The organism is Pseudoscardovia radai (genome assembly GCF_002259605.1).
Classification (GTDB): Bacteria; Actinomycetota; Actinomycetes; order Actinomycetales; family Bifidobacteriaceae; genus Pseudoscardovia; species Pseudoscardovia radai.
The window spans coordinates 57,672-173,014 of record NZ_MWWR01000004.1 but is presented as its reverse complement, the minus strand read 5'-3'; the positions used below and the strand labels follow the sequence as shown (position 1 = coordinate 173,014).

Here is a 115,343-nt window from a genome sequence, read left to right as displayed (position 1 = left end):
ACATAATCCGGCACGGATCCGGCCTTGAACTCGATCGGTCCGCGGATGAGGTCGTTGAACACGATGTCCTCGTCGGGCATGCGCACGCGCAGCGCGGGCTTGCGTCCCTCCGCGCGGAACGCGGCCTTCTGCTCCTCGGTGAGGTTGCGGTCGTAGCCATCGTAGCCGAAGGCCGTGGGACGGCCGGCGGCCACATTGCGGGCCTCGATCTCCTCCGGCGTGGAGAACGATTCGTAGGCGTAGCCGGCGTCAAGCAGCTTGCGCGCGACGTCCTTGTAGATGTCGGTGCGCTCGGACTGGCGGTACGGGCCGTGCGGACCGCCGACGTTGATGCCCTCGTCCCAGTCGAGGCCGAGCCAGTTGAGCGCGTCGAGGATCTGGTTGTAGCTTTCCTCGGAATCGCGCGCGGCATCGGTGTCTTCGATGCGGAACACGAAGGTGCCGTGCGTATGACGCGCCTCGGCCCAGTTGAACAGTGCGGTGCGGACCATGCCGACATGCGGCGTTCCGGTCGGCGACGGGCAGAAACGGACTCGAACGTTCTCCGGAAGCTCCGGACGATTGTTATCTTCAGACATATCGCCCATTTTGCCGCGAGAGTACGACTTACCACGATGTCTCCCGCGCCCACGCCATCGTATGCCATCGCACCGTTCCGCCAATTCATAACAGTGTGATGCCTTGCGGACGCAAATACACGATTCCGGGGCCAAAATCGTCGGAAAATGTCCGCAAGCCATCACATTGTTAAAAGGAACCACCGCGTCCACGCAACCCCAACCCCAACCCCAACCCCCAACCCACGAAAAGGAACCCACATGCAGCCACGGAAGAAGCGCTCGTGGATCGCCCGCACCTGGCCGGCGGTCGTCACATTCCTCGTACTCGTCGTCATCTGGCAGATCGTGGTCGACCGCGGTCTCGTCTCGCCGCGTCAGCTGAGCTCCCCCACGCAGATCGTGCGCGCGGCGGCCCAGTCGTGGAACACGCTGAGCTACGCGACGTGGGTCACCTTCGTCGAAGGCGCGCTGGGATTCGCCATCGCCATCGCGGTCGGCATTCTGCTTGGCGTGGGCCTGCACTGCTCGCGCGCCTTCCACGCGGCAATCTATCCGCTGCTCGTCGGCGCCCAGACGCTGCCAATCATCGCCATCGCGCCGCTATTCCTCCTGTGGTTCGGCTTCGAGCCGCTCGGCAAGCTCGTGCTCGTGGCCGTGTTCGCCACATTCCCGATTGCCGTGCAGACCTGCCGCGGCCTTGATTCGGTGCCGCGCTTCTACCGCGACGTGGCACTGACCTGCGGCGCCACAAGCATCTGGACGCTGTGGCATGTGGAGCTGCGCGTCGCGGCGCGCCAGATGTTCGGCGGCATCCGCATCAGCGCGGCGTACGTCTTCGGCACCGCGGCGACGGCGGAGTACATGGGCGCGCGCGCCGGCCTCGGCATCTGGCTGCAGGCGGCGTATAACTCGTTCCGCACGCCGCTTATCTTCGCCGCGTCGCTTGTTATCGTGCTCATGACGGTGGCGCTGATGCTGCTGGTGAGCCTTGTGGAAAGGCTGCTGCTGGGCCCCGACGACGACGCGATCGAGTGACGCGGCGCGGAACCTCAGCGGAACCTCACTGGAACTTCTTCGCCAGCTCCTCGCGGTTGCGCTTGCGGTCCTCCTCCTCGGAGTCGGCCTTCGCCTTGTCGGGGTCCCAGAGCACGTCCGCCCGGTGCTTCGCCCACTCGCGCGACGCCTCCGCGGCAAGCGCGCGCACGAACGGAACCGGCTCGGTGGGCGCGTCGAGCTCCATAAGGCGGTCCGCCGTCAGGAACAGGCGCGGAACGCCGTAGCGCTCGCCCAGCTCGTTGACGTACAGCATGGCGGCGATGGCGCCGGCGGTCAGGTTGCCGTCGGATGACTCGGCGGCCGCGCGCCCTGCGGTCAGCGCGCCGTAGAAGGCAAGCGCCACGGCGCTGAATACGATGGCCACACGCCCGACCGGATCGCCTTCGGACTGCGCATCCTGCGCCACCTGCCCCACGAAGGCGTCGCCGTCGTCAAGGGCCTGGGTGAAGAAGCGCGCGGCGTCGTCATGCGCCCCGACGCGCTGCGCCGCGTCGACGATATGCGCGGCGTCGCCATCGTCGGAATAATCGGCGGCGGCATCGTAGGCCTCGTTCGCGCGAATCAGCGCATCCACCACCGGCTGCGGGCGGCCGGGGATCGACTCGGCGCCCTCGTACACGAAGTCGGCGTCGGCGAGGGTCACCGATGTGGCGAGCTCGGGGTCGCCGATCAGCAGCATGGCGAACTGCCGCGTCAGCCGCACCTGCAGCTCCTCGGCGTATTTGACATCGTTGTCCATATGCAGCGACTGGGTCAGCGGCCACAGCGCCATCAGCGCCTGGCCCTCCTCCGCGGCCTCGCGAACCGACGCCTCGTCGGACACGCGCGCAACCAGCTGCGGATCGTTCCAATTCGTCTCGTTCATAGTCCTCCCATTCACAAGCCTCGGTACAAGCCTCGGCTTCACAAGCCTCAGCGCACGCGCGAGGCGGGGTCGGCGTAGGCGATGCCGACGAGCCGGTGCGTCGCGTTGTCGAAGGTGAACGACGTAACGGACGCCAGCGCCACGGTGCGCTTGAACATATTATGCTCCGGCCTGCCCGTCTCCATCAGGCAGCGGAACGTCCAGATCGGCGATTCGTGGCTCACCACGATGACGTCGCCGTCCGGGAACACGTCGACCGCGGATTGCACGAAGTCGTTCATGCGCCGCGCGATATGCCGGTACGTCTCGCCCCAGGACGGGCGGTACAGGTTCGTGACGAGGCGCCAGTTGCCGTGCCGCCACAGCGCGCCCTCGCCGCGCCCGACGGTGGTGCCGCGGAATTCGTTGCCGGCCTCGATCAGGCGGCCGTCGCTGCGAACGGCGAGCGGTTCCTCGCCGCGGGCGGCGCGCTGCGGGTTGATGGCGTCGACGATGGCGCCGGCGGTTTCCTGCGCGCGTTCGAGAGGTGAGGAGAACACGGCGGCGGCGTGGGCGGTGCTGTGGTTCGCGGCGAGGTAGAGCGCCGTGCGCTCGGCCATACGATGCCCCCGGTCCGACAGATGATAGCCGGGCAGGCGCTCGTACAGCACATGGTCGGGGTTATGCACCTCGCCGTGGCGCACCAGGTGAATCGTCGTGTATGTCATATCCCTCCTCGCATGCGCGACGCCGTGGCACCCTCGCGCCACGGCGTCGTCATCGTATATGCCGCGCAAACCGCGCCGCGGATCAGAAGCCCTCGCGCGCCTTCCACGAGGAGATGCGGTGCAGGGCCTCGCGCAGGTTCTCCTGGCTCGTGGCGTAGCTGCAGCGCACATAGCGCGAGTTCTTCTCGAACGCGTCGCCCGGCACCACAGCCACCTTCGCCTTCTCCACCATCTGCTTGCAGAAGGTCATGGAGTCCTCGAAGGAATCGGGGATGCGCACATACAGGTAGAACGCGCCCGTCGGCGGCACGCAGTCGAACTCCTGCGCCTTGAGGCCGTAATACAGGAGATTCGCACGCGTCTTGTACTCCTTGACCATCGCGTCGATGTCGGCGTCGCACTCGCGGTAGCCCACGGCCGCGGCGTCCATGGCGGGACGCGGCGCGGTGGCCACCGTATGCTGGTGCACCTTCACCACTTCGTCGACGAAGTCCTTCGGGCCGGCCAGGTAGCCGATGCGCCAGCCGGTCATGGCAAGCGTCTTCGAGGTCGAGTCCACGATGACGGTGCGCTCGGGCAGGAACTCGGCGATGGAGGTGCTGGGCTCGCCGTAGGAGATCTGCGCATAGACCTCGTCGCTGACGACGGCGACCTTGTGGCGCGCGATGACGTCGGCAAGGGTCTTGACTTCGGCGCGCGTGAGGTTCACGCCGGTCGGATTATTCGGGTAGTTAAGAATCAGCACGGTGTTGACGTCCTCGAGGGCCGTCAGCGTGCGGTTCAGCGTCTCGGGGCTGAGCTTGAAGCCGGAGCGAGATGTGTCGATGTACACCGGCAGGGCGCCGAGCTGCTCGGCGATGGTGCCGTAGAAACCGAAGGCCGGGGTCGGGACGATCACCACGTCGCCCGGGGAGATCAGTGTTTCGAGCGTGGCGCGCAGGGCCTCGCTCGCCGCCACCGTGGCGACGATCTGGTCGGGCGCGTACTCGAGGCCGCGGCGGCGCTTGAGGAACTCGCAGACGGCCTCGCGGAAGTCCTGGGTGCCCGGGGTCGGCGGGTAATGCGTGTGGTTGGCCTTGAGGGAGGCCGTGGCCGCGTCCTTGATCTTCTGCGGCGTGTTGAAATCCGGTTCGCCCAGCGTCAGGCGAATCACCCCGTCGAACTGCTTGGCATAGGCATCGAATTCTCGGATCAGAGACGGTTTCGAATTCTTGATCTTGGTGGGAACCATGTCCATAAGGCTGAATTCCGCGGCTTTACCCGAACTCATGCGATGTCCTTTCTTCGGCGTTTCCGGGCGCCCGTCTGGGTCCTGAATCGTTCCAGGCCTTCCCAAGGCGCCCTTGCGATCGGTGTTCTGGTGCCGACGCTGGTGTCGGCGACGCGTGCGCTTATTCCTAAGCCTACTCAATTCACGTGGCGAAAACACGCAACCGACGCGCGAATGAGAAGGGCACACGAAAAACGGGAGGCGGTTGCCGCCTCCCGTTCGTCGATGCCTCCTGCCGGGCGGGGATATCGTATACCTTCCCCGTATGCCTTCCCGCGCAGCGCCAGCCGGCGTCAGCGCCTGTCGTCGTAGCCGTTCGGATGCGTGGAATGCCACGCCCATGCGGAGGCGATGATCTTGTCGATGTTGTCGAACTGCGGCTTCCAGCCAAGCACCGTGCGCGCCTTGTCGGACGCGGCGATCAGCGTATCGGGGTCGCCGGGGCGGCGCGGCGCCATCTCGGCCGGGATCTCCTTGCCCGTCACGCGTCGCGCGGCCTCGAGGATCTGCAGGTTCGAGAAGCCCGTGGACGAGCCGAGGTTGAACGCGTTCGACGGGTTGCCCTCGCGCAGGTACTTCACGGCGAGGATATGCGCGTCGGCGAGGTCGAAGGGGTGCACGTAGTCGCGCACGTTCGTGCCGTCGGGGGTGTTGTAATCGTTGCCGAAGATCTTCAGCTTGTCGCGCTTGCCCTGCGCCACCTGCAGCACGATAGGCAGCAGATGCGTCTCGGGGTTGTGGTCCTCGCCGATCGAGCCGTCCGGCTTCGCGCCGGCCACGTTGAAGTAGCGCAGCGCCACGAACTTGATGCCGTAGGCGAGGTCGGACCAGTGCATGATCTTCTCCATCATGAGCTTGCTCTCGCCGTACGGGTTGATGGGCTTCTGCGGGTCGTCCTCGTGGATGGGCATGGTTTCGGGAATGCCGTAGGTGGCGGCCGTGGAGGAGAACACGATGCGCTTGACGCCCACCTCGTTCATAACCTCGAGCAGGGCGATCATGCCGGCCGTATTGTTGTCGAAGTACTTGAGCGGGTTGCCCATGGACTCGGCCACGAGAGAGAACGCGGCGAAGTGGATGACCGCGTCGATGTCCGGGTTCTCGCGGAAGACGCGGCGCATGAAGTCGCGGTCCGAAAGGTCCCCCTGGTAGAACGTGGCCGCCGGGTTCACAGCGGCGCGGTGGCCCGTCACGAGGCTGTCGACCACCACGACCTTCTCCTCGCCGCGTTCGACGAGCCTGTCGACCATATGCGAGCCGATGTAGCCGGCCCCTCCAAGAACCAAAACCGTCATGCTGCCCCTCTCGGTATGCGAGCGTTCAATTCGTGTCCCATGATACGACGCGCGGGGTGATATGAGGTGATATGGGGGCGGGCAGGCGGCATACAGAACGATGTTTACTAAACAATTGCAATATCCGACATGTTTGGAGACTCCATACGGCCACGATTCGGGAATCGTTCGGAATCGAGACCGTCCCGCACGGGACGCACTGGCGCGGCCGCCCGAATGGCGGGCTCCGGAGATTGTGGCCGCACTCCAATCGTTTCGGATGGAACGACGCATACGAGGCCGCCGGCATCTTGGTAGAATTCAGTAAACTGCGCTGCGGATGAAGCAGCAACGAGCCGAATAGCGACGAAGCGGCACAGCGACAGAAGGGCAGCAGACATTCCGGGAGGATCGATGGACGAACGCGCGGACCAGAACGACGGCACAGGACTCGGCGGCGAAGGAATCGGCGCGCCCGACGGCGCAACCGACTCGACCCCCGGCCAACGCACACCGAACGCCGCCGCCCCGCCCGCATCCACGCCGCGCGCACAATCGTCTCGCCGCGGCCCCACGATCCGCGACGTCGCCCGCGCCGCCGATGTCTCCGCCGCCACCGTCTCCCGCGTCCTCAACAACGACGAAACCCTATCCGTCACGCCCGCCACCCGCGCCAAGATCCTCGCCGCCGCCGAACGCCTCGGCTACCACAAGAACCATCAGACGCGCGAGCGGCGCTCGCACCGTGCCAAGCGCATCGCCATCGTGGAAAAACTCACCGAGGTCTACGAATCCGAGGAGATGTTCTCCTACTACATCCGCTCGTCGCTGAGCACCGAGCTGACGCGCATGGGGTACGACGTGCTGCGCATCCAGGGCGACGCGGACAACGCCACGCGCAAAACAGTCGGCACCGAGGTCGACGGCATCGCCGTGATCGGGCTGTTCACCGCGAACGAAATCGAGCGCATGAAGCGTGGCAGCCGCCCGATCATCGCCATCTACAGCGACACCCTGCTGCAGCAATGCACCTGCGTCACGCCCGATTTCGAATCGGCGGCGATCCAGGCGCTCGACCATTTCCTCACGCATGGCCTCAAGCGCATCGGCCTGCTGTGCACCGACGTACAGTTCGCGCGCCGCAACATGTTGTTCGACGACCCCTTCCTACGCACCTTCCGCGACTATCTTTCGCAGCTGGGCCTGTACGTACCCGGCTACGTGTACCGCGGCGGCCTGAGCACCGAGCTCGGCTTCGGGATGATGCGCACCGCCATCCGCGAGCATCCCGACGACCTGCCGCAGGCCTTCCTGTGCTGCGCGGACGTGCTCGCCGTGGGCGCGCTGCAGGCGCTGCACGAGGCGGGCCTGCGCGTGCCGGAGGACGTGAGCCTGATCTCGTTCCAAGGCACGCCGGTGGTGCGGCAGACCTTCCCGCAGCTGACGTCGCTGACCGTGGACACAACCGCGATGGGCGTGGCCGCGGCACGCCTGCTCGACGCAGTGGTGCGCAGGGAGCCCACCACGGAGGTGCCGTGCAAGGTGGCGTTCAAAACGAAGCTCGAGCTGCGCGGCACGACGCTGAACGACGAGGAGAGCGCGACGGGCCCGGTTGACAACGGCTTCCGCGTGATGCGCCCCTACCGTCTGGTGAACGGGATCCATCCCAGGGGAATCTAGGCGCGCAGGCTTCGGGGGCGCGAGGCTTCGGAAACACGATTCCCCCGCCTCCTATCCGGCCTGTGCGCCAGATCGAAGAGCGGGGGAATCGTATTTCTGCCGTTTCGGCCGACCATTGCGGCCGCCGAACAGCATGGCTTAGAAATTACCGCCGTTCCAGCCCCAGTCGGTGGTGGCCGTGTAGCGGATGTACATGCGGTCGGCGGGGATGCCGAGCTCGTCGCCGAGCGCCGCCGTGATGGACTTGGTGAGGCTTTCCCACGCGGACTTCGGCACGCTGCTGCCGAACACGTTCACCTCGACGTAAGCCGCGGGGCGCGAATCGTCGCCGCCGAAGTAGATTGGCATGTCGCTTTCGAAGGGGCACATGAGCCAGCCTTCGGACTTGCCGGGCACCGCCTGGATGGCCTTGCCGTACGCGGCCTTGAGGTGCTCGCGGTTCTCCTTGGTGAGCGGGGTGCTGACGTGGGTGTGGATAACAGGCATGTGTCCTCCTTGGAATGCGCCGGATGCGCGGGGGCGCGCAGTGCGGGCGCGGTTTGTGTATCCACGTCCACGATACCGCGTGCGTGGGGCGGATGCGGGATTCGCTTAGTTCTTGGCGGAATCGGCGTTCTCGGTATCGGAAGCGGCGGCATCGGCAGCGTCGGAGGCAGCAAGGCGCGCCTTGGCGCCCGGGCCGTGGCTCAGCGACCATGTGCCGATGCGGTGCGCGACCGACTTCTCGTTGACCGGCTTGCCCGGATCCGGCGCGTCGAGCAGCCATTTCCTGATGACGAAATTCCACACCGATACGATGACGGTGGCGACGAGCTTGCCGATATTCGCGTACAGCGCGTAGCGACCGTGGTCGGTGAACTGCGTGTCGGGGTTGATGATGACGGAGGTGGAGAACCAGATGATGGCGTCGTTGATGCCCAGGCCGATGGCGGAGCTCACGAAGAAGATGAGGACTTCCATCCAGCGAGCCATGTCGTCGCGGTGGACGAAAACGAATTTCATGCTCGCCAGATAGTTGAAGCACAGCGAGATGAGGAAGGAGATGGTGGCCGCGAGGGTGGCGTTCATGTGCACGCCGATCACGAGGAGATTGAGGATGCCCCAATCGATGATGAAGGCGATGATGCCGACGATTCCGAACTTAAGAACCTGCTCGATGAGTTTTTTCACGCGTGCCATGTTACGCGACAGTTCCGATAAGAGACATGCGGGCGGGGCCCCGCCCCAATATCAATGTGATGGATTCCGGACCGAAATCGTGCTCCGAACCCCAAAATCGTCTGAAAAATGTCCGCAAGCCATCACATTGTTGCAGAAACGAGTTCATATGCAAAAGGCGGCCGGACTGAATCCGGCCGCCTGAAGCGGGAATCGTAGACCATGCCTCGCGGCACGGCCTGACGTAAACGCCGACCTTACTCGGCCACCACCTTGACGGTGAACTTGGCGGAGATCTCCGGGTGCAGCTGCACCTCGGCCGGGAACTCGCCCGTGGTCTTGATGACGTCCATCGTGATGGCGGACGCCTCGACCGCGTTGCCGGCCTTGGTGAGGGCCTGGGCCACGGCGGCGGCGCTGATGCCGCCGAAGAGCTTGCCGGACTCGGACACCTTGGCGGTGAGCGTCACGGTGGAGCCTTCGATGGCGGACTTGGCGGCCACGGCGTCCTCACGGGAGGCGAGGGCCTTGGCACGACGGGCGCGCTGCAGCTGCTCGATCTGCTTGCCGGCACCCTTGCTCCACTCGAAGGCGAGGCCCTGCGGGAAGAGGAAGTTGCGGGCGTAGCCGGCCTTCACGTGCACGGTATCGCCGGACTGACCGAGGTTCTGGACGTTGCTGGTGAGAATAACCTGGACGTTCTTGGACATGCTATCTATCCTTTCCGAATTCCAGCTCAGCGACCGTTGGACGCGTACGGAAGGAGGGCCATCTCGCGGGCGTTCTTGATCGCCTTCGAGATCTCGCGCTGCTCCTGGACGGTCACGCCGGTGATGCGACGGGAACGGATCTTGCCGCGGTCGGAGATGAACTTGCGCAGCAGGGCGACGTCCTTGTAGTCGATTTCCTTGACGTGCGCGGCCTTCAGCGGGTTCGGCTTCTTCTTGAACGGCTTGACAGGCGGCTGCGGCCTCTTGCGTGACATTGTGATGTACTCCTTAATGAACTTTATGCGTTATGCGCGGATTTCTCCGCATTTGTGGAGGGGCGGCCCGTGGCGGGCCAAGGCCCCGGAAGCGTTCCGGACGTGCGGGCGCGGATCGGCGACATCGTCAGATCGACGACATCGTCGGATCAGAAAACGCCGTCTCCGAACTCGTCCGCGTCGGAGGAATCGGCGGAATCGGAATGGCCGAAGGTGCCGAAGCTATTCGCACCATTGCCCGATTCAACCGCCCAGACATCCTGCTGCGGCGCGCCCTGCGAGGGGTTGTTCGCGGCGGCCGGCGCGGCATTCCCGCCGCGGTTGTAGCCACCGGAGTAGCCACCGCGACCGGCGTTGCCACCACCGTACCCGGCGCCACCGGCGTAGCCATTGCCACCGCCGTTATAACCGCCGCCGTTGTATCCGCCTGCGCCACCCTGACGGTTGACGGTTGCGGATGCGCGGCTCAGCGCGGGCCCGGCCTCGAGCACGCGCAGCTCGAACACGGTGCGCTGGCTGCCGTCCTGGGCTGTGTAGCTGCGCTGCGTCAGGTTGCCCTGGACGATGACGCGCATGCCCTTGGACAGGCTGCTGGCGATATTGGACGCGAGCTTGTTGTACTGGGAATCCCAGGCGGAGCAGCTGAGGAAAAGCGCCTGGCCGTCGGTCCACTGCTGCGTCTGCCTGTTATAGGTGCGCGGCGTGGATGCGATGCGGAAATCGCACACAGTGCTTCCGCTGCCCACGGTTCGCAGTTCCGGATCGGCAACGAGATTGCCGATGACGGTGATGGTGGTTTCTCCAGCCATTGTTTCTCCTCACATTCCGCACGCGGGTGCGATGGTCGTCTTGTCTCGAAGGGTTCCGAAGATCCGGAACCGATGTTTCCGGTCAGTGTCTCCAGAAGGTCAGTGTCTCCAGAATATTCCGTTCACGGTAGCGATGCCGGACGCCACGCGGTGGGCGAAGGAATTCGCCGGCGGGCGCTGGCACAGCGTTGGCGCTGATGGTTGACGCTGAGGGGAGTTGGAAGGACGAGACGATGGCGACGACGTGCCGCGGCGTGTCTGGAACGCGACGTGTCGCGGTATCGCTTACTTGTCCTTGCGCAGGATCTTGGTACGGATAATCGCTTCGTTGAGGTTGAGCAGACGGTCGAGCTCATCGGACGTCGCCGGCTCGGACGAGTAGTTCACCACCACGTAGTTGCCTTCGGTCTTGCCATTGATCTCATAGGCAAGCTTGCGACGGCCCCACACGTTGACCTCGTCAACCGTACCCTTCTCATTGGTGACGGTTTCGAGATACTGATCGACGAGCTTACGCAGCGCGCGCTCATCAAGTTCAGGATTAGCGATGAGCATCAGTTCATACTTGTGCGCAGACATCACCCACCTCCTTCGGGCTAGTGGCCGCAGGACGTTCCTGCAGCAGGAGTGTGTACGCGCGTGTTCCGATCCGGGGCGGCGATGCCGCATCCGGCCTCAGAGCAACTTGTCCAGTATACACCGCGGCTGCGACCGGCGCGTCGGGTTTCTCCGGCTGGTTTTTCGCATTTCCCCAGGTCACCGTCTTCTTCGTTGTCGGAATCGTCGTCGTTGTCTCTGGTCATTCGTTGTCGTTGTCTCTGGTCACCGTCTTCGTCGCCGTCTCCCGGCTTCGCTCCCCCGTTCTCCTTCCTTTCTCCTTTTTCTCCTTTCTGTTTCTCTCCATTTTCTCTCTCATATCTCTGTTTTCTTTCTCTCCGTCGCGTTGCTCCCTGTCGCACTCTTCATCGCCGCCCCATCGTCTCTCCTACATCGTCCCTTCCCCGCCAGCCTCCGGCAGCCCCATCTGCCGCTGCGAACACAGGCGAACACGACCGCACACAAACGCCGACATTTCAACGAATAGTGTCAGTTTTGTCGCCTAATTTTCACACGATTTGTAGGCGACACGCCGAGAGGGTTATGATGCGCAATGGTAAAATAAAAACCGATAGAGGAAACAAGGGACTGGCAGATAAGGCCGTCGAGACAACGAACCGTTTCGTCGGTACAAAGCGAACCCACAAGGCTGCTTGACATCTCGTCGATCCCGAAGATCGTGCTCACGGTTCGATGATGACGAAAGGAGCTTACAATGACCGCCGCAGGATTCACTTCCCATTTTCATCTTTTCGGACGCGAAGAGAAAGCAGCCGAAACGCCGAAGACTTCAGCACAGCAGCTCCATCTCCGCGTCATCCCCGTCGAGGGCGCCCCGTACGTTCTCCAGATGCGAGTCGAGGATGAGAACATCCTCGATGACCAGACGATTGAGATCCAAAAGTTCCTGAAGTACGTCTCCGATACGTTCTCTCCGAAGTCGGCGACGTCGTTGCTTTCGCGTTATAACGGTGGCGACGACAGCGGCCTGACCGAAAATAATGACTTCCTTCAGGTCGTGTCTAAGTGCGTCGAGGCACATCGTGTGACCGAGGGTTACTTCCAGCCGTTCCGCGGCGGGAAGCTCGACCCGTTCGGAATGCTCCGCGGCTGGGCCATCAACGAAGCCTTCAACCGCTATGTCCGTCCGCTCGTCGCGGATGGTACGGCGCAGTCCGCTTCGCTCGGTTCCCGCAACGACACGATTTACGCCACGGCAGACGACTTCGATCTGAACTGGAACGTTCCGATCAAGAACTCCCTGGATTCCAGCGCCCCGCTTCAGCAGATCGTGCTTCGCAACGGCGCGATTTCCACGTCGTTCGCGAACATGGAGGCCAGCACCTTCGAGTATCTCGGCCCCCGCGACTGCGAGCAGACGACGATTGTGTCCCCCGACTTGGCACTTGCCGATGTCTGGGCAACGGCTGCACTGGCCGCCGGCACCAACAACTTCATGGACCTGGCTCAGCGTAACAGGCTGAACGCCATCATCCTCACGGAGGGTGAGATCCTGTTCAACGTCAAGGACGGACAGGTCTCCTCGGTCCCTGGAGTCACCGCTGGTGTTGAACGCCCGGACTTCCTGGTGCTCAACGCCTAACTCACCTTCCTCTCTCGATTGGGGGCGGAGGAGCCGAAAGGTTCCTCCGCCCCCTTTCTTCGTGTGCTTCGCGCCCCTCTTTGTTTCCTTCGCTCCCTCTTTGTGCCCTTCGCCTCTTCTTTGTGTTCTCAGCCCCTTTCTTTATTTTCTCTCTCCCCTTCTCTTTCCTCTGTCCCCTTCTTTGCGTGTGCGGGGCGCGCAGGCGGGTGTTGGTGGCGAAGAATCCTCGCCACGAACACCGGAAAACCACCGCAGAACGGGCCACGCCCCGAAAATCGTGCCCCATGGCGAAGAATCCTCGCCACGAACACCGGAAACCCGCCACGGAACGAGCCGGGATCCAACAATCGTGCTTCAAGGCGAAGAATCCTCGCCACGAACCACGATTCCCAATCCACACGGTCCAAACCCACGGGAAAACACCCTCCATGGCGAAGAATCCTCGCCATGAACACCGGAAAACCACCGCAGAACGGGCCACGCCCCGAAAATCGTGCCCCATGGCGAAGAATCCTCGCCACGAACACCGGAAAACCACCGCAGAACAGGCCACGCCCCGAAAATCGTGCCCCATGGCGAAGAATCCTCGCCACGAGCCCCGGAAACCCGCCACGGAACGAGCCGGGATCCAACAATCGTGCTTCAAGGCGAAGAATCCTCGCCGCGAACCACGAAGCGCCCAGCCAAGCAGGGCGATGACGCCAAACCGGCCTTCAGTGTGAGCGAGTGTGCACACTGAACGGCCCCGACCCCCGCCAACCCCCTCCGACACGGGGTCAACCGCATTCAACGTGAGCGAACGCTCACACCGAACGGCCTCTCCCCACCTCCCCCACCAACCCCAACAAAAACGGGGCCTCGAACCCATCGGTTCGAAGCCCCGCAACAACGAAGAGAGCGAAACCCTACTTCTCTTCCTTCGCCTCGTGGTACGCCTTATCGGTGTTCACGGACCAGACGTTGGACTTATCGTCGCGGCCGGTCTTGATGTTCTCCACGGCCTCCATCGCGGTCACCATGGAGTGATCCATGTTGTTGTAGCGATGCTGGCCGTTGCGGCCGACGCAGTAGAGGTTACCGAAGCCGTCGAGCCACGGGGTGAGCTTGTCCATGTCGTACCAGGTGTCGAAGTACGCCGGGTAGGCCTTCTTCACGCGCTCGCGGTGCGCGTCGAGCACATCCTTCTTGGAGCTGATGATATGCATCTTCACCAGCTCGCGGATGGCCTGGTCGATGCCCTCCTTGTCGGACTGGTTCCAGAAGTCGTCGCCCTCGTTGCAGAAGTACTCGAGGCCGATCCACACCTTGTTGTCCACGTCCTCGACGAGGTACGGGCTCCAGTTGTTGAAGATCTGGATGCGGCCGACCTTGACGGAGGTGTCCTGCACGTAGATCCAGCAATCCGGCACGATCGGCGGGTTGCCGAGCGTCGGGATATTCGTCTGGTTCTTCAGGTTGAGCTTGTCGACGAGCAGGCCGACGGTCACGAAGTCGCGGTACGGCAGGCCGTTGGCGATCTTGAGCTGCTCCTTGGCCACCGGCTCGGTGGTCTCGCCCGCGTCGATGGCGTTGACGAGGTCCTTGATCGGCATGGAGGAGATGAAGATATCGCCGTCCAGCGTCGTTTCCTTGCCGTTCGCATCCACGTACACCACGGACGCGATCTTGCCGTCCTTCTCGTTGACCTTGGTCACGGTGGCGTTCTTGATGATGGTGCAGCCGTTGCCCATGTCGATCTTGGCGACGGTCTCCCACAGCTGGCCCGGGCCGTACTTCGGGTACCAGAATTCCTCGATCAGCGAGGTCTCGCCCTCGCCGGCCTTCTTCTGCTTGCCGATGAGCTTGCCCCACGCGTCCTTGAGGACGGCGGAGATGGAGATGCCCTTGACGCGCTGCGAACCCCAGTCGGCGGAGATCACGGACGGGTGACGGCCCCACAGCTTCTCGGTGTAGCCCTCAAAGAACATGCCGTACAGGGCGCGGCCGAAGCGGTTGATGTAGAAGTTCTCGAGATTCGTCTCGGGCAGCTTGTGCACCAGGGACTTCAGGTACGAGAAGCCGACCTTCATGGCCTGCGCGAAGCCCATGTTCTTGAGCGTGTCCATCGACAGGCTCACCGGGTAGTCGAAGAAGTGGCCGTGCCAGTAGATGCGCGACACGCGATGGCGCTTGAGCATGACCTTGTCGACCTTCTCCGGGTCGGGGCCGCCGGGCTCGAGGTCGTGCTTGCGACCGAGCTTCTTGTCATCGTAGGACGGGGCGCCCTGGAGCGGAAGGATGTTCTTCCACCAGTCCATCACGCGGTCGTCCTTGGAGAAGAAACGATGTCCGCCGATGTCCATACGGTTCCCGTTGTGCTTGACGGTGCGCGAAATGCCGCCGAATGTGTCGCTCGCTTCGAGCAGGGTGACGTCGTAGTTTTCAGCGCCGTTATCCTTGAGAAGCTCGTATGCGGCGGTGAGGCCCGCGGGGCCGCCACCGATGATGACAACAGACTTCTTCTCGGTCATAGGTTCTAGACTTTCTGTTCTGTTTTCAACGTTTTCCCAACAGAGAATACTAACTTACTATATTGACCGTCCCGGCATTGACACCGGATTGGAACATGCTCTTCACTTTTGCGGCGAGGCGCGGGCGTGGGGTGCGCACGGCGGGCGCAGCGCGAACGGCGCGGCATCGCTCATACAAGGCGGCGCATACGATAGGCTGTGCAGACGAACAGACAGGATGGCTATGAACGCAGACGATGCGGTGAATGAACACGATGGCGCCGGCGTGGTGAATGACGCAACGACGATGGCAGACGGCGCGTCACGAGACGTCGTGGCGTCGGACGATACGATGACGGACGATACGACGGCAGACGACACGACGACAGACGACACGACGGCGGGTGCCACTCTGGATAGCGACTCCACCACAACGGCGGATGAATCGTCGACCGGCGCAACCACCGGCGAGACCGCCACCGCAACCCCGGCCGCAGCCGCCACCGCAACCCCGGCCGCACCCTCCTCCCCCGCGGCAAAAACCGGACGGACCGCATCGTGGAGCCGCTCCACATGGATCTCCACCATCGCCCTCGCCATCGTGGCGGCTCTGGTCGTCGTGGCGCTGGTGGCCACGGCCGTCATCGCGCAGCGCCGCGCAACCGAAATCAGCGCCTACCTGAGCGACCAGGCCACGATGGCGCGGCAGTACGGCTTCAACCCCGGGCTTATTATCTCGGACGACGAGATGTTCGACTCCACCTCCATGACCACTGACGAGATCCAGGACTTCCTCGGCACACGCGGCGTGCGCTGCAGCAGTTCGGAATGCCTCGCCACGAAAACCTTCGAAACCAAAGACGAGGAATCGGACTCGCTGTGCTCGGGCTACACAGCGTCGAGCGACGAAAGCGCGGCGGATATCATCAGTGGCGTGGCGCAGAGCTGCCGCATCAATCCGCGCGTGCTCATCGTGATGCTGCAGAAAGAGCAGGGACTTGTGACGGCCGCGGAGCCGGAGGAGTCGAACTACACGATTGCGATGGGACTCTCCTGCCCTGACGACGGCGATTGCGATACGGCATATTACGGATTCTTCAACCAAGTGTATGGCGCGGCGCACCGACTGCGCTACTACCAGGCGCATTTCACCGATTACTCGTATCGCCCGCGCACCACCGACTACATCCAGTACAACCCCAATGAATCGTGCGGCGGCAGCAAGGTCTATATCGAGAACGACGCCACCGCCATGCTGTACATCTACACGCCGTACCAGCCGAACGAGGCCGCGCTGGCCGGGCTGGCGAACGGCACCGGCGGCGAGGGCGACGCGTGCTCGACCTACGGCAACCGCAACTTCACGCTGTTCTACAACGCGTGGTTCGGCGATCCGACCCGCGGCGAAGGCGCGCAGGCCTCGGAGCCGTCCGATTCCGCACGTGTGACCACGGCCACGGCGACTTCGACGGAATCCTCCCCGGAGGACCGCCCCTCTTCCACCACCTCAGGCGAGTAGTCCCCTTCCCGCACACCCGCCCGGCACCCCGCGAACCCAACGGTGCCTCTCGCTGGCACGCAAGCGACCAGCGAAGCCCACCGTTGGAGACCCAATCGTTGGAAACAAGCCAATCCTTCCCCAACAGTGCCCCTCACTAGCACGCCAGCAACCAGCGAAGCCCACCGTTCGAGAAAAAGCCCAGCATTCCCAACAACCACCCCACCAACGGTGCCCCTCACTGGCAGCGCAACGACCAGCGAAGCCCACCGTTGAAGACACAATCGTTGGAAACAAGCCGATTCTTCCCCAACAGTGCCCCTCACTGGCACGCAAGCGACCAGCAAGAGGCACCCTTGACGATAGACGGGTCATGAGCGAGACCATCGTCGCTCCCCACGAACAATGTGATGGCTTACGGACAGAAATCCCCGATTCCGAGGCCGAAAGACCCCAAATATGTCCGTAACCCATCACACTGTTACGGAATTCATAACAATGTGATGGGTTACGAACAATTCGACTCACTGAGGGATTCAATCCCAGGCACTACGCAGCGTCCGTGGCGCCAGACTCCGCATCCGTACCAGGCTCCGACTCCGCGTCCATGTCTTCGTAGTGCTGGTGGAGGTCGAACCAGGTCTGCTTGATGAGGCCGTCGTGGGTTTTCTCGCCGTCATTGCGGACGGTGAACATGAGGGAGTTCTCGTTATTCGTGAACGCGATGCGCTGCGTCTCCTCCGGGTTCTCCGGATCGGGCTCCGACAGCGACGCCACGATCTTGAAGTCGGTGGACGTGAACGCGCGCATAGGCAGCGTGAAGCTCACCTTCTGGTGCCCCGTGCGGGTCATCGGCAGCATGCCGGGCTCGTACGTGGTGCCGCCGCGGGTCATGTCCTGCAGCGCGAAGGTGAGGAAGAACGGCGTCTTCTCGTCGAAGCGGTACTCCACGTCGAAGGTGAACTCATCGTCGGAACTCACCACGGGGGAGCTCACGGCGTTGACGCGCAGCAGCGGCACACGCGCGTTGAGGCCGAGCGGATATTGCTCGGGCGCAGGCTGCGCGGCGGCGGCAGCAGCGGCATCACCCGAAGCCTCGGCCTCGCCGGAGCCCTCGCCTGCCCCTTCGCCTTCCGCGGGCGCGGGCGCAGGAGCCGGCGCGGGCGTCGACAGCGGCTCGAGGTTCTCAAGCGAATAGCGATCCGCCACATCGTCCTTGTTCCCGGACTCCACGATCCGCCCGTCCTTGATGAGGATGGCGCGGTTGCAGTACTTCTTCACGGCGCCCATGTCATGCGTCACGAGAATGACGGTTTTCGTGGGATCCTTCTTGATGCTGGCAAAGAAGTTATTGCACTTGCGCTGGAACGCCTCGTCGCCCACGGCGAGCACCTCGTCGAGCACGAGGATGTCGCCCTGCGCCTTGATGGCGACGGAGAAGGCGAGCCTGACCTGCATGCCGGACGAGTAGTTCTTGAGCTTCTGGTCCATGAAGTCCTCGAGCTCGGCGAACTGCACGATGTCGTCGTACATGGCGTCGATCTCGGTGCGGCTGAAGCCCAGGAGCGCGCCGTTGAGATACACGTTCTCGCGGCCGGTCAGCTCCGGGTTGAAGCCGACGCCCAGCTCGATGAAGGGCACGAGCTTGCCGCGGCGCATGATCTGCCCGGACTCGGGCACGTAGATGCCGGAGATGAGCTTGAGCAGCGTGGACTTGCCCGATCCGTTGCGCCCCACGATTCCGAAGAAGTCGCCGCGGTGCACGTCGAAGGAGATGTCACGCAGAACCTGCTGCTCACGGTAGCCCTTGATGCCGCGCGTCCAGTTGATGAACGCCTGCTTGAGGCCGCTCGCGCGCTCGGTGGGGAGGCGGAACACCTTCGACACGTGGTTGACGCGCAGCACGACATCCTCGGGAAGGTCATCGGTGGTGTCGGGGCTTTCGAGCGCCTCCTCGGTGGTCTCATGGCGTTCGCCCGCCGCGGTGATGATGGTTTCCTCGTCGAGCGAGGAAGGCACTGACGGAGAGGACGGCGCGGAGGCCGCGGCGTCGCGAGACGATTTTTCAGACGATTTCGAAGTCATTCCCGGCCCCTTACATGATTTCCGCGAACTTGCGGCTGTTGCGGTTGAAGACGTAGATGCCGAGCGCGAGCACGGCGGCCACGAGCAGCAGCGGGATGGCGGCGACCCACGGATCGTGGATGTAGTTCCACGTGGTCGGCGTGGTCTCGGGCGCGATAAGCCAGTAGCGGATGTCCTGGATGGTCTGCGCCACCGGGTTGAGCAGGATGAGTTCGGCGAAGCGCGGCGAGACGTTCACGGCCATCGACAGCGGGTAGATGATAGGCATGGCGTAGAACAGCGCCTGGAGGAAAACTTCCCACAGATGCTGGATGTCGCGGTAGTACACGTTGAAGGTGGCGAGCATCAGGGCCACGCCCACGGTGATGGCGTACAGCTCGAGGATGCCGACCGGCACGAGCGCCACGCGCCATGTGAAATGCACGCCGTTGATGATGCTGAACACGATGACCACGCCGAGGTTGATGGCCAGGGAGATCATGGAGTTCAGCGTGGCGGCGATGACGATGATGTAGTTCGGGAAATGCACCTTGCGCATGAGGTCGCCGCGCGACACGATGGATTGCATTCCCATGTTCGTGGCTTCGGCGAAGAAGTTCCACAGCACGATGCCGAGCAACAGCACCATGGCGAAATGCGGCGTGCCGTCGGTGAACTTCAGGAAGCGCACGAACACGAAGTACATGACGACGAACAGCATGAGCGGCTTGAGCACCGTCCACGCCACGCCGAGCAGCGAGCCCTGGTAGCGCATCTTGAAGTCGGTTTTGACGAGTTCCTTGAGAACGACAAGCGAGTAGTTGCTCTTGCCGGTCTCGACAGGCTTGGCCGGCTTCGGGGCGGCCGCCGCGGCGGATGCCGCGCCGGCGGCGTCACGATTCGGCTCTGTGACACTGTTATTCATGGAATACGAATCCTATCACTGGGACAAGGAAAGGGAGGGAAAGATGCACGCCACATACGGCGTGCGGGGTTGCCAAGACGGGCGCCGGTCGGAACCGGCGCCCGAAAGCGAAACTAGCGCTGGCGGAAGGCGCGCAGGCGGTTGAGCATGGCGTGCGCGAGGCGGCGCAGACCGATGTCGACCTTCGCGCGGCCGCGGCCAAGGGGCTGCGAGATGCGCGCGGGGAGCTTGTCGACGCTGTGCTGCCACACCCAGTTCACGCCGCGCGTGGCCACCTCGGCGCCCTCGTACACGTATCGATGCGCGGGGCTCTGCTTTTGCAGCGTCTTGTACGGTGTGATGCCGCGCAGGCTCGGCGGCAGGGAGCCGACGAAGTTATCGAGCAGCGTGTTGAGCGTGCTGGCCTCGATGCGGGCGTATTCGTCGGTCATGACCCACGCCGGGTAGTAGCCCTGCGACTGCGCCACATAGCCGTTCGCACGCTCGATGGCGTGGGAGATGGTGCCGTCGGGGCCCATCTCGCCTTCGGGCAGGAAGTCCGTGTAGTCGAGGGCGAGGTCGAACAGCGGGCGCAGTGCGTCCACGCGGAACCAGTAGCACGATCCGATGGCGCTCACGGTGTTCGCGAAGCTCGAGATCGGCACGTTGATGTTCATGCGGTGCAGCAGGTTGATGGTGGCATCGTAGTTCGGGCCCCAGTCCAGCGGCTTGGTGACCGGGAAGTACACGGCGTGGTACGGCGGCGGCGGGCAGACCTGGCCGAGGCGCTCGTTGTCGGAGAACAGCGTGAGCACGTTCTCCGCGTATTCGCGGCTGCCGAGCGTGTTCTCCATGAGCTTCTGGCCGAAGGCGAGCGCCTCCGTGCCCTGGCGGCCGAGCTCGGCCGTGTTCTGCGTGGATTTCTTGTCATGTGCGAAGCCGATCACATCGTATTTGCCCGACAGCACCACGTCGCGCGAGGCCACGAACAGCGCGGAGACATCACGGCCGCGGTTCTCCACCGGGATGAACGTGACGGGGCGCGTGATGCCGTGCTCCTTGAGCGCCTCGCGGATCTGGTCGACCTTGTCGGGGTTCGTGGTGATGTAGGCGTCGGTTTCCTCGGGGATGTTCGCGAAATAGTGCAGGGTGTCGTCGAGCAGGTCGAGGAAGAAGATGTGGTAGATGAAGGCGCTGCGCACACGATGCGGGGCGGGCTTGCCCTGCTGCGGGCGGCTCGGGTTGAGCGTGTGGCTCGGCAGGATGTACTCGAGGTGCATGATCTGGCGCAGGTCGGAGACGTTGTGCCCGCGCAGGAGGTCCTGCCAGATGAGGTCGGTGTCGTAGTCCGTGTGCTCGAAGACGAAATCGTAGACCTGCTTGACGGTCTGCACGGCGGTGTGCTCGAGGCCCACGATGGGCGGAATGGCGAAGATCTTGCGCTTGATGAACGGGCAGCGCGAGTCACGCACGGTTTCCATCGGCATGTCGAGCAGCGAGTACGGCGTGTAGCCCTCGTACTTGCGCCAGTCCACGTAGGCGTCCCACGTGAAGCCGAGGTCGGCGAAGTGCTGGGTGAAGGGGATCTCGTGCTGGCGCGTGTTGAACGCGTAGTCGTTCGACGGCTTCATGGACTCCCAATACTCATGGAAGGCGTCGGAGCTGACAAGCGAACGGCGGTAGACGTGCCAGTAGGCCTGCAGATGCAGCGGAAGCACCTCGTCGTTCGTCATGGTGTTGCCGGCGTAGGCCGTCATGCCCCAGAAATCCACCGGGCGGGTGTTCATCTCGTCGAAGACCTCGGAGAACGGGTAGACCGGGCCGTAGCAGGTGTCGTTGCAACAGATGACCTCGTCGAACTGCTCGAGCTGGTCCCAGCCCACCTGGAGCAGCACCTGCTTGTAGGCGGCGGTGTCGAGGCCCTTGTTCTCGCGCTCAATGACATGCGGCGTGAAGCTCTTGAACATGTGGCGCGTGGCGTCGTCAAGGTCACCGTTCGACACGATGACGAGACGGCGCACATGCGGCATCAGCGCCCTGAGGAACACGCTCACGTAGTCGCCGGCGTGGCCGTCTTTGTCGTAGAAGCAGAAAATCGCAAGACGGTTCGTCGTTCCCGGCGTCAGCGTCTTGTCTTCGTTCTGAGCCATGTGTTGATCTACCTCGTATTCTTCTGTGGTCTGTGACGTGTGGTGATGCGCGTGTGGGGGGGGCACGGCGCGGGACGCGGGGCGCCGGCCGCGGGCTTTAGCCCTAATCGTTCGGCTTGGAGATGACGCGATTGGCGGCCACCTGCTTGAGGTGCTTGCCGTAGTTCGACTTGCCGTACGCGTGCGCGGCGGCGACGAGCTGGTCGCGGTCGATCCAGCCGTTCTCGAAGGCGATTTCCTCGAGCACGGAAATCGGCAGGCCCTGCGCGCGCTCCACCGTGCGCACGAATTCGCCTGCCTCGTACAGCGAGTCCATCGTGCCCGTATCGAGCCAGGCATAGCCGCGGCCGAGCGTCACGACGTTCAGCGACCCATCGGCCAGATACATCTTGTTGAGGTCGGTGATCTCGAGCTCGCCGCGGGCGGAGGGCTTGACGCGCTTGGCGAAATCGACGACGCGGTTATCGTAGAAGTACAGGCCGGTGACCGCGTAGTTGGACGCGGGATGCTCCGGCTTCTCCTCGATGGAGACGACCTTCTTGTTCTCGTCGAACTCCACCACGCCGTAGCGCTCGGGATCGTCGACGTAGTAGCCGAAGACGGTGGCGCCGTGCTCGACGTGCGTGGCGCGCGTGAGCAGGTTGCTCAGGCCGTTGCCGTAGAAGATGTTGTCGCCGAGCACGAGGGCACATGAGTCGCCGGCGATGAAGTCCTCGCCGAGCAGGAACGCCTGCGCGAGGCCGTCGGGGCTGGGCTGCACCTTATAGCTCAGGGAGATGCCGTACTGGGAGCCGTCGCCGAGAAGCCGCTCGAAGTTCGGCAGGTCCTTCGGCGTGGAGATGACGAGCACGTCGCGGATGCCGGCCATCATGAGCACGCTCAGCGGATAGTAGATCATCGGCTTGTCGTACACCGGAAGAAGCTGCTTCGACGTCACCGTCGTCAGAGGATAGAGACGGGTGCCGGATCCACCGGCGAGGATGATCCCCTTCATGGTTCCCTTTCGCTTGGACTTCGCTTGGGCATTGCACCGGGGCGCCTTCGGGGCGCGGGGGCTTGTGCGGGTGCGGTTCGCCGGGGCGGCGAATCGCCAATCTTCAATAATGTTACAGTTACGCCGGGTCCATGCGAAATCCCGCGTCTCTTCATACAAATTCCACGAGCGGGGGCGGGGCGCGGCGGGGGGCGCGGGCGGGCGGACGGGCGAGCGCGCGGGCGGGCGCCCTTCCAAGAACAATGTGATGGCTTTCGGACCAAAATCCACGATTTTGACCCCAAAATCGTCGAAAAATGTCCGCAGGCCATCACACTGTTCAGGAATTCACAACAATGTGATGGCTTGCGGAATCGTGTGGGAGGGACTCAGGCGCCCGCACCCGCGCCAGCGCCCGCACCGGCAGCGTCCGCGCCAGCAGCCGCACCCGCACCGACACTCACAGCACCCACATGGCGGCCGGGGTCGCGCAGGAACAACGGACGCATCAGGCGCAGAATCGCGCTCAGGAGCTGGTAGACGGCATACGCCACCACGCCGCACGCGAAGGTGAGGAGCGCCCACTCGAACCACTTGAGCACGAACGCCTTCGGCGAGGCGGCGAGCAGGTCGATCCAATGCACGCGGCCCCAGATGCTGTAGAAGAACGAGTTGCTGTGAATCAGATACACCATGAACGTGGCGCTCGCCAGGTAGTTGATGACGCGCGAGGTGGGGATGCGCAGGCGGAGGAACAGCTCGAACATGGCGACGCCGAGGATGATGATCCACAGCGAATAATTCGGGTAGATGTCGATCTGATGCTGGAACGGCTGGCCGGTGGGGTTCTGGGTCCAGTCCTTGATATGCGTCTGCGTGGAGTTGTAGCACGAGACGACCACCAGCGCGTTCACCATGATGATGACGGCCCACCACACCCAGGCACGGATGCGGCGGAACGTGTCGAACCTGCGCATGTATCCGCCGATTGCATACAGCAGCACTCCCCCCGCCGAAGGTGCGCAGCCCGAACGCAAGCGCCTCGAAAAGCGCGCCGCTCCACTGGAACGAGACCACGCCGAGCAGCGCCAGGAGAAACACCAGGTACTGGCGCTCGGTGAAGCGGTCGAGCATCTCGTTGAGGAAAAGGAATCCGACGAGCACCACGAGGAAGTAATACCCGATGAACCATGCGATGTTGTTGAAGTCGAGCATGGTCACCATCGCCGCGAACGAGCCGCGGCCGTCCGGCGCGCGGAACACGGCGAACGACGCGACCACCAGCACGACGGTGGCGAACAGCAGCTGCAGCAGCAGCTTCGAGGCGCTTTTGCCGATATTGACCTTCCGCCCCTTGCCAACGAGGAAGTATCCGGAGATCAGGATGAACACGGCGTTGCCGACCGGCCCCCAGGTGCTCGCGATGTGGAAGATCAGCAGCCGCTTGTAGAAATGCGGTTCGGTGAATCCACCGACGACGACGCCGATATTCGACTGCGACATCGCCCCGTCCATGATGATGTGGTGGAGCACGATCATGAGCATCGCGACGATGCGCAGCAGCTCCACGTTCGACTGCCGCGGGCGCTTGTGCGCGGTGGTGGGGGCGGTGGAGGTGGCGGGTGGCGCGGGCGCGGCGGAGGTGGCTGGCGCGGGCGCGGCGGGCTGCGCGGGCTGCGGCCAGGTCATGTCGGGCGTGCGGTGCTGGGTGGCGTGCTGCGCGCGGGGTTCATACGATTGCGATGCCGCCCGGCGCGGCTGAGGCGTCTGGCTTGGGTGGTCTGGCGCGCGGCGTCGGCGACGCCGTGCGCCTTGGGTTCCAATGATTCGGATGTCAACGGTCCGTCCTTCTTCTCCGGTGTCCGGATTCGCACGATTGCGCGCGAACACCCCCCAAGCTAGCACCCGCCCCGCGAACGATCCGCCGGAGCGCACGCCATCGTCCCGGCTCCATCCCGACTTCGCCCCTCCACTCTGTCCCGGCATCGTCTCGACTCCGTCCTCAGAACAGCGGTACGGAATTCATAACAATGTGATGGCTTTCGGACCAAAATCCACGATTCCGACCCCAAAATCGTCGAAAAATGTCCGCAAGCCATCACACTGTTACGGAAACGAAAACGATGTGATAGGTTGCGGACCGATACTCACCCGCCCGGCATCCTACAAGCCCAACAGTGCCCCTCACTGGCAGCACATCAACCACTAAGAGGCACCGTTGGAGAAAAAGCCCAGCATTCCCAACAACCACCCCACCAACAGTGCCCCTCACTGGCAGCACAACGACCAGTGAGGCCAACCGTTGGAAACCCAATCGTTGGAAACAGGCCGATCCTTTCCCAACAGTGCCCCTCACTGGCACTGCGGCGACCAGCAAGAGGCACCGTTGACGATAGGCGGGGTCATGAGCCGTACCATCGTCGCCCCCTCCGGAAACACTGGTACGGCTTTCGGACCAAAATCCACGATTCCACCCCAAAATCGTCGAAAAAAGTCCGCAACTCGTACCACTGTTCAGGAATTCGCAACAGTGATACGGATTACGGACATGGGGACTCCCGCCCCGCGTGCGCACCCCGCGTGCGCGCCCCGCGCCCGCGCCCACGCGCGGAACGCGCTTACTGGCGGGCGGCGAGCTCGGACTTCACGTAGGCCTTGAGGGATTCCTCCCAATCGGCGGGCGTGTAGCCGGCGGCCTCGATCTTCGACAGGTCGAGGGCGGAATGAACCGGTCGCGGCGACACCGGGTTCTTCGCGGCCTCGAAATACTGCTGCGTGGTGACGGGCTTGACCGCGTCGCCGTTGCCGTTCGTGAGGTCGAAGACCTCGGCGGCGATGTCCTTCCACGACTTGACGGCGCCGGACCCCGTGAGGTTATACGTGCCGTACGGAGCGGAGGAGTCGAGCAGATGGAAGATGGCCTCGGCCATGTCCTTGGTGAAGGTGAGGCGGCCGTACTGGTCGTCCACCACCGTGACCTGGTTCAGCGCCTCGTCCGGGTTCGCCACGCGGTCCGACAGGCCCATCATGGTCTTGACGAAGTTATGCCCGTCGCCGATCACCCAGCTGGAGCGCAGGATGTAGTGCTGCGGCGCCTGGTCCACGGCGATGTCGCCCGCGGCCTTGGTCTGGCCGTACACGCCGAGCGGCGCGAAGTCCTCGTCCTCGCCGTGCTGCTCGCGCGTGCCGTCGAACACATAATCGGAGCTCACATGCACGAGCGTGATGTGGTGCTCGCGCGCCACCTTGGCCAGCAGCGCCGGACCCGTGGCGTTCGCCTTCCACGCGGCGGAGCGGCCCTCGGCGGTCTCCGCCTTGTCGACGGCCGTGAACGCGCCGGCGTTGATGATCGTGCCGTACAGGTCCCAGTCGAACTGGTCGTAGGCGGCCGGATCGGAGAAGTCGAAGGTGTCGATGTCGTGGTACTCGAAGTTGCGCAGGTCGTGCGCCTCGGCGTACTCCTTGATGGCGCGGCCGAGCTGGCCGTAGGCGCCGGTGACGAGCGTGCGCTTGGGTTCCATCGGCTTGGCGTCGGCGAGGAACGGATGGTGCAGGTCGGCCTCGGAGCGCTCGGTCTGCTCCAGCGGGATGGGCCACTGGATGTTCAGCGTCGGGTCCGCGAGGTTCACGAAGGTGTAGGTCTTCTTCTGCTCGAGGCTCCAGTGCGCGTTGACGAGGTAGGTGTAGGCGGTGCCGTCCTCGAGGGTCTGGAAGGAGTTGCCCACGCCGCGCGGCACGAAGATGGCCTTGGACGGGTCGAGCGTGCAGGTGTAGACCTCGCCGAAGGTGTCGCCGGGGCGCAGGTCCACCCAGGCGCCGAACACGGAGCCCGTGGCGATGGAGATGTACTTGTCCCACGGCTCGGCGTGGATGCCGCGCGTCACGCCGCGCTTGGTGTTGAAGCTGATGTTGTTCTGCACGGGGCCGAAGTCCGGCAGGCCGAGGGCGGTTTCCTTGGCGCGCTGCCAGTTCTCCTTGAACCAGCCGCGGTTGTCGCCGTGCACCGGCAGGTCGAACACGATGAGACCGGGGATGTTGGTCTTCGTGACCTTGAGTTCCTTTTCGAATTCCATTGCCTTGTCTTTCCTCTGCTTACTTCACGATGGCGCCGCGTTGTTTCACGATTACGCGGCGCTGCGCGACGGTCGCATCGTTGTCACGATGGCGCAACGCCTCCGCGCCACGCGATATCTCCGCGCTGCGCGACGGCCTCACTGGCCCTGGCGCTTGTAGCGTTCCTCGGTCGCGGCCTTGGTCTTCTCCCACCACTGCGGGTTGTTCGTGTACCAGTCGATCGTGGCCTTGAGGCCGGATTCGAAATCGGTATGCGTCGGCTTCCAGCCCAGCTCGGTCTGGAGCTTGGTGGAGTCGATGGCGTAGCGGCGGTCATGGCCCGGGCGGTCCTTGACGTGGTCGAAGGCGTCCTCCGGCTGGCCCATGAGGCGCAGGATCATGCGCAGCACGTCGATGTTGTTCTTCTCGCCGTTCGCGCCGATGAGGTAGGTCTCGCCGATGCGGCCCTTGGTCAGGATGGTCCACACGGCGGAGGAATGGTCCTCGGTGTGGATCCAGTCGCGCACGTTCAGGCCCGCGCCGTAGAGCTTCGGGCGCACGCCGGTGAGGATATTCGTGATCTGGCGCGGGATGAACTTCTCCACATGCTGGTACGGGCCGTAGTTGTTGGAGCAGTTCGAGATGGTGGTACGCAGGCCGTAGGTGCGGGTCCACGCGCGCACGAGCATGTCGGAGCTCGCCTTGGTGGACGAATACGGGCTGGACGGGTGGTACGGCGTCTCCTCGGTGAACTTGTGCGGGTCGTCGAGCGCCAGGTCGCCGTACACCTCGTCGGTGGAGATGTGGTGGTAGCGGATGCCGTACTTGCGCACGGCCTCGAGGAGGCGGAAGGTGCCGACGACGTTCGTGCGCACGAACGGCTCGGGGTCAGCAATGGAGTTGTCGTTATGCGACTCCGCGGCGTAATGCACGATGGCGTCGTGGCCGGGCACGATTTTATCGAGCAGCTCGGCGTCGCAGATGTTGCCGTGGACGAAGTCCATGCGGTCCTCGGGGATGCCCTTGAGGTTGTCGAGGTTGCCCGCGTAGGTCAGTGCGTCGAGAACCGTCACATGGGTCTCGGGATGGTTGTCAACGACGTAGTGGACGAAATTCGAACCGATGAAGCCGGCGCCGCCGGTCACGATGATGTTCTTCGGAGCAAAGGTTTCTGCCATAGCTGACATCTTAAACCATGCCGCCTATCTCAGGGCGGGACGGCGCGCACGAAACGGCGCGGGCCCGGCGCCATCCCCGGCACCGGACCCGTCCCATCGTCACCGCATCGCCGCGGCTCCGTCACTCCCCGTCGTGCTGACGGTGCGCGAACATGTTCTCGTGGATGATGTAATCCCTGCGGTCGCGCCGCGCATGCGAGTCGAGGATGATGCCCGCGATAACGAGCAGGCAGGCGAGAAGGATGAGGATCATCGCCACGAACAGCGTCGGGAAGCGCGGCACAAGGCCGGTTTCCGTATAGGTGGCGAACACGGGCACGAGCATGATGACGCCGATCAGCGCAAGGATGAGACCCAGCACGTTGAAGAACGGCATGGGCTTGTACTGGCGGATCATCGAGAAGATGGTGCCGAGCACCTTGATGCCGTCGCCCACGGTGTTGAGCTTGGACTCGGAGCCCTCGGGGCGGTCGCGGTACTGGATCGGCATCTCGAAGATGCGCACGTCCTTGTCGAGCGCGTAGATCGTCATCTCGGTCTCGATCTCGAAGCCGCGCGACAGGCAGGGGTAGGTCTTGGCGAAGGAATACGAGAACGCACGGTAGCCGGTCATGATGTCATGCACATGGGCGTGGAAGAACCAGTTGATGAACGCGCGCACCATGCGGTTGCCGGTGTTGTGGAAGGGGCGCTTGTTCTCCTCGAAATACGTGGAGCTCAGGCGGTCGCCGACCACCATGTCGTAGCCCTCGGCCACCTTGCTCACCATATCGACGGCGGCCTCGGCCGGGTACGTGTCGTCGCCATCCACCATCACGTAGATGTCGGCGTCCACCTGGGTGAACATGGCACGCACCACATGGCCCTTGCCCTGGCGCGGCTCCTTGATCACGACGGCGCCTTTCTCGCGCGCGATCTGCGCCGTGCGGTCGGTGGAGTTGTTGTCGAACACATACACCGTGGCGTCGGGAAGCACCCGGCGGAAGTCGCTCACGACCTTGCCGATCGTGACCTCCTCGTTGTAGCAGGGGATGAGAATCGCCACATCGGGTTTCTTCTGCGCCTGCTCGGTTGTGGATGCCGCCGTAGCCTTGTTGCCCATGTCTTCCTGTCTCTTTCGCTGGTTCCGCGAATCGCGGGGGCCGCGCTCCCGGCCGGCACTCCGCGATGCCCGCGATCCGGCTCGCGGCAGGAGGTCCTTCCGGCCGGCGCGGCCTCATTGCGCGATGTCGCGACATTCGGCGCGACACAATCGTTATAAGTCGTTATCAGTATAGGGGATGGCCGCGCCCGCGCCGGTCACTGCGGCAGCTCGTCGACGGGCACGATCCGGTACAGGTCGAAGGCGCCGTCCTCGGAGATCTTCTTGTATCCCCAGCCGTCCGCGCGGATGCCCGACAGGTCGGAGTCGCTCGTCGCGTAGGTCACGCCGAGGTCATGCAGCTCGGCCGGGGTCATCCTGACGATAAGCAGATCGACGTACGGCAGCTGGAAACGGGTATCGTCCGACACCTCGGCGGCCGTGACGATGTTGACGTACGCGTAGCGGTTGTAGCCGTCCTCGTGCCTGCCCTCCGGGTCGATGCGCTTCCACAGGTTCCAGTGGGGCGTGACCTGCGTGGAGTTCAGAACGTGCAGGCCATTGGCCGCCAGGAGGTTGGCGAGCATGCTACTCGTGCTCGAGCGGTCGCCCAGGGCCACGAACAGGCCCGGCTCCTTGGAGTCAGCGGCCTGGGACGCGAGAAGCACCTGGTCATCGTGCAGGGCGGAGGTTCCGCGCTGCACGGGGTTGACGAGCATGCCGGTGACGATCGTCACGAGCGTGACGAAGGCCACGCCGCCCGTGCAGAGGGCATGGCAGACACGATTGCCCCGCCATACGATGCGCTCGCGGCGACGGCTGGACACCATGCGCTCGTGCGCGTCGCGCATGCGGGCCTCGAAATCGGACCATACGGCGCCGCGGTACATGCACAGCATGGCCAGCACGAAGTACTCGACGAAGAGGATGACGGGCACCACATACACCGCGCCGCCCTCGAGGGTCACCGCCTGCTCCGAGGTGAAGCGCTCGGAGAAATGAGCGCCGTACGCGGCGAGCACTGCGGAGACGATGACGGAGGTGGTGGCCGAGGCACCCCACTGGCGCATGGCGATGCCGCGGATGAGGAGGATGACGTTCGCCAGCTCGAAGCCGAGGCAGACGCGCGGCGTCAGGCACTGGCTGAGCATCGTGGCCTTGGCGAGCCCCACCGGCATGCCGACGATCATGTACTCGGCGAACAGGGCGCATTCGAAGATGAGGATGACCATCAGCGGGTCGGTGCGGTGACCGCGGCGGTTGCCGAACATATTGGCGACGGCCACGAGGAAGCCGAGCGGAACGAACGCCGGGATATGCCCCGCCTCCGGAACGCCGACGAAGCGGGCCGTGAGGAACTGCGCGCCCGCCGAGCCGAGAAGGGTTGTCGGGGACACGGCGAATCCGCCGGTTTCCGCCCTCTGGCCCGGATACGAGGTGTTGAGCTCGTCATGGATAGCGGCGGCGGAGCCCTTGATTGTCAGCAGGGTCAGCGCGACGAAGATCGCGACGGCCAGGACGAGGAACAGCCAGTCCGCCGTGCGCATATGCACGTCGCCCCAGTGGGCGGCGAGCTGCCAGATGATCAGCGCGACGAGAATATAGCCGGCCGGCACCATCCACGCGGGGTACAGAGACCACAGGAACATGCCGGCGCATTCGGCGATGAGCAGGGCCCAGCCGAAGCGCGCCCAGGAATTGCGCATGGTCGGCTTGTTCGCGCTCAGATAGCGGTCGAAGCAGACGATGGAGCCGAAGACGGCGACGAGGATCTCGACGATGTTGTTGACGGCGAACCAGTACTGAACGAGGGTCGAGAAGGCGATCAGCGACGTGCCGAGAACCGCGAGCCCGCGGCGTTCGGTGACCTCGCCGTTCTCCTCCACGCGGCGCGTCAGGAGACGGAAGAACTCATAGCCGACGAGGAACAGCACCACCAGGCGCGCGGACCAGTAGAAGCCCAGGCCGTGGTTGGTGCCCATGAGCAGGTAGCCCCAGTGGAAGGGGCGGAAGATCTCGCCCACGCCGAACATCGGGGCGTCCTTGACGATGAACATGTCGGTGGGGTCGGCGCCGCCCAGCAAGTCGTTGGTGGCTCCGTATCCGTTGTACTGCTGCGACGCGGCGAACGCCGTGTTGATGCCGAATTCGTCATTGCGGCTCAGGCGCGGGTAGCCGAGGACGGTCATGTTCAGCATGCTGCCCGACTGCAGGTGCCAGTGCCAGCCGTTCAGCGACGAGCCTGACAGCGACAGCGCCGTGCAGAACGCGACCACGAAGCCGCCGAGGGCCCAGCGCCAGCGGTGGAGCCAGCGGTTCACGCGGCTCCAGCCGAGCGCGAACCACGAGCAGACGAGCAGGGGCAGCGGCGTGAGCACGGCGATGCGGATGGCGACGATGCGGGGCGTGGTGTCGGCATCGAGCGTGACGCCGTCACCGACGCCGTTGGACATCCACCACACATAGCCGTTCGCGAGCGCCACGGCGATGCCGATGGCGACGGCGAGCGCCAGGAGGAAGCGCACGATGAGGCCCGGGCGGCCGGACCACCAGGAGCGCGGATCCCGGCCTTCGTCCCGACGTTCCTTTCCGCGCGCGTCGGCGCGGGGACCTCCGGTTGTGCGAACAGCGGCCTCAGCAGCCATGTTTCCTCCCGTTTCTTGTCTTTCCGTCATGTGCGCCCACATGTATGTCCACGATTCCCATCCTCACGATGGTCACCGGTTCCCGTCACTCGCGGCCGGGCACCGAAAATCGTAGACACGCGCCTCGAATTATGCCGGGGCAATTCTTGCACATAGTGTGCATAAACCTTGTGTGCATAAACCCCGGCATCGGATCCGTCAGTAGGTCAGCGCCCACCAGGCGAGGTTCTCGTCCCTCCAGCCGTCGTTCTTGGCGAGGCTTTGGATTTCGCTGTATTGCGTGCTGTAGACATGCGCCGCGACGAAGGCGTTGGGGTTGTAGGCGCGGTAGACCGGCACCGAGCCGCCCGAATACCAGGCGAGGCCCTCGTCCTGCCAGCCGAGGCCGGTGAGCACGGAGATCTCATGGGAGTCCATCGAGTAATGATGGTCGCCGGATTCCGGGCTATAGAGGCGGTGCACTTCGGTTCCCTGCATCAGGGACGTCCACGCGGTGCCTTCCGCCGCCCATCCAGCACGGACGAGGGCTTCGCGCTCTGCGACGGACTGGGTGTAGAAATGCTCTCCGCTGTTCGGATTATAGAGACGGTACGTGGCGCTGACCCCTGTGAACGCGCTCATATCGACATTACCGGAGATGCCACCGATCTGCCCTGAGTCCGAGTACTGCCAGCCCTTGTATTCGTAGCCGTTCGTGCTCTTGCCCCAGTCCGTGTACTGCAGCGTGGAGCTATACTGCGCCATCCACGTGATGAGCCCGTGCAGGTAGGAGTCGTTGAGCACCGTGTTGGCGAAGGACAGATACGTGTACAGCGAGACGTTCGAATACCCCGCGGCGTTCATAGCCGAGATGAAGTTGCCGACGAAGGTGTCATAGACGGCAGGCGAGGTGGGCTGGGTGTGGCCGCTCCATTTCCATGCCTCGATGTCGTAATAGACCGGGTAGCTCAGGTCGGTGGGCGAAACCCCGAGCTGGGCCAGACGCGTGGCCAGGCTCTGCCCCTCCTCGGTGGCCATCGTGGCCGTGTCGGCGTAGGAGTACCAGTAGATGCCGAAGGGGATGCCGAGTTTCTTGCACTGCTGGATGTTATAGGCGGCGGTCGAATCCCAGTAATTGACGCCGTAACCGACGCGGATGATCGCGCCTTCGACGCCGGCGGCCTTGGCCGCGGACCAGTCGATGGTGCGTTGGTACGCCGACACGTCGATGACACCCTTGGCATTAGCGACGGCCACGGAGCCATTGGCGTTGAATATCGCCGGCTGGTTGCCGGAGATGCCCCAATAGGCCCCGTAGGCATTATTGCTCAGCGCCGTGTTCTGCGCGGTGGCGGCGCCGGTCGCCGTATCGACGGCCGCCGTGGCGGTGACGGTGCCGTCGACGTCCACGATGCCGTCCGCGGAGACGGCGCTATCCGCCGTGCCGGCCGCGGAATCGTCGGCGATTTCCTCGCGCGCATCGCCCACGCTGATGGCCGCGTAATGCACGCCGCCCGTGAGGGCCATCGGATCGGGCGGGGTGTCTTCGGTTCCCACGATGGCGGGATCCGTCACCTCATCGCCCGTCGCGACATCCAGCACCTCGCCGTCCGTCGTCACCGCGTAGGACTCGGAGACCAGCGTGGCGGAGTCGGGAACGCCGTCGGCGATGGATTTGGGAAGCTCATGGCCGCCCGTGGCACCGGCATCGACGTCGGAGGCGTTCGCCCCGGAGGCGGCGAGATACCCGGCGTTTTCGGCGGCCGCCAGATCGGTCGCCACGATATTCCCGGTGGTCGCGCTCCCGGAGCCCGCGCCGATCCGCGGCGGCACCGCGATCGTCAGGGCCAGGGCCGCGATGCTGACGCCCGCGATGGCGCCCAGCACAAGATGGTTGGACAGAAAACGACGGGAAGGACGATGCCCTCCCGCATATCCCTTATGCGATGCCTCGGAACCGGCATCGTATTCATGATTGTGCGTCATATCACCTCATGTTCCTTCGACGGTCATGGTCCCTCGACGGACCACGCCGCCCGACCGTGGCGCAGAGCCAGGAACCCGCGCCGCCATAGCACCTCCAGCTTAGGGAACGCCGGAACCCCGCGCCGCACCGGAGCCTCCCCCGCCCCCGAATCCGCACAACTCCTCCATATTCACGCACAAGCGGCGGAATCGTCATCGTATGTCTGCATCGCATGCCCTCGTCATCGTATGCCTTCGGTTTCGGGCGCGAATGCTACAGTGCTATCGAAACCAACAGAAGCACCGCGCACCGCGGCCGGTGGAGAGCAAACCGGACGACCCGCCAGCACGGGGTGTGCGAAGGGCGGTGTGCGAAGGAGAAAACCGCATGAGCGAGAACCTCACAGTGCTTGTCCCGATCCATGATCCGAAGGTCTCCGCCGACATCGGCGGGCGGCCGCTGCGCCCCATCGTCTCGGGAGCCGCATCGGCCGGCGACATCCCGGTCTATACCGAGCCGCCGCTGCGCGATGACGAAGGCGACTCCATTTCGAATCGCTACGCCACCTACGGAGACCTGACCGCGCGCTACTGGGCATGGAAGAACCCCGAGGCCTACGGATCGCCCGAATTCGTGGGCTTCGTGCCCACGGGCCTGACCTTCGCCAAGGGCGAGGGGAACGGGGCCGCCGCGAGCGCCTCCCACCTGCGCCAGATCCTGCAGCGCGTGCCGGTGATCGCCGGTACGATGTCGGCCACGCCCGAAAGCCGCAATGTGCATGACACGTATTCGTACCGCAACGGGCGCAACGAGCTCGACCTCGACGTGTGCCTCGACATCATCAAGGTGGACTACCCCGAGATGTTCAAGGCGGCCGACGCGTATATGGCCGGCAACGCCATGTTCGCCGACGGCGCGTTCATCATGCGCCGCGACATCTTCGACCAGTACTGCTCGTACCTGTTCGACGTGCTGGCCAAGCACGACCGCCTGGTCGACACAAGCCACTACGTCACCGAGCAGATGGCGGTGCCGCGCTTCCTCGAGGACTACCTGACGGGCATGTTCTTCAAGTACCTGCAGTACAAGTCGAAGGAGAACAAGGGGAACGTGGCAGGCGCGGGAAGCACGGACGGGAACCTCATCGAGCTGCTCCCGCTCACGCACGCCTCGCGCGGCCTCGACACGCTTAAGGCACGCGTCGTGCGCAAATACCGCGCCCGGGAGGCGGCGCGCCACCCCGAGCTGCAGCCGCATGACTTCGAGTACATCGGCCTCGACCACATGGCCGCCAACAAGCGCAACAGCTACGCCGTCATCACGCGGTTCAGCGACGCCGAGCACCACCTGCCCGACGACGTCGCCTTCCACGCGACGGCCGTCAACGAGGCCGACCGGCAGCCCACGCCGGTGCGCATCGTCGGCACGTCCGCCGGCCCCGTGCTCGTCACGCCGCTGACGCCGTTTGCGAAAACCGTCACCGTCGACGCGCTGCATGACGGCGCCACGATTGCCTCGGCGCATTTCGTGCTCACGCCCGACAGCGTGGCCGAGCAGTCGCGCCAGCATCTCGAGGCGAACGATTCCATCGCGCAGGGCATCATCCACTGCGACGACGGCTTCACCGCCGGCGACATCCGCGTGCATCTCGAATCCGTGGTGGAGGACAAGCCGAACGCCACCAACATCGTGACCGGCCATGTGTCGATCCCGCTTGTGGACGGGCACGGCGCCCACGACCATCTCGAGGTGGTGGCGCTCGACGGCGAGGGCAACCGCTTCGACTTCGGCCCCGACGGCAACGCCACGCTGCGCGACTGGGTGTGCATGGGCGACCGCGTGGCCGAGTCCCCCGTGGCGGCGGGGCTGAAGATCCGCACGGTCACGTTCTCCGTGCGCGTCGCGCCCGGATCCGCGGCCATCATCTGGGCGCATTTCCCGCAGCAGCCGGCCAACAACGGTTTCGAGGCGTTCGACGAGGAAACGCTCGACAAAATCGTGAAGGCCTGGAACAAGCGCACGCAGCCCGCCTACACCGATGACGACTACGACACCTGGTTCCGCCTCGTGCACAAGGTGCGCGACACCGAGCTCGTCTACCAGCGCCAGGCGCATTTCGCCACCGAGCCGACGTTCTCCGTCATCGTGCCCGTGTACCGCACGCCGATCGAGTATTTCCGCGCCATGGTGGACTCCGTCATGGCGCAATCGTATGCCAAGTGGGAGCTCCTTCTCGTCGACGCCTCCCCCGACGACGAGCGCCTCGAGAAGGTCATCGTCGAATACTGCGGGCGCGACGAGCGCATCAAGCGCGTGCCGATCGAGAAGAACGAGGGCATCACGCTGAACACGAACGCGGGCATCCGCGCGGCGTCCGGCGACTTCCTGTGCTTCCTCGACCACGATGACTTCATCGAGCCCGACACGCTGTACCGCTACGCGCGGGCCGTGAACGAACACCCCGACACCGACCTCATCTACTGCGACGAAGACAAGTACGTGTGCGACGGCGAGTTCGCCGACAAGCCGGGCTTCCGCGAGCCGTCGTTCAAAACCGGGTGGAATCCCGATTCGCTGCTCGCGCAGAACTACCTGTGCCATTTCATGGCCGTGCGCGCCTCCGTGCTCGCCACGCTCGAGCTGCCGGGCCGCGAGTTCGACGGCTCGCAGGACTGGAACATGGCGTGGCGCATCGGCGAGAAGGCGCGCCATGTGCACCACGAGCCGCATGTGCTGTACCACTGGCGCTCGCATCTGAACTCCACCGCGTCCAACCGCAACCAGAAGAACTACGCGCTCGAGGCCGGGCGTCTGGCCATCAAAGGCCATCTGGAGCGCGCGGGCGTGAAGGGCGAGCCGGTGGTGTCGCGCCGCGCGGGCGAGGGGTATTTCCACATCAAGTACGACCTGGGAAACAGGCCGCTGGTGTCGATCATCATCCCGAACAAGGACGCCGTGACGGTGCTCCACCGCTGCATCACGACGCTGCTGCGCGTGTCGTCGTACCAGAACTACGAAATCGTGATCGTGGAGAACAACTCCACCGAGAAGGAGACCTTCGAGTACTACGAGTGGGTGCAGAAGCTCGACCCGCGCATCCGCGTGGCGCGCGCCACCGACGTGCACGGGTTCAACTTCTCGAAGATCGTGAACTTCGGCGTGGCCTACGCGCGCGGCGACTACCTGCTGCTGCTCAACAACGACACGCAGCCCATCACGCGCGACTGGATCGAGGAATTGCTCGGCCCGTGCATGCAGCGCCCCGACGTGGGCGTCGTGGGCGCGCGCCTGCTGTACCCGGACGAGACCATCCAGCATGTGGGCGTGACCTTCGGCATCGACGGGCCGATGCATGTGTTCCAGCACATGCCGCGCACGTACAACGGCAATCTGCAAAGCGCCGTGCTCGACCGCGACATGGCCGCCGTGACCGGTGCGTGCCTGATGACGCGGCGCGATGTGTTCGAGGCCGTCGGCGGGTTCGATGAGCAGCTGCCCGACAATTACAACGACGTGGACTTCTGCCTCAAGGTCGGCAAACGCGGGCAGTACGTGCTGTTCAACCCGGAGGCGGCGCTGTACCACTACGAGTCGGTGTCGCGCGGCGTGACGACCAGCGGCGAGAAGGAGCTGCGGTTCCGCGCGGATCGCGGCCTGTTCATGCAACGATGGCCGGAGACGTTCATGCAGTCCAAGGCGCCGTGGGGCAACCCCAACTTCGCCTTCACGCACGGCATGTACGAGGTCATCGACTACGAGCAGCCCCACCCCGACATGTGGTGATTGGGCGCGGGATTCGGGCGCGGACGCGGCGCGGGCCCGAATCTCCAACAATGTGATGGGTTGCGGACCAAAACACGATTTTCCCGCCGAAAATCGTCGAAAAATGTCCGCAAGCCATCACACTGTTACAGAATTCATAACGATGTGATGGGTTGCGGATCGATTCTCGCCCGCCCGGCACCCCGCGAACCCAACGGTGCCTCTCACTGGCACGCCAGTGACCAACGAAGCCCACCGTCGGAGACCCAATCGTTGGAAACAAGCCAATTCTTCCCCAACAGTGCCCCTCACTGGCACGCCAGCGACCAACGAAGCCCACCGTTCGAGAAAAAGCCCAGCATTCCCAACAACCACTCTGCCAACAGTGCCTCTCACTGGCACTGGAACGACCAGCGAAGCCCACCGTTGAAGACCCAATCGTTGGAAACAAGCCAATTCTTCCCCAACAGTGCCCCTCACTGGCACGCCAGCGACCAGCGAAGCCCACCGTCGGAGACCCAGCCGTTGGAAACAAGCCAATTCTTCCCCAACAGTGCCCCTCACTGGCACTGGAACGACCAGCGAAGCCGACCGTTGGAGAAAAAGCCCAGCATTCCCAACAACCACTCTGCCAACAGTGCCCCTCACTGGCACGCCAGTGACCAGCGAAGCCGACCGTTGAAGACCCAATCGTTGGAAACAAGCCAATTCTTCTCCAACAGTGCCCCTCACTGGCACGCCAGNGACCAGCGAAGCCGACCGTTCGAGAAAAAGCCCAGCATTCCCAACAACCACTCTCCCAACAGTGCCCCTCACTGGCACTCAAGCGACCAGCGAAGCCCACCGTCGGAGACCCAATCGTTGGAAACAAGCCAATTCTTCCCCAACAGTGCCCCTCACTGGCACGCCAGCGACCAGCAAGAGGCACCGTTGACGCCAGGCGGGACCGAGAGCTGAACCATCGTCGCTCCCCAAGAACGATGTGACGGGTTGCGGACATCTTGTGGGTTTCCTCTCCCTCGCACCGCCTCTCCGCACCCCGCTCTCTCCCCGCACGACACGCCGCGGAACGCAGGCGAATTGCATTTTTCCCGTAGACGCGGTATTTTGGTCAAGTTGCCCGCGGAAACATGTGCTGGAACGAGTTCACGCAACAAATCCAGCGGCGGTTTCGCAGCATGTCGCCACGCAGCAACGGAGGATTCGCCTAGTGGTCTATGGCGCACGCTTGGAAAGCGTGTTGGGTGCAAGCCCTCACGAGTTCGAATCTCGTATCCTCCGCGTACAGCCGGAAATCCTTGCACACCTTGGGTTTCCGGCTTTTCCATTTTCTGCGCGGTCCGGACGCTCGGAAAGGCGCCGCCCCGCCGCGCTTCGGATTCCCCTACGCAGAGACGGGATTGAATTGATATGTCGAAAACCGCGCATACCTCGCAGCCCCCACGGAGCAATACGCCGGCGCTCAGGAGGCAGCACCGGCGCACGGCCGTGCTGTGGCTGGTGGCGCTGCTGGTGATCGCGGGGCTCGAAGTCGGCGTGTTCAACCTAGGGCATTGGCGCACCACGCATGTGCCCGCGGTGACGATGGGCTCCCCGGTGTTCGGCGGAGGCATTACGATTCCGTCGCCGGGTGATGCAGACGATACCGCCGACGATGGCGCCGCAGACACCGCCGCAGACGCCGCCTCCACCACCTTCACCATCACCGACCCGGACACCGCCACGATCGACATCCCCGTGCGCGACGCGGCGACCGGCGGCGCGACCGAAATCGCCAGCATCCGCCTCTCCCCCGCCGCCTCCATTCCCGTAAGCCAGGCCGCCTCCCACGCGAACGACACTGCATCGTGGACCTCGGCCACGGCATCGTTCTACACGGCCGACACCGACACCGCCCTCGACAGCGAGGCCCAGGCCGACGCCGAGGAAGAGGCCGACGCCACCCGCAACACCGACGACCTGACATGGCGCAGCCTGAGCGACGGCGTCTGGTCCGACCCCGACAACACGCTCACCTACACGAGCATCCCCGAGACGCAGTACACGCTCGCCGGGCAGAAAAGCGACGAGAACCGCTACAGCACGTGGCTGCGCATCAGCTTCGAAAACGAATACGCCGGCTCCACGGTCTCGCTGGCCAGCTACGAGGTGAACCCCACCATCCCGTTCTCCATCAGCTTCTCCCGCATCGCCGTCATGCTCGTCATCGCCGCGTTCGTCATCTGCTTCCGCCCCGGCTCGGTGCTGTGGCGCCGCCGGCTCGACATCACCACGCGCGGCCACAAGGCGGCCACGGGCGCGGCCATCGCCATCACCGCCGTCGTCATGCTGCTCGTCACGCAGGCCACGGGCGGCATGTTCAAGGTACAGGGCGTCTCCTACGGGTGGGGCTTCGACCACTGGTTCGACCCGCTGCAGTACCAGCGCCTGGGCGAGGCACTGCTCAACGGCCACCTGTGGCTCGACCTGCCGATCGACAACACGCTGCAGTCGATGTCGAACCCGTACAACTACGCGGCGCGCCAGAGCCTCAACGAGGCCACCGGCGCCGTGTACTTCTGGGACCACGCGTACTTCCAGGGCCACTATTACAGCTACTTCGGCGTGGTGCCGGCCGTTCTGCTCTTCGCGCCCTTCGAAGCGCTGACGGGGCGCTGGCTGCCGAACTGGGCGGCGTCGTGGGTGCTTGGCGTGGCGTTCGCGGCCTTCGCCATCCCGATGACGATGCGCTTCATCCAGCGCTTCTTCCCCCGCGTCTCGCAGGCGCTGGCGTGGCTGTGCGCCCTCACGATGCTGGTGGCGAACAGCGCGTGGTATTACCTGTTCACGCCGTCGTTCTACGGCATCCCCGTGCTCGCCTCGATGGCGGCGACCGCCGCGGGCCTGTATTTCTGGATCGGCGCGCGCCGCGACGCCACGACGGGCGCATGGGCTGGCTGCACTCCCGGCGCCACGCGCGTGTCGGCATGGCGCGTAGTGCTCGGCTGCGTGCTTATGGCGCTGAACTTCGGCTGCCGCCCGCAGTTCCTCGTCTTCGTGCTGTTCGCGTTCCCGATCTTCTGGGACGAGATCCGCCACTCGCACCAGATCTTCTCCCGCGCGAGCTGGCGCCTGAGCTGCGCCATCGTGCTGGCCTTCCTCGCCGTCATCGTGCCGCTGCTCGCCTACAACGCCGCGCGCTTCGGCTCGCCGCTCGACGTGGGCTCGAACTACAACCTGACGGCCTTCGACATGACCTCGCAGCGCCCGTCGCGTGCGCTGATGCCCATCGCGTTGCTCATGCAGCTGCTGCAGCCAGCCGCATTCGGCGGCTCCTTCCCCTTCATCGAGACGGTGGACAACGCGCTGCCCCTGCCGTGCGAGCCGTCGCTCGGCGGCTTCCTGGCGCTGGTGCCGTTCGCGCTCGTGGCGCTGTTCTTCTGGATGGAGCGGCGCCGCCTCAAGGAGCGCCACGTGTGGGCGCTGACGGCGATCTGCGTGGCCGGCGCCGCGGCGGTGCTGCTGCTGGACACAATGACGGCCGGCGTGAACAACCGCTACTACGGCGACTTCGGCATGCTGCTGGCGTTCGCCGCCATCGCGGTGGCGTGCTGCCTCGAGGAGTCCCTGCGGCTTCCTGTGGCGCAGGAGAGTATCCACGATGCCTCCGCTGCCGAGGGCGCGGAAAGTGCGGAAGACGCAGAGGCTTCGGCAGACGATGCCGCCGCAACCGCAACCGCCGCCGACCCGCGTCTGCTGCCGGCGTTCCGCACCGGATATGCGCCGGCTCGCCTGGCGGCGTTCGCCGCGGCCGCGGCGGTGCTGTTCTCGCTGATCATGGTGTTCGGCGGCATGTTCGCCACCGGCCGCTACGACGCGCTGCCTTCCACCAACCCGTTCCTGTTCTCCTACGTCAAGAGCTGGTTCCTCGGGCTTACGATGTAGAGCCCACGATGTAAAGCCCACGGATGCAGCGGCAGCGTCCGCGCATCGCCAGCATCCCTTCCACAGCGCCGGTAGCCCGCCAGGGCACGGCGGAGGAGCATCATGTCAGACCATCCGAAAGCCACCGTCTCTGGAAACACCGCGACCCCGACACGCCGCACGCAGCGTCCCGACCTATGGGCCGGCATCGCGGCGGCTGCGATCAGCGCGCTCGCCGTGTGGGGCGACTATGTGCGCCGCGCCGTCTCGGGCACCGATACCTGGCACGGCTCGCCGTCCTACGCCGTGGCGGCGGTCACCCTCGCCCTCGCGCTCACGGCGGCGTTCACCTGCGCCCTGACCTGGGTGTTCCGCCGCGCCGATGCCGCGCTGGAAAGAAACACGATGGCCCCATCGTCGGAACCATCGTCCGGACTCCCCACCGACGCCGCAACCACCGATGCCGCAACCACCGATGCCGCGAGGGCCACAGCCTCAACCGCCCCCACCCTCACCACCGACGCGTGGTTCGCCTCGATGCGCGGCCACCGATTGCGCCCCACCCTGCTTTTCCTCGCGTGCTGGGCGCCGTATCTTCTCATCCGCTTCCCCGGCAACCTCGACCCCGACACGCAATGGCAGCTGCTCGAGGCCTACGGCATGGCGCCGCGCTCCGACCACCACCCGTGGTTCGACACGCTTGTTTTCGGCGCCTTCTGGCGTCTGGGAAGCCTCGGCGGGCTCATCCCCTCGCATCTGCCGTCGCTGCTGCTGTACGCGCTGGCGCAGATGGCTGCCACGGCCGCCGTGTTCGCGCTCGTCATCGGATGGATGCGCTTCCTCGGGCTTCCGCGCGGGCTGGTGCGCGCGAGCATCGTGTTTCTGGCGGCGTACCCCGTGGTGCCGCTGTTCGCGCAGACCATGGCGAAGGACATGCTCTACGGCTGGGCCTATGTGCTGTTCGTGCTGCTCATGGCCGAGGCCGCGCGCACGCGGGGCGGCGCCTTCGCAAGCCGCCGCTTCGTGGTGTGGCTGACAGCGGCCGCCATGCTGCTGATGCTGACGAAGAAAACCGGGGCGATCACGGTGCTGCTGTGCGGCATCGTGCTGGTATGCGCCATCCGGCGCCTGCGCGTGCGGGCCGCGGCGTGCCTGGGGCTGGCGCTTGTGCTCGTGGCCGGCGTGTGGCAGCATGCGGCGCTGCCGGCGATGGGCGTGGCTCCCGGCGAGAGCAAGGAGACGATGACCGTGACGTCGCAGCAGACGGCGCTGTACATCCGCTGGTATGGCGACGAGCTGACGGACGATGACTGGCGAGTGCTCGATGGCGTGTACGCCGAGGCGCACCAGCTGGGCGACGTGTATGTGCCCTCGCGCGCCGACGCGACGAAGGACCGCTGGCGCTCCGACGCGCCGTCCGAGGCCGTGCATGCGTTCTTCCGGTGGTATGCGGGCGCCATGGCGCGCCATCCGGAGGTTTTCGCCATCGCGCTGTCGGCCACGGCGCTGCCCGTCATCTACCCGGATACCACGTCGTTGGGCGACGAATCGTATGTCTCCTACCGCGACAACCTCGACGAGGCGCCCGACACCGCGGATGCCGCGCAGATGGAGCCGTTCCTGCTGGGCATGACGCAGGGGCAGGCCACGCTCGACGAGGTGCAGCGCACGATTACTCGCACCGCGCAGCGGCCACATTGGGCGCATGTGGTGTCGCAGGGCTTCGACCGCGTGTATGCGTGGGTGGAGCACTGGCTGCCGGTTCTGGTGCTCAAGGCCGTGTTCACCACATGGGTTCCGCTCGTCTGTCTCGCCTACTGCATCCGCAGGCGGCACGGCATGGGCGTGGTGATGCTGGTTCCGGCCGTGGTGACGCTGGCGACGCTGGTGGCCGGCCCCGTGGTGCTGCCGCGGTACATCGTGCCGTGCGTGTACGCGCTGCCGCTGACGATCGCGGCATGCGCAACGGCCGCTAGTCCGCGATATGCAGACCGTGCGGGCGCGCCGACGAGCGGCGCATCTTCCAGATAACGACCATCGTGGAGACCGCGGCCACGCCGATAACGGCGAAGGTGTAGTCGGCCGGGTACACGCCGAGCTCCGGCTTCTGCACGGGCGGCACGTCGGCGAGGCGCTCGCCGCGCACCACGAGGCGCTGCGAATTGATGCCGTAGGGCGTGCATGTCAGCAGGCTCACGTAGTCCTTGCCCGGGTCGATGGTGAACAGGCTCGTGTCATCCGGTTCGATGACGCTCACGAGATCCACCTGGTATGCATGCGTTTCGCCCAGCACCGTGATGGTGAACACGTCGCCCACCTCGAGCTCGTCGAGGCGCGTGAACATCAGCGCCGTGGGCATGCCGCGGTGCGCGGCGATCACCGAGTGCGTGTTCGGCCCGCCGACCGGCAGCGACGAGCCGTACAGATGCCCCGCGCCGGCCGACAGCACGGATTCCGTGGTGCCGTGGAAAATGGGAAGGTCCACGCCGATTTTGGGAATCGACACCGTGGCCATGGCGCCGCCCGTGTTGAGCAGCGACTGGTATTCGGCATCGGAATCCGATTCGGAGCTGCCGATGGGCAGGATGCCGCCCTGGCGGTGGAAGATCTCGTCGTTGTACGCCTGCGCGGCCGCAAGCATCGAGGCCTTGCTGTCGGCGGAGAGGGTGCTCGCGTTCTGCACGTAGCTCGTGACGACGTTATTGGCGCGGCGTTCGTTCATGAACGATGTTGCGATCGGGTAGAACAGCAGGGCGATGCCGAGCACCATCGACACGATTCCCACGGCCGTGCGCCGCGCCTCCGAGCGACTTTTGCGCGCCCCGTGCCGCGCCGCGGCGACGGACGCATCGTCGGAATGCATGGCGGGCGCCATCGTCGTATCGTCGTCGGACATACCGTTCCTTCCTCCGGCACCGCGCGGCTGCCGGACCCACAGCACAACCATCGTACCCGGCAACCGTGTGAGCAAAAGAAAAACCGCCGGACCGGCCACGAAGAGAGAAACATGGCCGAACCGACGGTGGGGTGAGGACGCCCGCGGGGTTGTGAGTGGGAGACGCCCGCGGAATCGCCCTCCAGCGTAGAGAAGTGACCGCGCCGCCCCGCCGGGCCGCTGGAAAAAAGAGGAAAACAGCAGCTCGACGGTGATGGTGATAGGGATTATGCGGCGGCGGTGTTCCTACGGTTGCGGGAAACGATGATGAAGAGGCCACCGCCCACGAGGGCGATGCCGAGGACCACCAGGATCGCGATGCCGGCGGCACCGGTCACGGGCAGCGGGGTCTTCTTGGAGTTGTAGATGACCTGCGCGTCGCTGATCGGACCGGAGTAGGCGACATTGGCGACCACGTTCTGCGTGGCGTCGCCGGCCGGGTAGTACAGCTTGGAGCCCGTGCTCAGGGCGGCGAAGGCGTTGGCATCCTTAGCGGCCGAGATCGAGATGACCACCGGGTCGGACAGCAGCGTGTAGGAGCTGTTCGGCTGGACGGCGGTTTCGTAGAGGTAGTACGTGGTGGCGTCGTCGAGACCGCGGATGTCGAGCTTGCCATCGGCCAGGGTGACGAGGTCCACGCTGCCCGTGTTGCTCGGGAAGGACGTGGCCGTGCCGGCGTTCGCGGAGCCGGAGACCGCGTAGTACTCGGTGGTGGCGCCGGAGGCGTCGGTGGCCTCGTGCTTCGTGAAGAGCACGCCGTCGCTCTGGCAGGACTTGTCGCCCTCGCGCGTGGTCAGGCAGAAGGTCACGCCCTGCAGCGGGTCGCCGGTGTCGATGTCCTCCTTGAACACATACGCGGAGTACGTGTAGACGCGCGGCGTCTGCTGCGGAGTGTAGCCGTAGTCGGAGGAGTTGAGCGGGTTGCGCGTGTAGCTCACGTTGTAGCTGTTCGGGTTGCCCGTGGAGGCGATGACGGCGTTCTCGTTCATGTGGCAGGTGTACGTGACGGTGACGATCGCGTCCTGGACGGACGTGCCGCCCACGCCGTAGGCCGCGTAACCGTTGATGCCGGTGCCGTTCTTGGCGACGGCCACCGTCCACTTGAGGTAGGCGCCGCCCTGGTCGGTCAGGCCCAGGTTGGCGGCCTCGGAGGCCTTGGCCGTGGTGTCGAGGAGCTTGGAGCCCTGCTCCGTGAAGTCGGTGCCGTTGACGGTGACGGACTTGACGGAGTCGAAGGTGATGCCGGCGCTCAGGCTGTCCTGCAGCGTGTAGGTGAAGGTGGCGTCATGGTCGGAGAAGTCCTTGAGTGTGGAGTACGGAATCGTGTACTTCAGCGTGTAGTAGATCTCCTCGCCTTCGGCGAAGTCCGGGTTGCTCGTGGAGTTCTCGGTGCCGTCGGTCACGGCCTCGCCGCTGCCGTCGTTCTTGGAGATGTACTTCTCGGAGGTCGGCTGCTGCGACTTGGCGGTGAGGACGAGGTTCTGGGTGTAGAGGCTGCCGAGGAGAACATACGATGCCGCGTATGCGTTCTCGGTGGCGGAGGCGGCGGTGCCGCCGGTTTCGACGATGAGATAGTAGCCGTACTGGGCCGCCGCGTTCGCCGTGCAGGACTGCTCGGCGCAGGTGAAGGTGACGTCGGGCGCGAGGCCGGCCTTGGCGTAGTCCGCGTACACGGCGTTGCCGAAGGTGTAGGCGGTGCCGGCGTCGGCGGTGAGGTACGACGTGGTGGTGCCGGTCAGCTTGCTGCGCACGGCGTCGAGAGCCTCGCCGTCGGTGCCGGCGGTGATACCGGCGGCCTTGAGGCCGGCGAACACCGCGTCGTGCTTGGTGGTGTTGACGGCGCCGTTGTCGGTGACGAAGGCGACGGAGACGGCGCTGCTCGTGGTCGGGTCGGCGGGCACGCTCGTGTAATCGAGCACGCGGTAGCCGACGAAGGTGCGGCCGGCGAGCGAATCGTTGCTATCCGCACGATTGATGGTGATGTTTCCCTTGTCCGTGACGGGTGCCACGGCTGCCTGCGCGGCGGTGACGCCGGCGGCGCACACACCGAGCGACACGACGGCCGAGGCCGCGGCGGCGAGGGCCTTCCTGACGATGGTCCTGGTCATTCGGTTCTCCTTACTTCCCCGATATGTTTCACCATATCAAATGGGTATTCCAAAGTATTCCTCATTTCGGCTCGTTCGCCGGAATATTCACCGATTTTTCATCGGCCTGCGTCCGCCGTATGCGGCGGACAGGCAGCCGGGCGCGGGCTGGCCCGCGCCCGGCTGCGGATGCGCGGCATGCATGGTATGCGCGCATCGTGATGTGGCGTATGACGTGACGGGCGGCACGGCAATCGTACACGGCCGCCGCGTCACGCCTCCGTCACCTCATCGTCACTCGTTCTCGCCGCGCCTCCTGAAGACGGCCACACCGCCCAGCAGAAGCAGCAGGCCGACGCCCGCGAAGGCCCACACGCCGCCGAGGCGACCGGTCTGCGGCATCGAGTCCTTGCGCACGTTCACCGCAACGCCGAAGGCCGGGGCCGGGTCTGCGGAGAACGCGTACAGGCGCACGATCGACCCGGAGAGGTTGCTCTTCGCATTCGTGGCGGTGTCGGTGACGCACGATGCCGTGCCCGAACCCGTACCGCACCGGAACTCCATGAAGGTGAAGTCCGCGTCATCGGGAATCGACTCGCGCACCGTGAGGCTGGCGTTGTCGGGAAGACCGCTGATCGTGTAGGCGTAGCCCGCGGCCACCTGCATCGTGATGGGCTTGTCGAAGAACGACTCGTTCGCCGCGTCGTACAGGAGGTTCACGGTCTGCTTGCCCGAGGCGTCGGTCGCAATCGCGCAGGCCGTGTCGGGGCAGGTGTAGATCGTCTTGCCGTCGACCGACACCGTGATCGAGCCGTTCGCCTGCGCCACCGTGTAGTCGACGATGGCGGCGGAGGACTTCTTCGCGTCCGAGCCGTCCGCCCCGGCGGTGACCGTGGCGAAGGTGACCGGGTAGGTGGCCGGACGGTACTGCTCGGTGCCGCCGAAAGTCACCGTGTTCTGGAAGCTGTACAGTTCGTCGCTCGCGCCGCCGACCAGCACCTTGCCGAAGCTCACGGCGCCGGTCTTGAGCACGTTCACGATGACGTTGCCGTTCGTGCCGGTCACGGTGCCCGTGGCCAGGTCGATCGTGTACGTCGTGGTGTCGATCGTATAGCCCTGCGGCGCATTGGCCTCGGTCAGCGTGTACGTATACGTCGTGCCGGAGTCCACGTTGTCGAGCAGGAAGCCCGCGTTGGCGTCGGAGGCGTCGCCGCTGATGTCGAAGACGCCCGCCGTGGCGGAGCCGTTCGTCAGCCTCGTGCCGGTGCACCCCGCGATAGGCGTGTTCTTGTCGGCCACGCAGGCCGTCGCCGTCGAACCGTCGGTGCCGGTGCGCTCGAGCTTCCATGTGGAGCCGGAGAGCTTATTCGAGTCGCTGATGTTATCGGCCTTCGTCCACGTCAGCTTGATCGGCGCATCGCTCACCGTCGCGCCGGCCACGGCGGTGCCGTCGGCGGCCTTGAGCGCGAAGGACTTCGTGGCCGCGTCATAGGCCATGGTGTACGAAGCGGTGCCGGTTGTGGCGCTGCGGAAGTAGCCGTTCGGCGCCTTGATCTCGACGAGCTTGTACGAATGGCCTTCCACGAGGAAGTCCGTGTTCGCGGCCTGCGAGCCGTCCACCGTGAAGGCGCCGGTGCCGGTGCCCGTGTTGGTGAGCAGCGCGTTCGTGCCGCATTCGGGGATGGAGGTCGCGCCCGCGTCGCCGATGCAGCGCGTCTGCGACGTGGTGGTGTCGGTGACGGTCCACACCGAGCCGGCGAGCGCGGCGCCCGCGGCGCTCTGCTTCGTCCAGGAGAACACGATGGGCGTGTTCGTCAGGGCGGGCAGGCCATCGGAGGCGGTGCCCGCACCGTCGATGGACAGCTCGCCCGTGGTCTTGTCAAGCGTCATCGTGCGCGTGGTGCCGTCGAGGTAGTAGCCGGCGGGGGCCTTGACCTCGGTGAGCGTGTACGTGTAGGTGGCGTCGGCGTCATCGCTCAGGAAGAACGATGTGGACGATGCCTCGCCGCCCGACAGCTGGATGGTGCCGTCAGTCGTGTCGATATCGTTCAGAGTCTCGGCGCCGTCGCAGGCGGTGACGCCCGTCAGCGCCGCGTTGTTGTCGGACACGCAGGCGACCGTCTGGGTCTGCGACTGGTCAGCGGTGCTGGTGGCCGTGCGCACGAGCCTCCACACCGAGCCGGCGATGGCGGCGCCCGTCACGGAATCCGTCTTCTTCCACTGCGCCGCGAGCGGCGTGTTGGGAATCGTGGCGATGCCGTCGGAGCCGGCGGTCGCGTTGGCGATCGACAGCGTGCCGGTGGCGGGGTCCAGCGTCATCGCACGCTCGGTGGTGTCGAGGTAGTGACCGGTCGGGGCCTTGACCTCGGTGAGCGTGTATGTGCGCGTGGTGCCGTTGGCGCCGCCCAGCAGGAAGGCCGCGGACGACGCGTCGGCCGCGCCGGAGATGGAGATCGTTCCGGCCGTCGTGGCCTGCATATCGGTCAGCACGGTGGCATCGGAGCAGGCCGTGACACCGGAGATATCGGCGTTGTCATCGGAGACGCAAGCCGTCGCCGTGGTCGAGGCGGATGTGGCGGTGTCCGTGTCGGTGCGCGTGATCTTCCACACGGAGCCCGACAGGGCGTTGCCGCCCACCGAATCCGTCTTCTTCCACGTGGCCGTCACCGGGCTGTTCGTCACCGGAGTCCTTGTCAGGGTGCCGGTGGAATCCGCGGACAGAGGCAGATACGTGCCGGAGATGCTGGCGCTGGAGTAGCCGTCGGGAGCCACGAGCTCGGCGATCTTGTAGCTGTATGTGGTGTTCGAGGTGTTGCCCAGGAGGAAGGCCCGGTCGGCGGCGTTATCGCCGCGCAGCTCGATGACGCCAGCGGCGGCGTTCGTGTCGACGAGCGTCGTCTTGCCGGAGCAGCCGCTCGGAAGGCGGGCGGCGTCGTTGTTATCGACGACGCATGCGTTCGCCGTGGAGCTGTCGGTGCCATCGGTGCCGGTACGGACGACCTCCCACACGGAGCCGGCGGGCAGAAGCGTCGCGCCGTCGGCGCCGACCTTCTGCCAGGACGCCACAACCGGGGCGTCGGTGACCGTGAGGATGGGGATGTTCTTGGCCGCCGCGTTCAGCGTCACCACGTGGTCCGCGGTGTCGAGGGTGTAGCCGGTCGGCGGCACGAGCTCCTTGATCGAATAGGTGTAGGTCACGGTCTCGGTGCTGCCCAGAAGGAAGGCCTGGTCGGCGGAGTTGCTGCCGGAGAGCTGGATCGAGCCAGCCGTGACATCCACGTCGGTCAGGGTCGTCGTGCATGTACCCGGCACGGAGGCGCCGTTATCGCCCACGCAGGCCGTGGCCGTGGAGCCGTCGCTACCGGAGCGCGTGACCTGCCAGACGGATCCCTGCAGGGCGGCGCCGGACGCATCGGCTTTCTTCCACTCCAGCGTATTCGGCTGGTCCTGGATGACATTACCGTCAACGGTCTCGCCCGTGGTTTTCAACGTCAGCGTGGAGACAAGCTTGCCATCGGAATCCGTCGTCACCGCCAGAACATAGGTGGCGGGGTTGATCTGGAAGCCCGTCGGCGCCACCACCTCGGTGATCTCGTAATGCGCGCCAGAGATGAGGAAGTCACCGGAAAGCGACACGATGCCGTCGGCCGTGTTGCCGTCGGTCAGGGCCGTGGCCGTGGAACAGGCGGCGACACCCGCGTAGCTGGCAGTGCTCTGCGAGCTCGTGTCACCCACGCAGCCGGTGGCATCGGGCGTGGTGGCGGTGGCGGTCGCGTAGCGCTCCACCTTCCAGGCGGCGCCTGCCAGCGGCTTGAAGTTGGTGTCTTCCTTGGTCCAGTTCACACCGATCGGGGTGTTGCTGATCGGCGTGTCCTTGCCACCGTCGCCCCTGTAATAGAGCGCGGTATTGGAAGCGTAGGTCAGCGAAAGCGGAGTCGAATCGAGCATGTAGCCGTTCGGTGCCACCACTTCGATGAGCTGGTAGCTGTATCCCATCGCACCGTCAAGGAGGAAGCCGGTTCGATCGGCCACCGTGAACTTGCCGCTCTCCGTATTCGTGTCGGTGAGCTGCGTGACGGCCGCACCCGTGCCCGCGGCGCTCTGGCACGCGGTCAGGGAGGCGAGGGACTGCGAGCTGCCGCTCACGTTATCGGACACGCAGGCGTAGGCGGTGGTTCCGGTCGGCGAGGTGCGCTTGACGAGCCAGGCGGAATCCGGCAGGTGGTCGGAGCCCGAAATCTTGGACCATGCCATGGTGACCTGCTGGTCCACGATGGCGTCGGCGGCGGTATCTGCCGTCGTCGTGCCGTCGGCGTTGACCACCAGCGTGGAGGAGTCGATCGTGAAAGTGCGCGACTGCGACGCCACCGCGTAGCCGTTCGGGGCCAGAACCTCGGCCAGCGTATACGTATAGGTCGTGGACTCGGTGTCGGAGAGCAGGAAGCCGTTGGTGGCGGCGTCCGTGCCCGAGACGGTGATGGTGCCGTCCGTGGAGTCGGCGTCGTTCAGAAGCGTGGCACTGCCGGCATTGCATCCGTCGACGGTGTAGGAGACATTGTTGTCGGAGACGCAGGCGGTCGCCGTCGAATTATTCGAGCCGGTGCGCGTGATCTTCCACACGGAGCCGGCGAGCGCCGTGCCCGTATCGGAGGCCGTCTTCTTCCACGTCACGGAGATGGGGGAATCCGCCACGGCCTGGGCCACCACATAGCTTGTGCCGTCGAAGGAGAGGGAGAATGGCGTGGCAGAGCGGTAGTATCCGGTCGGGGCCACGGATTCCGTGACGGTATACGTATAGCGGTCGGCGCCATAGACCAGGAAGCCATCGCCGCTGGCGTCGTCGCCCGACACCGTAACGGTGCCCTCCGTGGCATCCGTATCTGTGAGTGTCACCGCGCAACCGGTCTGGCTCACGGCGTTGTTGTCGGAGACGCAGGCGGTGGCGTCGGTGTTCGTGGTGCCGTCATGGCGCGTGATGATCCAGGCCGATCCGGCCAGCGGCGTCGCGCCGTCCGCAGTTGTTTTCGCCCACGTGGCCTTGACCGGCATGTTCGCGACGGACACGGTGCCATCGTCGGACTTGTACAGGCCGATGCCATCGTCATAGGTGAAAGAGCCCGAGGAGCTCTTCGTCACGGAATAGGCGAAGGTGGCCGACACAGTGCCCGCGGTGATGCGGGTCCAGTACACCGTGTTGTTCGGAATGTAGCCGCTCAGGACCGAGGTCTCCTTCAGATAGTAGTCGGAGCCGCTTTTCAGGCCGTCGACGCTGATGGAGCCGGTTGTGGGATCGATGTCGGTGGAATCGTTGTCGGTCACCGTCACGAGGGCGTTCGTGCCGTTCACCGCATCGTCATACGTGCCGTACACGGCCCAGGTGCTGTTTCCGAGGGGCTTGCCGGTGGTGTCCGTCTTGTTCCAGGACACCGAGGAGCCGGCCGTCCACGGGAAGTTGTGGCGCTCCTGGTCCATGTTGATAACCGAGGAGGTGGGGCCCTCGTAGAACGTATCCGTCCCCACCACTCCGCCGAGCGAGCCGTCGGCATTCACCGCATGCACGGCGTAGGGGTTGTCCATGGAGAAGTCGCCGCCCACATAGACGCGGCCGTTCGTCGTGACATGGCTGTCGAGGCTGCCGTTGGGCACCACGATGGAGCCGAGCATGGCGGCCGAGGGGTCGTCCTCGGTGGACTTGTCGAGACCGGCGCGGGCCACGCCGCCGCCGATTGTGACGCTCGAGGCCTCGTAGAAATTCCACAGGATGCTCTGGGCCGCGGTCACATACGCCGACCGCACGGCTGAATCGGCCGAGGAGGAATAGCCATTGCCGATTTCGGTGCCGTTCCAGTAGAACTTCCAGCCCGTGTGGAAGGAGACGGTCTCGCCTTCCACATTCACCACCACGCGCTGGCCGGGCTGGATATTCTCGAAGTCGAAGGCGACGCCGCGGTACTGGACGCCGTTATGCGTATCGGAGAGCTGGTCCGACGTGAGGTCGAACACCACGACGGAGCTCGTGGTATCGGTCGAGGTCAGGGTGATGAGTTTCTCGAGGTTCTTGTAGGTGCCCGTCTTGCCCAGGCCCAGGGCCGTGTAGGTGTCGGTTCTGGACGCGGAGCTGCAGTTCGTGTCCGTGTTGGCGGCGTAGCAGAAACGATAGGTGTAGTCCTGCGTGCTGTCGAAGTAGTTGCGGGTGACGGAATCGTTGTTCGCCTCGCCAACCGTCACCGTTCCCGTCGCCGTGCGCTGCGACAGCGGCGTCGAGATGCTGTTCACCACGTCGGGTGTGAAGAAGCCGTCCTTGGTGAGGTCCACGGTGCTGCCGCCGATCGACACGGCGCTCAGCGGATCGTTGTAGTTCCAGGTCACGTCGTTACCCGTGCCCTTGCTCACCACGCTGTCGGAGGTTTCGGAGCCGGCGATGCGGGCATCATAGCCGTTCTCGACGAGGAAGGTATGGTGGCCGCCGGCCTTCGTCACGCCGCCGCCCACGGCAAGCACGGTGCTGCCGTCAGCGGGGCGGAATTGGGTTCCGAAGCCGACGCGGCCCCAGCGGAAGCCGTAACCGTAGTCCTTCCACGAGTTCTTGATCTGGTTGGTCGTCAGGTTGCCGGCCACCGCCGTCACGCCCTCGGCCTCGGCCGCATACGAACCGGCGTCGGCCATGCCGATGTTCATATTGCCGCCGACCCAGGTGGCGATGCCCGTGTCCTTCGTGGTCGCCGTGCCATCGGATCCGGTCGACATCGTGATGTCGGTGCTGGTCGCCTTCGTGCCGGCCACGACATCGCTTGTGGACGCCGGTGCGCCCGTCGGCGTCACGGCCTGGGCCTGCGATCGGCCCGTCAGCGCGAACGCACCCAGCGATCCCGCCACCATGGCGAGGATCACCGAAGCCGCGACCCACGAAGTCCAGCGTTTGTTCCCGGCACCGGCATGACGTGCCGAACGCCTTGTGTTTTCTCTCAAGTGACTGCCTTTCCACTCTACGACGGCTTTGCTACCCGGCGCATCGTTCGCCGGCATATGCATCGTGGTATATGCCGGCGAACGACAGCGAACGACGCGCTCCGTCTCCTTCAGCGAGTCCTAGCGCCCGGGCCGTCGCGTTCCGAGGCCTCTGTCTCATAGCACGCTACGCCCCGGATTCTTCGTAATGAACCCTAGCATAAGGAACGTAACGAATCACGACATGTCCACCGGATATCCACTCCGGTGAACGCCAGAAAACGCTGTATTACGAGGGGATACGCACCGTCGGCGTATCACTCCTGCGATGGAACGGTATGCAGAACCGGGTGGATATCGGGTGGATATGCAGTCTGGGATGGCAGGCGACCTGTGGTCAGAACGCGAGGCTTTTGACCGAGATGAGGTCGACGGCCTCCCAGTCGGCCGGGGCCCAGTCGAGCGACGGCATGTCCTCCGGGTCCATCCAGCGCAGCTCGGCGTGCTCGATGCGCTTCGGCTCCTCGCCGGGCTTCAACGTACACCAGAAGGTAACGAGCTCCACGACGCCGAATTCGTAATCGTTCTGCGTGGTGCAGATCTGGTCGCCAACCTCCACCTCGCAGCCGAGCTCCTCGCGGATCTCGCGGGCCAGGGCCTCGCGATGGTCCTCGCCCGGCTCGAGCTTGCCACCCGGGAACTCCCACTTGCCGGCCAGGTTCTTGCCCTCGGGTCGGCGGGCGCACAGGATCTTGCCATCGCGCAGAATGGCCGCGCCGCTGACGCGGATGATACGCGGGGCATCGTCTTCCTCGGCGGGGGACGACGCGGCGCCGAACAGGGAGGCGACCTCCGGCGTGGGATCGAGCCCGTCGGCCGGCAACTGCGCGGACATGCCCTGCTCCGCGGCGTCCGCCCCGGCGAGGCTGCCAATCGTCGACTGGGACACGCCGACCTCCGGCGCGCCGTTCAACGATTCGTCGAAATCATCGGTCGGCGCCATGTGCGCCGCAGGCGGAAGCGGAACGGGGGCGGCGGCATGGCGCGGCACCACGAAGCCCACCACGCGCTCGCCGGGACCAGCGGCGCCGGCCGCGGCATCGTCGGTGGCGGCACGCAGGGGCGCCGACGCGGAGAAGCCCGCGTGCGCCGCAGACACACCGGGCATGTCGTTTGTCACATAGGCGCTGCCGCCAATCTCGCCATTACGATCGATCATCATGGGAATCCCTCGCAACGATGTCTCCTCCTCGAACCACGTTGACTGAAGGAATGATACAGCATTGCGCCGGGAAGTCCAATGGCGCGTCGCATTCCTCTTTCCCCCTCCCCACACCGTCCGCCGCCTCACCTATCGTCTGACTTTTGCCCCCAAACCACCGCAAAACTCACCAGATACCGACACCGCCCACCAGGCACCCCACCCCATCCCCCAACCATTGCCCCCAAACCACCGCAAAAGTCGGCAAAAAGCGATGGGAAGGCCAGCCGGGGCGGACAGAGGTTTGTCCGAAAGCCGATGCACGATTCGAGAAGACCGATAGGAAAGCACCATCCCATAGGAAGCACTAACCAACAGGAAAGACCAACCCCAATATTAAGGAGAGACCACATGGCACAGGCATCCGCAACCGCCCCCAACGCACATACCAACCCCACCGCTCCCGCCCACCGGCCGGCGGTGCGCGACCGCGAGCGCATCCGCCGCGCCATGACCGCGTATTTCGTGCTCGGTCCGCAGGACGTCGAGCCGCTGGGGCGCACGGTGACGGACGCCGTGCGCGAGGCGCTGGACGGCGGCATCACCTTCCTGCAGCTGCGCGCGAAGCCGGCCGATGCGGGCGACGTGCTGCAGCTGGCGCGCGAGGTCTGCGCGCTGCTTCCCCAGGGCGAGCCGGGCGTGGACCGGCCGTATTTCGTCATCGACGATCGCGTGGACGTGGCCTGGGCCGCGCGCCGCGAGGGCCTGCCGGTGGACGGCGTGCATGTGGGCCAGACCGACCTGCCGGTGGAGCATGTGCGCGCGCTGCTCGGCGAGGACGCGATCGTTGGCTTGTCCACAGGTTCCGTGGAGGAGGCGACGAAGGCCGCACAGCTGACCGAATACGTGGATTACGTAGGCATCGGCCCGTACCACAACACGGTGTCGAAGGCCGATGCGCCCGATGGTCTCGGCACCGAGCGCTTCGAGGCCGTGGCGGATGCCGCGCGCCCGTTGCCGAACTGCGCGATCGGCGGCGTGACGCCGGCGGACGCGCCCGAGATCGCGGCGCACCACGGCGACGGCCTGTGTGTCATCTCCTATATCTGCCGCTCGGCGAGCATCCGCGAAGGCGCGCGCAGCCTGCGCGAGGCTTGGGAAGCCGCGGTCGCTGAGACCGGCGCTCGCTGAATCCACGATTCACCCGACCTGCCAGCGAACGAACGGTCGAACAATCGTATTCATCGAACGCCTAGCGACATGGTTCCGGACGATTGTGCACACTCCGTGCATATAATGCGGCTCAGGGATACACGATGCTCTCGAACAGTCCGCACGGCGGCCCGGTGGGAAACCGCCATACGCCGGCGGGACACGACGGGAGGCATCGTGACACCGCGGGCCATGCCCGCAGACCGGCCCCTTACGGCGCCGGCCGGGAACCGAACGCACAATGACGCAGCGACGGCATCGCTTCGCCAGAGGCGTCGCCGGCGCACCGCACGGGAGAAACCGCATGAGCACTGCCGAAGAGGAAGTCCGCCAGGCCCTGATTGCCTCGGGATTCGATTTTCGCAAGGGAAAGGCCTCGCCTTCCAAGGCCCGCGCCTATAGCGAGGGTCAGGTGTCCGCGGATGCCACGGAATCGTCGGGCAGCGCATCGTCCGTCGCCGCACCGTCCGCCGCATCGCCGGCAGAAAGCACATCGTCGAAAGGCGCGGAACCCGCCATTCCCTCCGCCTCCTCCCCCGCCCCTTCCACATCCGCACCACGGCGCGACACCCATCGCGGCGACGCGCACCGCGCACGCACCGTCAGCGACGGCATCACCGTCACCACCGTGCATGTGCCGCAGACCGCACCGCAGGCGGCCGGTGGGCAAAGGCCGCGCGTGCTCGCCATCGCGGGAACCGACCCAACCGGCGGTGCCGGCATCCTCGCCGACATGAAAACCATCACCGCCTGCGGAGGCTACGCCATGGGCGTCGTCACCTCCGTAGTGGCTCAGAACACGCGCGAGGTCACGGGCATCTGGCCGCAGACCGCGCAATGCGTGGAGTACCAGCTCAAGGCGGTGTCCGACGATGTCTCCATCGACGCCGTGAAAATCGGCGTGCTCGGCACCGAGGAAATCATCGACACCGTGCACGAGTGGCTCGAAAACACCGATTTCACCCGCCTCGGCGGGCTGTGGCGCCGCCCCGGCAACCGCGCGAACGTCACGCAGATCATCGGATCGTCCGCCCTCGCCATGCCCGCCGCCGGCGCAATCCCCGCCAACGGCGCGGCTCGGCCAGTCGGCAACACCGGCGCCGACGATGCCCCCGTCGAATACGCGGATTACGCCGAATACCACGGTGTGACGCATGACATCTCCACCCACCGCCGCCCGTGGACCGTCATCGACCCGGTTATGATCTCCACCAGCGGTACGCGCCTGCTCAGTGCAGACGCCGAAGGCGCGCTGCGCGATCTGCTCACCTCGGGCCTTATCGACGTCATCACGCCGAACCTGCCCGAGCTCGCCGCGCTGGTCGGCGAACCCGTCGCCACCACATGGGAGGAGGCCATCGACCAAGGCACGCGCCTGCTCGACAAACTCGGCGGCCACACGCGCGTCTACGTCAAGTCGGGCCACCTTAAATCGTCGACCACGCGCGCCGATGCCTTCATCGACGCGAACACCATGCGCGCCATCAGCCGCAACCCCGTCGTCACGCGCCTTCCGGGCAGCCTCATCGCCACGCATAACACGCACGGCACGGGCTGCGCGCTCTCGAGCGCCCTCGCCACCTACCGCCCGCAGTGCCACGACTGGCTGCAGGCCGCGCACAAGGCAAAGGCGTGGATCACGGGCGCCATCGCGCATTCCGACGAGCTCAACGTGGGGCTCGGCAACGGCCCGGTGAACCATTCGTGGAATCTCACGCAGGCCACGCCGATCGACGATATTCAGCTGCACCATGTGACGCAGCGCGAGATGCACGGCAGGGCGGCGCTTCCGCTGTGACGGCGGTGCGGGGTCGGCGCCTCGAATGGCGGCGATGCCCGCAACACGATGCCACCGCGGCATGGCGACGCCGTGCGGTAGAGTCGGAACAGGCCGGGGGCAGCCGACCGCATTCGCAGACCACCATCGCATGCATGGCGCATAGCCGCACCATGGCCGTGGGAGCAGACACGGCCGCAGCTGCGTCGCGTGCCCAAGCAAAGGACCGCCGCATTGGCACAGGCATCACAGGATTCACAGGCATCGTCTTCATCGTCGTATTCCCTTTCCGCATCCGCCGCATCGTCGGAATCCTGCGCGGACCGCGCTGATTCCGCGACCGCCGCATCGTTCGCCTCCGCTCATCTCGACGAGGCCACCCGCACCGTGCTGCGCTACCAGGCCCACGCCGACGCCACGGCCGACGCGCCGACCCGCGCGCGCGTGCTGTCGATCGAGGGCTCCGACCCCATCGGCGGCGCCGGCACCATGGCCGATATGAAGGCCTTCACGGCGCACGGCGTCTTCGGCTACGCGGCCATGACGTGCGTCTGCGCGCAGAACACGCAGGGTGTCACCGACATCGTGAACATGGAGCCCGCCTTCCTGCGCGCGCAGCTCGACTCCGTGGCCGACGACGGCCGCATCGACTCCATGAAAATCGGCATGCTCGGCACCAGCCAGATCGTGGACTGCGTGCGCGACTGGCTCCAGGCGCTTCTCGACGACTACGCGCGCCGCGGCCTGCCCCGCCCCTGGGTGGTCATCGACCCCGTGATGTACGCCAAATCCGGCGATTCGCTGCTCACCCCCGACGCCGAGGAGGAGCTGCGCACCATTCTGCCGCTCGCCGACATCATCACGCCGAACGTGCCGGAGCTCGCGGCGCTCGTCCACGCCGACGCCGCGCCGACCACATGGGACGGCGCCGTGCTTATGGCGCGCCGCGTGGCCGAGGAGCTCGGCGTCATCGTGTATGCGAAGGCGGGCATGTTCGCGCTGAGTGGTGCGGAGAATTCCGACGATTCACCCGCTGTGGCGGGCCCCGCGCCGGCAGGTGCGGATGCCGCCCGCACGCGCGGAACCGGCGCGAACCCCGCGCCCGCCTGCGACGACGCGCTGATCATCCCCGCCGCCGTGCTCGACCGCCTCGCCGATGCCGAGAAGGCCACCGGAGGAATCGTGGTGAATTCCGCGCCCGCGCCGACGCGCACCGACCTCGCCTCGCGCCCCGGCACCGCCGCCGACGCCGACACCGCCACGCGCGTCATCACGCTGCCGGGGCGCCGCGTCGCCACCGTTAATGTGCACGGCACCGGCGACTCGCTGTCCGCCTCGCTCGCCGCGCTGCGCCCGCAGTACGCCTCGTGGGAGGAAACCGCGCGCGCCGCGAAGGACTGGATGACCGGCGCCATCGCCGCCGCCGACGGCCTGCACGTGGGGCACGGCCACGGCCCGATCGACTTCATGTGGATGGCGCCGCCCACCGCGCGCACCTTCACCGACGACTACTGGACGCAGGTGCGCGGCGTGCGCGAGCGCATCCGCGAGATGCCGTTCATCCAGCGCATGCTCGACGGCACGCTCGACCTGCTCGACTTCTCGTTCTACCTGCACCAGGACGACCTGTACCTGACCGACTACTCCTCGCTGCTCGCGCTCGCCTCCGTGCGCGCCGACACGCTGCACGACCGCACGTTCTTCGCGCATGCCGCGGCCGGCGGCGTGGATGCGGAGGTGTCTTTCCACGGGCAGTGGTTCGTCGAACACGGCTTCTCCCCCGAACCCCAGACCATGAGCACGGTGACGGCCGCGTATATCGGGCACGAGCACCGCGTGGCGGATTCGGGCAGCTACGCGCAGCTGGCGGCCGTGGTCATGCCGTGCTTCTGGCTGTACGGGGCCATCGGGCTCGACATCATGAAGCAGGCGGCCGACCGCCGCCTCGACCTCGACAGCCATCCGTACGGCGCGTGGATCCGCCAGTACTCCGACACGTCGTTCAACACAAGCGTGGCGCGCGAGCTCGCGGTGTGCAACCGCCTGGCCCGCGAGGGATCGCGCGCGAACTACGATGCCATGATGGACGCGGCGCTGATCTCGTCGGAGCACGAGTACCTGTTCTTCAACCAGGGCATCGACCGCCCGGCGCTGGTGCGGTAGCGCTGGTGCGGTAGCGGCGCGGGCGCATCGTATAAGCGCGGCGCGGGGCCATCGTATACGCCACGCGCCGCGCAACCGCCTCTTAACAACCGCCTACCAGCAGCGCACCTTCTCGACGTTCGCGCGGATATGGGCGCACGTATCGTGCCAGCGCTGCACCTCGTCGTCGGCAAGCTCCGGCACGAGCACGCGCTCCACGCCGCGCGCGCCCACCTCGCACGGAAGCGACGCATACACGCCCGACTCGCCGTAGACATCGTCGATATACGTCGAAACGGGCGTGATGATATGCGCGTCGCACAGCACGGCCTTGATGATCTCGGTGGCGGAGTTCGCGATGGAATACTCCGTGCACTGCTTGCCCTGGTACGTCACGAAGCCGCCTTTCGTAGCGGCGGTTTCGAAGGTGCTACGGTCAAGCGTCAGGCCCGTGCGGCGCTCGACCTCCGGCACCGTGAGCGAGCCGAAGGTGATATGCGACCAGCAGGCGAATTCGGAGAAGCCGTGTTCGCCGAGCATCCAGGCGCTGATGGATCGCTGGTCGAAGCCCGTGGCATCGGCGAGGGCGTGGCGCAGGCGCGCGGAGTCGAGCGTCGTGCCGGAGCCGATCACCTTGCGCGGGTCATAGCCGGTCAGGCCCTGGATTTCGGTGGCGATGACGTCGTTCGGGTTCGCGATGGTGACGATGACGCCCGCGAATCCCGCATCCACAATGCGCTGCGCGAAGGTCTTGGCCTCGGCGGAGGTGACGAACAGCTCGCCGTCACGATTTCCCGCGGCGGCGGCCACGTGCCCGGCCGCGTTGACGAGCACGTCGCATCCGGCGAGGTCCTCGTAACGGTCGGCGCAGTCGATGATGCGGGCCGAGCGCGGGTAGAAGCTCATGGCGTCGACGAGGTCGTTCGCCTGCGCCGCGCACAGCGTGGTGTTTGTGTCGCACAGGTAGATCTCATCGGCCAGCGACTGGTAGAGCAGCGCGTTCGCCACATGCGCGCCCACGTGATTGACTCCGATGATTCCGACTTTCTTCATGGACATTCCTCATCCCGTCCTCTCGCTGTCTTGGTTCTCGTTCTCCACCATGGTACGGGGTGCGCGGAAAAGCAAGGGAGTGGTCGGAGAGGCGGACGGAGGGGCGGAGGGTGCCTCGCCCTGCCCGAAATGGCCTTAAACGGGTGCGAGGACACCCGCCTAACACGATTTCGACGCCATTAAGGCACCAAAATCACCCGAAACGGCCTTAAACGGGTGTGGGAACACCCGCCTAACACGATTCCGCGCCCCTCCCCAAGGCATACAAAGGGCCGGGTGCGTGCGCGGAGCACAGCACCCGGCCCTGAAGGTCAGCGGTGGAATCGTGAATACTCGCGAGGCCTCAGAAGAAGCCCGCCGACGCATTCACGCACCCAGCGAACCCAAAGGATTCGCAAACCTTACTGAACCTGGGTACGAGCGATCTTGCCGTTGAAGGACTCGGCCATATCGGCGTCGGCATCCTTCTGGTTGTTCCAGGAGAACATGGCGCGGAGCTTCGGACCCACGGTCTCGAGGTGCGGGTGGGAGTACTCCTCCTGCAGCTTCTTGAACTTCGGGGCGCCAGCGGCCTGGTCGTCCATGAACTCCTTGGCGAAGGAGCCGTCCTGGATGCGCTTCAGCTGGTACTGCATGCGCTTCTTGGTCTCCTCGTTGATGACGGTGGAGGTGTAGTCGCCGTACTGAGCGGTGTCGGAGCAAGACCAACGAGCCTTGTTCAGGCCACCCTCGTTCGCGAGGTCGACGAGCATCTTGAGCTCGTGGAACACCTCGAAGTAGGCGATCTCCGGCTGGTAGCCGGCCTCGGTCAGCACATCGAAGCCCATGTCGCACAGGTGGTTGATGCCGCCCATGAGGACGTCCTGCTCGCCGAAGAGATCGGTCTCGGTCTCCTCCTTGAACGTGGTCTTGATGGCGCCGGCGCGCAGAGCGCCGAGGGCCTTGGCGTAGGCAAGCGTGATCGGCCAGCCGTCGCCGCGCGGATCCTGCTCCACGGCCACGACCACCGGCACGCCACGGCCAGCGGCGTACTCACGACGCACGATGTGGCCCGGGCCCTTCGGGGCGACCATGAACACCGGGTGATCCTCGGACGGCTTGATGTAGCCGTAGTGGATGTTGAAGCCGTGAGCGAAGGCGATGGCAGCGCCCGGCTTCAGGTTCGGCTCGATGTCGTTCTTCCAGATCTGGGCCTGGTACTGATCAGGAGCCAGGATCATGATGATGTCGGCGACCTTGGCGGCCTCCGGCACGGACATGACCTCGAGGCCCTGCTCCTTGGCATATTCCACGGACTTGGAGGTCGGACGCAGAGCGACAACCACGTGCACGCCGGAATCGCGGAGGTTCAGAGCATGCGCATGGCCCTGGGAACCATAGCCGACGATGACGACGGTCTTGCCCTCGAGAACGGAGAGATCCGCGTCCTTCTCATACCAAATCTGAGCTGCCATAACTTAGCACTCCTTAATTTTTCGGTTTGTTCGGCGCTCCGGATATTACGAACATCCGAAACACTTCGCGCGAGTTTGCCGTAATTCATGTTGCTAAACTCGCAGCAGTAAACGCAACATGGATACCGTCAAGGCATGGCGGCAGAGGATTTTGTCCTGAACCTGATGCCCATCATACCCGTCGGCGGCAGATAACGCCGCGACGGCTGTCCACCTTGTGAAACGCCATTCGTAGAATAACGCACGCAGGGCACGATTATGGGATTCCCGCGCGGATTCGCTCAGGAATCCGCGGGTTTCGGGCCGGGAATCACGGGCCCGTTCAGTTATGTTCGCGCAGCGCGAGACGGTTGCGCGAGGCGGTTGCGCGAGGCGGTTGCGCGAGGCGGTTGCGCGAGGCGGTTGCGCGAGGAAACACGATGGGGCAATCGTGTTTCCGCCGCGCAACCACAGCGGCCCCATTCACTCCGTGTAGTCGGAGTTCTTCGTCTCGCGGCAGGTGAGCACCGCCACGAGGCAGCACACGGCCATCACCGCTAGATAGAGGCCCACCGAGCGCACGCCCCAGTGGCTCGACAGCCACGTGGCGATGGTCGGCACGAACGCCGCGCCCACGATGGCCGCGAGGTTATAGCCCAGGCCGGAGCCGGAGTAGCGCACGGACGCCTTGAACAGCTCGGGCAGGAACGCGCCGATCGGTCCGAACGCCATGCCCATGAGCGCGAAGCCGATGCACAGGAACAGCATGACCTGCCAGGTCTCATGCTGCGCCATGAGCAGGTATGGGAAGAAGATCGCGAACACCACGAGCAGCGCCGAGGAGATGACGAGCGCCGGGCGGCGGCCGATGCGGTCGGCGAAGTTGCAGGAGACCACGATGAAGATGGCGAACATGAAGATCGAGATCATGAGGAAGCCGAGGTACTCCTGGCGGCTGAAGCCCAGATGCGTGGTGCCGTAGGCGAGCGACCAGGTGGCGAGCGTGTAGAACAGCGTATACGTCACGGCCACGATGAACGTGGACTGGAGCACCTGGCGCCAGCTCGTGCGGAGCACCGTCACGATCGGGGACTTCACCACCTTGTGCTTGGCCATGGCGGCCTTGAACACCGGGGTCTCCTCCATCGTCACTCGCACGGCGAGGCCGACGATCACAAGGATGGCGGAGAGCAGGAACGGCACGCGCCAGCCCCAGGCCAGCATCTGGTCATCGTTGAGCTTCGCCTCGAGGATGAAGAAGGTGCCGTTGGAGAGGAAGAAGCCGATCGGAGCGCCGAGCGCCGGGAACGAGCCGTAGGTGGCGCGCTTGTTGGCCGGGGCGTTCTCGGTGGCGACGAGCGACGCGCCGCTCCATTCACCGCCCAGGCCGATGCCCTGCACGAAGCGGCACAGGCACAGCACCACGACGGCCCACACGCCCCACATGGCGTAGGTCGGCAGGCAGCCGATAAGCACCGTGGCGCAGCCCATCGTGAGCAGCGAGGCGACGAGCGTGGCCTTGCGGCCAAGGCGGTCGCCGAAATGGCCGAACACGATGGAACCGAGCGGGCGGGCGATGAAGGCGATGGAGAACGTCAGCAACGAGGCCAGCAGCGCAACCGTGGGGTCGTTGTCGAGATTCGTGAAGAAGATCTTCGGGAAATAGTTCGCCGCGGCCGTGCCGTAGGCGTAGAAATCGTAGAACTCAATGGCCGTGCCGACCATCGACGCGGCGATGACCTGCTTGACCGAATTTCGTGCGACTTTCTGGGCCTTCTGTGCGAGGGTCGCGCCGGCGCGGGCGACGTCTTCGCTCGCTTCGCTCCCCGTTGCCATGCTCATCTGGGATTGCCTCCGTTGTTCCTTCTTCTGGGCGCGGGGCGGGCGGCGTCGGCGGGGCGATGCGATGCTCGCTCCACGGCGGTTCGTTCCGTGCCGGGTTGCGCTGCTTGTGACGGCGGCGCAATCGTGATGTATTCGGTGAATTGTGAATTGCTGCGACGCGCTGTGAAACCCTGATCGGGCGGAGACAATGGATTGTGTCTATCGAGCTCCGCCTTCGCGGGCGGGCTCTGTATGATTCAGTCCACCAGCGATGAAGGCTTGATAATAATTCGACGCAGGGCGTCGATGGTAATGCTGCGCAGAACGACAATAACGCCGTTGACACCGCTGACGACGGAAACGAGAGCGGTGGCGATGGCGGACGTAACAGTGCGCAGAGCCTTCATTCGGGTGGACCTCCTTTCGAAAAAGTCCGGTGCGCTGCGGTTTCGCGGCGCACAGCAGGTGTCTTCAGATCGGCTTGTTGTGCCGAACGTTGGCCTCAAGGTAGGCACGTCCCTCCGTGAAGCGATAGCCATCGTCCGCTCTGCGGCCTTTGTAACGTTTGAAACGATTTTTGAGTGCGGAGCGGAGCGCGACGGGGCGGGCGCCTCTCCGGAACAGTGGTACGGCTCGCGGACCACCGCCCACGCCCCGCCCGCACACGGTGCCTCTCGCTGGTTACCACCGTGCCAGTGAGAGGCACCGTTGGAGAAACCCGCATTGAAAACACTGGGCTTTTGCCGCAACGGTCGGTCTCACTGATCACCCCAGTGCCAGCGAGAGGCACTGTTAACCAGACCGGCGTTGAAAACACTAGGCCCCGTCCGCAACAGTGGCCCTCACCGGTCGCCCCAGTGCCAATGAGACCGACTGTTGGAGAAGTTCGCACTGGGAACGCTGGGCTTTCGCGGTAACGGTCGATCTCACTGGTCGATACCGTGCCAGTGAAAGGCACTGTTAACCAAGGCGGCGTTGAAAACACTAGGCTCCGTCCGCAACGGTCGCTCTCACTGGTTGCTCCCGTGCCACTGAGAGGCACTGTTAAGACAAGCACCATTGGAAACGCTTGCTTTCCCTACCAACGGTCCCTCTCACTGGTTGCTCCCGTGCCACTGAGAGGCACTGTTAACCAGACCGGCGTTGAAAACACTAGGCCCCGCCCGCAACAGTGGCCCTCACTGGTCAGCCCAGTGCCAATGAGACCGACTGTTGGAGAAGTTCGCACTGGGAACACTGGGCTTTTGCCGCAACGGTCGGTCTCACTGGTTGCTACCGTGCCAGTGAGAGGGACCGTCAACGGGGAAATCGTTGAAAATGCCCACTCCGACCGACAACAGTGGCCCTCACTGGTCGATACCGTGCCAGTGAAAGGCACTGTTAACCAAGGCGGCGTTGAAAACACTAGGCTCCGTCCGCAACGGTCGGTCTCACTGGTCGCCCCCGTGCCAGTGAGAGGCACTGTTCGGCAAGCGGGGAGGAGGACGGGACACAGCGCGAGGCGGTCGCCTCCTCCGGAACACTGGTATGGCTTACGAACAAAATCCACGATTTTCGAGCCCAAAATCGTCGAAGATGTCCGAAACCCGTACCACTGTTGCAGAATCGGCAACAATGGTACGGGTTTCGAAGACGCGGCCGGCTCACGAACCGGACACGCAGGCCGAACGCACGGGCCGAACGCACGGGCCGAACGAGCAGACGGAGCGCACGCACGCCCGCCCATGCACACGCCCACACGGCGCGCCCGCGCACCGCTTACTTGGCCGCTTACTTGACCTTCTTAATGCGCATGATGAGCCAGGCGGCGATGAGCACGATCACGATCGCCACGATGAACACCACGGTGTAGGCCTGCTTCGGGGTCTCGGTCACGCCCATGCTCGCCTTGACGATAAGCACAATGCCCGAGGTGAGCAGCGATCCGATAACGGTCGACAGCGTGTTCGCGAGGTTGAGGATGCCGAGGTCCTTGCCGGCCTCGTCCGGATTCGGCAGCACCGACACGTTCAGCGCCTGGTCGATGGCGTTGTAGGTGCCGTATCCGAGGCCGGCGATGGCGGCGAACAGGTACATGCCCACGGAGCTGGGGAACAGCAGAGGCATCAGCGAACCGACCGCGAACAGGCAGCTGGCGAGCGCGACGGGCAGCTTGCGGCGGCCGATGCGGTCGGTGATCGGGCCGGCGCCGAGCGCAGCGATCATCGAGACGATAAGCGTGATCACGGACATCGTGGCGATCAGCGCCGAGGCCTTGCCGTTCGCGTCGGAGTCACCGGCGAACACGTAGTCCTGCGCAATGTACAGCAGGTAGGAGTTGATCATCCAGTAGCCGCCCATCATCAGCGTGCGGCCGGCGAGCGCGTAGTAGAAGTCGGGCGCGTGGCGCGGCGGACGGAACGACATCAGCAGCATGCGCACGGAGAACTTCTCGCGCGGCTCGTCCTCGTTGCTCTTCTCGCGCGGCCACACGGCCACCACGATGATGCCGATCAGCGCGAACACGCCCATGCCCATCATCCAGCCGGCGTTCATGCCGCTCTGGCCCTGGCGCAGAAGCGCGGCGCCGACGAAGCTGCCGAGCGTCTGGCCCGCGGCGATGCCGGCGCCGTAGAAGCCGGACACGCGTCCGCGGAACTTATCGGGCACGCGGTCCGACATGGTGGCGACGAACGGCGCGAGCATGATGTTATAGCCCATCTGCGCCATGCACCAGAAGAACATGATGGCGCCGTAGCTGTGCTGCACGAGCACGATGGCGCCGACGGACAGGCCTGCCACGATGCCGCCCGCAATGATCCACGGCGAGCGCTTGCCCCACTTGCTGCGCGTGAGGTCGGAGAGGGTGCCGAAGATGATGTTGGCGAGAAGCGCCACGATGGAGCCGACGGCGTTGATGGCGCCGAGCATGGACTCCTTGCCCGAGGCGTTGATGTTCTCGAGCACGGCCGGCAGGATGATGGAGTTCAGCGCAACCCACGGGATGGCGCAGAGCACGGCGGACAGCGTGAAGCCGATGCCGAGCCTGACGACTTCTTTCTTGGTGGGACGCGAACCGTCCGCGGCGACCATCGGGTCACGCATGTCGTTGAACGCGGACTCGGGGTTCAGCGCCTCGGCGCCGGCCACGCCGGACAACGCGGCGGCGGGCGTGGCCGAAGTGGCGGCCACGACGTTCTGCACGTCGGTGTTGGTCACGGTTTCGGGCTCGCCCTCGGGGCGGTCCTCGCGCGTGGTGAAGGGTTCGGCGAGGCGGTCGACGGATTCGAACTGCGCCTGCGAGAAGGCATGGCTGATATCCGGGGTCTCGATTCCCGGGATCTTCTCGCGGTCCTCGTCCGCCTCGGTGCGTTCGGGCGCAGCCTCGGGCACAGGCTCGTCGGCCTCGTCGGAATCGCGTCCCGACGGGACGTTCCTATCGTCAAGGTCGCTCATATCGTCTCCTTTTGCTTGGTATGTCCTTCAGCCCCCGCATCCTGAACGTCGCAATCGGCGCCATGCGGCGGCATTGCCGGATGTCCGCAATAACAGCATCGTTTCTTGGCAGCATCGTCACAGACGGCATCATCGGCATCATCGTCGGAAGGCGGAGCGCAAGGCACCGTTTTCCGGGCTTCCACCGCCAATAGTAAACCCAATTAACTCACGCCACACGCAGACATACGTCACGATTTCGTGACGAAACAAAAGAAAGGCGCATCCGCGCGCTCAGCGCGTCGTATCCCCCGTCACCAGCCGCACGGGAACGAGCTTGTGCTCCACCTTGCGATCGCGCAGCTTCCCGCCGCGCTCGATCTCCTGGTTCAGCGTCGTGACGAGCCCGCGCGCAATCGCGCCCACGTTCTGCCGCACCGCCGTGATGCGCATGCCCGCCATGTCGGTGACGATAGTACCGTCGTAAGCCACCACCTGGAGCTGCTTGGGAATCTCGATGCCGCGCAGCAGCGCCTGCTGCACGGAATACGCGGCCGCCATGTCGGGCGCCACGATCGCGTCGACCTTCTCCTGCTTCTCGAAAGCGGCCGCCGCCACCTTGCGAAACAGGGACATATCGGACACATCGCTGACCTGCATGTACTCGACGCGCACGCCGTTCTTGGCAAGCTCCTCCTCGAGGGTGCGGTGGTAGTGCGTGGTCGGGAAGGAGGTGTCGTTGCCCTCCTCGTCGATCGGGATGTCATGGAACTGCGAGCGCGGCCCGCCCATCTCGATGACGCGCTGCACGCCGGTGCCGACGAGCAGCTCCGCCACAAGATGCGCGCCCTGCATATGGTCGCTGTTGACCACGGGGATGGAGGGGTGCAGGTAGCGGTCGAAGGCCACGATCGGCGCGTTGATGGTCGAGAGTTCGGCGGCCGTGCCCGAGGTATGCGAGCACACGATGATGCCATCGAGCTTGCGATGGCGCAGCATGTCGGCGCAGATGCCATCGGCCCCCGCGTATTCGTTGGTGCCGAGGATCAGGGGGATTTCGTCGATGACGGCGAGTTGCTTGGCAATCTCGGAAATCAGCGAGGCGAAGAAGGGATGGCGCAGCGTGGGGACGATAACGCCGACCATGCCGCATCGGGCGGCCGACCGCACATGCTTGCGGGGCTCGTAGCCCATGTCGGAGATGGTCTTGAGCACTTTCTCGCGCATGGCATCGGAGACATAGCCCGAACCATTGACCACGAGGGACACAGTGCTGAGCGACACGCCCGCCGCATTGGCGACGTCTCTCATGCCAACCATCGATGACCTCCTGCTAACCGCATCGCGAGCGCTCTATCCAACGCCCCGAAGAGCCCCGTCGCGCATCCCGACGAAGCCCAAGGCCCCCGATCCGGTTGCGACGGAACACACGCGCGATTCTCTGCCGCGGCGCGACGCCCTTCACTACCCTGGATCCGTGAAACGTACGTCTCGACAGCACAAATCGGCCCGAAACCATAGGGTTTCCTGCATGGTGCGTCCGCGTGTTACCTGAATAATACCACGCCGGACACGTCATGCCACCGTAACTTTACGGTGAGTTAAAAGAAAGCCCCGCCGGCGCCGAGAAAAGCACCGGCGGAGCCCCCGCATCCGTCGCGTCGACCTGCCTACAGCTGGTAGACGATTCCCTCCCATGGCGACAGCTTGCCAAGAAGCAGGCTTGCGGCCGCCATGTCGGGGTCGGTGGTCGACAGCACGATGCGCGAGGCGTCGACCGCGCCGTGGATGAGCTCGGCGGCGTCATGCGGAATATGCGCGGAAGTTGAGCCGCAGTTGACGATGACGAGAAGGGAGCGGCGTTCCTCGGGGTTCTCCTCCGGAAGCGAGCGCAGGAAATCGTAGACCTGCTCGTCGTCGGGATCGAGCAGCTTCCAGTCGCCGGCCGCCACGATGGGGTTCGTGTGGCGCAGCTCTATAAGGCGCTGGTAGAAGGCGAACACGGAGTCCGGATCGGCCACCTCGTCCTCGGCGTTGATCGTCGTATGGTTCGGGTTCACCTCGATCCACGGCTTGGCCGGCGCGTCCGCCGCCGTGAAGCCCGCGTATGGAGTGGAGTCCCACTGCATCGGCGTGCGGGCGTTGTCGCGCGACTGCGCGGCGAGACCGGCCATCATGTCTTCTGCCGACTCCACCTTGGCCTCGTCGACGCGCTGGTGGTACATGTTGATCGACTCCAGGTCGCGGTACTGGTCGAGGCGCGTGAAGCCGGCGTTCGTCATGCCGAGCTCCTCGCCCTGGTAGATATACGGCGTTCCGCGGTGCAGATGTGCGAGCAGGGCCAGAGCCTTCGCGGATTTCACGCGCAGCTCGTCGGTTGTGGTGTCACCCCAGCGGCTCACCACGCGCGGCTGGTCGTGGTTATCGAGGAAGATGCTCGCCCACCCGTGGCTTGCCACGGCGTTCTGCTGCGCGGCCATCGTGCGCTTGAGATCCGTCAGGCGCATGGGCTTGGGCGTCCACTTGCCGCCCTCGCCATGGTCGATGTCCAGATGCGTGAACACGAACAGCATGTCGAGCTCGCGGTTGCGCGGATCGGTGATGAACTCGTCGCGCGGCCCGCCGTCGATGCCCGTGCCCTCGCCGACCGTGAGGTAGCCCTCGCGCCCGTCGAACACCTCGCGGTGCATCTCCTGCAGGAACTCGTCGAGGCGCGGGCCGTCCTCGCAGAACCAGTAGACGTTCGAGTAGCCCTCGGGGCCGATCTCGCCGTCCTCCATCTCGCCGTTGGGGCCCAGGTGCTTGGAGATCAGCGTGATGACGTCCATGCGGAAGCCGTCGATGCCGCGGTCCATCCACCAGTTCATCATGTCGTACACCGCGTGGCGCACCTCGGGGTTCTCCCAGTTGAGGTCGGGCTGTTTCTTCGAAAACTGGTGCAGGTAGTACTCGCCGCGCTTCGCATCGTACTGCCAGGCGCTGCCGCCGAAATAGGAGCCCCAGTGGTTCGGCTCCGCGCCGGGCGTGCCGGGCTCGTGGCCGGGCTTGGCGGGGCGCCACCAGTACCAGTCGGCGTGCGGGTCGTTCGCGTCGCGGCTCGCCTGGAACCACGGATGCTCGTCGGAGGTGTGGTTCACCACAAGGTCCATGACCACCTTCATGCCGAGCCTGTGCGCGGTGGCGAGCAGCTCGTCCATGTCGTCCATGGTGCCGAACATCGGGTCGATCTGGCGGTAGTCGGCGATGTCGTAGCCGTTGTCGTCCTGCGGCGACTTGTACACCGGGCTCAGCCAGATCACGTCGACGCCCAGGCGCGCGAGGTAGTCGAGGCGGCTCGTGATGCCCTTGAGGTCGCCGATGCCGTCGCCGTTCGTGTCCTGGAAGGAGCGCGGGTAGATCTGGTACACCACGGAATTCGCCCACCACGGGTTGGGGTCGGCGCCGTTCGTGCGCACGCCGTCGGGCAGTTCGATTCTCTGCGTCGAGGTCATGTCCATCCTTTCGTATCGCTATATCACGTCTCGTATCGCTATATCACGTCGAGCATACGGTCGAGCTCGGGCAAACGGCGCGGTCGCGGCTTCCACAGCGCCACCCCGCGCGCCACAACAAGCGTGGGGCTTTCCAGCTCGCGCAGATGGCGCAGCGGATTGCCCTCGAGCATCACGAGGTCGGCGTATTTGCCTTCCTCGATGGAGCCCGTCACCCTCTCGATGCCGAGGATGCGCGCGCCCTGCAGCGTGGCGCAATGCAGCGCCTGCGCCCGCGTCAGCCCGCCGAAGCGCACGAGTGCGTCGAGCTCGCGCCACATCGCGTACTGCGGCATGAAGGTGACGCCGGAATCCGTTCCCACGCCGATCGCCACATCCGCGAGATCGGCCTGGCGCACGCCTTTCGCCACGCCGTCGCAGACAAGCCGGGCGTTCGCGCGCGCCGCGTCGGACTGCCCCAGCTCGCTTTGCGGCAGCGTGGCGCGCGTCTGCGCCTCGAACAGCATGGGCACGAGGGCGCTCCAGCCGCGCAGCGACAGCGGATTGCGGCGCAGCAGGCGCAGCGACTCGCGGTCGAGCGCCGCGCCGTGCTCCACGATGTCGGCGCCCGCGAGCAGCGCCGTATGCACGGCCTGGGAGCTCAGGCACCGGGCGGCCACAAGCAGGCCCCGTCGGTGCGCCTCGGCGCAGACGGCGCGGATCTGGCGCTCGGTCATCTGCACATGGCTCAGCTCGCTGACGTCGATGTCGTCGCCCGCGTCGGCCGTGATCGACAGCGAGAGGCAGTTGACGCCGGCCTCGATATTGCGCCGGCAGCTGTCGCGCGCGGCCTCGAGCGTGGAGGCATCGAGCATCCGGCGGCTCGTGCGGCGGCCGTGCGGCGTGCCGATGGTGGGGCCGGACGCCACGATGCGCGGGCCCACCATCTCGCGCGCGTTCACCGCGTCGCGCAGCGCCACCATCTCGTAGCCCATGTCGCCGCCCGTGCGCACCGTGGTGACGCCGGCCGCGAGCTGTTCGGCCATCATGGAGCGCGCGAAGTCAAGGTCGCGCCGGGCGCGGGCCGTGCGGCCAAGGAAGGAGTGGCGGAAGGCATGGAACGCGCGCACCTTGGGGCCGCCGAAGGCGCCGAGGGCGCCGTCGGAGAAGCCGTGCGCATGCAGGTTGACGAGCCCCGGCATGAGGAAGCGGCCGCGGCCCGGAATGCGCCGGTATTCGCGCGGTATATACGGGTCGAGCGCGTCGGATTCGCCGATGCGCTCGATCACGCCCTGCGCGTTGACGAGCACGGTGGAGTCCGGGAAGATGCAGCGCGATCCGTCGCATGCCACGATGGCGACATGCTCGATGGCGAGCGGAACGACCGCCGCCGCGGGCGGCGTGCGGCGCGGGCGCGGGCGCGCGGAGTCCGGGTCTGCGGCGAGAAGCCCGGCCGTGGTGGCGGCGTCGGGGTCGAGCGGGGCGTCGGGGCCCCATACGATTGTGCCGGCGCCCGGCATAGTATCGTCGGCCGCGGACCGGGAACCGCCTTGTTCCTTCCGCGCGCCGCGCCCCGGGGCAAGCATGGATTCCATGATTCCTCCCGACAAGCAAACGCCGGAACACGCGCATCGGCCGTTCCGGCACGGTTTTCCATCTTCGTCCATCGTGCACCCGATCGGGCCGCCTTGGGCGCGGCGGGGTGAAATATGCCGCGATTCTGCACATGCGACGCGCCGAGAGCCGGGGCAGGGGGCGCGGGAGCGGGAGACGTCGAGCCGGGGGGCGGGAGACGCGGGCGCCCCGAAGGCCGGTGCGCTAGGAGCGCAGGGTGCGGAAGGAGGCGCGGAGCAATCGTGAGCATTCCTCGCCGCGCACGCCGCCGTACACCTCGGGGAACGCGCCGACATGCGGATCTCGCGGGATATCCCACACCGAGCCGCACGCGCCCATTTTCGCGTCCCACGCACCGAACACAATGCGCGAGACATGCGCGCTGACCGCCGCGCCCGCGCACATGGGGCACGGCTCGAGCGTCACCACAAGCGTGCAGCCGTCGAGGTTCCAGCGCCCAAGCGCGCGGGCGGCGGCGCGCAGGGCCTCCACCTCGGCATGCGAGGACGGGTCGAGGTGGCGTTCGCGCATATTGCGCCCGCGCGCCACGATGGCTCCGTCGGCGTCCAGCACGACGGCGCCGACCGGCACGTCGCCCGAGTCGAGCGCGGCGCGGGCCTCGTCCAGGGCCGCGTCCATCGCGCGGTTCCAGGGGGATGGGGCGGGCGCGGGTTTCGACAATTCATCCGATGACTTCACGGGGTCCATCGTATGGGAAAAACGGCACCGCGGGCGCGGCGTATCCTGTAGGCATGACAATGAAACTCACCGTGCTCGACCATCCGCTCGTCGACCACAAGCTCACCGTCCTTCGCAGCAAGGACACCCCGTCCGCCACCTTCCGTCAGCTTGTCTCCGAACTCGTCACCCTCGAGGCATACGAGGCGACGCGTGACCTCACCGTCGAGGACGTGCCCGTCGACACCCCTGTGGCGCATACCGTCGGCAAGCGCATCACCGACCCGCGGCCGATGATCGTGCCGATCCTGCGCGCCGGCCTCGGCATGCTCGACGGCATGATGACGCTTCTGCCCACCGCCGAGGTCGGATTCCTCGGCATGAAGCGCGACGAGCGCACGCTCGACATCATCACCTACGCGAACCGTCTGCCCGACGACCTCAGCGGCCGCCAGTGCTTCCTGCTCGACCCCATGCTCGCTACCGGCGGCACGCTTGTGGCAGCGATCAACTACCTGTACGAGCGTGGCGCGCGCACGATTACGTCGCTGAACGTCATCGCCGCGCCCGAGGGCATCAAGCGCCTCGAAACCGAGGTGTCGCCGTCCATCGACTTCCATGTGGTCACATGCGCGCTCGACGACCACCTCAACGAGCAGGCGTATATCGTCCCGGGCCTCGGCGACGCCGGCGACCGCCTGTACGGGGTCGTGGACTGAGGGGTTCCCGCGATCCACGATTCTCCTGACGTGTGCACGCAGGGAGAATCGTGGATTCTCCGCGGCACCTCCGGTCAGCGCAGCACCATGCCGTATTCCGCGGCGCCCGCCTCGACCGGGGGCATGCCGTAGCGGTCGATGAGGTCGCGCATGCCCTGCGCGTTCGCCTCGCCGTGCTTCGCGGCGCGGCGGATGCAGCGGTCAAAGCCCACGAATTCCGCGGGGTCGGATTTCGTGTGGAATTTGTCGGCGTACATCACGAGGTCCTGCTCGAGAGTGACCGGCACGTAATCCGCCACCGGCAGCGGGAGGTCCTGGTCCTGCACCATGCGCGCGGTCAGGCCGATGCCCGTGTGGTTGCGGGCGAACAGCGCGAGCGCCTCGTCGAAGCCGCAGGCGCGCAGCAGCTTGTAGCCGCGCAGGCCGTGCTGGATGTACTTGGAATGTTTGAAGCGCAGGGGTTCGCCGTCGGAGCCGTCATGCTTGATGAGCTGGTAGGTGCCGATGTCGTGGATGAGGCCGCCCATGACGAGGAGGCGCTCGTTGATGACGGGGGGCGTTGTTGTGGACATGCTCCCGGGGATGGGGTGCGGTTCGAAATCGTTCGGATCTCCCGCCTCGTAGCCGCGGGCGCGCGCGACGCTCAGCGCCAGGCGCGCCACGATTTCGCAATGCGTGTGGATGATGTCATAGGCGTGCGCGGACGGGGCCAGCGCACGATGCAGCGCGGCAAGCCGGTCGATGTCGAATCGGGTCAGGCCCCGCGCGTCCTCAAGTGCGACGAATTCCATACCGCTATCATGCATCGCCGCCTCCCCCAACAGTGGCCCTCACTGGCACTGAGGCGACCAGCGAGAGGCACCGTTGCGCAACAAGACCAGTATTCCCAACACCAGCTCCCCCAACAGTGCCTCTCACTGGCATCGCAGCGACCAGCAAGACCGACCGTTGCGCAAAAAGGCCAGTATCCCCAACAGATACTCCCCCAACAGTGCCTCTCACTGGCACTGGAGCGACCAGCGAAGGGCACTGTCTCGCAACAGAACGAGCATTCCCAACGATTACCCCGCCAACAGTAGCTCTCACTGGCACCGCACCGACCAGCAAGACCGACCCTTGCGCAAAAAGCCCAGTGTTCCCAACACCGACTCCCCCCCAACAGTCGCCCTCACTGGCACGACATCAACCAGCGAGCTCCACTGTCGCCCCGCCTTCGCTCCCGTTCGGCCCGCTCCCGCCCCGGCCCGATTCATCTTCACACGCCGCGCATCGCATGCGCGATGGGAAAATCGTGGATTTTGTGCTCACGTGAGCACAAAAACGCCCTTCGAAAATGAGTTATCCACATGCCTTCACAATTCCACCACAGCCTGTTTCCCCTTTGATTTCAGGCGTGTCGCGCAATGACACGATTTTTGGGGCCCAAAATGGACTGAGCTTCGTCCACATTGTCCGACATCGGCCGCGTCATTGCGCGCGCCGGGTTAGCGTCGGGCCATGAGCGAAAACAAACTGACCGGTCTGAGCCGGAAAATCATTGCAGACACAAGCATTCCGTTCCCTCAAAAGGTGCGGATCCGACAAGCCGAAACCCTCGAGCGATGTTCGGCACTGCAGGCGCGCGCCGGATGCGAGCTCGTGTTCGGCGGGCTGACCGCACTGCACGCCGCGGGAATCGATGTGCCGCAAGGCATCGACAGCGACGAGCTCGTCGTCGTATCCACGCCGGCGACATCGCGCCACCGATATCACGGCACGGCCCCGACGTGCTGGAGCTTCCCGATGCCGACCACGCTGATCGACGGCGTGAGAATCGTCAGGCCCGAGATTGCGTGGATCATGCTCGCGCGCACGGAGGGGCTCGGGTATGTCACGATGCTCGGCGACGCCCTGCTCCGCCGCAACCGTGACATGAAGTACACGACCGCCGAGCGCCTGCGGCAGTCCGTGTCTGCCTTCGTCCAGGAGGTGCGGGGATCGCAACGAGCAGGCGCGGGCACCACGATCGCCTCCGCCACGGGGAGCTCGGGCACGAACGCGGATGCAGACGCAGACGATGCGAACAACACGGCCACTACGCGCAAGAAGCCGCGGCGCAAGCTCCCGCGCGGTTTCGATACATGCCTTCGCGCGCTCGACCTGGTGCGGGATAACACGGATTCCTTTGCGGAAACGCGCTTGCGCCTGTTGCTTATGCAGTGCGGGCTGCCGTGTCCGCAGGTCAATCCGCGGATCGAGGTGCCGACCGGCGGGGCCGTGGACGACGCGAGCGCGGGCGGCTATTACTCCGGGCGGTCCACATCGTGTTTTTATCTCGATCTGGCATACGGCGAGCACAAGCTGGCGATCGAGTATGACGGCAAGCAGCACGAGCAGCGCTGGGAAAGCGACATTCGACGATTCAACCTTCTGAACAACGCCGGTTGGACGCGCCTCGGCGCCACGCACGACGATCTGAGCCTGCCCGCGAAGCAGATGGAGTTCGTGCACGGCGTGGCGCAGCGACTGGAGCAGCTGTCGGGTCGGAAAATCGATGTGCATAAGCCGGTGTCGCTGCGGCAACTGACGATTCACCTGCGCCGCTGGGGCGATGCCTGATCCGGCGCGGGCGCGACGGTGCGAGGGACGGCGGGGGCGCGATGACGCGAGGCGGCGGAGGGCACAACGATTCCTCCGCCGCCCTATCGGCAACGGTGAGTCTCACTGGCACTGGGGCGACCAGCAAGACCCACCCTTGCGGAAAAAGGCCAGTGTTCCCAACACCAGCTCCCCCAACAGTGGCCCTCACTGGCACCCCACCGACCAGCGAGAGGCACTGTGGGGGCGGCTTGCGAACGGCAATCTCCCCTCCGGAACAATGGGATGGCTTACGGACATTTTTCGACGATTTCGAGGGGGGGGGAATCGTGGATTTTCGTCCGCAAGCCATCACACTGTTATGAAGGCGGGGGATATGAAGGGAAGGTGCGGGCGCGCCGATTTGGCGCGAACCGGCGGGGACGGCGCAAATCGACGGGATGCGTGAATCGGTGGAACGACGCGAATCGACGGAGTGTGCGAATCGGGGGGGGTAGCGCGAATCGACGGTGTGTGCGAACCGATGAAATGGCGCGAACCGATGGAAAAGTGGCGCGATTCGCTGGGTGAATCGTGGAATACGAAGTCCATAATGGGAAACAGCCCGCAATAGCGTCACGCTGCCAGCGATAACGGTGCGAAAATCGTTGAAAACAAAGGGCTTCCACGGTATGGCGCGCGCTTCCGCCACGAGCGGCGCGGCTGATAGTATGGCAGCAGTTCTATACGATTCCGCGGCCGTCGCACGCGGCGCGCATCGACATCGGCCCAGCGCCACCGACGGTCCGGCGCCACCGCCGCGCAGGAACGCGTAAGGAGGAGCATGACACAGTCCCAAACATCACCGTCCGACGCCGCACCAAGCGGCGCCACCGCCTCGGCCGCTCAGGGCGCAACCCAAGCCACAACCCAAACCACCTCAACCACCACCCCCGCCTCCGACCAGCACCAGCAGCCGCCGGCGGGATGGCGCAACCCGCTGCGCGACCCGCGCGACCTGCGCCTTCCCCGCATCGCGGGCCCGTGCTCGCTGGTCATCTTCGGCGTCACGGGCGACCTCTCCAAGAAGAAGCTGCTCCCCGCCGTCTATGACCTCGCGAACCGCGGCCTGCTCCCGGTGAACTTCGGCCTCGTCGGCTTCGGCCGCCGCGACTGGACGAACGAGCAGTTCGCCGCCTTCGTCGAGGAGAACGTGCGCGCGCATTCCCGCACCCCGTTCAACGAGGCCACGTGGCGCTTCCTCAGTGGCGGCATCCGCTTCGTGCAGGGCAACTTCGACGACCCCGCCGCCTTCCAGCGCTTGTCAGACACCGTGTCGGAGCTCGACCGCGAGCGCGGAACGCAGGGCAACCACGCGTTCTACATGTCGGTGCCGCCGCGCGCGTTCCCGCAGGTGTCGAAGCAGCTGCGCGACTCCGGCCTGGCGCATTCGCCGTCCGGCGCGTGGCGCCGCGTCATCATCGAGAAGCCGTTCGGCCACGACCTCGAAAGCGCCAAGGAGCTCGACCGCGTGGTCTCCGACGTGTTCGACCCGGGCTCGGTGTTCCGCATCGACCATTACCTGGGCAAGGAAACCGTGCAGAACATGCTGGCCCTGCGCTTCGCGAACATGATGTTCGAGCCGGTGTGGAACGCGAACTACGTGGACCACGTGCAGATCACGATGGCCGAGGACATCGGCATCGGCGGCCGCGCGGGTTACTACGATGGCATCGGTGCCGCGCGCGACGTGATCCAGAACCACCTGCTGCAGCTCATGGCGCTCACCGCCATGGAGGAGCCCGTCTCCTTCCAGGCGAGCGACCTGACCGCCGAGAAGACGAAGGTGCTCTCCGCCGTGCGCGTGCCGAAGGACCTGGCGCATCACACGGCGCGCGGCCAGTACGCCACGGGCTGGCAGGGCTCCGAGAAGGTGATCGGCTACCTGGACGAGAAGGGCATCGACCCGAACTCGCGCACCGAGACCTACGCCGCCATCCGCCTCGACGTCGACACGCGCCGCTGGGCTGGCGTGCCGTTCTACCTTCGCACGGGCAAGCGCCTGGGCAAGCGCGTCACGGAAATCGCCGTCATGTTCAAGCGCGCCCCGCATCTGCCGTTTGAGCAGACGGCCACGCGCGAGCTGGGACAGAACGCCATCGTGATCCGCGTGCAGCCCGACGAGGGCATCACGCTGCGCTTCGGCGCCAAGGTGCCGGGCACCGCCATGGAGGTGCGCGACGTGTCGATGGACTTCAACTACGGCAGCTCCTTCACGGAGGCGTCGCCGGAGGCCTACGAGCGCCTGATCCTCGACGTGCTGCTCGGCGACCCGCCGCTGTTCCCCACCACCCGCGAGGTGGAGCTCTCGTGGGAGATCCTCGACCCGATCGAGGAGTACTGGGCCACGCTCGGCCAGCCGCAGCCGTACCGCGCTGGCACATGGGGCCCGAAGGAGGCGGACGAGATGCTCGCCCGCGACGGCAGGATGTGGAGGATGCCATGATTGTTGAACTTCCCGATTGCACGACGTCCGAGATCTCGCTCAAGATCAACGAACTGCATGAGGAGCGGGGCGAGGCCGCGCAGACGCGCGTCCTGACGCTGCTCATCAGCACGGGCGAGAAGGAGCTCGAGAACGCGCTCGAAACCGCGAACGCCGCGAGCCGCGAGCATCCGTGCCGCGTCATCGTCATCGTCCCGTCGAGCTCGCGCACGCCCATCCTCAACGATGACGGCTCCTGCCATCCGCTCGACGCGGAGGTGCGCTTCGGGGCCGACGCCGGCGCCGGCGAATGCATCGTGCTGCGCCCGCACGGCGGCCTCAACGACCACCTCGACACGCTCGTCATGCCGCTGCTTGTGCCCGACGCGCCCATCGTGGCGTGGTGGCCAACGAACCCGCCGCTCAACCCCGCCGCCGACCCGCTGGGCCGCATGGCCACGGCCCGCGTCACCGACGCGCTGCGCAGCGACTCCCCCGCCGCCACCTTCGCCGAACTGCGCGAGAACCGCATGCCCGAGGACACCGATATGTCTTGGACGCGCCTGACCGTGTGGCGCGGCCTCGTGGCCTCGATGCTGGACCGCCCGCCGTACACGCCGGTGCGCAGCGCCACCGTGACGGCCGGTCCGAACTATCTGCCAGCGTATCTGCTCGCCGCGTGGATGGCGCTGTTCCTGCACGTGCCCGTGACCCTCGAAACCGATCCGGACGGCGAGGTGGTGACCGGCGTGCGGCTGGTGCGCGACGATGGCGAGATTACGCTGGAACGCCCGCACGAAGACAAATGCATCATCACGCTGCCGGGCCAGAAGCCGCAGATCATGTCGGTGCCGCGCCGCACGCTCGAGGACTGCCTGAGCGAGGAGCTGCGCCGCCTCGACCCCGACGAGATCTACGCCGAGGTGGTCGACAAGGGCTGGGACCTCGTGCAGCGCCCGTAGGCGCGCCGGGCCGCACCCTTCCGCCCGCCATATGCGAAACGCCGGATGGCGCCGCCGCGGAATCGCGGTTCGCGCCGCCGGCGTTTTGTTGTGTGTACAGGGGCGCCGTCTGCACAGCGCCGTACCCGAATGCCGTCCGCGAGGCGGGGCGCGAACATCGTGTCGAGGGAAAATCGTATGCCGACGGCGCAAAAGCGCGCCGGTTATGGGCGGGCATTAGCATGGTGAACGGCAGTCGTTTGCCACGCGCGGGCGTCACGCGGCCCCAGGCCCTCGCCACGCGGCCACGCGCACCCTGGCAAGCAACGGAACACAGGAATACATAGGAATACGAATACAGACGGTCGAACAGACCGGGAGACGATTGAGAATGAGCGATTCTACTTTTTACATCAACACCACCGATGACGACGAAGGCGATCTGAAGAACGCCCTCGCGCGCCGCGAGATGGTGATCTACCCCACCAAGAAGATCCTCGTCACCGCGGTGGCGACGCGTCTTCTGCTCAAGATCAGCGACCTGCTGACCAAGCAGGAGCGCGTGGACGTGGCCCTCACGGGCGGCGGCACCGGCATCGATGTGCTGCGTGCGGCCAGCGAGAACACCGCGCAGGGCATCATCGAGTTCCCGCGCGTGCATTTCTGGTTCGGCGACGAGCGCTTCGTGCAGAAGGATTCCGACGATCGCAACGCCAAGCAGGCGCGCGAGGCGTGGCTCGACTCGCTGGTGCGCAACGGCCTGCTGCCCGAGGAGAACATCCACGAGATGCCAGCCGACACCCGCACGCGCCAGGAGGCCGACGTGGCGCCGGCGCGCACGAACGACGAGATCCTCGACGCCGCGGCGCAGACGTATAACGACGAGCTGCGCGAGGCCCTCGCCGGCAAGGACAACCCGGTGCTCGACATCGCGCTGTTCGGCGTGGGCCCCGACGGGCATTTCGCCTCGCTGTTCCCGCATCACCACGCCATGCAGGTGCATGACCCGGATGTGCGCGTGACCGGCGTGAGCCACTCCCCCAAGATGCCGCCGCTGCGCCTGAGCCTGACGCTGCCATTCATCCAGTCCACGCGCTACGTGTGGATGGTCGCGTCCGGCCTGACCAAGGCCGACGCCGTGCATTCCGCCATCGACCACCCGGGCGACCCGGATATCCCGAGCTCCTTCGCCGCCGGCCGCCACCAGACCCTGTGGATGATCGACCGCGAGGCCTTCTCCTCCCAGCAGCACCTTCTCGACTAAGGCACGCGGGCGCGGGCGCGGGCGGGCGGTCGGCGCGCCCACGCGGGCGGAGCGGGCCTCCGCAAGCGTGGGCGGGGCTAGCGCGGACTGAGACGCGTGTCTAGCGCGCACAGGCGGGGTTGCGACGCGGCATCAGACCGTCGCGTCGCAACCGTACTCGGTTATCGCGGCCTGCCCGCCGTCGACGAACCACACGGCGGCGCGGGTGGAATCCTTCAGCACCGCCAGATCCTTGCCCATCGTGGCGTTTTGCGACACCAACGTGCCGAGCCACAGGGACGGCCGCGCATCGGCAATGCCTGATCTCTCGATCCGTTCCGGCGCGGCAACAGGCTCCCTGGCCCCCTCGCATTGTTCCAGGACGGGTGCGAATTCCTCCGCCGCCTGCTGAGCCGGCTCATATGCCGCCCAGTATTCCCGATACGATGCCAAGTCCTGTGCAAAACGCGCCACGACCACGCCGTAGCAGACCGCATAGGCCGCGAGAAGCACGATGACGATGCCGAGAATCCAACGACGGACGGCATGGGGACGACGGCGGTCGGGCGCCGGCATCGAAGCCGGCGCGTTTGCGCGGATCCCGGACATCGTGGCGTCTTCGTTCTTTTCAGACGTTGTTCCAGACATGGCGCTCACCTCCCGTCTTCAGACCCATCGGCGGCGCCATTGTCGAAGGCAATCGTGTCGGCGGCACCATTGAAAGAGGTCACAGATTCCTCGACGTGAATCCGGCATCCGTTGGCGTGCATCGTCTCAAGCAGACTCGCCGAATAGGCCGACAACCGCGCCTCCGCCGCGAGATTGCGCGATGTCACCGCCTGGATGCGACGGTTCTGCGCAACCATGCTCCACACCGCAGGACTGATATGGCTGCTAAGGCTCTCAGGCCTGGAATCAAGCGGATTCTCGCCATCGTCGAAAGCGCTGGACCCCGCGGCCGCCGGGCATGCCTCCAGTTGTTCCTGCAGGGTCTGCGCGATGCCATATGCCACGCTTGCGTCGGTGAACACGGCATTGTTGTCATCATCCAGTCCGCCGAGTCGCGCATACGCCGCGCCCCACGCCACGGCGTAGATGATGGCGATGACTACGATTGCGATAACGATGCGGCGCACCCTATGGCGTGGGGAGGCGGGTGGCGGAAAATCCACTGCATCTTGAAAACTTTTTGTTAGCACTTGAATTCACGATCTCCAGAGATTTCAGAAAATGCTACTTCCACTACGGATAGTCTCCGAAAACAATCCCTACAATATGAATCCCTACAATATGGAAGCATATCAAGCAAGCATCTTGAATCTAAATTTCGGGGGAAGCGTTCATACATTCAGCGGGTCACAATGAAGGTGGATTCGGCTTCGAGGCGGCCGAGCGGCGGGATGGATTCGACGGTGACATCGTCGACACGAGACCACTCCGGCCCTTGCCACAGCCACTCGATCATGCTCGCAACGCGCAGCGGCTCGCCCTGCACCTCAAGCTCCACCGAGCCATCCATACAATTGCGCACCCATCCGACCACGCCGATGCGGCGGGCGCGGCGCAGCGTTTCGTAGCGGAACCCCACTCCCTGCACAAGCCCCGTGACCACGATATGTTTGCGCACAACTCCGTCGCCGTAGGTCTGCGGATCGGTCTGCTCGGCGGACGGCTCGGTGCAATCGGTCTGCTCGGCAGGCGCGGTCTCGCGAGATGCGGCGCCACGATAGCCCCGACGAATTCGATCCATGGCACTGACCTCCTCCGCAGCTATCATACCGACGTGGCGCGCTGGCGCGACGGCAACGGTGGCCCTCACTGGTCACCCCAGTGCCAGTGAGGGCCACTGTTAACCAAGCCATCGTTGCAAACACTAGCCTTTCCCGGCAACGGTGGCTCTCACTGGTCAACGCCGTGCCAGCGAGAGGCACCGTTGGCGAGATGCTCGTTGGAATTGCTGGCCTTCCCCGCCAACAGTCCCCCTCACTGGTCAGTACCGTGCCAGTGAAGGCCACCGTTGGCGAGATGCTCATTGAGAATGCTGGCCTTTTGCGCCAACAGTCCCTCTCACTGGTCAGTACCGTGCCAGTGAAGGCCACTGTTAACCAAGCCATCGTTGCAAACACTAGCCTTCCCCGGCAACGGTGGCCCTCACTGGTCGGCACCGTGCCAGCGAAGGCCACTGTTAGCGAGATGTGCGTTGGGATTGCTGGCCTTTTGCGCCAACAGCCCCTCTCACTGGTCAGCACCGTGCCAGCGAGAGACACCGTTGGAAAGGAATCGGCCTATTCCCAACGATTCCCCCGCCAACAGTCCCTCTCGCTGGTCGCCCCAGTGCCAGTGAGAGCCACTGTTAACCAAATCCGCGAGTGCGCGGGCTCCTCCCCGGAACAGTGGTACGACTTCCGGACAGAAATCCACGATTCCGGCCCCGAAATCGTCGAAAAATGCCCGAAACCCATCCCACTGTTATGGAATCGATAACAGTGGGATGGGTTTCGGACACTCACTCACGCGCGCACGCACACACGCGCCACGCGCACTCACGCGCCCCGCGCACAACTACGCGGTCTGGATCTCGCTGCGGTCACCGCTCCACAGGGTGTGGAACGCGCCCGGCTCGTCCACGCGCCCATAGGTGTGCGCGCCAAAGTAGTCGCGCTGGCCCTGGATAAGCGCGGCAGGCAGGCGCTTCGAGCGCAGGCCGTCGTAGTACGACAGCGAGCTCGAGAACGCCGGCACCGGGATGCCCGCGAGCGCGGCCTTCGCCACGACCTCGCGCCACGCGTCCTGCGCGGATTCCACGGCGGCCTTGAAGTAGTCATCGAACAGCAGGGAGCTGAAGGCTTCCTGCTTGCCGGCCGCCACGTTATCGTAGGCCTCGGAGATGCGGTTGAGGAACTTCGCACGGATGATGCAGCCGCCGCGCCAGATGCGCGCCACGGCGCCCAGGTCGATGTTCCAGCCGTATTCCTTGGCGCCGGCCTGGATCTCGTCAAAGCCCTGCGCATACGCCACGATCTTCGACGCATACAGCGCCTGGCGCACGGCCTCCACGAACGCGGCCTTGTCGGCGTCCGCAATGCCGAGGTCGCCGGTCGGGCCGGCGAGCGGGGTGCGGGCGTTCTCGGCGCGCTGGTCGCTCATGCCGGACAGTCCGCGCGCGAACACGGCTTCGGCGATGCCGGTGACGGGCACGGCCAGGCCGAGCGCGGTCTGCACGGTCCACGTGCCGGTGCCCTTCATGCCGGCCTTGTCCACCACGATGTCCACGAACGGCTTGCCTGTCTTGGCGTCCGTCTGGTGGAGCACCTCGGAGGTGATCTCGACGAGGTAGGAGTTGAGGTCGCCCTTGTTCCACTCGTCGAACACGTCGCCAATCTGCTGCGGGGTCATGCCCAGGCCGCGGCGCAGCAGGTCGTAGCTTTCGCCGATGAGCTGCATGTCGGCGTATTCGATGCCGTTATGCACCATCTTGACGAAGTGGCCGGCGCCGTCGGTGCCGATATGGGTCACGCACGGTTCGCCCTCGGCCACGGCCGCGATGGACTTGAGAATCGGGCCGAGCGTCTTCCACGATTCCTCGGTGCCGCCGGGCATCATGGACGGGCCGTTGAGCGCGCCCTCCTCACCGCCGGAGATGCCGCAGCCGACGAAATGCAGGCCGCGGGCGCGGATGGCCTTCTCGCGGCGGATGGTGTCCTGGTAGAAGCTGTTGCCGCCGTCCACGATGATGTCGCCCGGCTCCATGGCGTCGGCGAGGGCCTCGATCATGGTGTCCGTCGGAGCGCCGGCCTTGACCATGATGATGGCCGTGCGCGGCTTGGACAGGCTGGCGACGAACTCCTCGATGGTTTTGGCGGGGATGAACTCGCCTTCGGAGCCGTGCTCCTTGATCAGCGTCTCGGTGCGCGCGTAGGTGCGGTTGAACACGGCCACGGTGTTGCCGTGGTGCGCGAGGTTGCGGGCGAGGTTCGACCCCATCACCGCGAGTCCGACGACGCCGATGTTGGCCTTCTTGTCGGTGCTTTCGTTCTGTGCCATGCTGCCTCCGATGTAGTGGGCGGAAAGTTTGCGATCACGCATAATTCTATCGGGGGAAGCGGTCAAAAAGTCGGGTTAGGCCATGAGAGGAGCGGGGCGCCTCGCATGGCGGCATGCGCGGCGGGCGAGGCGCGGCGAGAGCATGGCATACGATGTCCCCGCCGCTACTTCTGGAACACGTCGGGATGCTCGGGATCGCCGGGAACATCATCGCGCGTATCCTCGGCGTGCAGCGCGCGGCGCCACTCGTCGAGCGACCGCCCGTACGGACGCGCCTCGGTGCCGTGCGCCAGCAGATCGGCCTTGGCGGCGACCACATCCACCGAGCGGACGCCTGCGAAGAAGTCTTCGAGCGATGCGAGAGTGGGGGCATCGTAGAAAATGCCGCGCACGATTTGCTCGAGGCGCTGCGCACGTTCGAAGGGCAGCGAATCCCAGTGGCGCAGCTCGAGGAAGTTCTTGAGGCGCACGTCGGGGAAATGCGTCGACAGAATATGCGTGATCTCGGCCTTGTTGAGCTCGCGGTCCGGGTACACGTCGGCCGCGTTGTCATGCCACGCGGGGCGGACGGGCTCGTCGCCGCGGTACTCGGGCGTATGCGTCAGGTCCACCGACATCAGCGGCGTGGCGAGGACGTCGTAGGCGTATTCGGTCCAGCCGTAGTTGTCGTCGTACAGGCCGGCGGGCAGGCCGGTGCGCTGCGGGTCGAGGCCGTCCCACATGTACTGGCGCAGCAGCGGCCACGGGTTCTCCTCGCCCTCGAAATACGGCGTGTTGCGGAAGAACAGCGCGAGAATCGGGCCCACGGCGGCGGCTACGCGCATCTTGGCGATGGCGTCGGCCTCGCCTGTGTAGTCGATGCTCACCTGCGTGGAGGCGGAGCAGCGCATCATGTTCCAGCCCAGGCGCCAGGTGCGGCCAAAGAAGCGGGTCATCGCGTCATAGCGGGGCTTGGGGATGATGCGGATGTCGGTGGCGTGCGCGCGCGGCTGATAGCCGTAGTTCACGAGGCGGATGCGGTGGCGCGCGAGGATCGGGTCGATATCATGGCGGAACTGCGCGTATTCGCGGGCGAAATCGTCGTCGCTATGCGCCACGCCGAGCGAGCACTCGATCTGGCCGCCCGGCTCGAGCGACACCGCGATGCCGGGGCGCGAGAAGCCGAGAATCTTGCCGTCCTCTTCGTACAGCGAGTCGGGATCGTACAGCGGGGCGAGTTCCGTCATCACCTCGCGCACGCCGTCCGGCTCCGCGTAGGTGACGGGGTCATAGCCGCCGACGCGCACGGGAAGATGCTCGATCTCCACTCCGAAGCCGAAACCACCTGGCTCCTTCGCCCCCGACTCGAAGAAATGGACGAGGCTGTCGACATGCTTCGGGTTGACGGAGCGATCCTGGTGGAAGTAATCAAACTCATGAATCGTCATGGCACCAAGCCTATCGGTTCGCCCTCCCCCGCGCATGGCGATGCTCTACAAAATTGTTATGGCGTTATTGTCATGGCGTTCCCGATGCGTTTTTGTGCGGGAGCATCCGGGAGCATCGTTGGGGGTCGGTCCCCACAACCGTGGTACGGCTTCCGAACACGGACGCCGGCCCGCATCGGCCCGCCCCGAAGATTCAACAGTGCCCCTCACTGGCACTCCGGTGACCTGTGAGACCGACCCTTGGAAGCAAAACCCAGCATTCCCAACACAACCCCGGCCAACAGTGCCTCTCACTGGCACTCCGCCAACCAGCGAGACCGACCGTCGGCGGGGGAATCATTGAAAATACGCGCACCGTTCCCCAACAGTGCCTCTCACTGGCACTCCGCCAACCAGCGAGACCGACCCTTGGAAGCAAAACCCAGCATTCCCAACACAACCCCGGCCAACAGTGCCCCTCACTGGCACGCCGCCAACCAGCGAGACCGACCGTTGGCGGGGAAATCATTGAAAATACGCGCACCGTTCCCCAACAGTGCCCCTCACTGGCACTCCGCCAACCAGTAAGAGGCACTCTTATGAAAAACGAGGGGGTCGGAAGCAAAAGTCGGGGAACGATCTCGCGGAAGAGGAGCCAAGCGAAGAACCCGCAGCGCCGGCGCCGCACACCCCGCCGGCACCGCGCGCCCCCGGCGCCCCGCACATCACAGGGGGATGACGTCGTATTTCCCGGTGCGGTTCGAGGCGACGAGCATGTGGTTGTTCGGCAGCTCGCGCCAGCCGTCGCGCTCGTCCTGCGGGAATCCGCTCGACGCCACCACCACGCCGCCCTCGCGGATATCGCGGTACCGCAGCACGCGGTAGCCCTCGGCGCGGCTTTCGAGCCCGAAGCGCCTATAGATCTCCACGATGCGCGGGCTCGTTTCGCGGCGCCCCGCGGCGTTCGCCACCACCAGCGTGTTCTCGGTCTGCACCATGCAGTTGTACGAGCTGCGCGGATAGCGCCGGCGCAGGTCCGCGATGGCGGCGGCGACGGCCTCGGGCAGCGTCTTGCCCTCGCTCAGATGGTGCAGCACGACGGCGAAGTAGATGGCGGAATCGGATTTGCCGCCGGTCGAGAGCACGTCCTCGCGGCTGACGGGAAGGTCCGGGTCGTGCACGATGTTACGGCCGTCGGCGTCGGAGATGTCCCCGTTGTGGATGAACGCGATGCCGTCGGTGCTGAACGGCTGCTGGTTCTCGATGATGAGCGGCAGGTTCGACGATGCGAGGCGCAGGTGGAACAACGCACCGCGGGCGCCCTGCTTGCCCAGCAGGTTCGCGGCCGGGTCGAGGTAGGCCGGTTCGGTGGATTTGTAGATCGAGGAGAAGCTGCCCGACGTGGGGGCGCCGCCGTCATCCACGCCGGCGCGGCGCGAGGAATCCGCCACGAGCGCAGCGCCCCAGCCATCGTTGTGGATGAGCGAGAGGCGCGCGAACTCGCGGGCGATGCCCTCACCGAGCACGTCCTCCAGACTCAGGTTGACTCCAGCCGTCGCATATCCCAACAATCTACACATGATGCCCCAGTCTATTCCACAAAATCGCTGCCGCGGGGCGCCCGGCCATCGATTCCGCCTATAAGCCGCACACAGCCGCCGCAGGGCCACGCAGCTACGGCTGCGTATCATGGAACGCATGAGAGAGAGCACACGCAACGGCGGCGACGAGGCCGCGGGGAAAACTCCGGAAAACAATACGATGGCGCCGGCGTCGCATGGCAATACGCAAGGCAATACGATGGCGCCATCGTCAAGGGAATCGTCGAAACCCGCAGCGCCCGCGCCCGACGGCACCAAGCTCGGCACCGCGCCCACCGCCGACTCCGACTCCGGCACCTCCACCACCCCCGCGCCCACCGCATGGGCGCGCCTGCGCGAGGCGCTCACCAAGCCGCGCGGCGCCGAGGCCCGCGCCATCGAGCGCCAGGCCAACCCGCCGAGCGCCATCGAGCTCGCGAATAACCCGAATCCGAACGCCGCCGCGCTCCCCAGCGACCCCAGCGACTCCGGCACCCCCGGCAACCCCGGCGCCTCCCCCGGCCGCTTCACCCGGTGGTGGCGCCGCCATCGCCCCTCCGACCGCGCACTCGGCTGGATCGCGCCGCTGATCGTCTCCCTTCTCGGCGGGTTCGTGCGCTTCTTCCGCCTCGGCTCCCCGCGCTTCCTGGTTTTCGACGAAACCTATTACGTCAAGGCAGCGTGGACCATGCTGCAGACCGGCGAGGCGCGCGAATGGCCGAAATTCGGCATCGAAGTCACCGGCATCCCCGCGCATGACACCCAGATGGACCGCATGTTCGCCATGGGCCAAGCCGACCTGTACACCAGCCAGCCGCTGGACATCTTCACCCATCCGCCGCTCGGCAAATGGCTGATCGCCGCCGGCATGAAGCTCTTCGGCGGGGCCACGCCCTTCGCATGGCGCTTCACGGCCGCGCTCGCCGGCACCCTCGCGATCCTGCTCATGGCGCGCGTCGCCCTACGCCTGTTCCACAACGTCTCGATCGCCACCACGGCCGCCATGCTCATGGCTTTCGACGGCCAGGCCATCGTGCTGAGCCGCACCGCCATCCTCGACATCTTCCTCATGGTCCTTGTGCTCGGCGCGTTCCTGTGCCTGCTCAACCACCGCGACTGGGCCTTGCGCCGCCTGCGCGCCGCCCACGAACGCGACGTGGCGCGTCCCGGGACGGTGGTGCGCAGCGAACCCCTCGCCGACCGCGAGCGCCGCGGCGAGGGCGGCGACACGTATGCGCCGGCGGGGCGCCCGTCCGTGCGGCTCGTGGTGGATTCCACCGGGCCGGTGACGGCGTTCTCGTGGTGGCGTCTGACGGCGTTCGTGCTGCTTGGCCTGGCGACGGGCGTCAAATGGAGCGGCGGGTATTTCTTCGCGGTGTTCGCGGTGCTGTCGGTGTTCTGGGACGGGTACAACCGGCGCACCGTGGGGTATCGCGGCTGGTTCGGGTCCACGATTGCGAAGGACGGCCTGCTCACGGCGCTGTATGCGATTCCCGCGTATGCGCTGGCGTATCTGGCCTGCTGGACGAGCTGGTTCATGACGCCAGACGCGCGCATGCGCCACTGGGCCGAGGAGAACCCGGGGCAGGGCGTCACGTGGCTGCCCGACGCGCTGCGCTCGCTTGTGCATCTGCACGAGACGGATATGCAGACGGCTCGAGGCATCTCTGGCTACAACCCCACGGGCTCGAAGATGTATATGTGGCCGCTGCAACTGGCATCTACGACATTCCGAGTCACATATGTGAAGCCTTCCGCGGACGGAAGCCTGCCCGCCGCATGCAACACCGGCGGCGGCCAGTGCATTGCCACCATCATGGACGTGGGCAATCTCGCCGTGTGGTGGGTTGGCGCCGCGTGCCTCGTCATGGCCATCGTGTGGGCCGTGCGCCGGCGCGGCGACTGGCGCGCGATCGCCGCGTGGTCCGGCATGATCGCCGGATGGCTGCCCTGGGCCGCGTACCTGGACCGCACCACGTATTCGTTCTATTCCGTTACGTTCCTGCCGTGGGTCATCCTCGGCGCCTGCTATGGGCTCGATTGGGTGCGCCGGCGCGGCACGGCGCGCTCCTTCCGCCGCCGCACGGTGGCGCTGGACGTGGCGGTGGTGGCCATCGCGCTGTTCATGTATCCCGTGTGGACGGACGTGCCGCTTCCGATGGGCCGGTGGATGCTGCGCATGCCGATCAACACCTGGCTGCGCGGCGTGTAGGGCGCAGGGCGGCTGCACGTCAGATGCCGTAGCACTCGCGCGTGTTGCGGCGCGTCATGCGTGCGATCTGCTCGATGCTGCAGCCGCGCGCGTCGGCCATGGCGCGCAGCGTGAACGGCACCATCGCCGGTGAATTCGTGCGGCCGCGGAACGGCATGGGCGTCAGATACGGCGCGTCCGTCTCCACCATGATGCGCGTGGGGTCGGCGGCGGCCAGCGCGGCGCGGATGCCGTCGTTGCCCTTGTAACTCACCGTGCCGGAGAAACTCATGTACCAGCCGTTCTCGGTGCAGATGGCGCCCATCTCGGCGTCGCCGGAGAACGAGTGGAACACCGTGCGCTCGGGGGCGCCGTCGCGCAGGAGGGTTTCGATGCAGTCGCGGTGGGCGTCGCGGTCGTGGATCTGCAGGGGAAGGTTGAGCTCCTTGGCGAGCGCGATATGGGCGCGGAACGCCTCGATCTGGTGGATGCGGGCGTCCTCGCCGCAGCGGAAGTAGTCGAGACCGGTTTCGCCGATCACCACGACCACGCCGGGGTTCTCGCGCGCCAGGCGCTCCACCTTCGCGAGCGCCTCGTCGAAGGGGATGCTGTGCCACGGCTTGTAGTGGATCTCGAGTCCGTCGGGACCCATCTGCGCTCGATGCCCGTGCGCCACCGCCTCGTTCGGGTGGATGGCCAGACCGGCGTGGACCTGCCCCGGATACGCCTTCGCCATGTTGACAGCCGCCTCGAGATGCGGGTATTCGCAGGCGTCGTCGATGATTCCCTCGACGCCCACCGAAGCGGCGCGGCGCAGATGCTCCTCCACCGAGTAGACGGGGATGCCGAACTGCCCGCGGTCGGCGCCCTCGGCGCTCATATACATGGAGTAGTTCACCACGGACGCCACATGCGTGTGGTTGTCGATGACGCGGATGCCGTCGGGAAGCGGCTCGGGAAGGGCCGGCCAGCTGCGGTCACGATGCTTGTGATGTGCCATGGTGACCAGTGTAGGCGGGAGAATCGTGGATTTCTCACGATACTCCCCGCGTTGCCCGCGCCGTGCGGTTCCTTGCGCGCCCGCGCTTCGCACGGCCAGGCAACGGTCGGTCTCACTGGTTCGTGACGTGCCAGTGAGAGGCACTGTTCACGATTCCATCGTTGAAAACACTAGGCCTTCTCCCCAACAGTCGCTCTCACTGGTCAACACCGTGCCAGCGAAGGCCACTGTTGGCTGGCTCGTCGTTGGAAATACTGGTCTTTTCCCGCAACGGTCGGCCTCACTGGTTCGTGGCATGCCAGTGAGAGGCACCGTTCACGATTCCAGCGTTGAAAACACTAGGCCTTCTCCCCAACAGTCGCTCTCACTGGTCAACACCGTGCCAGTGAGAGGCCACTGTTTGCTGGCTCGTCGTTGGAAATGCTGGTCTTTTCCCGCAACGGTCGGCCTCACTGGTTCGTGGCATGCCAGTGAGAGGCACCGTTCACGATTCCACCGTCGAAAACACTAGGCCTTCTCCCCAACAGTCGCTCTCACTGGTCAACACCGTGCCAGCGAAGGCCACTGTTGGCTGGCTCGTCGTTGGAAATGCTGGTCTTTTCCCGCAACGGTCGGCCTCACTGGTTCGTGACGTGCCAGTGAGAGGCACCGTTAACCAACCCGACGTTGAAAACACTAGCCTCCGCCTCCAACGGTCGCTCTCACTGGTCAACACCGTGCCAGTGAGAGCCACTGTTGGTCCAGACGGGCGACCCCACGGGCGAACCACGGGCGAATCGGTTTCGAAAATAAGAAAGCCCGGCTGGAGAGGCCGGGCTTGAGAGAGAGAAGAGAGAAGAAGGGGTTAAATTATCGGTTTCAAACCGTTCAGCTTTGCTGACATGATCTATTAGACCAGCCGCGGCTATAAGAATCCATCCAGAAACCTTGGAGATTCCTCGGAATCCTGTGCCGTTTTCGTAACGCGCCTTCACAATGCGCTGTGGCAACACGATTTCGCCGCGGCAATCCCGGAAACGCAATCCGCACGCGCCGCCAAGCAAAAGGTGGGCGTCGCAACGCCAGTCGCAATACCAACTGCGTCACAACGCCCGCCTTGCCACAGCACAGCTCTCACTGCGCGCCCTGCTCCTTCGCGAGCTTGGCCTTCTCGGCGGCGAGGCGCGCGGCCTCCTTGGCGCGGCGGGCGTCGAGGTCGGCCTGGAAGCGGTCGAGCTCTTCCTGCACGGCCTCCTGCGGAATCTTCTGGAAGATCGGCGTCGGCTTGGCAATCGGCGTGCCGGGCTTGAGCTCCTCGCGCGCCCACGGATGCACGTTCACGCCGAGCTTGTACTCGCCGGTGATAATCGGATACGTGAATCCGGGCTTGTCGAGGTCCTCGACCTGCTCGATATGCGGCAGCGGCGAGAACGTGCCGGTTCCGCCCATCGTCTCCCACACCTTCTGCGCGGAATGCGGCAGGAACGGCGCGAGCAGCACGTTGGCGTCCATCACGGCCTGCGCGGCGGTGAAGAGGACGGCGGCGAGGCGGTCGGGATCGTCCTTGATCTTCCACGGCTCCTCGGCGGAGATGTACTTGTTGATCTCCTGCACGATGCGCATGGCCTCGGTGAGCGCGGCCTTCTGATGGTGCTCGCCGATGAGGCCGCCCACGGTGTCGAAGGCGTGCAACGTCTCGTCGAGCAGCGCGCGGTCGGCGTCGGTGAAGGACTCGGGCTTGGTGGCGGGGATCTCGCCGAAGTTCTTGTGCAGCAGCACGGCCACGCGGTTGACCAGGTTGCCCCAGCTCGCCACGAGCTCCTCGTTGTTGTGGCGCACGAACTCGGCCCAGGTGAAGTCGGCGTCGGAGTTCTCCGGGCCGGCGATCGAGATGTAGTAGCGCACGGCATCCACGGGGTAGCGCGCGAGGATGTCCTTGACGTAGATCACGATGCCGCGGGAGGAGCTGAACTTCTTGCCCTCCATGGTCATGAACTCGCTGGCCACCACCTGCGTCGGCAGGTTGAGATGGCCGTAGTCGCCCGGCTCGCCGCCCTTGTTGCCCTCGCCGTTGTAGGCGAGCAGCTCGGAGGGCCAGATCTGGGAGTGGAAGGTAATGTTGTCCTTGCCCATGAAGTAGTAGCCCAGAGCGTTCGGGTCATTCCACCAGGCGCGCCATGCGTCGGGGTCGCCCTTGCGGCGGGCCCATTCGATGGAGGCGCTGAAGTAGCCGATGACGGCATCGAACCACACGTACAGCTTCTTGTTCGGGTTGTCGATCCAGCCGTCCACCGGAACGGGGATGCCCCAGTCGATGTCGCGCGTAATGGCGCGGGGTTTGACTTCCTTGAACAGACCCTTGGAGAAGTTGATGACGTTCGTGCGCCAGCCCTCGCGCGTGTTGAGCCAGGCGAGGTTCGCCTCGGCAAGCGCGGGGAGGTCAAGGAAGTAATGCTCGGTTTCCTTGAAGATCGGGGTTTCGCCGTTGATCTTCGACACCGGGTTGATCAGGTCGATCGGGTCAAGCTCGTTGCCGCAGTTGTCGCACTGGTCGCCGCGTGCGCCGTCCGCGCCGCAGATCGGGCAGGTACCCTCGATGTAGCGGTCCGGCAGGGTGCGCCCGGTGCTCGGGGAGATGGCGACCTGCTGGGTGCCCTTGTAGATATAACCGTTCTTGAGGCACTGCGTGAACAGCTCCTGCACCACGTGCTCGTGGTTGGCCGTGGTGGTGCGGGTGAAGAGGTCATAGCTCAGGCCGAGGTCGCACAGGTCCTTGGTGATGACCGCATTGTAGCGGTCCGCGAGCTGCTGGGCGTTGACGCCTTCGGCTTCCGCCTGCACAAGGATCGGCGTGCCGTGTTCGTCGGTGCCGGAGACCATAAGCACGTTGTCGCCCTTCATGCGGGCGTACCGGGCGTAGACATCGGAAGGCACGCCGAAGCCCGCGACGTGTCCGATATGTCGGGGGCCGTTTGCATACGGCCAAGCAACGGAAACAAGAACGTTAGTCATAGTGCGATTATCCGTACGAGCGCCGACAAGGAGCGCCGGTCGGCGGGCGCTGGCGCGCTCTTCAGGAACACCGGTACGGCTTGCGCGCATAATCCACGATTCCCCCCAGCCTCCGCACGCCCCGGAATCGCCGCGATCGTCCGAAATCGTCTTAAACGGGTGCCACCACACCCGCCGAACGCCATTCCAAGCACCAAACCAGCCCCAAACCACCCGAAACCGCCTTAAACGGGTGCCACCACACCCGCCGAACGCCATTCCAAGCACCAAACCAGCCCCAAACCACCCGAAACCGCCTTAAACGGGTGCCACCACACCCGCCGAACGCCATTCCGGGCGATCGCAGGCGCGGCATCGAAGGGAGGGCCATCGTGGCCCCTCAGGAAGCACAGTTATCCACAGGGAAGCGGAGTTATCCGCTTATCCACAAATTTTCGCGACACGCTGCGGCCCCGCGCGCCGTCCTGTAGCGTGCGGAACATGACAGATCCACACAGCAATCCCGGGCGCAGCAACGGCGCCGACAGCCTCCTGACCACCGCCCTGCCGAGCGGCGACGCATGGGATGACCTCTGCGGATTCCTTCCATCCCTGCCATACGATGGCACCACTCTCGAATTCGATCCCGCCCCCGGCACCGACGGAATCACGTCACTCGCCAACCCTGACAACCTCACCCTCACCAACCCCACCAACCCCGACGCCCCGCCCATCGTTCGCGAACCCTACACGCGCGGCCCCTACAGCCCCGGCCCGAACGGCGGAATCTACGGGGCCCTGGCACAGAGCACGAGGCCTCGCCCCGCCGCGAAACGCGAGAACGCCCCGCGCCGCATCATCGCGCAGATCCTCAACGAGCCCCGCAAGGCCCAGGCGCTCACCGCCTCCATCGAAGCCCTCCTCTCCCCCAGCGAGGCGGCGCTCGACGAGGCCATCGAAACCGGCGTGCTGCAGGACATCATCCGCCTGCGCCTCGAAACCTCGCCGATCATCCGTGTGCGCGACCTGCCCGGCCCCATGGCCATGCAAACGCTGATCGACCTTGGCATGCTGCAACGCCTGAGCTCCGGCGCCGCGTTCCTGCCTCGCATGGCGCTCACGCTGGAACAGCGCGCGGATATCGCGGGCGCTGTGATGCCGAACCACACCATCGCATGCCTTGAGCTGGCGGCGTGGATCTGGCTCGGCGGCGAGTTCCCGACGACGCTCGACGTCATCACGCCGGCGCGGTTCAACTCATTCGGGCTCAGCGGCGCGTTCACGGCGCACGACTGGCGCATCCGCTGCAAGGAAACGCGCGAAATCAGCGATATGCGCACCACCACGCCGCTGCGCACAATCTGCGACCTCGCGTGCTGCGACGCGGAGGACAGCATCGCGGCGGACGAGGCGCAGCGAATCGTAATCATCGAACGGCTAATGCGCGAGTTCCGCATCCGGCCGGCGCAATGCCTGCGGTCGATCCAGCAGCGGCTGCGCTTCACCGGGCATCCGATTGGCGCCACGCTGATGCGGCGGATCCGCGACGAGTGGGGCGAGGCGCTGGCGGAGTTCGAGAGCTCGAGCGCGACCACAGACGCCGGCACTGACGCAAGCGTGGATGCCAAGGAAGGAGGCGCGTGATATGTCCAGGAGAAAACACGATGGCTGGAAGCAACACAGGAATGTGGTGAGACTCCACGATGGTTCCATCGATGACGAAGCATCTGATGACGGCGCGTTTGACGGCGCCGATGCCGACGGCCAGGGCCCGGACGGCGCTCCGCCCGACAGTCCGGCAACTGCATCGGATCCGCGCACATCGGTCGACGACCTATGGCGCATGGCCGAGCAACCGCATCTGCGTGCATGGATCGTGGCCAACACCTCCGCGCCGGCCGACCTCATCAACGAAATCGCACGCGTCGGCGGCCCCGGCGTGCATCGTGCCCTCGCCATCCTGCGCGAATCCCTCGCCGCCCCCGGCTCCGCCGCCCAGGAATAACACGAGATAGCGCAGGGCATCGCGAAACAACAAACCCGGAACAATGTGATGGCTTACGGACAAAAATCCACGAGTCCGACCCCAAAATCGTGGAAAAATGTCCGCAACCCATCACACTGTTGTGAAGTTGAAAACAATGTGATGGGTTGCGGACAGGTATGCGCAGGTATGCACTCAGCGCGCGCCGCCGAGGTAGGCCTCCCGTACCTCGGGGTCGCCGAGGAGGTCGGACGCGGCGCCGTGCAGGCGAATCCGGCCGTTCTGCAGAACATAGCCGTAGTCGGCCACCGACAGCGCGAGCTCGGCCTGCTGCTCCACCATCAGAACCGACACGCCCAGCTCGTCGCGCAACCGCACGATCTGCTCGAGCACATCCTCCACAAGGCGCGGCGACAGGCCCATCGTCGGCTCATCCATGCAAATCACACGCGGATGGCTCATCAGGGCACGCGCGAACGCCAGCATCTGCTGCTCGCCGCCCGACATCGTGCCGGCCTTCTGGTTGCGGCGCTCCTTGAGGCGCGGGAAGCGCTCGTACATGCGCTCCACATCCTCGCGCACCTGCGCGGCCTGCGCCCGCGTGCGCGTATACGCGCCGACGAGCAGGTTCTCGCGCACGGTCATCTCGGGGAAGATGCGCCGCGCCTCGGGCACGGCCGCGATGCCGCCGCGCACGCGGTCGCGCGTCGATTCGCGCGTGATGTCGCGCCCTTGGTAAAGCACGCGCCCCGTCTTCGGCTCCTTGAGACCGAGGATGGTTTTCATGGTGGTGGACTTGCCCGAGGCATTGCCACCGAGAAGAGACACAATGGCGCCTTCCGGCACACGGATCGTGACCCCTTGCAGCGCATGGGCCTGCCCGTAGTAGACGTTCACGTCATCGAGCGCGAGCAGAGGCGCGATGGAGTCCAGACGACGCGTACCCTCGGTGGCAGGGCCCGCGACGCCATCAGCACCGTCCGCACCCGCGCCTGTGCCCGACTCGCGGTCGATTGCGTTCTCCTTCGCCAGCACATCGCTCTGTCCCTCCCACCTTCCGTGGGCCGAGTCCAAAACCGAAGCCGACGCCGAAGCCAAGTCCGAAGCCGCCGGGCGCGACGGCCGCCGCTTGCCCAGATACGCCTCCACCACCTGCGGGTCGCGGCGCACCTCGTCGGGATCGCCCTGTGCGATGATGCGCCCACCGTCCATGGCGAGCACGCGGTCGGAAAGCGCCGTGACGAGCTCGATTTTGTGCTCGACCAGGAGAATCGTATGGCCCTGCGCCTTGAGGCGCTGCAGAACATGCAGCATCTCCGCAGTCTCGGACTGGTTCATTCCCGCGGTCGGCTCGTCGAGAAGCAGCAGCGTGGGCCCGGAGACCAGCGCGCGGGCGATCTCCGTGCGGCGGCGGTTGGCGTAGGACAGCGTATACGCGGCATCGTCGCGGCGAGGGCCGAGACGCTCGGCGAAGCGCTCGATCTCGGCATCCACATGCCCGGCCACCGCTCTGTTCTCGCGCCTGACCGAGGGCCACGGCACCAGCGAGGCGGCGGCTTCGCCGAGCAGCGGGATCCAGCGCAGCACGGGGATGCGCTGCAGGCCGCGCGCAGGGCGGTTGGCCGTGAGCTTCTTGTGGTAACCGAGCGCGACGTTCTGCGCGACGGTCATGGAGCCGAAGACGCGCCCGTTCTGGAAGGTGCGCGCGAGGCCGTGCGCGGAGGTCTCCGGCGCGGACAGGCCGGCGATGGACCGGCCCTCGAGCTTGATTGTGCCGGCGTCGGGCTTGAGGAAGCCGCTCAGCAGGTTGATGGTGGTGGACTTGCCTGAGCCGTTCGGCCCGATAATCGACAGCACCTCGCCCCGGTGCAGGTCGAAGCTGATGCCGTCGACGGCCTTGAGGCCCTCGAAGGATTTGGCGAGGCCCTCGACATGAAGCACGATGGGGCGGTCGGCGACGGCATCGCGGGCCCCGGCGGACGTCGCGTCGCCGGCGTCCGCGGCCGGGCGTTCGGCGGCGTCATCCACGATATCCCCGGCCTTCGCAATCGTATTGTCCGTCATTGCGCCCTCCTTCGAACGACGAGGCCCTGCGGCCTGAACAGAATGATGACGACGAGCAGAAGCCCATACACGATGACGCGGGCGTCCGCGGCCACGCGCAGCAGCTCCGGCGCGCCGATGAGGATGATCGAGCCCAGCACAGCGCCGAGCGGCGAGTTCATGCCGCCGAGCACGATGATGGTGAGCACAAGCGTCGACATGGTGGTGGTGAAGATGGTGGGGTCGATATACGTGTACTGCGCGGCGAGCAGGCCGCCTGCGATGCCCGCGAAGAACGCCGCGAGCGCATAGGCGAGCGCCTTGTACGCGCCGGAGCGGATGCCGAGCGATTCCGCGGCGTCCTGGTCTGCGCCGACCGCGGCGAAGGTGGCGCCGAGCTGGGAGCGGTGGATGCGCGAGACGATGGCCACCGCGAAGATGAGCACGATGACGTCGAGCAGCAACTGCATCTGCTGCGTGTATAGGAGCTGGCCGAATACGCGCGGCATGGGGATGCCCGAGATGCCGAGGGAACCGTTCGTCAGCGGCGTCCACAGGCGGATGATGGCGACGGTGACCGCGCCCACGCCGATGGTGGCAATGGCCACGTAATGGCCCGACAGCTTCCACACGGGCGCCGTGAGCAGGCTGGCCACAACCGCCGCAACCAGGCCGGCAATCAACAGCGCGAGCAGGAACGGCAGGTGCTGGCGTGTGGTGAGGATGCCGACGGCGTACGCACCCACGGCGATGGAGCCGGCGATGCCGAGCACCGTCTGCCCGGACAGGCCGGAGATCAGCGTCAGGCCCACGGCGGCGATGGCGTAGATGGCCACCTGCGTGCCGACGCCGGAGATGTAGTCGCTGGCGAAGAACGGCACGGCCACGGCCGCGGCGACGAGCAGCAGGTTGCCCCACCAGGGCAGGAACAGCGGGCGCGCCTCGCCCACGAAGGTGCCGGTCATCGGTTCGGAATGCACGGAGTCGCGGCCGCCAAGCAGGCCCTGCGGGCGCAGGATGAGGATGAGCAGAAGCGCGCCGAAGGTGATGAGATCATGCGCGCCGTCACCGAACCAGCTGATGCCGAAGGCCTCGATGACGCCGAGCGCAAGGCCTCCGACCACGGCGCCGGGGATGGAGCCCAGGCCGCCGATGGTGGCCGCGACGAAGGCGGTCATGCCGATGGTGCCGCCGTTCATCGGGTTGACGCTCTGGTTGAACAGGCCCACGAAGATGCCGGAGATGCCGGCGAGCACCGAGCCGATGACGAATGAGAGGTTGCGGATGGAGCCGACCGGCACACCCATCTGGCGCGCCGCGTCCGGGTCCTGGCTGGTGGCGCGGATGGCCTGGCCCGCCTTGCCGTAGGTGAGGAAGGCCCACAGCGCCGCCATAAGCACGATGGCCGTGATGGCCATGACGATGTCGGATGTGCCAAAGCGCAGGCCGCCGAGCTGGAAGTTGTAGGTCTCCAGCAGGTCGGGGAACGGGCGTGTGCGCGTGCCGAAGATCAGCTGCAGGGAGCTGTCGATGATCTGCCCCACGCCGATGGTGGCGAGCAGGGCGGCGATCGGCTTGCGCCCCTCGAGCGGCGAGATGACGATGGCGTTCATGACGAAACCGAGCACGCCCGTCACCGCGATGACGACGAGGGCCGTGGGTGCGAAGCCCCAGCCCATGCCGCCCAGCTGGCACGCCACCATCATGCCCACGGCCACGATCGAGCCCTGGGCGAAGTTCGCCACGTTCGTGACGCCGAAGATCAGCGACATGCCCACGGCCACCAGCGCGTATGCGCTGCCGTGGATCACGCCGGAGAACAGTGTATCGATCATCTTCCTGCCACCTTCATCATCCGCTGGATCATCCGCCTATCGTGTATCGTCCGTTATCGCCTGCCTGCCGCGGGCGCCGGGCAGACGCAGCCACACCGCGCCAACCGCGCGCGTCAGTTCGACGCGCTGTCGGTGTCGGGATCGTATTGCACGAACTTGCCGTCCTTCACGATGAGCAGGATCGGGTCGATGTTGTCGGCGCGCCTGGTCTCGGTGTTGAACTTGAAGGTGCCGCCGTTGCCCTGGTAGAGCGGGAAGTCGGTGACGGTCTGGAGCGCCTGCTGGATGCCGTCGCGCGTCGGCGAGGTCTTGTTCGCCGCGTACGCGAGGTCCTTGATGGCCTGGTAGGCGGTGACCTCGAAGTTGCCGGGGTTGTTGCCGTAACGGTCGTTGAAGGCCTTGACGAAGGCCTGCGCCTTGGAGTCCTTCGTGCCGGTGGCGGAGAAGCTGCCGGTGATGATGGTGCCCTCGGCGTTGCTGCCGGCGTTCTCGAGGAACTCGCTTGTCTCCTGGCCGCCGAAGAACGGGCCGGTGTAGCCGAGCTTGTCGCGCAGCGTGTTCACCACGAGCGCGCCGTCCGGGCCGTAGCCGATGTCGACGATGGCGTCGGGCTGGGCGTCGCGCGCCGGGATGAGGATCGGCGAGAGGTCGGTGGAGTCCGACAGGTACGAGGATTCGTACACGATTTCGGTGCCGTTCTTCTCGGCCTCCTGCTTGAAGAAGTCATACGCCTGCTTGCCCCAGTCGTTCTCGATGTACACGACGGAGATCTTCTTGGCCTTCTTCGCCACCACGTCGGCGTTCGCCTTCTGGTACTGCTCCTGGCTGATCTGCGGCGTCCACACATGGTCGCCGGTGTCGGTGAAGGTGGAGGCCGAGTTGTTGAAGCCATAGTGCACGAGGCCGGCCTGCTGGAAGGTGGGGGACGCGGCGGAGGACGCCGGCGAGGCGTAGTCGCCGACCACCGCGATGACGGACTGGTCGGAGGCGATCTGCGGGGCGATGGATGCGTCCTGCTTGGCGTCGGACTGCGTGTCGTAGTACTTGATGGCGAGCGTCTTGCCGCCGACGCCGCCGTCCGCGTTCACCTCGTCCACGGCGAGATCGAAGCCTTCCTTGAACAGCTTGCCGTATTCGGCGTACTGGCCGGTGGCCGGGTAGATGGCGGCGATGTACACGGTGTCGCCGTCGGCCGCGTTGGAGTTGGCGGAGTCGCCGCCGAGGCCGCAGGCGGAGACGGACAGGAGCGTGGTGGACGCGACGATGGCGGCGAGGGCGGATTTCACGGCCTTGCGCCAGCCGCGGCGGGCCGGGCGGGCGGCGCGGCGCGCGGCGGTGGTGCCGGCGTTGGTGCCGGTGGAGTGGATGGACATGGTTCCTTCTTCTGATGGGTGTTTGTGTTGTGGTTTCTCTGGAATGCGTGGTGCGAAATCCCGCGTCAGACGGCGAAGGATCTACGATTTATGCACATCGTTTGACAACACGATGCGGAAATCGTATGCCCTCCGCGCCTTTCAGCGAGTGGCGCGGGCCTCGCTCAGCGCGCGCAGCGACGCGTCGGACGCGGGCGTCGGCACGGTGCAGCTCGGCGCCAGCAGGAACGGCTTGCCGCGGCGCAGCTCGATTGTTTTGCGCAGCTCCTCGGCCGCCTTCGCGGCGTCGCCGTCGGGCGCGAACAGCGTGTAGCTTGCGCCGCCCACCGGCACGGGGCCGAGCGGGGCGTTGATGTCGGGGTTGCCCTCGAGGAACTGGTCCCAATGCAGGATGTCGGCGCCGACATGCGCAAAGCGCTCGGGGTGCGACTCCTGGCGGCAGGTGTGGAGCAGGATCACGGCGTCGGGGTTCGCATTGCGGATGGCGTCGATCACGATGCGGTCATACGGGGCGGCGAAGCGCGCGTAGGCGTCGTCGTCGAAGTAGTTCTCGCTGGCCGTGCCGGTGACGGCGTAGAAGATGCCGTCGAGGCCGGCGCCGCCGTCCTTGGGATCGCGCACGAGCGTGGCGGCGTAGTCGGCGAGGGTTTCGGCGATGGCTTTCAGGGCCTTCTCGGTCTGCTCGGGGCGCTCCTCGAACAGCTCGCCGAGCTCGATGGTGGGGCGCGCATAGGGGTCGCCCGGGTAGAGCGGCAGGTCGGCGAACTGCAGGAGCACCGACAGCGGCGAGAACACCGTGTCGATCACCGCGCGGCCGTCGAGGCCGGCGCGGATCAGGCGCGCGGCGTCGATCTGCTCGCGCAGCACGGGGTTGGCGGACGGGTCGAGGCGTTCGATGGACTCGACGTCGGCCGCGGACTTGATCACCGTGCTCACCGTGCGCGGGATGACGTAGCCGTTCTGGTAGTCGTTGTGGTCATAGGTGGCGCCCCAGGCCTCGGAGTAGTAGATGGCGCGCGGGTTGACCTTCACCCACTCCCAGTCCCACTTCTTCACGAAGTCGATGGTGGCCTGTGCGAAGTCGTCGGCGCCGTATTCGTGGCCGATGAGATGCTGCCACGCGCTCACGAGGTACGGAGCGGGGCTTTCCTCGGCGGTTTTCCCGGATGCGATGGCGCGAAACGCCGCCTTCCTATCGATGCCCATGGGGTCCTCCTTCTCTTAGGTTCTGGCTTGCGGCCCGGGCTTTGCGGCCCGATTGGCCGAGCCAGGTCGAGCTGCCACTGGACCCCCACTTAACACGCTTTTCTCCGGAAACTCAGCGAGGCCGCTATATCGGTTTCTTATGGCGGCTTCCACGCGGCGCCCCTCGCCCACACCCCCTCCCACAGTCGCCCTCACTGGTTACCCCCGTGCCAGCGTTCAGAAATTCATAACAATGTGATGGATTACGGACAAAAATCCACGATTTGGGGGCTCGAAACCCTCGAAAATGTCCGCAAGCCATCACACTGTTACGGGGAGGGAGGTCTGTTACGGGAGGAGTCTGTTACGGGAGGAGAGGGAGACCCAAGATCAGGCACTGTCGCGCAGGGAGAGGGAGGCCTGGTAGACCTCCTTGCGGTTCGGGAACGAGCCGTCGGGCAGCGGATGCTCCTTGACAACCTCGGCAATCGCGTCCTTGATGCGCACGCCCTCGGACTTCGCGCGCTCCTGCGCCAGCCGCGCGAGCTGCTCGGCCGTAAGCACCTCGGGCGATGCCTCGTTCACGTCCTCGGCCGACGCGCCGGCCAGCACGAGCACGATTTCGCCGCGCGGCGGGTCATCGATCACGCCCTGCCGGATCTGTCCGATCGTGCCGCGCCGCACCTGCTCGTAATCCTTGGTCAGCTCACGGCACAGCGCCATCTGACGGTCGGGGCCGAACGCCGCAAGCAGCGCATCCATCGTCTCCGCAATGCGATGCGGCGCCTCATAAAACACCATGGTGCGCATTTCGTTGTGCAACGAGCGCAGCCGCTGCTCACGGTCACTCGCCTTGCGCGGCACAAAACCTTCGTAGCAGAAGCGGTCAGTAGGCAGGCCGGCGAGCGCCAATGCATCCAGCACGGCGGAGGGCCCCGGGGCACAGGTCACAGGCAGACCGCGTTCAATAGCGCGGCGCACGATGGCCAGGCCGGGGTCGTTAATCGTGGGCATCCCGGCATCGGAGACAAGCAGCACAGTGGCGCCGCCCTCCACTTCGTCCAGCAAGGAATCGGCCTTCTGCCGCTCGTTGTGATCATGGTTCGCCACCACCCTGCCGTTGACGTGCACACCCAGGCGACGGGCAAGGTCATACAGGCGACGCGTGTCTTCCGCAGCGACGATATCCGCCTGCTGCAGCAGGGCGATGAGGCGCAGCGAGGCATCACCGGTATTGCCAATAGGCGTTGCGGCGAGCACGACGCAACCATGCGGAACAGGGATGCCTGCGGCAACTTCGCCGTCGCGGCTTTGGATCGGCGTCGCATCGTCCTGCACGTCGGCGGGCGCAGGAGCGGAATCAGGAGTGGACGCAGCGGATGTCGTGGAATCAGCGGGAATCACAGGCGCCGCGGAAGCTGCAGACGCCGCGAGCGCGCCCTGATTGCTCAATACTGGTTTGCCTGCGGATGCCTCCACCCTTCTCGACGATTCTCCGCGATTCGACACGAGTCCTTCATAATCATCGCCATGCGCATATTTCATGTCTCCAGTATCCACCACCCCGCGCATAACTCCGCCGGCAGCCAACCCACGCCACCCTCAACCGCGTGCGCGCCTGGATACACAGCTCTTACGCCGCGCGTCTGCGTACACAGCGCAAGCGCGCACACGGCCGGTGCGCATCTGATTCAGGCGCGAACCGTCTCTATGAGCGAAGCAACGGCAAATATCGCAAAGCCAGCAGCGAAGGCAAACATCGCAGCATCAGAAAGGTGCATGCACAGCAGCACGATGCCAACGACCGCAAGCACAGCGAGGACCACCCACAGCACGATTCGCCACGTTGAAGCCTGGTTATGTGCGAGTTCCGCCTGCCCTTGCGCTTGATTCCCCCGCGCATCCCTCTGTACACGCCCCTGAGCGTCAGCCTGAGCAGAAGCCTGGCTCTCCGCAGTCAGCCTGTCTACCACGCTCCCGCCGGCCCGTCGATTCACGATATCGCCGATGAGCGCACCGAGCAGCATCACCTCGACGCCCTGCAAAGCCATGTGCATTTTGAAATTCATGACGAGACCGATAATCAATGTGGCCCACACAATGACCGTCCCGACGATTTTCCAGACTTTTCCAGAATCCTTCACGAGTCTCCCTTTCTCGAAGCCACATTGTTTCGGCATGGCAACAGCCTACGCCCCTGTCATCATGCGAAGCAAGCCGACCTGACGCTTCCGATACCCGTAAGTTCAGCAGCGAGCTCCACGGCGCCAGATGGCGCGGCCTTCGACGATACGATGTCCGACGATTCGATATCCGACGATTCGATGTCTGCGTTCCGCGGGTCGTTCTCGATGTTTTCCATGCCTCCAAGTATCCACCCGGCCCGGCCCGCGCGCCCCATCCGGCTTCGAAATCCGCTCCGGCATTCGGCTCAGGGCTGTAAGGTGAGAGGCATGAATCCTCTTGATGAAACCGACTCGCCGGCCGAAGGCGGCCTGCGGCAGCCGGCGCAGACGCCGGGCGCGGCGGATGCATCGTCCGCCCTTGCCGCGCCCGCGCCCACCGCCTCCGCACTTGTCGCGACCGCCATCGCCGCCACCACCCCGCGCCGCTCGCGCCCGTGGGACCGCCTCTCCTACCGCGCGCAGTGCTGGATCGTGCCGACGCTTATGGCCCTTTTCGGCGGATTCCTGCGCTTCTTCCGCCTCGGCACTCCGCATAGCATCACCTTTGACGAAACGTATTACGTCAAGGACGCCTGGTCCATGATGATGACCGGCGAGGCGCGCAACTGGCCGAAAGCCATCGACGGCATCAAAATCGACACGCTCTTCGCACAAGGCCAGATCTACCTATACCAATCCGACGCGGAGTACATCGTGCATCCGCCGTTCGGAAAATGGCTTATCTCCATCGGCCTCAAGCTTTTCGGCGGCGCCACCAACCCCTTCGCGTGGCGCGCCAGCAGCGCCATCGCCGGCACCATCGCCATCCTGCTCATCTGCCGCGTGGCGCTGCACCTGTTCCACAACCTCACGCTCGCCGCGATGGCGGGCCTGCTTATGAGCGTCGACGGCGCGGGCATCACGATGAGCCGCATCGGCATCCTCGACATCTTCATCATGGTGCTGGTGCTCGGCGCCTTCCTGTGCCTGCTCAACCACCGCGACTGGGCGCTGAAACGCCTCGAGGCCGCGCACGAACGGGACGTGGCGATACCCGGCAATGTGATCCGCACCGTTGCGCTCAAGCCGCGCGAGCGCCGGGGCGAGGGCGGCGCATACGATTCGAGCGGCAAGCCGATGGTGCGCCTGGTCGTGGCGTCGTCAGGGCCGGTCGTAGCGTTCTCGTGGTGGCGCGTCGGCGCCACCGTGCTGCTGGGCCTGGCGACCGGCGTGAAGTGGTCGGGCACGTACTTCTTCGCCGCCTTCGCCGTGGCGTCGGTGCTCTGGGACGGCTACAACCGCCGCCGCGTGGGCTACCGCCGCTGGTTCGGCGCGCTGGTGGCGAAGGACGGCCTGCTCGCCGCGCTGTACATGGTGCCGATGTACATCGGCACGTATTTCCTCGACTGGCTCAACTGGTTCATCCACCCGGATTCGTATATGCACAACTGGGCCGCCACGCATCCAGGCGAGGGCGTGACCTGGCTGCCGGAGGGGCTGCGCTCGTTCGTGCAGTACCACATCACGATGTGGAAGTTCCACACCTCGCTCGACAGCCCGCACGCCTACAAGGCCAACCCCCTGACGTGGCCGCTGCAGACGCGCCCGACGAGCTTCTACTGGCAGAAGGTGCAGGGGCATCCGGGCCTGTGCTCCACCCAGCCCGGCTCGCAGTGCGTGTCGGCCATCACGTCGCTGGGCAACCCGGTGCTGTGGTGGGTCGCGACGGCCTCGCTCGTGCTCACGCTGATCATCGCGATCATCGTGCGGCGCGGCGACTGGCGCGCGCTCGCCGTGTGGATCGGGCTCGTGGGCGGCTGGATGCCGTGGTGGCTGTACCTCAACCGCACCACGTTCACGTTCTATTCCATCGTGATCCTGCCATGGATGATTCTCGCGATCTGCTATGTGCTCGACTGGATGCGCACGAATATGAGCCGCTTCGCGTATCGGTGGATAGCCGGCGGCACGATGACCGTGATCGTGCTCGTAAGCGTCTACTTCTACCCGATCTGGACCGCCATGCCGATTCCTTACGATTTCTGGCTCCAGCACATGTGGCTCCACTCCTGGATCTGATGCGCGGCGTGGACGGGCGGGGCGGGGCGCCAACTGCAGGCGCCGGTCCCGCCCCAAATGTGACCCAAATGTGACCCAAATGTGACAGGTACGCATAGACAGATGCCAGGACCGCCATTCATCCCCGGGCGCTACTAATTTGTCATTCGGCGCATGGGGCAACCGCAGCGCCGCATATCGTCGCCGCATATCGTCGCGACACCGACACCGACAACTCCGAAAGGCTCATTCCCGAAAGGTTCACCGTGGGCATCGTCAATTTCTTCATCAACCTTCTCAAGAACCCGCGTGGCGCCATCGCCGGCTGGATCGCCATGGGTGTCGCGCCCACGCTGGGATTCATTTTCCTGATCGTGTTCATTGAAACGGGTGTCGTGTTCTTCCCGTTCCTGCCGGGCGATTCGCTGCTGTTCGCCGCCGGATGCTTCGCCGCCGTCGACGCGACGACCGGTAAGGCCGCCCTGCCGTTGAATCTGCTGCTGCCGGTCGTATGGGCCGCGCCGATCATCGGCGACGAGTGCAATTTCTTCATCGGTCGCTTCTTCGGCACGCGCATCATCGAATCCGGCAAGGTCAAGGCCATGACGCCCGAGCGCATCGACAAGACGCAGGCCATGATCGACAAGTGGGGCCCGCTTGCCGTCTTCCTCGGTCGCTTCTTCCCGTTCATCCGCACGTTCATGCCGTTTATCTCGGGCATCTCGGGCATGAAATGGCGCCGTTTCGCGCCGTTCAGCGTGCTTGGCGGTCTCGTGTGGTCGTCGCTGTTCACGCTGCTCGGCTACTTCTTCGGCGGCGTGCGGTTCGTGCAGGAGCATTTCGAGCTGGTGATCGTCTTCATCCTGCTCATTTCGCTGGCGCCGACGGTGATCGGCCTGGTCAAGGCGAAGTTCGGCAAGAAGAAGAGCGCGGGCGCTGACGCGGAGGGCGAGACCGCCTGAAAACAATGTGATGGCTTCCGGACACAAATCCACGATTTCGAGGCCAAAATCGTCCGAAAATGTCCGCAAGCCATCACAGTGTTCCGGCCGACGATTCACGATTCCCCAACCTCTTCTCCCTTCCCCTCCCGTATCTCTCCTTCCGCCCACCCGGCGCGGCGGATTTGCATACTCGGCAATCGCGTTGTACAATTGCCACTTGTGTGCTGATGCACATGGGGCTATAGCGCAGTTGGTAGCGCGTCTCCTTCGCATGGAGAAGGTCGGGGGTTCGATTCCCCCTAGCTCCACCACCGCCTGCTGGCGCCGATTCGGCCCAGCAGGTTTTTGTTTTCCGGCGTCGCCTTTTCCGGTGTCGCCGTCCCGTTTCACCGCCGACTTTCCGTGGGACGGGCAGCATCGCGTGCCAGACGTGCTGGCTCGGCATGGCTACCGGGTTCTCTCCCCCGAGGTCGGACAGCGGACAATGCCCGACGGACTCGCGGCTGACACACTTCTCGGCGGCAGGGACGAAGATGAATCAGGCGTAGCGCACACCATCTTCGACGCGTGGTTCCACTGGGTGGACTAGAGGAGGATGAACTAGCGGATGCGCAGGTCGAGGGGGCGTTCAGTGTGAGCGTTCGCTCACACTGAACCGACCTGACCCGGCAGAAACGGGCTGGACTTGGGGTCAACGCCCTTCACCGCACACAAACACTCACACCGAACGGGCCCGAGCCCACAAAAGCGGTCCCAAACCGGGGTCAACGCCCTTCAGTGTGAGCGTTCGCTCACACTGAAGGTTCGCCGCGAGGCGGAGAGCGGAGAATCGGGGTGTTGTGAGGGGTGCGTCGGAGAAATCGTTGGGGGAATCGTGCTTCATGGCGAAGAAACCTCGCCACGAGCACCGACCACCGGCGCGAGAGCGGCCGGCAGAGGAAAAATCGTGCCTCAAGGCGAAAAATCCTCGCCATGAACCACGATTTTCCCATCTCCACAGCCAACCCCGGCCAAAACCACCCCTCACGGCGAAAAATCCTCGCCATGAACACCCGAAACGGCTGCCGGCGCTTGCCTCCTTGGGAAAATCGTGCCTCATGGCGAAAGATCCTCACCACGAGCACCAACAACCGCCATCCCAAGCCGACCGCCGCGGGAAAAACACCCTCATGGCGAAGAAACCTCGCCACGAGCACCGCCCACCGGCGCGAAACCACCCCGCCCAAGCACAAACCGACCCTCGCGGCGCACAATCTTCGCCACGAACCGGTGCGGAAGAGACCGCGTCGTGCCGCGGATGAGGTGTCGCCGCGTAGTACAGTGGAGACAGGCAAGGAAGCCGCATTCGCGGACTCAGCCGAATCCGAAAAAACGCGGCCTTACCGCGCAAAACCACGGCCTCGCCGCCTCACGCCGTGCGCACCGCGCACGCCGCAACACCGCAGCACCGTGCGCACCGCGCACACCGCGCACACACACGAGACCGCATAACGCAAAGGAGACAACAATGGCTGGATTCGAAGACCTGGGAGAGGGCGCCCGCAAGATTTTCCTGGCCGGCGTCGGAGCCATCGCCATGAGCGCCGACAAGAGCAAGGAGATCATCGACGACCTCGTGGCCAAGGGCGAACTGACGGTCGAACAGGGCAAGCAGCTCAACACCGAGCTCAAGCGCAAGGCGAAGGAAGCCACGAGCGCGTCCGAAAGCGACGCCCTCGAGAATCGCATCAAGAACATGAGCGAGGAGGAGCGCGCGGAGTTCGTCAAGAAGGTCAACGCCTTCGCCAAGCAGGCGGATGCCGAGGACGCGGCGAAGGACGCGAAGTCCGCCGAGTGACCGCCCCAGGGGCCGCGTTCCGCAAGGAGGCGGCCCCTTGCCGTGCTGCGCGGTGAGACTGCGCGGTGAGACTGCGCGGCGGCGTGTGGTGCGGCTGTAGGAAAATCCACGATTCCCCCCCCCCACCGTTCCTCCAGGAAAGGCACCTCACGATTGCTCCGCGGGGCACGGGGGCATGATGAACACGACGCCGCCGGACGATCTGCGTAGCCGCCGGACGGCCTGCGTAGCCGCCGACGACGCAGGCGGGCTCCCCCACCCTCCCCGCGCACCAACACCACACCCATACGGAAAGAACGAATGAGCGACAGCAAGCAACCGATGTTCTTCAAAAGCCAGGCGGAGGGCCCAAGCGAGCATTTCACACGCCGCTCCAAGCTCCACCGCCTGCACGAGATCATGCACGTCGCCATGCAGTACGACCTGTTCAGCGACATGACGCCGGTGAAGATGCGTCGCATGTTCGAGGCGCTCGGCCCGAGCTTCGTGAAAGCCGGCCAGATTCTGTCGATGCGCTCCGAAATCCTTCCGCAGGAGTACTGCGACGAGCTGGCCAAGCTGCGCGCCGACGCGTCGCCCATGCCGTTCCAGACGGTGCTCGACACGCTGGGCCACGAGTTCGGCCGCCCCATCGGGGAATTGTTCGACAGCATCGACCCCACCCCGCTGGGCTCGGCGTCGCTGGCGCAGGTGCACAAGGCCACGCTGCTCGACGGATCCGTGGTGGCCGTCAAGGTGCAGCGTCCCGGCGTGCGCGAGATGATGGCGCAGGACATCGACATCATGCGCTCCATCGTGCGCTTCGTGCGCCGCGTGTCGGGCGCGAACCAGTTCATCGACCTCGAGGGCGTGGTGCAGGAGCTGTGGGACTCCTTCCGCGCGGAAACCGACTTCCTCAACGAGGCCCAGAACCTGCTGGACTTCCGCGCCTTCTCCGAGAACTACGCGTATATGACATGCCCGCGCCCGCGCATGGAGCTGTGTACGTCGCATGTGGTCACGATGGATTACATCGACGGCATCTCGATCGCGCACCCCGAGCAGCTGACGGCCGCCGGCTACGACCTCGAGGAAATCGGCACGAAGCTCGTCGACAACTACGCCTCGCAGGTGCTCGACGCCGGCTTCTTCCACGCCGACCCGCACCCGGGCAACATCATCATCTCCGACGGCAAGATCGTGCTCATCGACCTGGGCCTTATGGGCCGCCTGAGTCCGCGCGTGCGCAACCTGATGAAGGATATGATCTTCGCGGTCGCCGCCCGCGACTCGCACAAGCTCATGGACGGCCTGCTGCGCCTGACCGACGCGCGACGCATGAGCCCGTCGGAAACATCGTCCCTTCTCGAGCAGCTCGACCGCATCATCAGCGAATACGGCACGGTGGACCTGCGCGACCTCGACATCGCTGAGTTCACGAACTCCCTCGTCCACCTGTGCTCGCGCTTCAACCTCGAGGTGCCGAGCAGCGTCACGATGGTGGCGCGCGGCCTGGTGACGCTCGAAGGCGTGCTCGACGAGTTCCTGCCCGATGCGAATATGATCGAGATCATCCGCGACCACATCACGCGCTCGACATCGTTCCGCGGCAAGGCGAAGGAGGAGGCCGCGTCGCTCGGCGCGGAAAGCCTGCACGCGCTGCACAGCACGCTGAGCCTGCTGTCGGAGGCGAACGAGGCCACGCGCATGCTTACGCGCGGCGAACTCAAGGCGAATGTGGAGATCGTGGGGTCGCAGAACCCCATCAGCCAGCTGTCGGCCGTCATCGACCGCCTCGTTATGGCGTTGATCGTGGTGGGCCTGTACGTGGGCTCGTCCATCGTGTATTACGCGGGCATGAAGCCGCTGGTTTTCGGCATTCCGATCATCGGGTTCATGGGGTACATCGTGGCGTTCGCGCTGTCGGTGTGGATCGTCATCGATATCTTCGTGCAGAACCACCGTCTCAAGAAGGCGAACGCGCAGAACTAGGCGCGAATCGTGCGCGCTGCCTGCGCCTCGGCGTACATATCCAGCAGCGTGCCCGCCACGGAGCGCACATCGTAGCGCGGCAGCAGCGTCTCGCGCTCCCACGCGCCCGCCTCCGCGGCCCAGCTCTCGTCGGTCACGGCGCGGGCGATGGCGCGCGCCATGGCCTCGGCGTGGTCGGGACCGGTGGTGTCGAGCAGAACGTCGTCGCGCCCCATCATGGTGGAGCGGTAGCCGGGGTTGTCGCCGGCAAGCACCACGCCCGAACCGGCCGCAATGGCCTCGAGCAGCACTATTCCGAACGATTCCGCGCCCGTTGCGGGGAACACGGCCACCTGCCCGGACGCAAGGAACGCCGCCTTGCCCTCCTCGGAGATCCTGCCGGGGAAATCGATCCTCGTCCGCAGCCCCGCCGCGCGGGCGCGGGCGGATTCGAGCAGCGGCCCGCCGCCGGCCATCGTCACATGCATGTCGTCGGGGAACAGGCCGTGCGCCTCGCCCCATTCGAGCGCGTCGAGCAGCACGCCCACGCCCTTGCGCTCCACAAAGCGCCCGAGGAACACCACATGGTGCGGCTCGGGCCGCACGTCGCCAGCGCCGGCGCGCATGGCCTCCACATCGATGGGATTGGGCACCACGGTGGCCGTGACGCCGGCCGTGCGGCGCGCGTAGTCGGCCGCCACGCTGGAGACGGCGAGGGAGCGCGTCACGTAGCGCGCGGTGCGGGCGTCGATCACACGCCCCAGCGCCATGCCGCCGGCCATGGCGATGCCGGAGTCGACGGCGATGTGGTACGTGGCGAAAACAGGCGTAAGCGGCGTCAGACGATGCGCCGCGGCCAGCACCTTGCCCGACATGAACGGCGAATACGGCGCCTGCACATGGAGCACGTCGAAGCGCTCGCGCGTCAGGAGCGCGCGGATGGCGCGGTCGGAGGACGGCAGCGGGATGCGCATACGATTCCCGTTGAACTTCACCGGCACGTTGCGCGCCAGCGGGTGAATCGTGGCGAAATCCCAAGCGGGGTCGGACTGCGCGGCCCGCGTCTGCCCGACCAGATAGTGCACATCGTGCCCACGCCGCGCGTATTCGCGGCCAAGCATGCGGATATGCTGCTGGATGCCATCGGGCGCGTCCAGCGTGTCATCGAAAACGAAAGCGATCTTCATCCTGAGCCTTTCCCGGGCCTACAGCAGCCCCTGGCACGCCGACAGGCCGAGCCCCAGCATCACCAGCGGAATCGCCACATACCACACGTAACGGCCCCAGGAATGCGCGTAACCGTCCTCGTCGTTGTGGAAATGCACGATGAGCACGCCGACGGCCGGCGCGAGCGCCTCGAGCGCTCCGATGGCGGCGGCGAGCATGGTCATCGTGTTCTCGTGGTAGCGCAGGCCGTAGAACAGCAGCACGAAGACGAACATCATGAGGCCCGTCGGGAAAAGGGTGCCGACCTGGCCGATGTTGAGCATCCAGACCCACAGGAACGATGCGAACAGCAGCAGGATGCGCAGCAGGCCCGCGGTGCCGGCAGACAGCCACACGTCCGCCTTCGGGCCCTCGCCTTCGACGGGCGCCTGGTGGCGGCGGATCCAGCGCAGGCAGATCAGCACCAGCGCGCACAGCGCGAGCGCCCACACGGGGTTCTGCGTGTACAGGTTGAACCAGGGCTTCGGCGCCGTGGAGCCGTACAACGCACCGACGAGCGTGCCGTTGCTTCCGGAGTGTTCCTGGTAGCGCCACGTGACAAGGTCCCACGGCACCTCGCAGACCACGGCGAGAATAAGCAGCGACCAGAAAAGGCGCCATCCGTGGCGGGGCTTGGCGCCGGCGTCTGTGTTTGCGTTCGCGGCGGCGGGGCGCTTCGCGCGGCCTTCCTCGGCCCCGTCCTCGTCCCTACGCGCGGGAACGGAGGTCTCGAGCTCGCCCACCTCCATGCGGAAGCGGCTCACCAGCAGCCACGCGTAGATCGGCAGCGAGACGAGCAGGCACGCAAGGCATACGATGATGGCCGACAGGCTGCCGAAATCGGCTTCGCTGCTGTTGGCGGGCAGACTCGCCGACAGCACCGACGTGCCGTACAGGCCGATGACGAGGAACACGCCGGCGAACAGCGCCAGGCCGCGCTCCGAAAGGCCGCGGCGGCGCCGGCGGCGCGGCTTCTTGCGCGTGCTGGCGTTGCCGAGGTCGGCCTCGTAGCTCGATTCCTCGCCATCGGGGTTGCTATAGCTGAAAAGCGCCACTGGATGTCCTTTCGCGTCTGCGCGCCGCCATGGCGCCATCGTCTCTACCGTGCCAGCTTACGCGGCGCGGCCGCCCCGTTCCTCTACTTCCGCTCTTCGATGAACCGCAGCAGACCCGCGTAGTCGGCGCCGTCGAACTGCGCCACCGCGGCCGGGGCGTCACCGAACCAGTCGCTTGTGTGCAGGTAGGCGGCGTCCATGCCCACGCGGCGCGCGCCCTCGATGTCGGCTTGCGGATCGTTGCCCACCATCAGCGTGTGCGCGGGATCGGCGCCCGTCGTCTCCAGCGCGAGGCGGTAGAAGTTCTCCGACGGCTTCTTCCAGCCCGCCTGCGAGGAGATGAAAATCGTGTCGAGATGCGGCACAAGGCCGAATTTCTCGAGCTCGGGCATGGTGTACAGCTTCTGCGCGTTGCTCAGCAGCACTGTGCGGCGGCCGGAGGCGCGCAGGGCGTCGAGCAGACCGATGGCGCCGTCGTAGAGCTTGATGTAGTCGGTGGAGCCGTCGCGGAAGGCCCACGCGGCATCGGCCACCATGTCGTCGGTGGCGCCGATGCCCTTGAGCGCGAAGAGGTTGCGGTACACGGGCGCGAGGTCGAGCTCGTGGTCGGGGCGCGCGGATTCGCGCATCTCGAGCGCTGCCTGCTCGTCGGCGAAGGCGCGGCGCAGCTCGGCGAGCGACGCGTACTCGGCGCCGTGTGCGTGCAGGGCATCGCGCAGCGCCGTCCATGCGCCGTCGGCCTGCTCGTCGGTATGCAGGTCGATGAGGGTGCCGTACAGGTCGAAGAAGATGGTGGAATACATTGCGGTGTGTCCTTTTGTGCGGGTTGTGCAGGAGCGGTGGCGCGGGGTCAGTCCTGAGCTTCGGAGACGAGGAAATCGTGTGCCGGAACGATGTAGCTGCCCTCGGAATGCACGCCGCTGCGCACGGCGCAGGCGGCATCCGTCGGGTTCAGCGCCACCAGATGCGTGCCGACGCGGAACGCCACCACGCGCGGATCGTCGGTCGGCACGGCCGTGCGCACGCCGTCGGCGAAGGCCGGGTCGCTGCCGCGCGCGGCGATGAGCTGGCGGTACGTCGAGACGAGCCAGCCCATGCGCTCGGCGCGCTCCCAGAAGATCACGTTGTCTTCGAACGGGCCGTTGTAGGAGTTCGAGTTGCCGTGCTTCGTGCGGCCGAATTCCTCGCCGCTCAGGAAGAACGGCAGGCCGGCGGAGGTGAGCACCGCGGCGGCCGCGAGGCGGTTGGCCGCCACGATGTCGTCGACGCGTCCGGCGACGGCATCGTAATCGTCGGCCGTCGGCTTGCCGCCGCGCATCGTGATGCACAGCTTGTCCCACAGCGTCAGGTCATCGTGCGACGACACATACTGCACCATCTGCCGCGCCTCGTGACGTGGCAGGCGGCCACTCGTGCGCCACGCGTCGGCGGCCTCCACCATCAGCGGGGCGTATTTCTCCGCCGCGCCGTTCACGTAGCCGGGCACGAGCTGATCGTGCACATGGCCCTTGATGGTGTCTCGCGAGGCGTCGCAGAATGCGCCGATATGCTCGTCGAGCTCGTCGAGGTTCGCGTT

76 protein-coding genes, 2 tRNA genes and 1 pseudogene (2 of these 79 cut by a window edge) are annotated in these 115,343 nt (G+C 65.4%); 24 read left to right on the top strand and 55 right to left on the bottom strand.

Translation table 11 applies throughout. The features are described 5' to 3' along the window. Positions 1 to 578, bottom strand: the 5' end (the start) of a protein-coding gene (gltX, locus tag PSRA_RS02760; RefSeq protein WP_094660473.1) for a glutamate--tRNA ligase. Its footprint begins 940 nt before the window's first position; 578 of the gene's 1,518 nt are visible here — the first part of the coding sequence; its start codon is at positions 576 to 578; its stop codon lies beyond the left edge, outside the window. 240 nt (positions 579 to 818) lie between these two features. Between gltX and PSRA_RS02755 the strand changes: the two genes are divergently transcribed. Next, positions 819 to 1,595, top strand: coding sequence for an ABC transporter permease (locus PSRA_RS02755; RefSeq protein WP_094660380.1), 777 nt, complete (start codon positions 819 to 821; stop codon positions 1,593 to 1,595). Positions 1,596 to 1,620: 25 nt separating this feature from the next. Here the strand turns inward: PSRA_RS02755 and PSRA_RS02750 are convergent, their stop codons facing one another. The 4 genes from PSRA_RS02750 to galE form a co-directional block, all read right to left on the bottom strand. After that, positions 1,621 to 2,481, bottom strand: a complete 861-nt coding sequence (locus PSRA_RS02750) for a hypothetical protein (protein ID WP_094660379.1) — start codon at positions 2,479 to 2,481, stop codon at positions 1,621 to 1,623. Positions 2,482 to 2,528: 47 nt separating this feature from the next. Next, a complete protein-coding gene (locus PSRA_RS02745; RefSeq protein WP_094660378.1) occupies positions 2,529 to 3,188 on the bottom strand; it encodes a histidine phosphatase family protein in 660 nt (219 codons plus the stop codon). Between the two features lie 82 nt (positions 3,189 to 3,270). Beyond that, positions 3,271 to 4,458, bottom strand: coding sequence for a pyridoxal phosphate-dependent aminotransferase (locus tag PSRA_RS02740; RefSeq protein WP_158216297.1), 1,188 nt, complete (start codon positions 4,456 to 4,458; stop codon positions 3,271 to 3,273). A 293-nt stretch (positions 4,459 to 4,751) separates the two neighbouring features. Then, positions 4,752 to 5,753 carry a UDP-glucose 4-epimerase GalE gene (gene galE, locus PSRA_RS02735; RefSeq protein WP_094660376.1) on the bottom strand — a complete coding sequence of 334 codons (1,002 nt, stop codon included), beginning with the start codon at positions 5,751 to 5,753 and terminating at the stop codon, positions 4,752 to 4,754. A gap of 393 nt (positions 5,754 to 6,146) precedes the next feature. Between galE and PSRA_RS02730 the strand changes: the two genes are divergently transcribed. Beyond that, entirely contained in the window at positions 6,147 to 7,412 is a 1,266-nt protein-coding gene (locus PSRA_RS02730; RefSeq protein ID WP_094660375.1) for a LacI family DNA-binding transcriptional regulator, read from the top strand. 138 nt (positions 7,413 to 7,550) lie between these two features. Here the strand turns inward: PSRA_RS02730 and PSRA_RS02725 are convergent, their stop codons facing one another. The 6 genes from PSRA_RS02725 to rpsF form a co-directional block, all read right to left on the bottom strand. Next, positions 7,551 to 7,898 (bottom strand): phenylpyruvate tautomerase MIF-related protein, encoded by a 348-nt coding sequence (locus PSRA_RS02725; RefSeq protein ID WP_094660374.1) that lies wholly within the window; start codon positions 7,896 to 7,898, stop codon positions 7,551 to 7,553. 105 nt (positions 7,899 to 8,003) lie between these two features. Continuing rightward, complete coding sequence (locus PSRA_RS02720) at positions 8,004 to 8,591, bottom strand: GtrA family protein (RefSeq protein WP_094660373.1); 588 nt, start codon at positions 8,589 to 8,591, stop codon at positions 8,004 to 8,006. A 236-nt stretch (positions 8,592 to 8,827) separates the two neighbouring features. Beyond that, a complete protein-coding gene (rplI, locus tag PSRA_RS02715; protein WP_094660372.1) occupies positions 8,828 to 9,280 on the bottom strand; it encodes a 50S ribosomal protein L9 in 453 nt (150 codons plus the stop codon). Between the two features lie 26 nt (positions 9,281 to 9,306). Next, on the bottom strand, positions 9,307 to 9,555 hold the full coding sequence (gene rpsR / locus PSRA_RS02710; RefSeq protein WP_094660371.1) for a 30S ribosomal protein S18: 249 nt from the start codon (positions 9,553 to 9,555) through the stop codon (positions 9,307 to 9,309). A 149-nt stretch (positions 9,556 to 9,704) separates the two neighbouring features. Next, positions 9,705 to 10,364 carry a single-stranded DNA-binding protein gene (gene ssb, locus PSRA_RS02705; protein WP_094660370.1) on the bottom strand — a complete coding sequence of 220 codons (660 nt, stop codon included), beginning with the start codon at positions 10,362 to 10,364 and terminating at the stop codon, positions 9,705 to 9,707. A gap of 285 nt (positions 10,365 to 10,649) precedes the next feature. Next, on the bottom strand, positions 10,650 to 10,943 hold the full coding sequence (gene rpsF, locus PSRA_RS02700; RefSeq protein WP_094660369.1) for a 30S ribosomal protein S6: 294 nt from the start codon (positions 10,941 to 10,943) through the stop codon (positions 10,650 to 10,652). Between the two features lie 733 nt (positions 10,944 to 11,676). On the opposite strand from rpsF, the gene PSRA_RS02695 reads away from it, so the two are divergent. Beyond that, positions 11,677 to 12,564 carry a hypothetical protein gene (locus PSRA_RS02695; protein ID WP_094660367.1) on the top strand — a complete coding sequence of 296 codons (888 nt, stop codon included), beginning with the start codon at positions 11,677 to 11,679 and terminating at the stop codon, positions 12,562 to 12,564. 905 nt (positions 12,565 to 13,469) lie between these two features. On the opposite strand, the gene PSRA_RS02690 is transcribed toward PSRA_RS02695, so the two are convergent. Further along, on the bottom strand, positions 13,470 to 15,074 hold the full coding sequence (locus PSRA_RS02690; RefSeq protein ID WP_094660366.1) for an NAD(P)/FAD-dependent oxidoreductase: 1,605 nt from the start codon (positions 15,072 to 15,074) through the stop codon (positions 13,470 to 13,472). Between the two features lie 223 nt (positions 15,075 to 15,297). On the opposite strand from PSRA_RS02690, the gene PSRA_RS09470 reads away from it, so the two are divergent. Then, positions 15,298 to 16,572 carry a hypothetical protein gene (locus PSRA_RS09470; protein ID WP_094660364.1) on the top strand — a complete coding sequence of 425 codons (1,275 nt, stop codon included), beginning with the start codon at positions 15,298 to 15,300 and terminating at the stop codon, positions 16,570 to 16,572. A gap of 528 nt (positions 16,573 to 17,100) precedes the next feature. Here PSRA_RS09470 and PSRA_RS02680 read toward each other — a convergent pair. The 10 genes and pseudogenes from PSRA_RS02680 to PSRA_RS02635 form a co-directional block, all read right to left on the bottom strand. Then, the gene (locus PSRA_RS02680) at positions 17,101 to 18,636 is read right to left on the bottom strand and encodes an ABC transporter ATP-binding protein (protein ID WP_094660362.1); all 1,536 of its coding nucleotides are present in this window, start codon (positions 18,634 to 18,636) and stop codon (positions 17,101 to 17,103) included. A gap of 10 nt (positions 18,637 to 18,646) precedes the next feature. Beyond that, the gene (locus tag PSRA_RS02675; RefSeq protein WP_094660361.1) at positions 18,647 to 19,540 is read right to left on the bottom strand and encodes an ABC transporter permease; all 894 of its coding nucleotides are present in this window, start codon (positions 19,538 to 19,540) and stop codon (positions 18,647 to 18,649) included. A gap of 113 nt (positions 19,541 to 19,653) precedes the next feature. After that, the gene (locus PSRA_RS02670) at positions 19,654 to 21,669 is read right to left on the bottom strand and encodes a rhamnan synthesis F family protein (protein WP_094660359.1); all 2,016 of its coding nucleotides are present in this window, start codon (positions 21,667 to 21,669) and stop codon (positions 19,654 to 19,656) included. 103 nt (positions 21,670 to 21,772) lie between these two features. After that, entirely contained in the window at positions 21,773 to 22,663 is an 891-nt protein-coding gene (rfbA, locus tag PSRA_RS02665) for a glucose-1-phosphate thymidylyltransferase RfbA (RefSeq protein WP_094660357.1), read from the bottom strand. A 368-nt stretch (positions 22,664 to 23,031) separates the two neighbouring features. Beyond that, positions 23,032 to 24,157, bottom strand: a pseudogene (locus PSRA_RS09735) (acyltransferase family protein). Positions 24,158 to 25,260: 1,103 nt separating this feature from the next. Then, positions 25,261 to 26,715, bottom strand: coding sequence for a sugar nucleotide-binding protein (locus PSRA_RS02655; protein ID WP_094660353.1), 1,455 nt, complete (start codon positions 26,713 to 26,715; stop codon positions 25,261 to 25,263). Between the two features lie 138 nt (positions 26,716 to 26,853). Continuing rightward, a complete protein-coding gene (rfbB, locus tag PSRA_RS02650; RefSeq protein WP_169712463.1) occupies positions 26,854 to 27,873 on the bottom strand; it encodes a dTDP-glucose 4,6-dehydratase in 1,020 nt (339 codons plus the stop codon). A gap of 121 nt (positions 27,874 to 27,994) precedes the next feature. Then, positions 27,995 to 28,975 (bottom strand): glycosyltransferase family 2 protein, encoded by a 981-nt coding sequence (locus tag PSRA_RS02645; protein WP_094660350.1) that lies wholly within the window; start codon positions 28,973 to 28,975, stop codon positions 27,995 to 27,997. A 197-nt stretch (positions 28,976 to 29,172) separates the two neighbouring features. After that, the gene (locus PSRA_RS02640; RefSeq protein WP_094660349.1) at positions 29,173 to 31,599 is read right to left on the bottom strand and encodes a DUF7657 domain-containing protein; all 2,427 of its coding nucleotides are present in this window, start codon (positions 31,597 to 31,599) and stop codon (positions 29,173 to 29,175) included. A gap of 198 nt (positions 31,600 to 31,797) precedes the next feature. Continuing rightward, positions 31,798 to 33,564 (bottom strand): glycoside hydrolase family 25 protein, encoded by a 1,767-nt coding sequence (locus PSRA_RS02635; RefSeq protein WP_094660348.1) that lies wholly within the window; start codon positions 33,562 to 33,564, stop codon positions 31,798 to 31,800. A gap of 367 nt (positions 33,565 to 33,931) precedes the next feature. Between PSRA_RS02635 and PSRA_RS02630 the strand changes: the two genes are divergently transcribed. The 4 genes from PSRA_RS02630 (at position 33,932) to PSRA_RS02615 (ending at position 43,240) form a co-directional block, all read left to right on the top strand. After that, entirely contained in the window at positions 33,932 to 37,327 is a 3,396-nt protein-coding gene (locus PSRA_RS02630; protein WP_158216295.1) for a glycosyltransferase, read from the top strand. A 1,175-nt stretch (positions 37,328 to 38,502) separates the two neighbouring features. Beyond that, a tRNA-Ser gene (locus tag PSRA_RS02625) sits at positions 38,503 to 38,587 on the top strand. 129 nt (positions 38,588 to 38,716) lie between these two features. After that, positions 38,717 to 41,230 carry a hypothetical protein gene (locus PSRA_RS02620; RefSeq protein ID WP_143516306.1) on the top strand — a complete coding sequence of 838 codons (2,514 nt, stop codon included), beginning with the start codon at positions 38,717 to 38,719 and terminating at the stop codon, positions 41,228 to 41,230. 102 nt (positions 41,231 to 41,332) lie between these two features. Next, on the top strand, positions 41,333 to 43,240 hold the full coding sequence (locus PSRA_RS02615) for a DUF6020 family protein (RefSeq protein ID WP_094660343.1): 1,908 nt from the start codon (positions 41,333 to 41,335) through the stop codon (positions 43,238 to 43,240). Here the strand turns inward: PSRA_RS02615 and PSRA_RS02610 are convergent. The 4 genes from PSRA_RS02610 to PSRA_RS02595 form a co-directional block, all read right to left on the bottom strand. Then, a complete protein-coding gene (locus PSRA_RS02610; RefSeq protein ID WP_158216294.1) occupies positions 43,182 to 44,105 on the bottom strand; it encodes a class C sortase in 924 nt (307 codons plus the stop codon). The genes PSRA_RS02615 and PSRA_RS02610 overlap by 59 nt on opposite strands. 266 nt (positions 44,106 to 44,371) lie before the next feature. After that, a complete protein-coding gene (locus PSRA_RS02605) occupies positions 44,372 to 46,252 on the bottom strand; it encodes an isopeptide-forming domain-containing fimbrial protein (RefSeq protein WP_094660340.1) in 1,881 nt (626 codons plus the stop codon). Positions 46,253 to 46,525: 273 nt separating this feature from the next. After that, positions 46,526 to 53,200 carry a SpaA isopeptide-forming pilin-related protein gene (locus PSRA_RS02600; RefSeq protein WP_158216293.1) on the bottom strand — a complete coding sequence of 2,225 codons (6,675 nt, stop codon included), beginning with the start codon at positions 53,198 to 53,200 and terminating at the stop codon, positions 46,526 to 46,528. Between the two features lie 376 nt (positions 53,201 to 53,576). After that, on the bottom strand, positions 53,577 to 54,074 hold the full coding sequence (locus tag PSRA_RS02595; RefSeq protein WP_094660472.1) for a (deoxy)nucleoside triphosphate pyrophosphohydrolase: 498 nt from the start codon (positions 54,072 to 54,074) through the stop codon (positions 53,577 to 53,579). A 717-nt stretch (positions 54,075 to 54,791) separates the two neighbouring features. On the opposite strand from PSRA_RS02595, the gene thiE reads away from it, so the two are divergent. The 3 genes from thiE (at position 54,792) to PSRA_RS02580 (ending at position 59,532) form a co-directional block, all read left to right on the top strand. Further along, positions 54,792 to 55,571, top strand: coding sequence for a thiamine phosphate synthase (thiE, locus tag PSRA_RS02590; protein ID WP_158216292.1), 780 nt, complete (start codon positions 54,792 to 54,794; stop codon positions 55,569 to 55,571). A 325-nt stretch (positions 55,572 to 55,896) separates the two neighbouring features. After that, positions 55,897 to 57,390: a bifunctional hydroxymethylpyrimidine kinase/phosphomethylpyrimidine kinase gene (locus PSRA_RS02585; RefSeq protein WP_094660336.1), complete on the top strand. Its 1,494-nt coding sequence runs from the start codon at positions 55,897 to 55,899 to the stop codon at positions 57,388 to 57,390. A 213-nt stretch (positions 57,391 to 57,603) separates the two neighbouring features. Beyond that, positions 57,604 to 59,532 (top strand): bifunctional hydroxymethylpyrimidine kinase/phosphomethylpyrimidine kinase, encoded by a 1,929-nt coding sequence (locus PSRA_RS02580; protein ID WP_094660335.1) that lies wholly within the window; start codon positions 57,604 to 57,606, stop codon positions 59,530 to 59,532. Positions 59,533 to 59,625: 93 nt separating this feature from the next. Here PSRA_RS02580 and PSRA_RS02575 read toward each other — a convergent pair whose 3' ends face one another. The 9 genes from PSRA_RS02575 to PSRA_RS02540 all read right to left on the bottom strand — a co-directional run bounded on the left by PSRA_RS02575 (position 59,626) and on the right by PSRA_RS02540 (position 72,958). Continuing rightward, complete coding sequence (locus PSRA_RS02575) at positions 59,626 to 60,564, bottom strand: lactate/malate family dehydrogenase (protein WP_245834846.1); 939 nt, start codon at positions 60,562 to 60,564, stop codon at positions 59,626 to 59,628. Between the two features lie 401 nt (positions 60,565 to 60,965). Beyond that, on the bottom strand, positions 60,966 to 62,018 hold the full coding sequence (gene ilvC, locus PSRA_RS02570) for a ketol-acid reductoisomerase (RefSeq protein WP_094660331.1): 1,053 nt from the start codon (positions 62,016 to 62,018) through the stop codon (positions 60,966 to 60,968). Positions 62,019 to 62,480: 462 nt separating this feature from the next. Continuing rightward, positions 62,481 to 63,833 (bottom strand): MFS transporter, encoded by a 1,353-nt coding sequence (locus tag PSRA_RS02565; protein ID WP_094660471.1) that lies wholly within the window; start codon positions 63,831 to 63,833, stop codon positions 62,481 to 62,483. A gap of 245 nt (positions 63,834 to 64,078) precedes the next feature. Then, on the bottom strand, positions 64,079 to 64,228 hold the full coding sequence (locus PSRA_RS09315; RefSeq protein WP_158216291.1) for a hypothetical protein: 150 nt from the start codon (positions 64,226 to 64,228) through the stop codon (positions 64,079 to 64,081). A gap of 1,363 nt (positions 64,229 to 65,591) precedes the next feature. After that, a complete protein-coding gene (locus PSRA_RS02560; protein WP_094660330.1) occupies positions 65,592 to 67,256 on the bottom strand; it encodes an MFS transporter in 1,665 nt (554 codons plus the stop codon). A 273-nt stretch (positions 67,257 to 67,529) separates the two neighbouring features. Beyond that, positions 67,530 to 68,555: a LacI family DNA-binding transcriptional regulator gene (locus PSRA_RS02555; RefSeq protein WP_094660329.1), complete on the bottom strand. Its 1,026-nt coding sequence runs from the start codon at positions 68,553 to 68,555 to the stop codon at positions 67,530 to 67,532. Positions 68,556 to 68,905: 350 nt separating this feature from the next. Continuing rightward, entirely contained in the window at positions 68,906 to 70,726 is a 1,821-nt protein-coding gene (locus PSRA_RS02550; RefSeq protein ID WP_094660327.1) for a glycoside hydrolase family 13 protein, read from the bottom strand. Between the two features lie 38 nt (positions 70,727 to 70,764). Beyond that, positions 70,765 to 72,300, bottom strand: coding sequence for an amidohydrolase family protein (locus PSRA_RS02545; protein WP_158216290.1), 1,536 nt, complete (start codon positions 72,298 to 72,300; stop codon positions 70,765 to 70,767). 223 nt (positions 72,301 to 72,523) lie between these two features. Continuing rightward, complete coding sequence (locus tag PSRA_RS02540; protein ID WP_094660324.1) at positions 72,524 to 72,958, bottom strand: nucleoside deaminase; 435 nt, start codon at positions 72,956 to 72,958, stop codon at positions 72,524 to 72,526. Positions 72,959 to 73,077: 119 nt separating this feature from the next. Here PSRA_RS02540 and upp point away from each other — a divergent pair, with 119 nt between their 5' ends. Beyond that, entirely contained in the window at positions 73,078 to 73,716 is a 639-nt protein-coding gene (gene upp / locus PSRA_RS02535; RefSeq protein WP_094660323.1) for a uracil phosphoribosyltransferase, read from the top strand. 74 nt (positions 73,717 to 73,790) lie between these two features. Here upp and PSRA_RS02530 read toward each other — a convergent pair whose 3' ends face one another. Next, positions 73,791 to 74,522, bottom strand: a complete 732-nt coding sequence (locus tag PSRA_RS02530; protein WP_245834845.1) for an HD domain-containing protein — start codon at positions 74,520 to 74,522, stop codon at positions 73,791 to 73,793. 691 nt (positions 74,523 to 75,213) lie between these two features. Here PSRA_RS02530 and PSRA_RS02525 point away from each other — a divergent pair. From PSRA_RS02525 to pgl, 4 genes are all read left to right on the top strand, one after another. Beyond that, a complete protein-coding gene (locus tag PSRA_RS02525; RefSeq protein ID WP_094660320.1) occupies positions 75,214 to 76,314 on the top strand; it encodes a DUF559 domain-containing protein in 1,101 nt (366 codons plus the stop codon). Between the two features lie 802 nt (positions 76,315 to 77,116). Continuing rightward, the gene (zwf, locus tag PSRA_RS02520) at positions 77,117 to 78,778 is read left to right on the top strand and encodes a glucose-6-phosphate dehydrogenase (protein ID WP_094660319.1); all 1,662 of its coding nucleotides are present in this window, start codon (positions 77,117 to 77,119) and stop codon (positions 78,776 to 78,778) included. Continuing rightward, complete coding sequence (locus PSRA_RS02515) at positions 78,775 to 79,719, top strand: glucose-6-phosphate dehydrogenase assembly protein OpcA (protein WP_094660470.1); 945 nt, start codon at positions 78,775 to 78,777, stop codon at positions 79,717 to 79,719. Before zwf ends, PSRA_RS02515 begins: the two co-directional genes overlap by 4 nt. 370 nt (positions 79,720 to 80,089) lie before the next feature. Beyond that, on the top strand, positions 80,090 to 80,962 hold the full coding sequence (gene pgl, locus PSRA_RS02510; protein WP_094660318.1) for a 6-phosphogluconolactonase: 873 nt from the start codon (positions 80,090 to 80,092) through the stop codon (positions 80,960 to 80,962). Between the two features lie 132 nt (positions 80,963 to 81,094). On the opposite strand, the gene PSRA_RS02505 is transcribed toward pgl, so the two are convergent. The 6 genes from PSRA_RS02505 to PSRA_RS02480 form a co-directional block, all read right to left on the bottom strand. Beyond that, positions 81,095 to 81,589 carry a hypothetical protein gene (locus tag PSRA_RS02505; RefSeq protein ID WP_143516305.1) on the bottom strand — a complete coding sequence of 165 codons (495 nt, stop codon included), beginning with the start codon at positions 81,587 to 81,589 and terminating at the stop codon, positions 81,095 to 81,097. A gap of 5 nt (positions 81,590 to 81,594) precedes the next feature. Then, a complete protein-coding gene (locus PSRA_RS02500) occupies positions 81,595 to 82,113 on the bottom strand; it encodes a hypothetical protein (RefSeq protein WP_143516304.1) in 519 nt (172 codons plus the stop codon). Between the two features lie 176 nt (positions 82,114 to 82,289). After that, positions 82,290 to 82,691: an acylphosphatase gene (locus tag PSRA_RS02495; protein ID WP_094660313.1), complete on the bottom strand. Its 402-nt coding sequence runs from the start codon at positions 82,689 to 82,691 to the stop codon at positions 82,290 to 82,292. An 812-nt stretch (positions 82,692 to 83,503) separates the two neighbouring features. Next, positions 83,504 to 84,985 (bottom strand): NADP-dependent phosphogluconate dehydrogenase, encoded by a 1,482-nt coding sequence (gndA, locus tag PSRA_RS02490; protein WP_094660311.1) that lies wholly within the window; start codon positions 84,983 to 84,985, stop codon positions 83,504 to 83,506. Positions 84,986 to 85,149: 164 nt separating this feature from the next. Beyond that, complete coding sequence (locus PSRA_RS02485; protein ID WP_094660309.1) at positions 85,150 to 86,412, bottom strand: glutamate-cysteine ligase family protein; 1,263 nt, start codon at positions 86,410 to 86,412, stop codon at positions 85,150 to 85,152. Between the two features lie 704 nt (positions 86,413 to 87,116). Next, the gene (locus PSRA_RS02480) at positions 87,117 to 87,971 is read right to left on the bottom strand and encodes a class II glutamine amidotransferase (RefSeq protein WP_094660308.1); all 855 of its coding nucleotides are present in this window, start codon (positions 87,969 to 87,971) and stop codon (positions 87,117 to 87,119) included. Positions 87,972 to 88,089: 118 nt separating this feature from the next. Between PSRA_RS02480 and PSRA_RS02475 the strand changes: the two genes are divergently transcribed. Then, complete coding sequence (locus PSRA_RS02475; protein WP_245834844.1) at positions 88,090 to 90,183, top strand: dolichyl-phosphate-mannose--protein mannosyltransferase; 2,094 nt, start codon at positions 88,090 to 88,092, stop codon at positions 90,181 to 90,183. Positions 90,184 to 90,202: 19 nt separating this feature from the next. On the opposite strand, the gene PSRA_RS02470 is transcribed toward PSRA_RS02475, so the two are convergent. Together PSRA_RS02470 and metG are read right to left on the bottom strand one after the other, a co-directional pair. Beyond that, on the bottom strand, positions 90,203 to 91,162 hold the full coding sequence (locus PSRA_RS02470; protein WP_094660307.1) for a TatD family hydrolase: 960 nt from the start codon (positions 91,160 to 91,162) through the stop codon (positions 90,203 to 90,205). A gap of 1,113 nt (positions 91,163 to 92,275) precedes the next feature. Continuing rightward, positions 92,276 to 94,153: a methionine--tRNA ligase gene (gene metG / locus PSRA_RS02465; protein WP_094660306.1), complete on the bottom strand. Its 1,878-nt coding sequence runs from the start codon at positions 94,151 to 94,153 to the stop codon at positions 92,276 to 92,278. Between the two features lie 480 nt (positions 94,154 to 94,633). Here metG and PSRA_RS02460 point away from each other — a divergent pair, with 480 nt between their 5' ends. Together PSRA_RS02460 and PSRA_RS02455 are read left to right on the top strand one after the other, a co-directional pair. Further along, the gene (locus PSRA_RS02460) at positions 94,634 to 95,776 is read left to right on the top strand and encodes a hypothetical protein (RefSeq protein ID WP_094660304.1); all 1,143 of its coding nucleotides are present in this window, start codon (positions 94,634 to 94,636) and stop codon (positions 95,774 to 95,776) included. Between the two features lies 1 nt (position 95,777). Further along, the gene (locus PSRA_RS02455) at positions 95,778 to 96,137 is read left to right on the top strand and encodes a variant leucine-rich repeat-containing protein (protein ID WP_094660303.1); all 360 of its coding nucleotides are present in this window, start codon (positions 95,778 to 95,780) and stop codon (positions 96,135 to 96,137) included. A 174-nt stretch (positions 96,138 to 96,311) separates the two neighbouring features. Here PSRA_RS02455 and PSRA_RS02450 read toward each other — a convergent pair whose 3' ends face one another. The 7 genes from PSRA_RS02450 to PSRA_RS09310 all read right to left on the bottom strand — a co-directional run bounded on the left by PSRA_RS02450 (position 96,312) and on the right by PSRA_RS09310 (position 104,914). Next, positions 96,312 to 98,180 (bottom strand): ATP-binding cassette domain-containing protein, encoded by a 1,869-nt coding sequence (locus tag PSRA_RS02450; protein WP_094660302.1) that lies wholly within the window; start codon positions 98,178 to 98,180, stop codon positions 96,312 to 96,314. Beyond that, positions 98,177 to 99,994, bottom strand: coding sequence for an ABC transporter permease (locus tag PSRA_RS02445; RefSeq protein WP_094660300.1), 1,818 nt, complete (start codon positions 99,992 to 99,994; stop codon positions 98,177 to 98,179). Before PSRA_RS02445 ends, PSRA_RS02450 begins: the two co-directional genes overlap by 4 nt. A 113-nt stretch (positions 99,995 to 100,107) precedes the next feature. Then, the gene (locus tag PSRA_RS02440) at positions 100,108 to 101,367 is read right to left on the bottom strand and encodes an ABC transporter substrate-binding protein (protein WP_094660298.1); all 1,260 of its coding nucleotides are present in this window, start codon (positions 101,365 to 101,367) and stop codon (positions 100,108 to 100,110) included. 141 nt (positions 101,368 to 101,508) lie between these two features. Further along, positions 101,509 to 102,573: a uroporphyrinogen decarboxylase family protein gene (locus PSRA_RS02435; protein ID WP_094660296.1), complete on the bottom strand. Its 1,065-nt coding sequence runs from the start codon at positions 102,571 to 102,573 to the stop codon at positions 101,509 to 101,511. Positions 102,574 to 102,942: 369 nt separating this feature from the next. Continuing rightward, positions 102,943 to 103,869 (bottom strand): 16S rRNA (cytidine(1402)-2'-O)-methyltransferase, encoded by a 927-nt coding sequence (rsmI, locus tag PSRA_RS02430; protein ID WP_420820537.1) that lies wholly within the window; start codon positions 103,867 to 103,869, stop codon positions 102,943 to 102,945. A 374-nt stretch (positions 103,870 to 104,243) separates the two neighbouring features. Then, on the bottom strand, positions 104,244 to 104,696 hold the full coding sequence (locus tag PSRA_RS02425; protein WP_094660293.1) for a hypothetical protein: 453 nt from the start codon (positions 104,694 to 104,696) through the stop codon (positions 104,244 to 104,246). A 59-nt stretch (positions 104,697 to 104,755) separates the two neighbouring features. Continuing rightward, entirely contained in the window at positions 104,756 to 104,914 is a 159-nt protein-coding gene (locus PSRA_RS09310; protein WP_158216289.1) for a hypothetical protein, read from the bottom strand. Positions 104,915 to 105,005: 91 nt separating this feature from the next. On the opposite strand from PSRA_RS09310, the gene PSRA_RS02420 reads away from it, so the two are divergent. The 5 genes from PSRA_RS02420 (at position 105,006) to PSRA_RS02400 (ending at position 111,527) form a co-directional block, all read left to right on the top strand. Further along, positions 105,006 to 106,796 carry a dolichyl-phosphate-mannose--protein mannosyltransferase gene (locus PSRA_RS02420; protein ID WP_420820534.1) on the top strand — a complete coding sequence of 597 codons (1,791 nt, stop codon included), beginning with the start codon at positions 105,006 to 105,008 and terminating at the stop codon, positions 106,794 to 106,796. Between the two features lie 245 nt (positions 106,797 to 107,041). Continuing rightward, positions 107,042 to 107,737: a VTT domain-containing protein gene (locus PSRA_RS02415; protein WP_094660292.1), complete on the top strand. Its 696-nt coding sequence runs from the start codon at positions 107,042 to 107,044 to the stop codon at positions 107,735 to 107,737. Positions 107,738 to 107,954: 217 nt separating this feature from the next. Then, positions 107,955 to 108,030 (top strand) — tRNA-Ala (locus PSRA_RS02410). Between the two features lie 1,196 nt (positions 108,031 to 109,226). Continuing rightward, positions 109,227 to 109,556, top strand: a complete 330-nt coding sequence (locus PSRA_RS02405) for a phasin family protein (protein ID WP_094660290.1) — start codon at positions 109,227 to 109,229, stop codon at positions 109,554 to 109,556. Between the two features lie 300 nt (positions 109,557 to 109,856). Continuing rightward, positions 109,857 to 111,527, top strand: a complete 1,671-nt coding sequence (locus tag PSRA_RS02400) for an ABC1 kinase family protein (RefSeq protein WP_094660288.1) — start codon at positions 109,857 to 109,859, stop codon at positions 111,525 to 111,527. Here the strand turns inward: PSRA_RS02400 and PSRA_RS02395 are convergent. From PSRA_RS02395 to pulA, 4 genes are all read right to left on the bottom strand, one after another. Further along, on the bottom strand, positions 111,524 to 112,693 hold the full coding sequence (locus tag PSRA_RS02395) for a glycosyltransferase family 4 protein (RefSeq protein ID WP_094660287.1): 1,170 nt from the start codon (positions 112,691 to 112,693) through the stop codon (positions 111,524 to 111,526). The two genes, PSRA_RS02400 and PSRA_RS02395, sit on opposite strands and share 4 nt — an antisense overlap. 18 nt (positions 112,694 to 112,711) lie before the next feature. Continuing rightward, a complete protein-coding gene (locus PSRA_RS02390; RefSeq protein ID WP_094660285.1) occupies positions 112,712 to 113,767 on the bottom strand; it encodes a hypothetical protein in 1,056 nt (351 codons plus the stop codon). Between the two features lie 83 nt (positions 113,768 to 113,850). After that, positions 113,851 to 114,570: an HAD family hydrolase gene (locus PSRA_RS02385; protein ID WP_094660284.1), complete on the bottom strand. Its 720-nt coding sequence runs from the start codon at positions 114,568 to 114,570 to the stop codon at positions 113,851 to 113,853. 47 nt (positions 114,571 to 114,617) lie between these two features. Continuing rightward, positions 114,618 to 115,343 carry the 3' portion of a type I pullulanase gene (gene pulA, locus PSRA_RS02380; RefSeq protein ID WP_094660283.1) on the bottom strand. Its footprint extends 1,284 nt past the window's final position, so 726 of the gene's 2,010 nt are visible here — the last part of the coding sequence; its start codon lies off the right edge, out of view; it ends in the stop codon at positions 114,618 to 114,620.

What these genes read in the sequence shown, in the direction of transcription:
- PSRA_RS02755 (WP_094660380.1), top strand. Translation starts at nt 819, where the DNA reads ATGCAGCCACGGAAGAAGCGCTCGTGGATCGCCCGCACCTGGCCGGCG.
- PSRA_RS02750 (WP_094660379.1), bottom strand. Translation starts at nt 2,481, where the DNA reads ATGAACGAGACGAATTGGAACGATCCGCAGCTGGTTGCGCGCGTGTCC.
- PSRA_RS02745 (WP_094660378.1), bottom strand. Translation starts at nt 3,188, where the DNA reads ATGACATACACGACGATTCACCTGGTGCGCCACGGCGAGGTGCATAAC.
- PSRA_RS02740 (WP_158216297.1), bottom strand. Translation starts at nt 4,458, where the DNA reads ATGAGTTCGGGTAAAGCCGCGGAATTCAGCCTTATGGACATGGTTCCC.
- galE (WP_094660376.1), bottom strand. Translation starts at nt 5,753, where the DNA reads ATGACGGTTTTGGTTCTTGGAGGGGCCGGCTACATCGGCTCGCATATG.
- PSRA_RS02730 (WP_094660375.1), top strand. Translation starts at nt 6,147, where the DNA reads ATGGACGAACGCGCGGACCAGAACGACGGCACAGGACTCGGCGGCGAA.
- PSRA_RS02725 (WP_094660374.1), bottom strand. Translation starts at nt 7,898, where the DNA reads ATGCCTGTTATCCACACCCACGTCAGCACCCCGCTCACCAAGGAGAAC.
- PSRA_RS02720 (WP_094660373.1), bottom strand. Translation starts at nt 8,591, where the DNA reads ATGGCACGCGTGAAAAAACTCATCGAGCAGGTTCTTAAGTTCGGAATC.
- rplI (WP_094660372.1), bottom strand. Translation starts at nt 9,280, where the DNA reads ATGTCCAAGAACGTCCAGGTTATTCTCACCAGCAACGTCCAGAACCTC.
- rpsR (WP_094660371.1), bottom strand. Translation starts at nt 9,555, where the DNA reads ATGTCACGCAAGAGGCCGCAGCCGCCTGTCAAGCCGTTCAAGAAGAAG.
- ssb (WP_094660370.1), bottom strand. Translation starts at nt 10,364, where the DNA reads ATGGCTGGAGAAACCACCATCACCGTCATCGGCAATCTCGTTGCCGAT.
- rpsF (WP_094660369.1), bottom strand. Translation starts at nt 10,943, where the DNA reads ATGTCTGCGCACAAGTATGAACTGATGCTCATCGCTAATCCTGAACTT.
- PSRA_RS02695 (WP_094660367.1), top strand. Translation starts at nt 11,677, where the DNA reads ATGACCGCCGCAGGATTCACTTCCCATTTTCATCTTTTCGGACGCGAA.
- PSRA_RS02690 (WP_094660366.1), bottom strand. Translation starts at nt 15,074, where the DNA reads ATGACCGAGAAGAAGTCTGTTGTCATCATCGGTGGCGGCCCCGCGGGC.
- PSRA_RS09470 (WP_094660364.1), top strand. Translation starts at nt 15,298, where the DNA reads ATGAACGCAGACGATGCGGTGAATGAACACGATGGCGCCGGCGTGGTG.
- PSRA_RS02680 (WP_094660362.1), bottom strand. Translation starts at nt 18,636, where the DNA reads ATGACTTCGAAATCGTCTGAAAAATCGTCTCGCGACGCCGCGGCCTCC.
- PSRA_RS02675 (WP_094660361.1), bottom strand. Translation starts at nt 19,540, where the DNA reads ATGAATAACAGTGTCACAGAGCCGAATCGTGACGCCGCCGGCGCGGCA.
- PSRA_RS02670 (WP_094660359.1), bottom strand. Translation starts at nt 21,669, where the DNA reads ATGGCTCAGAACGAAGACAAGACGCTGACGCCGGGAACGACGAACCGT.
- rfbA (WP_094660357.1), bottom strand. Translation starts at nt 22,663, where the DNA reads ATGAAGGGGATCATCCTCGCCGGTGGATCCGGCACCCGTCTCTATCCT.
- PSRA_RS02655 (WP_094660353.1), bottom strand. Translation starts at nt 26,715, where the DNA reads ATGGAATTCGAAAAGGAACTCAAGGTCACGAAGACCAACATCCCCGGT.
- rfbB (WP_169712463.1), bottom strand. Translation starts at nt 27,873, where the DNA reads ATGGCAGAAACCTTTGCTCCGAAGAACATCATCGTGACCGGCGGCGCC.
- PSRA_RS02645 (WP_094660350.1), bottom strand. Translation starts at nt 28,975, where the DNA reads ATGGGCAACAAGGCTACGGCGGCATCCACAACCGAGCAGGCGCAGAAG.
- PSRA_RS02640 (WP_094660349.1), bottom strand. Translation starts at nt 31,599, where the DNA reads ATGGCTGCTGAGGCCGCTGTTCGCACAACCGGAGGTCCCCGCGCCGAC.
- PSRA_RS02635 (WP_094660348.1), bottom strand. Translation starts at nt 33,564, where the DNA reads ATGACGCACAATCATGAATACGATGCCGGTTCCGAGGCATCGCATAAG.
- PSRA_RS02630 (WP_158216295.1), top strand. Translation starts at nt 33,932, where the DNA reads ATGAGCGAGAACCTCACAGTGCTTGTCCCGATCCATGATCCGAAGGTC.
- PSRA_RS02620 (WP_143516306.1), top strand. Translation starts at nt 38,717, where the DNA reads ATGTCGAAAACCGCGCATACCTCGCAGCCCCCACGGAGCAATACGCCG.
- PSRA_RS02615 (WP_094660343.1), top strand. Translation starts at nt 41,333, where the DNA reads ATGTCAGACCATCCGAAAGCCACCGTCTCTGGAAACACCGCGACCCCG.
- PSRA_RS02610 (WP_158216294.1), bottom strand. Translation starts at nt 44,105, where the DNA reads ATGTCCGACGACGATACGACGATGGCGCCCGCCATGCATTCCGACGAT.
- PSRA_RS02605 (WP_094660340.1), bottom strand. Translation starts at nt 46,252, where the DNA reads ATGACCAGGACCATCGTCAGGAAGGCCCTCGCCGCCGCGGCCTCGGCC.
- PSRA_RS02595 (WP_094660472.1), bottom strand. Translation starts at nt 54,074, where the DNA reads ATGTCCGCGCAGTTGCCGGCCGACGGGCTCGATCCCACGCCGGAGGTC.
- thiE (WP_158216292.1), top strand. Translation starts at nt 54,792, where the DNA reads ATGGCACAGGCATCCGCAACCGCCCCCAACGCACATACCAACCCCACC.
- PSRA_RS02585 (WP_094660336.1), top strand. Translation starts at nt 55,897, where the DNA reads ATGAGCACTGCCGAAGAGGAAGTCCGCCAGGCCCTGATTGCCTCGGGA.
- PSRA_RS02575 (WP_245834846.1), bottom strand. Translation starts at nt 60,564, where the DNA reads ATGAAGAAAGTCGGAATCATCGGAGTCAATCACGTGGGCGCGCATGTG.
- ilvC (WP_094660331.1), bottom strand. Translation starts at nt 62,018, where the DNA reads ATGGCAGCTCAGATTTGGTATGAGAAGGACGCGGATCTCTCCGTTCTC.
- PSRA_RS02565 (WP_094660471.1), bottom strand. Translation starts at nt 63,833, where the DNA reads ATGGCAACGGGGAGCGAAGCGAGCGAAGACGTCGCCCGCGCCGGCGCG.
- PSRA_RS09315 (WP_158216291.1), bottom strand. Translation starts at nt 64,228, where the DNA reads ATGAAGGCTCTGCGCACTGTTACGTCCGCCATCGCCACCGCTCTCGTT.
- PSRA_RS02560 (WP_094660330.1), bottom strand. Translation starts at nt 67,256, where the DNA reads ATGAGCGACCTTGACGATAGGAACGTCCCGTCGGGACGCGATTCCGAC.
- PSRA_RS02555 (WP_094660329.1), bottom strand. Translation starts at nt 68,555, where the DNA reads ATGGTTGGCATGAGAGACGTCGCCAATGCGGCGGGCGTGTCGCTCAGC.
- PSRA_RS02550 (WP_094660327.1), bottom strand. Translation starts at nt 70,726, where the DNA reads ATGACCTCGACGCAGAGAATCGAACTGCCCGACGGCGTGCGCACGAAC.
- PSRA_RS02545 (WP_158216290.1), bottom strand. Translation starts at nt 72,300, where the DNA reads ATGGAATCCATGCTTGCCCCGGGGCGCGGCGCGCGGAAGGAACAAGGC.
- PSRA_RS02540 (WP_094660324.1), bottom strand. Translation starts at nt 72,958, where the DNA reads ATGGACGCGGCCCTGGACGAGGCCCGCGCCGCGCTCGACTCGGGCGAC.
- upp (WP_094660323.1), top strand. Translation starts at nt 73,078, where the DNA reads ATGAAACTCACCGTGCTCGACCATCCGCTCGTCGACCACAAGCTCACC.
- PSRA_RS02530 (WP_245834845.1), bottom strand. Translation starts at nt 74,522, where the DNA reads ATGCATGATAGCGGTATGGAATTCGTCGCACTTGAGGACGCGCGGGGC.
- PSRA_RS02525 (WP_094660320.1), top strand. Translation starts at nt 75,214, where the DNA reads ATGAGCGAAAACAAACTGACCGGTCTGAGCCGGAAAATCATTGCAGAC.
- zwf (WP_094660319.1), top strand. Translation starts at nt 77,117, where the DNA reads ATGACACAGTCCCAAACATCACCGTCCGACGCCGCACCAAGCGGCGCC.
- PSRA_RS02515 (WP_094660470.1), top strand. Translation starts at nt 78,775, where the DNA reads ATGATTGTTGAACTTCCCGATTGCACGACGTCCGAGATCTCGCTCAAG.
- pgl (WP_094660318.1), top strand. Translation starts at nt 80,090, where the DNA reads ATGAGCGATTCTACTTTTTACATCAACACCACCGATGACGACGAAGGC.
- PSRA_RS02505 (WP_143516305.1), bottom strand. Translation starts at nt 81,589, where the DNA reads ATGTCTGGAACAACGTCTGAAAAGAACGAAGACGCCACGATGTCCGGG.
- PSRA_RS02495 (WP_094660313.1), bottom strand. Translation starts at nt 82,691, where the DNA reads ATGGATCGAATTCGTCGGGGCTATCGTGGCGCCGCATCTCGCGAGACC.
- gndA (WP_094660311.1), bottom strand. Translation starts at nt 84,985, where the DNA reads ATGGCACAGAACGAAAGCACCGACAAGAAGGCCAACATCGGCGTCGTC.
- PSRA_RS02485 (WP_094660309.1), bottom strand. Translation starts at nt 86,412, where the DNA reads ATGACGATTCATGAGTTTGATTACTTCCACCAGGATCGCTCCGTCAAC.
- PSRA_RS02480 (WP_094660308.1), bottom strand. Translation starts at nt 87,971, where the DNA reads ATGTGTAGATTGTTGGGATATGCGACGGCTGGAGTCAACCTGAGTCTG.
- PSRA_RS02475 (WP_245834844.1), top strand. Translation starts at nt 88,090, where the DNA reads ATGAGAGAGAGCACACGCAACGGCGGCGACGAGGCCGCGGGGAAAACT.
- PSRA_RS02470 (WP_094660307.1), bottom strand. Translation starts at nt 91,162, where the DNA reads ATGGCACATCACAAGCATCGTGACCGCAGCTGGCCGGCCCTTCCCGAG.
- metG (WP_094660306.1), bottom strand. Translation starts at nt 94,153, where the DNA reads ATGACTAACGTTCTTGTTTCCGTTGCTTGGCCGTATGCAAACGGCCCC.
- PSRA_RS02460 (WP_094660304.1), top strand. Translation starts at nt 94,634, where the DNA reads ATGACAGATCCACACAGCAATCCCGGGCGCAGCAACGGCGCCGACAGC.
- PSRA_RS02455 (WP_094660303.1), top strand. Translation starts at nt 95,778, where the DNA reads ATGTCCAGGAGAAAACACGATGGCTGGAAGCAACACAGGAATGTGGTG.
- PSRA_RS02450 (WP_094660302.1), bottom strand. Translation starts at nt 98,180, where the DNA reads ATGACGGACAATACGATTGCGAAGGCCGGGGATATCGTGGATGACGCC.
- PSRA_RS02445 (WP_094660300.1), bottom strand. Translation starts at nt 99,994, where the DNA reads ATGATCGATACACTGTTCTCCGGCGTGATCCACGGCAGCGCATACGCG.
- PSRA_RS02440 (WP_094660298.1), bottom strand. Translation starts at nt 101,367, where the DNA reads ATGTCCATCCACTCCACCGGCACCAACGCCGGCACCACCGCCGCGCGC.
- PSRA_RS02435 (WP_094660296.1), bottom strand. Translation starts at nt 102,573, where the DNA reads ATGGGCATCGATAGGAAGGCGGCGTTTCGCGCCATCGCATCCGGGAAA.
- PSRA_RS09310 (WP_158216289.1), bottom strand. Translation starts at nt 104,914, where the DNA reads ATGGAAAACATCGAGAACGACCCGCGGAACGCAGACATCGAATCGTCG.
- PSRA_RS02420 (WP_420820534.1), top strand. Translation starts at nt 105,006, where the DNA reads ATGAATCCTCTTGATGAAACCGACTCGCCGGCCGAAGGCGGCCTGCGG.
- PSRA_RS02405 (WP_094660290.1), top strand. Translation starts at nt 109,227, where the DNA reads ATGGCTGGATTCGAAGACCTGGGAGAGGGCGCCCGCAAGATTTTCCTG.
- PSRA_RS02400 (WP_094660288.1), top strand. Translation starts at nt 109,857, where the DNA reads ATGAGCGACAGCAAGCAACCGATGTTCTTCAAAAGCCAGGCGGAGGGC.
- PSRA_RS02395 (WP_094660287.1), bottom strand. Translation starts at nt 112,693, where the DNA reads ATGAAGATCGCTTTCGTTTTCGATGACACGCTGGACGCGCCCGATGGC.
- PSRA_RS02385 (WP_094660284.1), bottom strand. Translation starts at nt 114,570, where the DNA reads ATGTATTCCACCATCTTCTTCGACCTGTACGGCACCCTCATCGACCTG.